Source organism: Flavobacterium sp. HJ-32-4, assembly GCF_022532105.1.
Classification (GTDB): Bacteria; Bacteroidota; Bacteroidia; order Flavobacteriales; family Flavobacteriaceae; genus Flavobacterium.
In genome coordinates, this window is record NZ_CP092832.1 from 692,057 (window position 1) to 806,965 (window position 114,909).

A 114,909-nucleotide genomic window follows, 5' to 3' on the forward strand; every position below is an offset into this window, starting at 1 on the left:
CCCACCAACGCCATGATAATGATGAAAGCAGAGCCCAATATATAGCGCCATATCTCGCTATTGGGGCCGAAGCCGTTTCGTAGGAACATAAGCCGGATTTTACGCCCGAATGTAGTCAAAAAATTCGTGCATTTCGCGAAATTCCCTGTTGTTCAGCGCGATTGATTTAACAAACCTTTGTGAACTGACGGGTAAACCAACCGCTACTTTTGTGGTCCGACGCACCAAATTTTACCTTTTCTCATTTTGACTACATTTTCCAAATCCGCATTTACCCTCCTTGTTTTCTTACTATCCCTTTCCGTTTCGGCCCAGGACCGGGGCGGTGCCCGTGTCAAGGTTTCGGGTAAAGTAGTAGAAGCAGGCAACAACCAACCCCTTGATTATACCACCGTTACACTTCTCAACCCCGAGCGCCCGAACGCGGTGAACGGCGGTATCACAGATGCCAATGGTGCCTTTAGCTTTGACGTGCCGCCGGGTACGTATACCATCCGGATCGAATTCATGTCGTTCAAACGGTTTGAAATTCCTAATAAAAAAATCGATCGCGACACCAACCTGGGTGTCATCGCGCTTGAACCGGATATCGCGCAACTGCAGCAGGTCGAAATCCGTTCAGAGCGCACGACCGTCGAAATCAAACTCGACAAAAAAGTGTATAATGTAGGCAACGACCTCATGGTAAAAGGCGGCACGGTAAGCGATGTGCTCGACAATGTCCCTTCCGTATCCGTAGACTCGGACGGCACCATCAGCCTGCGCGGGAATTCCAATGTCCGCATCCTTATCGACGGACGTCCTTCCAACGCGATCAACATCACGGAAGCGCTACGGCAAATCCCGGCCGATGCCATCGACAAAGTAGAAGTGGTAACGAACCCTTCCGCGCGTTATGATTCGGAAGGCGGTGGCGGACTCCTGAACATCATCCTCAAAAAAGGCAAAAACCTGGGTATCAATGGCACGCTCGTCGCATCGGGCGGCACTCCGGAAACCTATGGCATATCCGGCTCCGTGAATTTCAAGGCCAAAGAATTCAATTTCTTCACCAATAGCGGCTTCTCGCACCGTACGAACCAGGGAAATGGGCTGACCGACACCCGCTACCTCAACGCCGACAATACCACCCGTAACTACGTGAACGAGCGCCGCGACAACGAACAGGTGGGCGAAAACGCGAACGTCAATTTTGGTATGGATTGGCTTATCGACGATGCCACCACCTGGACCAACTCGGTAAATTTCCGGACGAACCAGAGCGACAACCCCGAGCGTGTGACGTACTTCAACTACGACGCCAATTTCGACAACGAATTCCGGACGTTTCGGAACAACTTCCAGCAGAGCGATGACCGCGATATTGAATATACGACCAACTTCATCCACCGGTTCAAGAAAGACGGACACAAACTAAGCGTCGACGGCGCCTTTTCGACCAACAAAGACGACGACACTTCGATCATTGAAAACAACGGCGGCACGGTAACGCGCGAGGCAACCGACAGTAAAGCCCGCCAAAGCCGGAATACCATTCAGGCCGATTATGTGTTGCCCATACGAAAAGACACCCAGTTCGAGGCCGGCTACAAAGGCGACTTCAACACGCTGGTGACCGATTATCAGGTGGGGGCGCTCCAGGCGGACGGCTCGCTTGAACTGTATCCGGAATTCTCGAATGTGCTGGAATACAAAGAGAAAATCAATGCGCTATACACCCAGTTCGGCACCAAGATCCAGAAGTTTTCGTTTTTAGTGGGGATGCGGTGGGAAGATTCGCGTATCGAGATCAACCAACGCACCACGCGCGACTACAACACCAAAGCCTACAACAACTTCTTTCCGAGTGCCTTCCTGACGTATTCGTTCGATGACGAAACGAACATTTCGCTCAGCTACAGCCGTCGGATTTCCCGTCCGCGCGGACGGCAGATCAACCCGTTTTCGAACTACTCGAGTAACATCAACATCTTCCGCGGAAATCCGGATCTCGACCCGGCGTTCACCGATGCGCTTGATCTGGGCTTCCTGAAGCGGTGGAAAAAACTGACGCTGTCGACCTCGGCTTACGTCAATAAAACGACCGACTCGTTCCAGTTCGTACGGCAAGAAAGCGGGGACTTCGTGCCTGTAGTCGTCAACGGGGTCGAATACCTTACACCGGTCATCCTGACAACGCCCATCAACCTTGCCACAGAATACCGCATGGGCTTTGAATTTACGTTGAACTACACGCCTTATAAGTGGTGGAAACTGAATTCAAACTTCAATTTCTTCCGCAATGAAACCGATGGCGATTATACCTACATCGACTTCCAGGGCAACCCTGTCACGCAGGATTTTGACAACACGGCCTACTCCTGGTTCACCCGCCTGACATCAAAAATTACCCTTCCGGGGAAGGTAGACTGGCAAACGAACTTCAACTACAACGGTCCGCAAACCAACGCGCAGGGTCGCCGTTTGGGTAACTTCTCTATGAACCTTGGCTTCAGCAAAGACGTATTGAAAGACAAAGCGACCATCGCCGTGAACGTGCAAGACGTTTTCAACTCACGAAAGATGCTGGCTGAAACCTATATCCCCGGCACCCTTCGCTCGTATAGCGAAATGCAGTGGCGTGTGCGGTCGGTCAACCTTTCGTTCACTTATCGCTTCAACAAGCAGAAAAACGAACGTGACGACAAGCGTCCGCGCAGCGGAGGCGATGAAAACGGGGGCGACTTCCCGGGCTAATAAAATCAGGGCTGTCTCAAACCGGGACAGCCCTTTCCTTTTACCTTTGCAGGATGGAATCTAATCGACGTACTACGGCTGTAAATGCCGCGTGGACGAGTATTCTCGGAAATGCGGGCATGGCCGTCTTGAAAGGAGTTACCGGTATCTTCGGCCATTCCTATGCCCTTATTGCCGACGCCATCGAGTCAACGACTGATGTATTTGCGTCTGTGTTGGTGCTGTTGGGCATCCGATATGCCAGTAAGCCCGCTGACGACAACCACCCCTACGGGCACGGCCGGGCGGAAACCCTTGTCACCTTCATCGTCGTTGGGTTTTTGTTCGTATCCGCGACGATCATCGCCTACGAAAGCATCCAAAACATCCGTACGCCGCATGAAATGCCACGCGTATTTACTTTATATGTGCTGGGCGGCATCGTATTGGTAAAGGAACTATTCTATCAGATCATTGCGCGAAAAAGCGAAGAAACGAAGAGCTCCTCGCTCAAGGCAGATGCCTGGCACCACCGAAGTGACGCCATTACCTCGGCATTGGCGTTTGTGGGGATCTTGATTGCCATCCTGATGGGGCCGGGCTACGAATCAGCTGACGACTGGGCGGCTTTGTGCTCGTCGGGCGTCATCGCCTACAACGCCTACCTCATCTTCCGGCCCGCCTTGGGTGAAATCCTCGACGAGCACTTATATGACGATATGGTAGCGGAAATCCGCCTCGTTTCCGAACGCGTGGAAGGCGTCATCGACACCGAGAAGTGCTTCGTGCGTAAAACCGGTATGAACTTCCTCGTCGACCTGCATCTTACGGTAGACGGCGCGATTTCGGTCAGTCGCGGGCACGATATCGCCCATGCCGTGAAAGACGCCATCATGGATGCTTTACCGGAAGTGGCCGATGTGTTGATACACGTCGAACCGTCCGGACTCTGACCTTACTCTACAACGTTGTTCTCCCTCTTGATATCCGCCATCAACCCGGCCGGGTCAATCGTGATTTTCCGGATGGCTGCCCGTTCTTTCGGGATGGAAAATGTATAGGTAGGATACGCCCACGCCCAGTCGGCCAGAACGGTGCGGTTCACCGCCGGATCGGGATTTTCCTTGATGAAACTCATCATACGCAGCGGGATGTAAAAACTCTCCTTAGTACCATCGGTATATTCGACCAGCAGGTCAATCGGCATGGGCATGCGACCGATTCGTTGCAACGTCACGTCGGTAGAAGCGCCGTTGGGCTTTACCTCCGCAATTCCGTAGTCGATGGTGTTGGTCGTCTCGGTCCAGTCGGTCAGGTACCAGTCGAGGTTCGCGCCTGACACCCGTTCTGCCGTGCGTTTGATATCATTGGGTGTCGGGTGTGTGAACTTAAATTCGGAATAGTACCTCTTGAGGGTTTTGTCAAGGTTTTGCTGCCCGATCAGGTAGATAAGTTGCGCCAGAAAAACCTCGCCTTTGCTGTAGGAAGTAATGCTGTAGACCCGGTTTTCATCGAAACGGTCGGCATGGGTCGATTGCGGCTGTTCCTTTCCGGATGTGGCCATGCTAATGTAGCCCCGATAGGCCGCGGTATACGGATTGACGACCTTCTCCGTGGCGATGTGGTTGATTCCGGTGTCTTCGAGAAACGACGTGAATCCTTCGTCCATCCAGCCGTGTTTGCTTTCGTTTGAAGCCAATATGTGCTGGAACCAGGAGTGCGCCATTTCGTGCGCCGTGACGCCCAATAAGCCGTCGAACTTGCCTTCGCCCCGGATCAGTGTACACATCGCGTATTCCATTCCGCCGTCGCCGCCCTGGATAACCGAGTATTGTTTGTAGGGATACGTACCGACATAGCTATTGTAAAACTGCATCAGTTCGACCGTCTTCGGTTGCAGTTGTTTCCAGTTTTCGATAATCGCGGGATTGTTCTTATAGAGAAAGTGCAACATCGCCCCGCCCGGCACCTGCATCTTGTCGTGCAGGTAGTTCTTGTCGGCCGCCCAGGCAAAGTCGTGCACCATCGGCGCTTTGAAATGCCAGGTATTCGTGGCGCCTTCGTTCGGCTTTACTTTCTTGCCGGCATCCTCATAACCATAGCCGATTTCATTGCCGTTTTGGAGGTAGCCCGTACCGCCCAAAATGTATTTTTTGTCGATGGTGATCTTCACATCGTAATCGCCCCACACGCCGTGGAACTCGCGTGCGATATACGGGTCGGCGTGCCATCCTTCCACATCAAACTCCGCGATCTTGGGGTACCACTGCGTCATCGACAGTTCCACTCCTTCTGCATTGTTTCGTCCCGACCGCCGGATCTGCACGGGCACCTGTCCTTCGAAGTCGAGCGTAAAACGGGTTTTCTTACCCGGAAGCAACGGCTTGGCAAGGGTTACTTCCAGCACTGTTCCGACCATTTTGGCGGTAGCCGCTTTGCCGTCCTGTTGGAAATTCGAAACGGTCAACAAGCCGATTTCATCCGGCTTTAGGTTCTTGATACGACTTTCCTTCCGCGTGGTCTCGCCTTCCTTGATGGTGTTCACCATACGCCCGTCCGGATCCGGAATGGCCTGTAAGCGTGCATCCATCTCACTTCCGGGTTGGAAGGCATTGGGATACAGGTGGTAAAACACCCGCCGTAACGTGTCGGGCGAATGGTTCGTATACGTCAATTGCTGGGTGCCGGTGTAACGATAGGTAGACACGTCCATTCGTACATCCATTCGATAATCGGCGCGTTGCTGCCAGTAGCCCGGTCGTTTTTGGGCGGATACTGCCACCGGAAGGCCGCACAACAAAAGGAAAAGGTATTTTTTCATGTGTTTTAAAAAAGGAAACCTGCCGAAGTTACGCAATCCGGCAGGTTTCGAAAATAGGATTGGGAAGTTTCTCTTATCCCTTGATGGTTTTTACTTTGCCTTTCGACACTTTCTCAGCCAACACGAGGGCATTATAGGCATTGACGATACGGCCCGTGCGCGACAGATCCGACAGTTTCTTTTTCTTTTCCGGGTCGCCACCTACCGCTACATCAAATGTGATCTCCGTGCCGGACGCCATGATGATTTCTTTCACCTGCTTCGCGGTCAGTTTCGGGTAGTACTCGCGAATCAGCGCAGCTACACCCGCCACATTCGGCGACGCCATTGACGTTCCCTGGAGGTATTGATACGTATTGTTCGGCGTGGTCGCATAGATTTTCACACCCGGTGAGAAAATGTCGACGTTGTTCTTGCCGTAGTTCGAGAAGTCGGCCACCATCATCGTGCCATACTCGGGGTTAAGGGCCCCGATGGTCAGTACGTTACTGGCGAACTCGTTTACTTTATCGTCCGAATCATTCGGGAAGTTGTCTTCCACATCGATGTCTTTTGCGTCGTTACCGGCTGCGTGTACGATCAGTACGTCTTTGCTTTCGGCGTATTTGATGGCATCATAGACCCATTGTTTGTGTGGGGAAAACGACTTGCCGAAGCTGCCATTGATGACCTTGGCCCCGTTGTCGACCGCATAGCGGATGGCCAGCGCGATGTCTTTATCGTATTCGTCTCCGTCGGGAACGGCGCGGATCGTCATGATTTTTACGTTGTCAGCGATACCGTCGCCCCCGATATTGTTGCCGCGGGTTTGCGCGATGATACCGGCCACGTGGGTACCATGGAGGATTTCCTCTTTATCCGGACCCATTACGTTGCCATTACCGTAGTTTCGGGCGTTCAGGTTCTCGGGATCGTCGCCCAGTTTTTCGGCGCGGTAATCTTTGAACGCCGTTGGATCAGCCACCAGCGTGGCATTCTTCTCATATTCTTTCAGGATTTCCTTGCGAAGATCGTCCATTGACATACCGTAGTTGAACATCTGGAGCAGGAACGCCTTGCTGCGCTCGATTTCCGGATCGGTCGATTCGATGGCGGCTACTTCTTCCGCTGTATAATCCGTTTTACCTAATTTTTTGGCGATGATGTCCTGCGAACGGTCGAGTTGGTTGAGCATGCCCTCGTAGTGCTTTTTGGCAGGGGCAGCCTCTTTCACTTTCTTATCTTTCTGCTCTTTCGCTTTCGCGTATACCGCAGGCTCCGCGAGTGATGGATTGTGGGCGATGCGATCGAGTTCGTAGTTTTCTTTGGTAATATCACCCAGGAAGTTCCATCCGTTGACATCATCCACATAGCCATTCTTGTCGTCGTCGATGCCATTGCCGGCGATTTCGCGCGGGTTCGTCCATACAACACTTTTCAGGTCTTCGTGCTCAATGTCGACACCCGAATCGATGACACCCACCACCACCGTGGTCGATTTCTTGCCTTTCAGGAGTTCGCGGTAGGCTTTGTCGACGCTCATGCCCGGCACTGTATCGGCTACCAGGTCAAGGTGGCTCCACCTTTTGAGTTGTGCTTCGTCGAGTTCGCCTTTTTTACCTGTGTTTTCGACCTGGGCCGAGGCGGAAAAGGCCAGCGCCAACAGGAACAACCACGACAGGAATTTTAGCTTCTTCATGATATTTAGGAATTTATAGGAAACGATTTGTCAAAAGTAGCGGTAGTTCGTTACACCGCCACCCGTTTAACGATTAATTTAGATTTTTCAGAAAATATCGGCCGCGCGGAAGACCTCCTTCAGGCGCACGCCTTTTTCGGTATGTTCTACCGCGATGATTTCGTTATGGGCATCGTGTTCGAGAAAAAGATAATACCCGTTATCGGCCGCTTCTGTCAGGAATTTGGCCTTCTCCGGTAGCGTCAAAAGCGGTCGCGTATCATAGCCCATCACATACGGAAGCGGCAGGTGGCCCACCGTCGGCAGCAGGTCGGCCATAAAGCAGATGGTTTTGTCGCCGTAGGTGATTTTGGGGATCATCATCTTATCGGTATGCCCATCGGCGAAGAAAATCCCGAATCCGAGTTCTGAAGTGGCCAGTGTATCGCCTTCACCCCGACGGATGAATTCCAATTGCCCGGCTTCCTGCATCGGCAGGATGTTTTCGGGAAGAAAGGACGCTTTTTCCCGGGCGTTCGGTTTCACGGCCCATTCCCAGTGCTCGGCGTTTGTCCAGAAACGGGCGTTGGGAAAGGCGGGCTCGTATCCGGTGCGGTCGTGGTTCCAGCGCACGCTGCCGCCGCAATGGTCAAAATGCAGGTGTGTCATAAACACGTCGGTGATGTCGTTCCGGCTGAAGCCATGGGTTGCAAGGGAACGATCGAGAGAATGGTCGCCCCATAGCGAATAATAGCCGAAGAATTTCTCTGATTGTTTATCGCCCATACCCGTATCAATCAGGATCAGGCGGTTGCCGTCTTCTATCAGCAGACAACGGGCCGCCAGGTCAATGAGGTTGTGGGCGTCGGCCGGGTTGGTCTTGTTCCAGATGGTCTTGGGGACGACGCCGAACATAGCGCCGCCATCCAGTTTGAAGTTGCCGGCTTCGATGGGATACAATTTCATACACGAAACGTTTTTAGGGGAAAATGCGGCGGCAAGTTACGGAATCGGCAGCAGTCCGGCTTTTAGGATAAAGAATTTCTATTTTACCATTCGTGACAAATATGCAAGGCGGTTCCTAAAGCGGGTGAATTGTAGTATCTTTGCGCATAATTTTGACTAAATAAGAATAAGGATGATACGAGTATCGGATGATGCCCGGCGGAAGCTGGTGCAACTGATGGGAGAAGAGGGGTACGACGCATCGAAGGATTACGTTCGGGTCGGCGTGAAAAGCGGCGGTTGTTCGGGTTTGGAATATGTCCTGAAATTCGACCGCGAACTCGGCGAAAGCGATAAAGTATTCGAAGACAATGACGTGCGCGTGGCCGTAGAGAAAAAGTCGTTTTTATACCTCGCCGGGACGGTTCTTGAATTCTCCGGTGGACTGAACGGCAAAGGCTTTGTCTTCAACAATCCAAACGCCTCACGGACGTGTGGGTGTGGGGAGAGTTTCTCGCTTTAGAATTGAAAGATTGAAGGATTAAAAGATTGAAAGATTTGCAACCACTTCTTTTGTGTCCTTTGATGTTACCAAAAGAAGCGGTGTTGATCCAAATGTCTTTTCGAAATTAACCGAAGAGTTTCTAATTCTATTACCTACTAAGCAGCACACAAAAGGAATGATTCCGGGTTTAAGGACCACCTGTCAAATCTTTAAATCATTGAATCTTTAATCCTTTAATTACGATGAGCAAATATACCGAAGACGATCTCAAGGTCGAACTTGAGAACAAAGAATACGAGTACGGCTTCTATACGGATATAGAATCCGATACGCTCCCTATAGGCCTGAATGAAGACATCGTGCGTGCGATCTCCCGAAAAAAGGAGGAGCCCGAATGGATGACCGAATGGCGCTTGGAGGCGTTTCGGGCGTGGTCGGAAATGACCGAGCCGGAATGGGCCAACGTCCATTACGAAAAACCCGATTTCCAGGCTATATCCTACTATTCGGCGCCGATGAAAAAGCCGAAATACGAAAGCCTTGACGAGGTCGATCCGGAATTGCTCGACACCTTCAAAAAGCTCGGCATCTCGATTGACGAACAAAAGAAACTCGCAGGAGTGGCGGTAGATATCGTTATGGACTCCGTTTCTGTAGCAACAACCTTCAAGAAGACACTGGCGGAGAAAGGCATCATTTTCTGTTCCATTTCGGAAGCCATCAAAGAACATCCGGAACTCGTTCAGAAATATATCGGTTCAGTGGTGCCGCAGCGCGATAACTTCTACGCGGCGCTCAATTCAGCCGTCTTTTCCGACGGTTCGTTCTGCTACATCCCGAAAGGGGTTCGCTGCCCGATGGAACTGTCGACCTACTTCCGCATCAACCAGGCGGGCACTGGCCAATTTGAACGCACTTTGGTGATTGCCGACGAGGGGAGCTATGTCTCTTACCTCGAAGGCTGCACCGCCCCGAGCCGCGACGAGAACCAATTGCACGCTGCGGTGGTCGAACTCATCGCACTCGACAATGCCGAAATCAAGTATTCAACGGTGCAGAACTGGTATCCGGGGAACAAAGAAGGCAAAGGCGGTGTCTATAACTTCGTCACCAAACGCGGCTTGTGCGAAACCAATGCCAAGATATCCTGGACACAGGTTGAAACGGGTTCTGCCGTTACCTGGAAATACCCTTCCTGTATCCTGAAAGGCGATAACTCGGTCGGAGAATTCTATTCGATCGCCGTTACCAACAACCACCAACAGGCCGATACGGGCACCAAGATGGTACACCTGGGGCGTAATACCAAGTCGACCATCATCTCGAAAGGGATCTCGGCCGGCAAGTCCCAAAACAGCTATCGTGGACTCGTGCAGATTGGCCCGCGGGCGGAAAATGCCCGGAACTTCTCGCAGTGTGATTCCCTGTTGATGGGCAACAACTGTGGCGCGCATACCTTCCCTTACATTGAAAGCCGCAATACCACGGCGAAGATCGAACACGAAGCGACCACCTCTAAAATCGGTGAAGACCAGATTTTCTATTGCAACCAACGCGGTATCGATACCGAGAAGGCCATCGCGCTCATCGTCAACGGCTTCAGCCGCGAGGTGTTGAACAAACTGCCAATGGAGTTCGCGGTGGAAGCGCAGAAGTTGTTGGAGATCTCGTTGGAGGGGTCGGTTGGGTAATTTGGAGATTTGAAGATTTGGAGATTTGAAAATGGAAAACCGCGAGAACATCATTGTCAAACTATCCTTCGAGTTCGCGCTCGAAATCATCCGCCATTGCGGTGTATTACAGGATAGCCGGCATTTTGTGATTGCAAACCAGCTCCTAAAATCCGGCACGAGCATCGGCGCGAACATCCGCGAGGCACAAAACGCCGAAAGCAAAGCCGACTTCATACACAAATTCAAGATTGCCGCCAAAGAAATTGAAGAGACATTCTACTGGCTGGAACTTTGCGCCCTGTCAGAAGGCTTTCCTCCTTCGGGCATCCTTTCCTCCAACCTGCAAACCATATCGCGAATCGTAAACAAAATCATCATATCATCGAAGGCAGGAGTTTGAAAACGGGAACCGCCATTTTCAAATTTCCAAATCTTCAAATTTTCAAATTGAACGAATGCTTGAAATTAAGAACTTACACGCAAAAGTAGAAGATAAAGACATCCTCAAAGGCATCAACCTAACCGTGAAAGCCGGTGAGGTGCACGCCATCATGGGGCCGAACGGATCGGGTAAATCGACACTTTCCGCGGTGATTGCCGGGAATGAGAAATACGAAGTGACTGAAGGGGAAGTATTCCTCGACGGAGAAGACATCTCGGAAATGGCGCCGGAAGAACGCGCCCATAAAGGTGTTTTCCTTTCGTTCCAATATCCGGTAGAGATACCGGGCGTATCGGTTACAAACTTTATGAAAACGGCCATCAACGAAACCCGTAAAGCCAACGGGAAAGAAGAGATGCCCGCCAACGAAATGCTGAAGCTCATCCGCGAAAAATCGGAATTGCTTGAAATCGACCGGAAATTCCTGTCGCGCTCGCTCAACGAAGGGTTTTCCGGCGGTGAGAAAAAACGGAACGAAATCTTCCAGATGGCGATGCTGGAACCGAAGTTGGCGATCCTTGATGAAACCGATTCCGGACTCGACATCGACGCGCTGCGGATCGTGGCCAACGGCGTCAACAAACTGAAAAGCGACGACAACGCCATCGTGGTCATCACCCACTACCAGCGCCTACTCGACTATATCGTGCCCGATTTCGTGCACGTCCTTTACAACGGAAAAATCGTAAAGTCAGGCGGTAAGGAACTGGCGTATGAACTGGAAGAAAAAGGATACGATTGGATTAAGGCTGAGAATTGATCAGTCGAAAGTCGAAAGTCAAAAGTTGAAAGTCGACTTTGCGTCCAAGGTCCTGTCGGAGACCGAAAACCCGACACCTTCTATACACGCCAAACAGACAATTTATGGGAACCATTCGATCATTCGAAGACATGCTCTCGTGGCAGAAAGCACGAGCGTTCAACAAGAAGATTTATGATGTCTCGTTATCCGAGAATTTTGGAAGAGACTTCGAGTTGGGAAGACAAATACGGAGAGCGTCGCTTTCAATAACGTCGAACATAGCGGAAGGCTTTGAACGACGAACTGATAACGAATTTTTGTTCTTCCTTAATGTTGCGAAAGGATCGATCGGAGAAGTCAGGTCGCAATTGTACCTCGCTTCCGATCTCGGATACATAAACAAGACACAATGTGACAACCTATTGGCGGAAGCCACAGAGATATCAAAAATGCTTGCAGGATTTATGAAATACCTTGAAACGAAGTCCGGAAAACGATAGTCTCTTTTGACTTTCGACTTTCGACTTTCGACTTTCGACTCAACTATGAACTTAAAAGAAAAACTCCTATCCTCTTTCATCGCATTCGAAGAACACGTCGATACCGACGCGTCTTTGCACGAAGTGCGCATGGCGGCACTGAAGAACTTCGAAGAAAAAGGATTTCCCTCCAAAAAAGAGGAAGCCTGGAAATATACGTCGCTCAACAGCGTCCTGAAGACCGATTATTCGATTTTCCCGAAGAACGAAAATGCCGTTGAACTCAACGATGTACGGAAGTACTTCCTGCATGAGATCGACACCTACAAGGCCATCTTTGTAGACGGTGTTTTTGCGTCGTTCCTGTCGTCGACCACGCACGACGGACTCGATGTTTGCCTCATGTCATCCGCGCTGACGAAACCGAAATACAAGCTGGTCATCGACCATTATTTCAATAAAATCGCCAGCCAGGACGAGACCCTTACATCGCTCAATACCGCCTTTTCGATCGAGGGGGCTTACATCAATATTCCAAAGAACACCGTAGTTGAAAAGCCGATTGAAATCATCAATTTCTCGACCGGTAAAGAGCACGCGCTGTTGCTGCAGCCGCGCAACCTGGTGATTGTCGGTGAAAACGCCCAGGTGCAGATCATCGAGCGCCACCAGAGCCTCAACGGCCATCCGGTGCTCACGAACGCCGTGACCGAGATCTTTGCACACAAATACGCCAACGTCGATTACTATAAAATCCAGAACGACCTGCTGAGCGCGAACCTCGTCGACAACACCTATATCTCTCAGCACGACCACAGTGTGGTATCGGTACATACGTTCTCGTTCGGGGGCAACCTCACCCGCAACAACCTCAACTTCTATCATTTCGGCGAACGGATCGATAGCACGCTGAAGGGCATCACCATCATCGGCGAGAAACAACATGTCGACCATTACACCCTCGTGCACCATGGCGCGCCGAACTGCGAAAGCCACCAAAACTACAAGTGTATCGTGTCAGACAGCGCCACCGGTGTCTTCAATGGCAAGATATACGTCGAGAAAGAAGCGCAGAAAACCGACGCCTTCCAGCAGAACAACAACATCCTGCTGAGCGATAAAGCCACCATCAACGCCAAACCGCAGCTCGAAATCTTCGCCGACGACGTCAAATGTTCGCACGGCTGCACCATCGGCCAACTCGACGAAAGCGCGATGTTCTATATGCGCCAGCGCGGTATTCCCGAAAAAGAAGCCAAAGCCTTGCTGTTGTTCGCGTTCTCAAACGAAGCCATCGAAAGCATCCGCATTCCGGCGCTCAAACAGCGTATCACGAAACTGATCGCTACGAAATTGGGGGTAAGTCTGGGATTCGACCTGTAAGGGTGTAGGGCAGCTAATCCGGCTGTCCGCTCTAGCTTTTTCGGTCCGTCCGCCTATTGCAACGGCGCCGTCGAGCTTCCTGCGGTCGCTGCCGTTGCCGGCAACAGCACGGTCGCCCCTTCAAAAGGCTGCCGCTTCCATCCGGGCTGCGATCGTTTCTCGCTTGAAATGTAGGTGTAATTTACGTCCCGTCCACTAGGGTTGGGCATAGGTAGAAACGTATGTTTCCAACGCCTCGCGCTCTTCGGCCGTCATCGCCTTCGTGATCGCGAAATTTGTCTTCATCACCGCGTATTTGTCCGGATCCACAATGGGGTCTGCCTCCTCGTTTAAAAACGCCGCCATAGCGCCTTTTTTGCCCTTATAGGCATTGGCAATGGCTATAATCGAAGGGCCGACTGACGTCTTATCCGGCAAGTGGCAGGCGACACAGTTTCCTTTTCCTTCAAAAATCTCCTTGCCGAGGGCTTCCGGAGTGACTGCCTCGGCCTGAGCGTCACTGCTGCCGGACTTCGGTTCTTTTCCGCACGCGACCAGCGCCAGCGTCAATACGGTTAACAGACACTTTCTCATCGGTTCAGCAATATAGCGGCCTCCTTGGCAAAATAGGTCGAAATCAGGTCGGCACCCGCGCGTTTGATACAATACAACTGCTCGATCATGATTTTGTCGTGGTCGAGCCAGCCCCGTTCGGCGGCGGCTTTGATCATGGCATATTCGCCCGACACATGAAAAACCGATACGGGCACGTTCACCGCGTTCTTCACTTCACGTACAATGTCGAGATAAGCGATTCCGGGCTTCACCATGACGATGTCGGCACCTTCTTCTACGTCCATCAGCGCTTCTTTGATGGCTTCAATGCGGTTGGCGTAATCCATCTGGTAGGTCTTCTTGTCTTTCGGAATGTCCTGTGAGTCGACCGGTGCCGAATCGAGTGCATCACGAAACGGACCGTAGAACGACGAGGCATACTTCGCGCTGTAGCTCATGATGCCCACGTTGTGGTAGCCATTCTCTTCAAGTGCCGTCCGTAGAGCCAACACACGTCCGTCCATCATATCGCTGGGCGCCACGAAATCGGCACCCGCTGCGGCGTGTGAGAGGGCCATGCGCACCAGGGCATCGTTGGTCGCATCATTGGCGATGTCACCGTTGGCGATAATGCCATCATGACCGTAGATGGAATACGGATCGAGCGCCACATCAGGCATGACGATCATCCCCGGTACAGCGTCTTTGATGGCACGAATGGCGCGTTGCATGAGTCCGTCCGGGTTCCAGGCTTCCTTACCGGTGTTGTCTTTTAGGCTGTCGTCCACCTTAACGTAGATATTGACGGCCTTGATCCCAAGGTTCCAGAGTTCTTTGACCTCTTTTACGGTGAGGTCAAGCGACCGCCGGTAAATACCCGGCATGGATGGTATCTCGGATTGGTACCCGTTCCCCTCTGCAATAAACATCGGGAACATAAAATCGTTCGGTGTCAGGTGGGTTTCCCTGACGATGGAACGGATGGCGTCGTTGGTGCGGAGGCGGCGGCCTCTTTGGAGAGGAAACATAGTGTTTTTAGTTTACGGTGGACAGTTTTCAGTTGACGGTTTTCAGTTGGCAGTTCAAGGTGCTGAAGTAGCTACTTCCTTTCGGTTTCATTAATTTTTCGGGTTAGTGCGGCTAGCATTTTCCTGACTTCCATGATGTCTTCCGAATATCCGAAGCCTTCCGCGATGTTGGCAGGTATTGAAACGTCGCACGATTAATTTGAGACGTTAAGTTAAACATTTCAGACTTCGGGAAATTAGCGGTGAGCGCGTACGTTTTGAGTACAAACGCATGAGCTTTTTCCCAAACCTTATATTTCTTATAATCGATCATTACATTGCCATTCTACGTTCCGTATACAGTTAACTGTAAACCGTCAACTGTAAACTATCCACCCTCAACTCCAAGCCAGTCCACCGGCCGCTGCAATACCGCAACTAATCGGGCTTCTTCGGAGCCCGGCTGGGGCTGGTGGTCATACACCCACTGCACATGCGGCGGAAGGCTCATCAGGATACTCTCGATGCGCCCATTGGTACGCAAGCCGAAAAGCGTTCCCTTGTCGTGCACGAGGTTGAACTCGACATAGCGTCCCCGGCGGATTTCCTGCCAGGTGCGTTGCTCGCTTGTATACGGCATGTTTTTCCGCTTCTCTGCGATCGGACCATAGGCAGACAGGAAACTATTACCCACGTCGGTAACGAAGGCATACCAATCATCCATGGTGCGGTTTTGATCTGCCCGGCAATAGTCGAAAAACAGGCCCCCAACGCCGCGCGCTTCGTGTCGATGGGCGTTCCAGAAGTAGGTGTCACACTGTTTTTTGTATTTCGGATAGAACGCCGCGTCATGGCGGTCACAGGCGTCTTTGCAAACGTGGTGAAAATGCGCGGCGTCTTCGTCGAAGAGGTAGTATGGGGTCAGATCCTGCCCGCCCCCAAACCAGCTGTCGACCACGTTTCCGGCTTCGTCATACATCTCAAAATAGCGCCAATTGGCATGCACGGTGGGCACCATCGGATTTTTGGGATGTAGCACGAGTGAGAGTCCACACGCGAAAAAATCAACATCCCCAACACCGAACATTTTCTGCATCGGCTCGGGTAGTTTGCCGTGTACACCGGAAATATTCACCCCGCCTTTCTCAAAGACAGCCCCGTTCTCGATGACACGGGTGCGGCCGCCACCGCCTTCCGGACGGTCCCAAAGGTCTTCGCGGAAACGGGCCTGGCCGTCAATGGCTTCGATGCCGTTGGTGATAGTATCCTGGAGCTGGTGGATATAATCGAAGAAACGTTCTTTCATCTTTATCAGTTGTTAGAAGCGCTGCCGCGTGAGGGATGGAAGCGGCAGCCTTTTTGCTTTCCAAGCCATTTTCGGGGAGCCTGCCACGGCCCGTAACCGGTAGGTTAGCGGTATGCCAGGCAAAAAGCTAGAGCGGACAGCCCGACCCCTTTGCTGGTGTAGGGAGGGCCGAGGGGGGCACGCCCAAAATCCTTTATTTGTATTCCTTTACCGCGTCCACAAAAGCCCTGGCATGGTCCACCGGAATATTCGGCAGGATACCATGCCCGAGGTTGACGATATAGTTGTCTTTGCCGAACTCGTCGATCATCTGGTGCACCATTTTCTTGATGGTGGGGATGGGCGAGAGCAGCCTTGACGGGTCGAAGTTGCCCTGGAGCGTGATGCGCCCTCCGGAAAGGTAGCGCGCGTTCCGCGGTGAGCACGTCCAGTCGACGCCCAATGCCGATGCCTTTGATTTTCCCATCTCGCCCAGGGCGAACCAGCAGCCTTTTCCGAAGACGATGACCTTGGTTTCCGGGGCCAGTGCCTCGACGATCTGGTTGATATACTGCCAAGAGAATTCCTGGTAATCGACCGGTGACAGCATTCCGCCCCACGAGTCAAACACCTGAACGGCATTCACCCCGGCTTTCACCTTCTCTTTCAGGTACGCGATGGTGGTGTCGGTGATTTTCTGCAACAGCGTGTGTGCCGCCTCCGGATGGGTAAAGCAGAAGCCTTTGGCGGTATCGAAACTCTTCGAGCCACGGCCTTCCACGGCATAGCAGAAGATCGTCCAGGGCGAACCGGCAAAGCCGATCAGTGGCACTTCGTCGGCAAGCATTTCTTTGGTGAGCTTGATTGCGTCCATGACGTAGCCAAGCGTTTCATGGATGTCGGGTACGATCACGTTCTCTACGTCCTTCGCCGAGCGGATGGGGTTCGGCAGGAAGGGCCCCACGCTTTCTTTCATCTCGACCTCAATATTCATCGCCTGCGGCACCACGAGGATATCAGAGAACAGGATAGCGGCATCGGGTTGTATGATGCGGATGGGCTGCACGGTGATTTCGGCAGCGAGCTCGGGTGTGCGGCAGCGCGTGAAAAAGTCGTATTTATCGCGAAGTGCGCGGAATTCAGGCAGGTAGCGACCCGCCTGGCGCATCATCCATACGGGTGGACGTTCGACAGTTTCGTTATTGAGGGCTTTGAGGAAGAGGTCGTTTTTTATCATAGTGTTGGGCCGCGATGGCCTATTGTTTTTCGTTGAGAATGATAGGGACACTAAGGCGCTAAGACGCAAGGGTTTTGTAATAGTTGATACACTGCACAATCGTATTTTCGATTGTGGGTTTATGGGCGATGACGGTATTCGTCGGAATGACTGGATTCGAACCAGCAACATATTGGGCGACCGCCGAAGCCGTGGTCGCACCAATGCAGAAGCAGGTTTGCGTTGATAAGGTGTTGGCGCGCACGAAACTTGCTACGGCTGACGGGCTGAAAAACAGGATGCCATCAATGGGCACTTCGACTTTTACAGGCGTCAGGTCGGTTTCGTAAACCTCTATTTCATTGAATCGTACCCCGGCTGATGACAATTGCGTGGGCAGGGTGTCAAGACGCATCGCTCCGGAAAAAAAAGTGAAGGACGCGTCGCGGTATCCGTCAATGATGTGATCCGATAAATGTGCGGCATCGTCTTCCGAGGCCAGTACCGTGAACCCCCTTTGATCGAGCAGGTCGGCCGTTTTGGCACCGACGCAGAAAACGGGCCGGCGGCGAACGTCCTGCACATCGGGATGCGCGTCAACCGCTTTTACCGCATTCGCACTGGTAAAAATCAGGTATTCTCCGACGTTCGAGAGCGTGAAGGAACGCGCTTTTACCGAAATGAAGTCGGCCTCTATCACCGAAAGTCCCGCGTTCAGGAGGAATTGCTTTTGGTTGGGTTGCAGTCTTTTGGTGGAAAGGATGCGCGTCATGACTCCTTTTCTTTGAGTTCACGTCGTATTTGTTCCATCACCGCCTCGCCTCCATTGGCCAGGATAAACTCGGCACATTCGGTTCCGAAGGCCGCGTAATGTGTCGTCGGGGCGGTTCGTTCGATCTCGACTTTCTGCGTGCCATCGAGGGAGAACAACGCCCCGCGAAACCGGATTTCGTTCCCTTCGATAGTGGCCAACGCCCCAATTGGAGCCGTACAGCCGCCTTCCAGTTTGCGAAGGAACTCGCGCTCTACCCGGGTGGCGATCTCTGTGTCGAAATCGTTGAGTTTCCCCACGGCCTCGCGGCAAAAGAGGTCTTCCGCCATGGCAACGACGACCATCGCACCCTGTGCCGGAGCAGGCAGCATCCAGTCGAGCACGATATGTTTCGGTGGTGTTTTGTCAATACGTTCGAGTCCGGCCGCGGCGAAAATCGCCCCGTTCCAGTCGTTATCGGCCAGTTTGGCAAGGCGGGTATTGACGTTTCCCCTCAGGTCTTCCACGCCGTGATTCGGGTAGCGGTGTAACCATTGGGCCCGACGGCGCAGGCTTCCGGTTGCGATGGTTCCCTCTGAGCCAAGGAAATCGAGATTCGTTTTGTAAACCAGGATATCGGATACATCCGCCCGTTCCAGTACCGCCGCCTGCACGATACCGCGCGGAAGGGCTGTAGGTACGTCTTTCATCGAATGCACGGCAATATCGACCTGGCCGTTGATCATCGCTATGTCAAGGGTTTTGGTAAAGATGCCGGTGATACCGAGTTCGTAAAGGGGCTTATCGAGGATGAGATCGCCCGTTGACTTAACGGCGACGATTTCGGTTTCGTATCCGAGAGCGTTCAGGCGGGCTTCCACCGTATGGGCCTGCCACAACGCCAATTCACTGTCGCGCGTTCCGATGCGTATGCATTTGCTCATGCGCGATGGGTTTCGATGCGGAAGACCTTCTCGATCCACTCGATGCTTTCGTCGACCATGGTCGCTTCGTCTTTGAGGTGGTTGGCGAAATGGGTCGTAATCTTATGGATGATGCGATCGCTGATGATCTTGGCCTGTTCTTCGTTGAAGTTCGAGATTTTTTTGCTTTGGAAGTCGAGCTCCGACTCTTTGATTGCGTTGAGTTTCTCTTTCAACGCATGGATGGTCGGTGCAAATTTCCGGGCCTTTGTCCATGCGATAAACTCACTTTTGATTTCCTCGATAATGGCCTCCGCCGCCGGAATGTGCTTCTTGCGGTTCTCAAGCGTCTCGTCGGTGATCTGGGAAAGGTGGTCAAGGTGTACGAGCGTCACGCCTTCGACCGACATCACGTTTTCGTGTACGTTCTTCGGAATCGACAGATCCAGGATCAGGAGTGGCTTCCGCAGGTTGAGGATGGCCTTATCGACCGTCGGATTGGTAGCACCGGTGGCGACGACCAAAACGTCTGCTTTCTGCAATTCGGTCTGTAACTCGGCATAGTCGCGCACCACGAGGTTGAGTTTACCGGCCAGTTTTTCCGCTTTGTCACGGGTGCGGTTGATCAGTGTGATATGCGAATTTTTGGTATGCTTGACAAGATTCTCACAGGTATTCCGCCCGATTTTTCCCGTCCCAAAAAGCAGGATATTCTTCCCTCCTACATCCTCTACGTTTTTCAGTATGTATTGAACGGAAGCGAACGACACGGAGGTGGCGCCACTGCTGATCTGCGTTTCGTTTTTGATTCGTTTGCTGGCCTGTATGACCGACGTCAGCAAGCGGTCAAGAAACGTATTGACAAGTCCCATCGCCTTCGCCTCGTTGAAACCCGCCTTCAATTGGCTGATGATCTCGAAATCGCCCAGTATCTGGCTATCCAGTCCGGTGCCTACACGAAACATGTGGCCGATGGCTTCGTGGTTCTTGAATACGTATCCGACTTGCTGGAAGAGTTCGACCGTTCCGTTTGTGTTGCCGCACAACAGCCCAATCAACTGGAAGGGGTGTTCGGCAAAACCGTAGATTTCGGTGCGGTTGCAGGTAGAGGTCACCAGCAGTGCGCCAATACCCTGTTGCTGCGCCTGTTCGAGCACACGCTGTTTCCCGGCGGCGTCGAGACTAAAGAGACCACGCGTTTCGGCATCTGCTTTTTTAAAACTGAGGCCAACGGCGTAAAACGAAGTGGATTTTGTGGCGCTGAGATGTTCCATATTCGATCGGTACAAATGTATAGGCGTCTATCAGATAAAAATAACGCTGTAGGTTCTATTAATATCGTTTCCGGACTTTTTGATTTGTTTAGCACCTAAAAGGCTAATTATTCGTAGTTTTGCAGTAACGACGCGGCCTTTAGCCGATGTTATATAGAATAAATCTAAATAACATTTTCCTGATGCTTGTCAATACATACGATAAAAATGTCGCTATGGGTTCAGAAGAGACTATAAAAATTGAAAATGATTTTACGCTGTTCCGTTTCCAGAATGACGGAGCCCAGCCTTTTCGCGTCCTGAAGGAAATTGCTACCGGCCTCATACAGTTTCATTTTTGTCTGAAAGGAAAGGCGAAATTGGTGTTCAATGAAGGCTCGTACGCGTTAGATTTACGCGAAGAGAAAGCCTTCCTTCTCTACAATCCGCAGAAAGAATTACCGATGAACCTCGAGTTGGCACCGAATTCATGGGTCATTTCCGTGGTGGTGTCGATCAAGAAATTCCACTCGCTTTTTTCGGCCGAAGCCGACGTGATTCCCTTCCTTTCCGCTGAAAACCGCGACCGGAAGTACTATGACGAAAGTGACATCACCCCGTCGATGTCAATCGTATTGAGCCAGTTGTTCCATTACCATCTGCATCCGTCCATCAAAAACCTGTATTACAAAGGGAAGGGATACGAATTGCTGAGCCTCTATTTCAACCGCACCGAAGATCCGGATGCCGAACAGTGTCCGTTTCTTATCGACGAAGAGAACGTCCTGAAAATCCGAAAAGCCAAAGACATCGTAATTGCCCATATGGCAGAACCACCCGGATTGCAGGAACTCGCCGACCAGGTTGGCCTTACACTGAAAAAACTGAAAATGGGTTTTAAGCAGGTGTATGGCGACAGCGTCTACAGTTTTCTCTTTGATTACAAGATGGAATACGCCCGAAAATTACTCGAAGATGGCACCCATAACGTCAACGAAGCCGGCCTGCGCATCGGCTACAGCACCGCAAGCCACTTTATTTCGGCCTTCAAAAAGAAATTCGGCACAACGCCGAAGAAGTACTTGATGTCGGTGGGGAGTTGAGGGTTGGGGGTTCATGGTTCTTGGTTCATAGTTCTTAGTTCTTAGTTCATGGTTGAGAGTTGAGGGGTGAGAGTGAACTACATGAATCCGGCGGCGCTTATCCTAATCTCGTATCTAGTTTGATTTTTATACTGACCTCTAACCACCGAAAATAGCTCATTTATGAAAGGCGTCTTACTCGTCAACCTCGGTTCTCCCGATTCCCCACATCCGAAAGATGTCAAACCGTATCTCGATGAATTCCTGATGGATAAATACGTCATCGACGTGCCCTATCTGCTGCGCGCCTTCCTCGTCAGGGGCATCATCCTGCGCAAACGTCCGGAGAACTCGGCCGAGGCCTATGAGAAGATCTGGTGGGACGAAGGGTCGCCGCTAATCGTCCTTTCCAATCGCATGCACAAAAAGGTTGCAAAACAGGTATCAGTGCCGGTGGGACTTGCCATGCGCTACGGGAAGCCGTCGTTGTTGACGGGTCTGCAGCAACTGGCGGATCAGGGCGTTGACGACGTGCTGCTGTTTCCGCTCTATCCGCAATATGCCATGGCTTCGACCAAAACGATCGAGGTATTGGCGTCGGAACTGCAACAGAAGCATTTCCCGAACATGAAAATCACCAACTTCCCAGCGTTCTTCAACCGTCCGGATTATATCCAGAACCTGGCCGACTCAATTGCGGAAGGACTTCAGGGCTTTGAACACGACCACTTACTGTTTTCCTACCATGGCATCCCGGAACGCCACATCCGGAAAACCGATATCACCAAATCGCACTGCCGCATCGACGGGAAATGTTGCGTGACGCCTTCTCCGGCGCATCAATTCTGCTACCGCCACCAATGTTATGAAACGACACGTCTGGTAGCGGAGAAACTGGGCCTTCCGGAAGGATCCTACAGCCAGACCTTCCAATCCCGGTTGGCGGGCGATAAGTGGCTGGATCCTTATACCGATGTCGAAATCAACAAAATGCCCGCAAAAGGCATCCGCAAACTGGCGGTCGTAACACCGGCGTTTGTCTCCGACTGTCTGGAAACGCTCGAGGAAATCGCGATGCGCGCCAAAGAGGAATACGAAGAGAACGGCGGGTCGGAATTCAAGGCCATTCCGTGCCTGAACGACCGTGACGACTGGTGTGCGACCGTAGCGAAATGGTGTAACGACTGGGCGGCATCGGGCGTTGCCTGACGTAGCGGATTATTTGGTATTTTTGAACATACGGCCCGGCGCCGCTTCCGATTATGGACTATAATTACATCAAATCCCTCCACCTCATCTTTGTGATCACCTGGTTCGCCGGCCTGTTCTATATCGTGCGCCTTTTCGTCTATCAGGTGGAAGCGGCTGCGATGCCGGAGCCCGAGCGGGAAATCCTTCGGAAGCAATACAAAATCATGGCCTATCGGCTATGGTATATCATCACCTGGCCGTCGGCGGTGCTGGCTACGATTTTTGCCGTGACGCTGCTCTTCATGATGCCGGCCTGGTTGCAACAGGGGTGGATGCACGTAAAACTGGGCTTCGTGCTCTTGCTGTTCCTCTACCATTTCCAATGCCACCGTATTTTCAAGCAATTGCAGCGCGATGACGTGCGGCATACCTCGAATTTTATGAGGCTGTGGAATGAAGGCGCTACCATCATCCTGTTTGCCGTCGTCTTCCTGGCCGTGATGAAAAACGCCCTCGATTGGGTATTCGGCGTGGTCGGAATCATCTTGTTCTCCGTACTCATCATGCTCGGATTCCGTTTTTACAAACGCATCCGCGAACGAAACGCCCGCCCATGAGGAAGGTGAGGATCAGGCGCGTCTCCCTTCGCATCCGGATCTTTCTTTCTATGATCCTGTTGACGCTATTGGCGTCGATCCTGATGGCGTCGATATCCATCATCCAATTCCGGAAAGAAGCCCGGGAATACCACCAGGAACGCCTTGAGCGGAAAGAAAACGCCATCAAGGCCCACATCAATTACATCCTTTCCACTACCACTTATCCGCTGACCGAGGCCAACCTGTCGCTGATTTTCAAAGACCGGGTGCACGAACTGGCCGACATCCACAGCACCCAAATCCGGATTTACAGCCTGAAAGGACGATTGGTGAGCACCTCAAAAGGGTCGTTTTCGATCGACTCGATAGAACCGCCCATTTCCGAAGACGTGCTGCGCGCCATTTCAGCCTCTCCGGATAAACGCTACGCGGCGCCCGATGCCGTTTCGGCCGAAGGCAAAAAATACCGCTCGTCGTATAGCCAGATCAAAGACCTGAAGTTCAAGCCGCTGGGCATTCTCAACCTTCCGTATATCGAAGACGATGGCTATTACGACCAGGAATTGAAAAACTTCTTGGTGACACTGGGCCAAGTGTATAGCGTGATGCTGGTCGTGGCGTTTATCCTCGCGTATATCCTGTCGAGTTTCATTACGAAATCCCTGAAGTCGATTTCGGCGAAAATCATGATCACCGGACTGAACCAGAAGAACGAAAAACTCGATGCCGGCGACAGCACTAGGGAAATCAGCCTGCTGGTGAATGCCTACAACGACATGGTCGACAAGCTAGAGGAAAGTGCGTCGAAACTGGCGCAGGGCGAACGCGAGCAGGCGTGGCGCGAAATGGCGCGACAGGTGGCGCATGAAATCAAGAATCCGTTGACACCGATGCGACTGACCGTGCAGAGTTTCCAGCGGAAATTCGACCCGAACGATCCAGACATCCGCCAGAAGCTCGACGATTATTCCCGAACGCTCATCAACCAGATCGATACGATGAGCGCCGTCGCTTCGGCCTTCTCAAATTTTGCGTCGATGCCGGCCCAACAGAACGAAACGCTGAATGTGGTCGAAAACGTCGACCTGGCGCTTGATATCTTCAACGAAGAATACGTGCATTTCCAGGCCGAAGAAGCCCGTATCATCATCCGGATGGACCGCACGCAACTCATACGCGTCATTACCAACCTGGTGAAAAACGCCATCCAGGCCATTCCGGATGAACAGGAACACAAGTCGGTCGTGGTGACGGTGAAACGCGACGGCGACTACGTCCTCATCTGCGTAGCCGACAACGGAAGAGGCATAGCCGAAGAACACCGCGAGCGCATCTTCGAACCGAAATTTACGACCAAGAGCAGTGGCATGGGCCTCGGACTGGGCATCATCCACAACATCATCGAAAATTATAAAGGAACCATTACTTTTGACACCGAAGTGGGGAAAGGCACCGTTTTCACGGTCTCGCTCCCGCTTGCCAAAACCTTGTAACATGAGCTACCAAAACCTTCTCGTCGCATCCGCCGACGGCATTGCAACCATTACCATCAACCGTCCGGAAAAACTCAACGCGCTGAACAAAGCGACGATTTCCGAACTCCATGACGCCCTCGAAGCGGCCTCAACCGACGCCTCCGTGAAGGTCATCATCCTTACGGGAAGCGGCGAAAAAGCCTTTGTAGCCGGCGCTGATATCTCGGAATTCGCCGATTTCTCCGTCTCACAAGGGGCTGAACTGGCGGCAAAAGGCCAGGAACAGCTGTTTGATTTTGTCGAAAATCTGTCGAAACCGGTCATCGCGGCGGTCAACGGATTTGCGTTAGGCGGTGGACTCGAACTGGCGATGGCCTGCCATTTCCGCGTCGCGTCTGACAATGCCCGCATGGGCCTTCCGGAAGTGTCGCTGGGTGTCATCCCGGGATATGGCGGCACGCAGCGTCTTCCGCAATTGGTCGGGAAAGGCCGTGCGATGGAACTGATTATGACCGCAGGCATGATACAAGCGGCCGAAGCAAAAGAATACGGACTCGTCAATCACGTGGTACCGCAAGCCGAATTGTTGTCGTTTACCGCCTCTATTGCGCAGAAAATACAGAAGAACTCGCCGACAGCCATTACGCAGGCCATACAAGCGGTAAATGCCAATTTCAAAGACGGCGTCAATGGATTCCAAACCGAAATCGAACTGTTCGGAAAATGCTTCGGAACTGGGGATTTCAAGGAAGGTACCACGGCGTTTTTGGAAAAGAGAAAGCCGGAGTTTAAAGGAAACTAAGCCAACTCCAAGAAGGCCCGTGCACGTAAAAAAACCGGAACACAGGTCCCGGTTTTTTTTATTCCATAAACAACGCCTTCAACTCCGTCGCATCCGACGCTTTCATTTTACCGGCCAGCACCAAACTAAGCTGCTTACGACGTAACGCGCCGTCAAAACGCTGTTTTTCGAGGTCGGTTTCCGGGATGATCGGCGGTACTTCAACCGGGCGACCCGTGTCATCGACGGCCACAAAAGTATAGATGGCTTCATTCGCCTTGGTGCGGCTGCCCGACTCGCGGTCTTCGATCCAGACATCGAGGTAGATTTCCATCGAACTGCTGAAACTGCGCGATACTTTCGCTTCAATCGTCACAACACTTCCCAGTGGAATGGTGCGGTTGAAAGCCACGTGGTTGACCGATGCCGTAACGGTAATGCGGCGGGAGTGACGGCGTGCGGCGATACTGGCGGCGCGGTCCATGCGCGACAGCAGTTCCCCGCCAAAAAGGTTGTTTAATGGATTCGTCTCACTCGGCAGCACCAGGTCAGTGATAACGGTAAGGGATTCAGAGGCGTACTTTGGGCTCATGGTATCTTTTTCATTTGGCCTTTCCGCAGAAAGACGCGGCAAAGATACGGCATAAAAAAATCCCGTCAAGCGGGATGTCAGTGTCGTTTCGTGACGAGCAGCCAGGCCTCGCCTCCGTGTTGTTTCCGGATGGTATCGAGTGCCGCCTGTGCTTCCGACAGGGTCGCATAACTGCCGTAACTCACCGGATACAAGCCTTTTCGCGTAGGCTCTAACCGTTCTGCGGCAAACCCCTGGGCTGTCAGTTTTTCGAATACCCGTTGGGCGTTGCCTTCTTCACGGAAAGCACCGGCCACGATGTGATACGGTTTCCATGTTTTTTCAACGGGCAGCACCACATTTTCAAGCGGCGCCTCCAGGAAAAAAGTAGCTTGTTGGATACGGTTGCCGACTTCCTTCTGGACTTCCGCCTGTACGATCTCCGTCTCCTCCGCAATACGTCCTTGGTAGTAGCGGTTCCCGAAGAATCCGGAGGTTCCGAGTCCGATGGCAAAAATAGCCGCGTACTTCAGCCATTGACGGCTTTCCGTGCGCTGTGGCACCAAAACGATTGGCGCTTCTTCCTCAGCATCCTCCCCTACGACCGCAAGAACCTCGCGACGGATGGCAGGTGACACAAAAGAAGACAACCCGAAAGCACCCGTGAAATAATTTACCTGGCCGGCTTCCTCGAATACGAGATTCCCTTCCGCGTTTACAGAAAGTACACCGATATTGGCCAAGGTCAGCCGACGCTCTGCGATCAGGGCATCCCTCCAAACGGCCACATCCTGGGCGATACGATCAAGCGCATCGTCATACGACAGTCGTTCGGCGCGCGCCAAATGACTCGCCAACAATCCATCGTTATTCTTCAATAACGGATTGAACGAGAGTACTTTCGCTGGCGGAAAAAACGTATGGGCCGCTTCATCCAGCCGGGCGGGCTTCGTCTCGGTCAGGAAAGCCCCGAAACCGGGTATTCCGACACATTGGTGACGGTAGAGCAACTGTTCGATGTGGCGTGCGGTATTCATGAAAACAAAGGTAAAGATTCACGCAGGCTATGGAAATTTTATCAACAGATTTTATCAACAACCGGCATTTTTCCCTATTTTTCGACTTCTTAATTTCTATATGCGCCATTCAGAATTACTTGCCCTGCTCGCGTTGCAGAACGTGGAGGGCGTGGGCGATGTCATCGCCAAAAAGCTTATTTCGCATTGTGGAAGCGCCGAAGAGGTGTTCCGTGCCAAATCGTCCACTCTTTCCCGAATTGACGGCGTTGGGCCCTCCCTCGCCGCGAAAATCAGGGCTAAACCCCCACTCAACCAGGCGGAAAGAGAAGCGGCTTTTATCGAAAAAAATGCGATTTCCGTCCTTCCGTACTACTCCGAACGCTATCCCGACCGATTGAAGCACTGTCTCGACGGGCCGCTCCTGCTTTTCGGGTCGGGCGTCACCACCCTTAGGAACCGCCACGTGATCAGTATCGTCGGCACCCGGCAAATTACACCCTATGGCATCGACTGCTGCAAGCGCCTCATTGCCGACCTGGCCCCGTTAGACCCCGTTATCGTGAGTGGTTTCGCGTATGGCGTCGACATAGTGGCCCACCAGGCGGCCCTTGAGCACGGGCTACAAACGATTGGGGTGTTGGCGCACGGCCTCGACCGCATCTATCCCGCCGCACACAGAAAGTACTGGGAGAAAATGAAAGTGACCGGCGGCTTTCTTACCGAGTTCCGCAGCGGCAACGATCCCGAACGGGAGAACTTTGTCAAGCGCAATCGCATTGTAGCGGGTATTTCCGAAGCGACCATCGTCATTGAAAGCGCCGAAAAGGGAGGCTCGCTCATTACGGCCAATCTGGCCAACGATTACAACCGCGACGTATTCGCCGTTCCGGGGCGTATTACCGACAAGTACAGCCAGGGGTGTAACCTCCTGATCAAAACCCAGCGGGCACATGCCCTGACCTCGGCCGCCGACCTCATCTATCTATTGGGATGGGATGTTGCGGCATCCCCAAAACCCGTGCAGAAACAGCTTTTTGTGACGCTGGAAGGCGACGAAAAAACGGTCTATGACTTCCTGGCCGGCAATGGAAAGGAGTTGCTGGATATTATTGCGCTCGAATGCGGATTCCCCATCCACAAAACCTCCTCCCTTTTGTTGGGAATGGAATTGAAAGGCGTGGTGCGTCCGTTGCCTGGGAAGCTCTTCGAAGCGGTTTAGAGGTAGCCTAGTTTATGACGTACGCGGGCCAAAACTCCGTCTGCAATAGCGCCCGCCTTTTGGGCGCCTGCAGCTAAAACGCGGTCGAGCTCGGAGAGATTGTCCATATAGTAACGATAGCGCTCCCGTTCGGCTGAAAACTTGGTCAGGATCAATTCGTATAAGGCCGTCTTCGCGTGTCCCCATCCGAAATCCTGGGTTTCGTTGGCATAGCGTATACGCATGGCAGCCACTTCCGCCTCAGAGGCGAGCAGTGAATAGATCGCAAATACCTTACACGTATCCGGGTTTTTCGGCGCTTCCAGGGGCGTACTGTCGGTTACGATGCCCATTACCTGTTTTTTCAAGGCTTTGTCATCGAGGAAGATGTTGATGATGTTGTTAGCGGACTTACTCATCTTTCCGCCGTCGGTGCCTGGCACATACTGTGTGGCTTCCCGAAGCGAAGGTTCCGGCAACACAAAGGTTTCCCCCATCTGGTGGTTGAAACGCGACGCCACGTCACGGGTGATTTCGATGTGTTGCAACTGGTCTTTCCCTACGGGTACGTATTCGGCATCATACAAAAGGATATCCGCCGCCATAAGCATCGGGTAGGTGAAAAGTCCGGCGTTTACATCACTCAAACGATCCGCTTTGTCTTTGAAGGAATGCGCCAACGTGAGGCGTTGATACGGAAAGAAGCAGCTCAAATACCACGACAATTCTGCCGTCTGTGGCACATCCGACTGGCGGTAAAACGTGACCTTTTCGGGATCGAGTCCGCAGGCCAGCCAAACAGCCGCCGTACTATAGGTATTGGTACGGAGTGTTTCGGCGTCCTTGATCTGCGTCGCAGAGTGGAGGTCGGCGATAAACAGGAAGGATTCGTTCTCCGGATTTTTGGAAAGGTCGATAGCTGGCAGGATGGCGCCGAGCAGGTTGCCGAGATGCGGTGTTCCAGTACTTTGGATACCGGTCAGGATTTTAGACATGGTATTATAATTTTCATCGTCCACACACACGTTTGCGCGGGAGATGCCAAAGTTACCGCTTTCCCCAAACATTTGGAATGATTGCGTACTTTTGGCGGTATGCGTATAGTCAAGGTTATTTTCTGGGTGTTATGGCGCGTCTGGTTTTATATACTGGTATTGCTTCCCATAGTGGCCTTCCTTCCGTTTTTACTGATTTCGATTTCCCGCGAGCGGTGGTATCCCTACTTTTTCGTCATGGCCCGCATCTGGGGGAACTTTATTTTATACGGCTGTGGGTTTTGGTACCGAACGGAGGTTGAACAACCGCTCGTTGACGGCAAAAGCTATATGTTCGTAGCCAATCACACTTCGATGACCGATATTATGCTGATGCTGGCGATTATTCGGCATCCGTTTGTGTTTGTAGGGAAAAAGGAACTGGTGAAAATTCCGCTTTTTGGCTTCTTCTACAAACGCACCTGTATTATGGTCGACCGAAGCAGCACCAAAAGCCGGATGGAAGTATTTGAGCGGGCTCAGAAACGCCTCAGCCAGGGACTCAGTATCTGCATCTTCCCAGAGGGTGGCGTACCGCACGAATCGGTGTTACTTGACGATTTCAAAGACGGAGCCTTTCGCCTGGCCATTGACCATCAAATCCCGATTGTACCCATCGTGTTTCCTGACAACAAACGGCGGTTTCCTTTCTCGTTCTTTGCCGGAAGTCCGGGTGCGATGCGGGCGAAAGTACTCACGCCCATCGAGACGGCGGGGTACACACAGGATGATAAAAAGCCCCTGCGGGAAGCAACCCGCGAACGCATCCTTTCTGAACTCGTACGAATGGGCGCGACCTAGACCGTATTAGCGTCGTATTACTTTTACAACCTTAGTGATTCCTTCTGCGTTCGTGACTTTCGCCACGTAACACCCTGACGGCCACTGTGAGCTATCGATCGTCAACCGTCCTGCCGAAGAGGCCTGCAAAAATTCCTTCCCCACCAGGTCAAATATCCGGACGGATACGCTGGCTGATCCGGGCCAAGAAAACGTAATCTCGCCTGATGTTGGGTTCGGAAACACCTGCGCGGATTCCAAAATTGGGGTATCCGTTGAAAGCAGTTGATAGGATGCCGTAACGTCACAGCCGTTCTGGTCGGTGACCGTCACCGCGTAAGTACCTTCCTGGGTTGCGTCAATCGCAGGTCCGGACACATTCGGAACGGTTCCGCCATCAAACGTCCAAACATAGCTGGCGTAGCCTGGTGTTGCCTGTAATGTCCCATTGGCGTACTCAAATTCCACTACTGGCAGCGCATAAATCGTAATCCCGACCGCACTGCTGCTTACGGGAGCTTGTGTCGTAGAACAGGCGGCGTTGCTTGTCATCGAAACGCTTACCTGGTCTCCGTTGACAAGCGTATTGCTAATAAATACCGAAGAATTTGTGCCTGCTGGCTGACCATTTACGTACCATTGGTATGAGGGGCTTGAGCCGCCGAATTCGGGGTTTGCGGTAAAGGTGAAGGCCGCTCCCGGGCAACCCGAGGCGGTGTCCGACGTAATGGAAACCGAAGGGGTACAGGAATTCTGCACCGCGCCGTAGACGCAGATGGAAAACGTGTCGGTGCTAAGGTTGGCCGCCGCATTGAATACACGTACAAAGTAGGTATTACCGACGATGAGATTGCTAACCTGCGAAAACTCCGTAACTCCACCGCCACTACCGTTAACGCACAGAAGTGAGGTTCCGCCACAGGCATCGAGCACCTGGAAAGCAACGTTCGAGTTGCCGGTCGGGTCCACCGAAATCGCATAGGTTCCAATCGTCGCCGTGAACGAGTACCAAACATCCTGTAAGCTGTTGCCGGTGCAGGTGGCGCCTGATTCCATTTCGGCACCTGCAAAGGTTCCTGTTATACCGTTGCAGGTCGTCCCTGGGTAAAGAGTCCGGGCATTGCTGCAAAAATCATTCGATGGCCTGGGATAGCTCTGTGCGCAAATGGTAAAAGTAGAGGTGGAAAGACCACTGCTGGCGTGAAAAACACGGACATAGTAGGTTTGCCCAACGGTAAAGGTGCTGTTGAGATAGCTCTCGCCAAAACCGCCTGAGTTAGTGTTGACGCACGCGAATGACGTGCCGTCGCAGGAGCCCTCGAATATTTCGAATCCGGGATTGAGTGCGTCGTTTGTTGACACCACAACAAGCATCGTCTCTTGTGGCGCCGTAAACGAAAACCAGGCATCCTGGATGCTGTTTCCGGAACAGGTTGTTGGGTTCTCCATTTCTGACCCACTCAATGTCCCTAATGTCGACGAGCACGTAACTCCCGTTTGTAGGGGCGTAGCATTGACGCAGAAGTCATTGGCGGGACGTGGATACTGTTGGATGCAGATGCTGAATGTTGACATGGAAATGCCTGCGGAAGCGTGGAATACCCGAACGTAATAGGTTTGCCCGATTGTAAAGTTTTGTGAGAAGAACACTTCGCCGAACCCGCCGGAGTTAGTGTTAACACAGGTCATCGGTGTCGCCGCGCAATCCCCCTCAAACACCTCCAGTCCGGGATTCAAGCTATCGTTGGTCGTTACCGTGACGCGCATGGTTTCCTCGGTAGCAACGAACGAAAACCACACGTCCTGGAGGCTATTGCCCGTACAGGTATCGGCTGTTTCCATTTCAGATCCTGACAACGTGCCTATCGTAACGTTACAACTCGCCGCCGGCGTAAGTGCGGTGGCGTTCGCGCAAAAATCGTTGGCAGGTCGCGCGTATTCGCGGACGCAGATGGAAAAGGTCGACGACGACACATTATTGCCGGCGTTGAATACCCGAACGTAATAGGTTTGTCCGGCCGTAAAGTTTTGGGAAGTAATGACTTCTCCGAATCCGCCAGAGTTGGTGTTGACACAACCGAACGAGGTGCCGGCGCAGGATCCTTCAAGGATTTCAATTCCGGGGTTCAGTCCGTCGTTTGTGGAAACGGCGACGCGCATAGTCTCTTGCGTAGCGGTAAAGTAGAACCAGACGTCCTGGCCACTGTTACCACTACACACAGACGCCGACTCAATTCCGGAACCGGAGAAAGTTCCGGTTGTTCCGACACACGACGGCCCGGGTGTAAGTAGCGTAGCGTTGGCGCATAGGTCGTTCTGGCCTGACGCTACAATCGAACAAAATAATGCGAATAACGGGTAAATTTTTTTCACGTTAACAGGTTTGGTTGTGGTTGCAAATTTAAAAACAGAAACGCTTCTATATATAAGGAAAGCCCACCGAAGCGGGCTTTTTCTTCATTCATTACCCCGAAGTAACAAACAAAAAACAACAATATTTAGACTTAAAAACTGAAGCTCAGTCCAGAGTATACGCCGACTACATATGGTCGGAAGTTGCCGTCATTACCAGAAAACGTATTGATCTGGTACTTGAGTGTCGGCTCACAATGCAACTCGAGTGATTTCAGGAAGCGGTAGCGGAGACCGATGCCAAAATTCGAACTATAGTGGACACTGTTCAGGTTGTTGGCCTCGCCAATGCGGGCGGAAAGTCCCGGAGACAATACGGAAAGACGGTTTTGGTCGAGGAACAGGGTGCTTACCCCACCGATGACAGAAATGGAAAAGCGACGGTCGAGGAGTTTATACGACAACTCGAGTGGCACTTCATAATACCCCATCTCCTGTCTGAGCGTTCCCATGTTTTCGTCGCGGATGGACAGTTCGAAATTTTCCATTCCAATGTGTGCTTCATCCGGATTCATCACCTGGATAAACGCCCCAACCGGATTCGGGTTGATGGCCGCAATCGCCGGCGGTGATATCGCGGCGAAGAACATTACATCGTTGGTATTATAGGAAAGGTTCAGTTTGTTGAGCCCCGCGCGAACGGTAAGCCGTTTGTTCACGGCATAATTCACGCCTACGCCATAACTGGTGCTGCTGTTGTAGCTCTTGCCGTTCGAAGCGAATTGCGGATCGATGGCCGAACCCGCCTTGGATGCCGATCCAAGGTAGACAGGCGCAACGTTGGTCGTTACCTGCCAGCGGTCTACCTTGGCTTCAGCAATCGCTTCTTCTTTTTCATTTTTCGGTTGCAGCAATTCTTCCAGCTTCTTAGTGTCTTCAGCAATCTTGGCTGAATCGGTCGGTACGGATGCGATCGCCGCATCTGTTTTAGGTGCTATTCTCTCGGTTGTGGTTCCGTCTTTTACGGTTGAACCCACCGATGTGCGTGGTGTCTCCTTTGAGGCCGCGTTGGCAATCGCATCGGTGGCGTTTCCACCCTTGGTGCGGTCTGTGGTCGTCGCGATTCCTTCCTGCTTGTTCGCCCCGGATGCTCCTTGTTCGGAGGAAACGGTTTTTCCCACAGGCTTGTGCGCGCGGTCGTGTGCCGCTACAGTCTCGTTCCGCTTCTCCTGAAGCCGTTGGTTACGAGACGGAGCCGTGGCCACCGAAGAGCCATTATTCAATAGCGGGGAAGCCGATTTCCGGCCCCGTAGTTTCGGTGTCGTTTTTCCATCTCCGGCTTGTGGTTTCTCTTCGGAAGAAGCTACTTCGGTCGTGTTGCTGTTTCGCCCACGGGACTTGGTGTTGGAACGCCCGTCTTTTGGCGCCGTTCCTTTTACCTCCGAAGGACGCGATCCGTCCTCCGACGCCGCCACCGCATCAGTTGCTGAAGACGATGCGCCAGTAGCCGTTTTTTCCTGATCGGATGGTGTGACTTCGGATGGCGACGCCGTTTGCGCACCTCCTTTGCCCTCGTTATCGGGGGTGTTGACGACGGCCGGACCGGTCGGCACAGGTGCCGAAGGTGGGTTCTGGATGCCAAAATCCGTGTAGCTGTTCCAGGCGAAAAGCCCGATCAGCAGTAATGCGGCGACCCCTGCCACCTGGTACCACCAGATCGGCACGACACGCCGCTTCTTCTTGTGCAGCGCGGCCTCTATGTTTTTCCAGACCTGTTCGTCGGGACTTACTTCGAAGTCCTTGAACTTTTCCTGGAAGAGGCGATCTAAACTCTTTCTCTCCTTCATTGTACAGATGTATGTTGCTTGCCGGAATGCCGGTCAATTTTGTCTTTCAGGATCATCCGGGCGCGGGCCAGGTTCGACTTGGTCGTGCCGGTGGTAATGTCGAGCATGTCGGCGATTTCCTTGTGGGAATAGCCGTCAAGCACATACAGGCTGAATACCAACCGGTAGCGTTCCGGCAGCTCCTGTATGATCGTGGTCAGGAAATCCATTGAGATGTTCTCGTCGTCGATCTCTACGGTTTCCTCTTCCGGGATGTTCTCGCTTACGATTTCAAGAAAACGCATCCCTCGGTATTTCTGTAGGGCATTGTTGATCATGACCCGTTTCCCCCATCCTTCAAACGAACCTTTGAAGTTATATTGCCCTATTTTGTTGAAGATAATGAGGAAGCCGTCCTGGAGGTTATCTTGGGCTTCTTCATAACTTCCGGAATACTTCAGGCAGACACCAAAAAACTTCGCAGAAAACAGCCGATAAAGCTGTTCCTGGGCCTTGGGGTCGTTCTTCTGGCATCCGGCAATGAGTTCTTCTAACGTCAAGGGCAGGCAGGCGGTTAATAGGTTACATGAACTTCCACGTCTTCGAATATAGGCGTCCCGTCTGGGTTATCGCCCTTATAGAAGCGGAAACGATAGGTGTCATTTACCGTGCAGGTAAAGTTAAAAGTCGCTTCGTATACCGTGTCATCGGCAGCACAATCGGCTCGATCGTCCTTTCGGGCCGTCACACCGACAATACGGTCATTTCCGTTTTTCTCATAGTAAAAGCCCTCGAATGCATAGCAGGCAGAAGGCTTCTTGTAGCGAATCGTCACGGGATAGGTATGGCCAAGTCCGAAACTCTCAGGAAGCACGTAGCTTTCTACTGGCAGGACTTCAAGCGTATAGTTAGGACTGTCATCACCAAGCGAACAGGCGCTAATGGCGAACACGGCGATAAAGAGCAGGGCAATCTTTTTCATCGTTAGGGTATTATAAAATCTGCATCATTTGCGATTACAGATGGATTTTCATTGCATGGGTTGCGTATACACGCAAAAAAACCCGAAAAAATCGGGTTTTCTATTTAATTCTGCGATTTGATGAGGTCTTTGATCTTTTCCTCAAGCTCGTCGGCTAATTCCGGATTGTCTTTGATGAGTGCTTTCACTGCATCCCGCCCTTGTCCGAGGCGGGTTTCGCCATACGCGAACCACGACCCCGATTTCTTGACGATTTCAAACTCAGTAGCCAGGTCGAGTATCTCACCCGCTTTCGAAACGCCTTCACCATACATGATGTCGAATTCAGCGGTACGGAACGGAGGTGCCACTTTATTTTTTACCACTTTCACTTTGGTGCGGTTCCCGATGACATTCTCTCCGTCTTTGATCTGCGACGAACGACGGATGTCAAGACGCACCGACGCGTAGAACTTCAACGCGTTACCACCCGTTGTCGTCTCCGGGTTTCCAAACATAACGCCTATCTTCTCGCGCAACTGGTTGATGAAAAACACCGTGCAGTTGGTTTTACTGATAGTGGCGGTGAGTTTCCGCAGTGCCTGTGACATCAAACGGGCATGCAGACCTACTTTAGAATCGCCCATTTCGCCTTCGATCTCGCTTTTCGGTGTCAAGGCCGCAACCGAGTCGATTACGACGATGTCGATAGCGCCGGAACGAATCAGGTTCTCGGCAATTTCGAGCGCCTGTTCGCCGTTATCGGGCTGCGATATGATAAGATTCTCGATGTCTACATTGAGTTTCTGGGCATAATTACGGTCAAAGGCATGTTCTGCATCGATGAAGGCAGCGATGCCCCCGGCTTTTTGGGCCTCGGCAATAGCATGCAGGGTCAGCGTCGTCTTACCCGAAGATTCAGGGCCGAAGATTTCGATGACACGACCTTTAGGGTATCCATTAACGCCCAAAGCCAGGTCGAGGCCGAGCGATCCGGACGATATGGTTTCGACTTCCTCTACGGCCTGGTCGCCCATCTTCATGACGGTGCCTTTTCCGTAGGTCTTATCGAGTTTGTCAAGCGTTAACTGTAAGGCTTTTAGTTTGGCTTCTCTCTCTGAACTCATTGTTTCTTTCCTGATTAATTTTTCGTAAAAGTACGGCATTTTCTCCTGCGTGGATTACGGTTTTTCCGCAGAAATATGAACAATTTCGAATTACGGAAGTTCCCGCCAAAATGCGTATTTTCGCCGCGAAGAATCGTCACATGGAAAGAATCCTATCGTATCCGTTGTCTGCACTTTTCTACCTGTGGTTTGGATTGGTGCTGGTGGTTTTCCATCCCATCCAATGGGTGGCACACAATGTTTTCGGTTACAAGGCACACAAACTCTCGGTCGACGTGCTGAATTTCCTGTCGGAAGCCGGACTGTTGCTGCTGACCGGTAACCGCATGGTGTTTTCGGGCGTTTCAAATATCCCGTCCGACACGCCGCTGATTGTCGTCACCAACCACCAAAGTATGTGGGAAATCATCGCGCTGATTGTCCACCTACGGAAATTCCACCCGAAATTTGTAGCCAAGGTCGAACTCGGAAAAGGCATCCCGAGCGTATCCTACAACCTCCGAGTTGGCGGGTCGGTGCTGATCGACCGCAAGGATCCAAAACAAGCCCTGCCGGAAATCAAAAAGATGGCCGAATACATTGAGAAAAACAACCGTTCGGCGGTCATCTTCCCCGAAGGCACCCGAAGCAAGACCGGACAACCGAAGCCTTTTTCGCAAAACGGGATCAAGATACTATGCAAGTTTGCCCCCTCGGCGGTCATCGTCCCGATTAGCATCAATAACTCCTTTAAATTAGTTAAATACGGCTTTTTTCCGCTTGGTCTGGGAAATCGCGTTACCTTTACAGTTCATAACCCACTGTCCGTCAAGGACTATCCGTTCGACGAGCTTTTTACTTTAACCGAAAAAACGGTTGTCGACGGAATAAAATACTGAATTACATGTCATTACACAACATGCGACTTGAAGTCATGCGCTTTCTTGAAAACAAAGTCGACGGCTTCGTGAACGAATACCTTATCCCTGTTGAAACGCTTTGGCAGCCGTCTGATTTCCTGCCTGACACGAGTAGCGAGCACTTTTTCGACGAAGTCACCGAACTGCGCGAGATCGCGAAAGACCTTCCCTATGATTTCTGGATCGTTTTGATCGGGGATACCGTTACGGAAGAAGCCCTGCCGACCTATGAGTCGTGGCTGATGGACGTGGAAGGCGTTGACAACGTCGAGCGCAACGGTTGGTCAAAGTGGGTGCGCCACTGGACCGGCGAGGAGAACCGCCACGGCGACCTTCTCAATAAGTACCTGTACCTTTCAGGACGGGTCAACATGAAAGAGGTTGAAATCACCACTCATCACCTTATCAACGACGGTTTTGACATCGGAACTGATCGGGATCCTTACAAAAACTTCGTCTACACCAGCTTCCAGGAGTTGGCTACGTATGTATCCCACAACCGTGTTGCCAAGTTGGCCAAGACCTACGGAGACAAGAAATTGTCGCGTATGTGCAACATGATTGCCGGCGACGAAATGCGCCACCACAATGCCTACAGCGAGTTCGTCAAGCAGATTTTTACCGTTGATCCCAACGGGATGATGCTGGCATTCCAGGAGATGATGAAGAAAAAAATCGTTATGCCGGCTGGATTCCTTCGTGAGTCTGGGCAGAAAATCAGCGAGGCATTCGAACATTTTTCAGATTCCGCGCAGCGCATCGGCGTTTACACCGCGAACGACTACGTTGACATCATGCGGAAACTGATCGAGCGCTGGGAAATCGGCAACATGCTGAACCTGTCGGAAGAGGCTGAAAAAGCCCGTGATTTCCTGATGAAACTCCCCGATCGTATGGCCCGCGTATCCGAACGACTGGTCATCCCGGCCGAATCGCACGTATTCAAATGGGTAGAACCGGCACTGGTTCGCACACGATAAACAAAAACAACATCAGGTGGGGGAAAAGAGGAGAGACGGTCCAACCGCATCGCTCACTTCTTTTCCCTCACTTTCTTATGTAGACCTATGACGGATAGAAGTATTGAAAAGACGGTGGCGTTTGTTCAAAAGGAACTTCAGGGCGCAGAAGGCGGCCACGACTGGTTCCATATCGAACGGGTATGGAAAAACGCCCGTCACATTGCCGAAAAAGAAGGAGGAGACCTTTTGGTGGTCGAATTGGCCGCGTTGCTGCACGATATCGCCGACAGCAAGTTCCATGGCGGAGATGAAACGGTAGGGCCTGCGAAGGCGCATGCGTGGATGCAATCGCTTTCCCTTCCGGACGCAACCATTGCGCATGTGGTTTCGATCATCGAGAACATATCGTTTAAAGGCGGCACCACCGCCCGCACCTTCCACTCAAAAGAGCTGGACATCGTGCAGGACGCCGACCGGCTCGACGCATTGGGTGCCATCGGCATCGCCCGTACCTTCAATTATGGCGGGTTCAAAAATCGCTCTTTGTATGACCCATCCGTTCCTCCAAAATTGGGTATGTCGAAAGAGGAATATAAAAACAGCGCGGCACCGACGCTGAATCATTTCTACGAGAAACTTTTCCTGCTAAAGGGCCTCATGAATACAGAAACGGGAAAGGCGTTGGCTGAGGAACGCCACCAGTATATGGAAGCATTCGTTGCGCGGTTTCTTGCGGAGTGGAACGGAAAGTTCTCCTAACCTCATCCCTCTCCACTACCTTCCCAACCGGTGGAACACTGGCATCACGAGAAGCCCGGACAAGGGAATAAGGACAATCACGACTTTCATAGCCGTCTTCAGCCGTCGGTTTATCGCGCCGCGGCGGTAGGCGTTATCCAACACGATTATCGCGCAGAATAGCACCGTCACAATAACGAACGGAGCCAGCAGCCACATCACGTCGGTGCTGTCGAGCAGGTCGATCTGTGTTGTAATGTACGCATCGGTGCCTGATATAATCAAGAAAAACTTACCTAAGATAAGTACCGCGAGGAATACCCGAAGTAGTTTCATGTGTTTTGTAGGACGTTTAACAGACGAATACGCCCCGTAGAAAAAGGCGTTCGCCTGGCGGATTTCCGCTGTTTTCGTGGGCAAAACTATACAAAACAGCTCCCTTGAACGATGCGTTCTGCTACTATGTCCTTATTTGGTAGGAAATGGGGTCCAACTGGTCGTTTATGTGGTATTTTCGGTAAGTCCGAACCTTGATAAAAACAGCAAAAGCGGACCGTTTGGATCCGCTTTATGCTATATTGGAAGCCTCAGGCTTGCCTGTTGCCCTTGTTGGCTATTCAATCTCCGACACCCGCAGGGTATTTACCATTCCCTTATCGGTGACCGGCATAGCCGCCAGGTTGATAAGGAAGTCGCCTTTATCGACGAATCCGCGTTCACGGGCCATATGGTTGATATCGGTAACCGTATCGTCTGTGCTGACGAACTTGTCGTAATAAAAGGATTTCACACCCCAAAGCAGGCTCATCTGTGTCATGATGATTCTATTGGACGTGAACACCAGGATGTGGGCCGAAGGGCGCCAGGCCGAAATCTGGAAGGCCGTGTAGCCGCTGTTGGTGAGCGTGCAGATCGCCTTTGCCTTGATTACATTCGCCATCGTGGCGGCATGGTGGCAAATCGACTTCGTGATGAAGCGCTTCGTACGCACCTGTGGCGTATTCTGTGGTACCTGGATAAGCGGTGAATCTTCCACTGCTTCAATGATCTGGGTCATCTTCTCAATAACCTGCACCGGATAGTTTCCAACGGAGGTTTCGCCGGAAAGCATCACGGCATCGGCACCGTCCATGATCGAGTTGGCCACGTCGTTTACCTCGGCACGGGTCGGTGTCAGCGAGGTAATCATCGTTTCCATCATCTGTGTTGCCACAATCACCGGAATACGGGCCGTTTTGGCGCGGTTGATGAGTTTTTTCTGGATGAGCGGCACTTCATGGGCCGGCATTTCCACACCCAAATCGCCGCGGGCCACCATAAGGCCGTCGCAATAGGCTACGATCTTGTCGATATTTTCAACCGCTTCCGGTTTCTCGATCTTGGCGACAATGGGAATTTTATGCTCCGAGTTCTCTTTGATCAGTTCCTGCAGTTCCTGCAAATCTTTCGGCGTACGGACGAACGAGAGCGCGATCCAATCCACCTTTTCACTGATGGCGAACAACGCGTCACGGATGTCTTTCTTGGTCAGCGCCGGAAGCGATACCTTGGTATTTGGCAGGTTTACACCTTTCTTCGATTTCAGGGGTCCACCCTGTACGACTTTGGCGACTACCTCAGTGGTGCCGTTGGTGGAAACCGCTTCAAAAATCAGTTTGCCGTCGTCAAGGAGGATGCGTTCACCGGGGTTTACGTCCCGCGGGAACTCTTTGTAGTTCATATAGACCTTTTCAGCCGTACCAGGAATGTCCTCGGCGGTCGTGAAAGTAATGTGGTCGCCTGCTTTTACCACTACGTCTTCCTGCATCACGCCGACACGTAGTTTGGGTCCTTGCAAATCGGCGAGGATACCGGTGTGGTAGCCGAACTCCTCGTTAAGGCCACGGATGAGGTCGATCTTCTGTTTTACATCATCATAATCGGCATGCGAAAAGTTGATCCGGAAGACGTTTACGCCTGCATCGATCATGTCTTTGAGCACTTCACGGGTGCTACAGGCAGGTCCGAGCGTAGCGACGATCTTCGACTTTTTGTTCGTTGGCATTTTGTATCAGAAAATTAGATTGTGCTTTGATTTTACGGTGGCGGCGTCTACACTGTAAACGGCCGAGATACGGTCGATGGCATGAATCCGTGCCGCCACCTCTGGAATTGGCATCGGGCCATTTTCGATTTTCAGGAAATAATCGACTTTACGGAACTCCGGCAACAGCCATACTTTCGATGCGACGGGCGCTACCGATCCGAACAAGCCGTCTTGCGGGGCGGCCGAATCGGGAATGACTTCATTTTTGTTGCTCACCAGGTTCCAACTGGTTTCGGCTTCGGCTTCTTCATAGGTAAACCGCGAGAACCACGAATGTCCTTCTTTCGAAGAGATGGTGATTTCGTCTTTGTTCTTGCGGAAAAGTACCGGAAGGTGCTGGTTCAGGAAATACGCCAGACGGTAGTCTTCAAGTGCGGTATGGATAGCGATGAGGTCGTAGTCAACCTCCTCGAAATCGTCAAAATGCAGTTTATGGACGGCCATTCAGTTAGTTCCGGATAAGGCGTAAAGATACTATTTCTAAACGAGAAAAGACAGCCGTTCGCGTTACGAGGTGGTTAATAATCAACGAAATCGATGTAGTTTTGGCGATTCCGTGTTATTTTAAGTTAATTTTATTCTGTAAGGCAAAATAGCCCCGTTGGGAGGCTTTTTCCTCCGCTTTCTTCTTCGAAACGGCCCTCGCTTTGGCCACCACTTTTCCGTCAATCGACAGTTTCACGCCAAAAAGACGCTCACCCGTGCTATTGTTGTCTTCGAAGACATCATAATAGAACGTCTTCTTCTCTTTCTGGCACCACTCGATCAACAGGCTTTTATAGCTGATCACTTTTCCTTCCAGCCGCGCGATGTCGACATACGGGATGATCACCCGTTGGTGGATGAAGGATTCGCAATGGGCATAGTCATGGTCGAGATAAATGGCGCCAATAAGGGCTTCGAACAGGTTGCCATGGATGTTATCGCCGAAATGTTGGGGTGACACCTTGCTTTCCACAAACTGGATGAGGCCCAGGTCGCGCCCCAATTCGTTGAGGTGCTCGCGACTCACGATCTTTGACCGCATTTTCGTCAGGTAGCCTTCATCTCCGGCGGGTACTTCCCGATACAGGTGGGCGGCAATCACCGAGCCGAGCATGGCATCCCCTAAAAATTCCAGCCGTTCATAGCTGATTGCATTCCCCTTGTCGTCGGTCTTATTGGCCGAGCGATGGGTAAATGCCGTGCGATAGTGGTCGAGGTTTTGGGGTGGGAAGCCGAGAATCTCCCGGATTTGGTCAAAAAAAATCCCGCCTTCCTTAGGACGGGATTTGGTTATTATTTTCCTCAGAAAGCGCATGTTTCTCAGTCTTCCAGCTTCTTAAAGAGGACGCAGGCGTTGTGTCCGCCAAAACCGAAGGTGTTGCTCATCGCTACCCGGATGTCGCGTTTCTGCGCTTTATTAAGCGTCAGGTTGAGCGATGGGTCGATGTTTTCATCCACGACTTCATGGTTAATGGTCGGCGGAATGATGCCGTGTTGCAGTGCAAGGATCGACGCGATCGCTTCGATGGCACCGGCCGCACCCAAGAGGTGTCCGGTCATCGATTTGGTCGAGTTGATGTTGATGTTCTTCGCGTGTTCACCGAAAATGGCACTGATCGCCTTTAATTCGGCCACATCGCCCAGTGGTGTCGAAGTACCGTGTGTGTTGATATGGTCTACGTCTTCCGGCTTCATGTGTGCGTCTCGCAGGCAGTTCGTCATAACGGCCATAACCCCGATACCGTCCGGATGCGGAGCAGTAAGGTGGTAGGCGTCCGACGACATCCCTCCGCCACCTACCTCACAGTAGATCTTGGCGCCACGTGCCTTCGCGTGCTCGTATTCTTCCAAAACCAACGCGCCGGCGCCTTCGCCCAGCACGAATCCGTCGCGCGTCGCGTCAAACGGACGCGAAGCGGTTTCCGGACTGTCGTTGCGGGTAGAAAGTGCGTGCATCGAGTTGAAGCCGCCCATACCGGCGATGGTGACAGCCGCTTCGGAGCCTCCTGAAACGATGACGTCACAGATGCCGAGGCGGATGTAGTTGAAAGCGTCGATCAGCGCATTGGCCGACGACGCGCAGGCCGAAACCGTGGTATAGTTGGGGCCCATATAACCGTTCCGCATCGAAATGTGGGCGGGTGCAATATCCGCGATCATTTTCGGGATAAAGAACGGGTTGAATTTCGGCGTTCCGTCGCCTTTGGCGTAATAGATGACTTCTTCCTGGAAGGTCTCGAGTCCACCGATGCCCGCGCCCCAGATGACGCCGATGCGGTATTTGTCTGAATTCTCAAGTGTGATGCCGGCGTCTTTTATCGCTTCATCACTGGCGGCAATGGCGTATTGTGCAAATTTGTCGAGGCGACGCGCCTCTTTGCGGTCCATATACTGGCCTATATCGAACCCTTTCACCTCACAGGCGAACTTGGTTTTGTGCTTCTCTGTGTCGTAATAGGTGATTGGCGCGGCACCGCTTCTGCCGTTCACCAGCCCGTCCCAATATTCCTCGATAGAGTTTCCTATCGGGGTAAGGGCACCAAGGCCCGTGACGACTACCCTTCGTAATGACATACGTCCGTGTTTTTGTTTAGAAAAGAATAATACCTACTGACTTCCATGTAAACATAAAAAAACGGTAGGTATTACGTATAAGGATGATTGAGGATCAATCGGTATGTACAAAAAGTAAGCACCCGTCACGCGGGGTAACGGGTGCTTTGGTATTATTTCTTCGCCTCTTCGATGTAAGAGATTGCCTGTCCTACAGTAGCGATGTTTTCGGCTTGATCGTCAGGGATCTGGATGTCGAATTCTTTTTCGAACTCCATGATAAGCTCTACGGTATCCAGTGAATCAGCCCCCAGATCGTTGGTGAAGCTAGCCTCGTTAACAACTTCGTTTTCGTCAACGCCCAATTTGTCCACGATGATCGCTTTAACTCTTGATGCAATGTCTGACATAATCTTAGTTTTTAAATTTAAATTTGTTGGGCAAAAATAGGAAACTTTCCCTAATTGCCGATTTTTAGTTCCGAAATGTGGATACTAAGGTAGAAAATTAATTTTAGAATAACTTTCGATAAACCCGCGAAAATCAGTTTTTTTGCAGCGTTTTCGCCCCTTCCGATGAAGCATATTGTTCTCTTTGCGTCGGGTTCCGGCTCGAATGCCGCCAACCTCATCCAGCACTTCCACGGCACCAAACTGGCCCGAGTCGCAGCGGTGTTTTGCAACAATCCTGCTGCGGGCGTCATCGCACGTGCCGAGGCGTTGGGTGTTCCGGTGGTACTTTTTACGCGAGAAGAACTGGCGGGTGAGTCGGTTTTGTTGAAATTGCAGGCCTTCCGGCCCGACCTCATCGTGTTAGCGGGCTTCCTGCTGAAGTTTCCCGACCCGCTTATCGAAGCCTTTCCGCGAAGGGTGGTCAACATCCACCCCGCGCTATTACCAAAATACGGCGGTAAGGGGATGTATGGGATGCACGTGCACCGGGCCGTACTCGAAAACAACGAAACCGAAACCGGGATCACCGTCCATTATGTCGACGGGCACTATGACAACGGAGACGTCATCGCGCAACACCGCGTCCGTATAGCCGATTGTGCTTCCGCGGAAGCGATCGCCGAAAAGGTGCAGGCCCTTGAACAGGCGCATTTCCCAGTCATCGTCGAACGACTTTTATCCTGATTCGTTCCATCCAATACCCTTCCCTTCCATGCATACCGTACATCTTTATACCGACGGCGCCGCCAAAGGCAACCCCGGACCCGGAGGCTACGGCGTGGTACTGGAACAGGTAGGTACCGGCTACCGAAAGGAATTCTACGAGGGCTTCCGGCTGACGACCAACAACCGTATGGAGTTGCTGGCGGTGATTGTCGGGCTGGAAAAACTCAAAAATCCGGGGACAGCCGTGCTGGTCGTATCTGACTCGAAATATGTGGTCGATGCCGTCGAAAAGAGGTGGGTGATGGGTTGGGAAAAGAAAGGATTCGCCGGCAAGAAAAACCCTGACCTCTGGCGTCGTTTCCTGAAAGTCTACCGCCAACACAAGGTCGATTTCAAATGGATCAAAGGCCATAACAACCACCCGCAAAACGAGCGCTGCGACCAATTGGCGGTCATGGCGTCGCAGTTGCCGCAGTTGTCGGTTGATTTTTTCTATGAACAGGAGACTGGAGGCGGTTTACTTCCATAAAAAAAGCCGCGTTTCAAACACGGCTTTCTTTCACATAATCGGTTTCTTAGCAAAACTCGTCGAACGCTTCTTTCAGGTTCTCCGCAATCATCTCGGCGGGGCGGCCTTCGATGTGGTGACGCTCGAGCATGTGCACAAGTTCACCGTCTTTGAACAGCGCCATACTGGGCGACGACGGCGGGAACGGGAACATGTGTTGGCGTGCCGCATCAACGGCTTCACGATCGACACCGGCGAAAACCGTCAGCAGGTGATCGGGCTTCTTGCCGTGGTCAAGACTCATACGGGCGCCCGGACGGGCATTGCGGGCCGCGCATCCGCAAACCGAATTTACGACCACCAACGTGGTGCCCGGCTGCGACAGGGCCGCTTCAACGGCGTCGGCGGAATATGCTTCCTGGAAACCCACTGCCACTAACTCGTCGCGCATGGGTTTTACCATTTCTTCTGGGTACATACGATATATATTTAAAGATAAATCACCGCAAAGATACGCATCAAATGGCAAATGCGGTGCAAGTGTGACCGTCGCGTATAGATACAAAAACCCTCCCGCTTACTTTGTCGGGAGGGTGTAGGGCTTGCGCCTGTTTTATTGGGAAAGTTGTCCGCACCAAGCAGTTGTTTCTTCAACCTGCGGACTAGCTGCGAAGGTTGCTTTGGTAAAGGTAGAACACGCGAAAGGCATCGCCCTTATATCTAATAACGAGTAATTTACATGATTTTATCGCCGCCTTCAACGCCTCCACCGGAATTTGTACCTTTGGCGCAAATCCCGTTTATGAACTCGTTTCGCTTTTTTTCGCTCTTCCTATTCGTACTAACGTCCGTGTCGGGCCATGCACAGGTATACCGTTTCAAGGCCAGCAGCTACAGTGTGATCGAGATGCAGCCCAACGGAAAATGGGGCAAATGGTCAGAGGCCGTGCAATCGAATGTTGTGATTACCCTCGACGGCAAAAAAGACCGTATCACCATCGATTCAAACGAAATGCAGCTCTTCCGGATTGAAGCGTATCTTGAAAAGATCTCAAACGAAACAGACGATATCGTGTCATTTGACTGCCGCGACAACGAAGGGTCCCTCTGTACCATCCAGATCGTGACGCGCAAAAACCAAAACAACCGCCGGCAGGTCTACGTCAACTACCACGACGTGAAATTCGTTTACAATATCTACGACTAAAGCGGCACCGTAACGCCGAACGCGATGTTGTAGGTGTTGAACCCGGCGTTCGAACTCTGCAGTCCGGCATTGGAGGTATGGCGGTAATTTGGCCGAAGATCCAATGTAACATCGCCGATCTTATAGGCCACACCCAACGCAAACACATCGCAGAAGGCAAATCCTTTCGACAACCGCTCGGTTTCCGTATCGGTAATCATCGGGCCGACATTCGCCATGAAATAGACGTTGAGTCGCTTTGAAAAGTGCCGCCTGACGAAAAACGAACAGTTCAGGATATACTCGTTGATGTCTTTCAGTTTTGTGTATTCCGCCCGCTTCTCTTCATAATTCGGCTCATCGGGCGTCACGAAGTACATATTGAGCAACTGATGCGTAGCCCGGTTATACTCCGGCTGAAGCGCCACCTGGTATTCCCATCGCGCGCCGGGGTTGAAGCTATAATACACCTGCGCCTGGAAGTAGCGGTTGGTATAACTATAGTCTTTCTGCGGGAACTCATTCCCCACGCCGTAGAGGAGTCCGCCTGACCACCGCCGAACGGGTGCATCCTGCGACCAGGCAGCAAGAGAAAAGGCCAGTAAAAGAAGGAAAAAACGCTGTTTCATGGGTGGGATTATCGGGCTAAAGATACGGGTTTGCGCTGAAATCAAATCGTTACCTTTGCCCCGATGGACGCCCGCTACCCAAAAGAAGCCAAACTCAAAAGCCACGACGCGATCGGCCGCCTGTTTACAGAAGGCAAATCCGTGGCGAAGTACCCGCTGCGCCTCGTGTATGTCCCGCTCAATGGCGCGGACGGACATCAGGTGGGCGTATCGGTTTCGAAAAAGTACTTCCGGAAAGCCGTCGACCGGAACTATTACAAACGAATCCTTCGCGAAACCTACCGCACCCGAAAAGGATTGTTGGCGCCGTTGCACACCTCCTACGCCGTGATGCTGTTTTACCAAACCGCCGATCGTCTTCCGTTTGCGCAGGTCGAGGTGCTTATGGAGGCGCTGCTGCACAAGTTTGTGGCGGCGGCATCCCGTGAAAACCCCGACAGCACACACTAAAAATCCGGAAGGTTCGTTATCTTTTAGCCAACTTTCACCTACTTTTTGGTGGTATTGCGTACATTAGTGCGCTTTGTTTTTTTCCACAACGAAATGACTATGACGCGTTCCCGTTTTTTCAGGCGAAGATATATCCTCCCGTTAGCCGCTGCCGGCATTTTTGTGGTGGGGAGTTCTTTCAAGGATGACTTTTTCGAAATTGCCAAACAGCTTGAGATTTTTACGGAAGTCTATAAAGCCGTCAACATGAATTATGTAGACGAGACCAATCCGGGCGAACTGATGGACAAGGCGGCGAAAAGCATGCTTGAGGACCTGGATCCGTATACGAATTACTACAACGAGCAGGATGTCCTGAAGTATAAAATCAACAATACCGGGGAATATACCGGCATCGGGGCGCTTATGACCCGGAAAGACGGCCACCTCATCGTGCGGGAACCGTATAAAGGAAACGCCGCCGATAAAGCCGGGCTTAAAGCGGGTGATGAGATCGTAAAGGTGAACGACATTGACGTGGTCGATTTCAAAGACGACGGCGCGCAGTTGTTCCGGGGCGGCAAGAACACCAAATTCAACATTACCTATATCCGCCAGGGCAAAACCGCCACGACGCAGTTGGTGTTGGGGGAAGAAAGCACAAAGGCCGTTCCGTATTTCGCCAAAATCGATGACAAAACGGGTTATATCGCGTTATCACAGTTCACCCGCACGGCGTCATCGGAAGTACGGGAAGCCCTCGAAAGCCTCAAAAGCCAGGGAGCCGAACGCATCGTACTCGACCTGCGGGGCAATCCCGGAGGCTTGTTGCAGGAAGCGGTGGCCATCTGCGGCTTGTTCGTCCCGAAAAACGAGGTGATCGTGACCACCAAATCGAAGGTGGAAAAACACAATAATACCTACCGCACCACCAAAGAGCCCATCGATACGGAAATTCCGCTGGCCGTGTTGGTCGACGGAAAAAGCGCCTCGGCTTCTGAAATCGTATCAGGAGCTTTACAAGACCTTGACCGCGCCGTCATCATCGGAACGCGAAGCTTCGGAAAAGGACTCGTGCAACGCCCAATGGACCTGGTGTATGGCGCACAGGTAAAAGTGACGATCTCGCGCTATTACACGCCTTCCGGACGCTGCATCCAGGCGTTGGATTACCGCCACCGCGACGCCGATGGGAAAGCCGTTCGTACGGATGCGACCAAATACAATGCCTTTAAAACACGCAAAGGACGCACGGTCTACGACGGCGGAGGTATCCAGCCGGATGTTGAAGTGGCAAACGGCCAACAAAGCGCTGTTGTGGAAGCCCTCCAGAAAAACGACGGCATCTTTGATTACGCCACAAAATACTACTACGCCAAACCGAACCCGGGAGAAGCGATTCCGGTTTTGTCGGATGCCGATTATGCCGATTTCCGCCAGTTCGTAAAAGCGAAGAAACTGCAATACCAAACGCAGACGGAAGTGCAGTTGCGCCAGGCCCTGGAAACGGCTAAGAAAGAAAAACTCGACGATGCCATTTCGGCTTCCTACAACCAACTGATTGCGGCGCTTGAAAAAGGGCAGGACGACCAGTTGAGCAAGTTCCAGAAGGAAATCCGCGGCCTGATCCTCGACGAGTTGATCAAACGCTACCAATACAAGGAAGGGTTGTATAAGTACTACACAACCGCCAATCCGGAAATCAAAAAGGCTACGGAATTGCTTGCCAATTCGGCCGAGTACAACAAAATCCTGAAAAACTAATGCGTCTATTCACCTGGTTGGCCTTGCTCACCGCCGGATTTCTTCACGCACAGGAAGAGATCGTCCATTCTGTTTATTTCGAAACCAACAAATATGCCCTTCGGGAGGAGCAGGCGAAGCAGGTGGTGGCGTTTATCGCGCAAACCGACAGCACGCGCATCGAATCCATCCAGATTTTTGGGTATACCGATGATGTTGGGAAAGACGACTATAACAAGAAGCTCTCCAATAACCGCGCGAACGCCATCCGTGACAAACTCATCGAAAGCGGCGTCAAAAACAAGATCATCGTAACGATTGAAGGTAAAGGAAAGGTACTCATCGACGACGATATCGTGGACAACCTGCCGGAAGTCCGCTCCAAAAACCGCCGGGTTGACGTGGTGCTCAACATGAAACCGCTGCCGCCCATCGAATTGCCGGGCTTCTACACCGAGTTACAGAAAAAACACATTGTCGGCGACCATATTTACCTCGAGAACCTGTTGTTTGAGCGCGGCAGCAGTAAACTTACCGCGAAGTCAAAGGCGGCGCTTGACAAAATCGCCTTGTTCCTGCATCGGCATAAGAATATCGAATTCGAGATACAGGGCCACGTGTGTTGTGTTCCTCCCTACCAACGGGAAGCGATTGATCGCGACACCAAGAAGCGACAGCTTTCCAATAACCGCGCGCAAAGCGTCTACAAATACCTGATTTTCCGTAAAATCGACAAAAAACGGATGACCTTTAAGGGGTACGGCAACACCGTCCCTTTGGGCAAAGGACAGGAGTATGACCGACGCGTCGAATTTGTCATCACCAAAGCCTAACGCCGCACCATCCGGATGTGGGGGATGTCATCTTCCGGATACACCTCACCTACAGCCGTAAAGCCGGTATTTTCATAGAACCGCTTGAGATACAATTGGGCAGAAATTGTGACATGCGTCTCTCCAAACCGATCTGCTATCGCCTGCAACGACGCTTCCATCAACGGATAGCCCCATTTCCGGCTGCGAAACCTGGGGTCGATGACCACCCGTCCGATTGATGCCTCGTCGAAGTAATCACCAGGGCGGAAAAGTCGTGTATACGCTACGATTTCGCCTTCATATTCTCCCAAGACATGCAGCGCCTTCGGGTCTTTCCCGTCGATATCCTGGTAGGCGCAGGTCTGTTCAACGACGAACACTTCCGAGCGTAATTGCAGCACCCGGTACAATTCCAAAAGCCCTAATTCCTCAAAGGTGGAAACCCGTATTGTCATTCTTTTTCGATGATGCGAAGCGACCGTATGCTCGCTTCCAGTTCGTGAACCATATCGCGTTTTTGGGCCGAGGGCGCATAGCAGAAGCCTTCTACTATAAGGCAACGGCGGCGCTTGCGATCGATAATCGCGTAGTTGATGAAAGGCCCGTTCATGAAGTCGTTCCGCAGCTCCCATGTGCCTTTTGTTTCGTAAGCGCGACGGCCGCAAAGGGTGGTCGAAAGGAAATACGGTGCATACGATTCTTCGGTGATCATACGCGAATGGCGGGCCCGACCGTGTATGTACAAACGACCCACCGAGTCGCGGGCGCGGATGATGTTGCGGGCAATATCCGATCCTTTCTGGATGCTGCGTAGCGGCACTTTGTAGATGAGTAAACTCGAACTGCCGCTCATCACATCGCGTTTCAGCCACACGAAATTGCGCCGTTTCATGGCATATTTATAGTCGCCCGGAACAGCCAGGGTCACCCCGAATTTCTTCCGGATATGGGTGTCATCGAGCCGATGGGGCTCCATGTTGCGGATACTGGCGTTGATCTCGCCCGCTTTGAACACACGGATGATGCTGTCGGCATTCAGTTCCAGCGTGCCGATGATGTCTTCCGGCGTACCCGAAAGATGTACGGTGATCTGGGGCGAGGCATACTCGTCGTGTTCGATCCGGAAATCGGCTTCTTTCTGTTCTTTTACGATGACCAGGTTGCGGGGCGCGTTCCGGAAATCATCCAGGAAACGGGGGGCGTATTGGTTGATATTGAAAAGCGGTTCTTCCTGGGGCAGTCCGTCAACCGGCGCCGCCAGCTTCTTTCGCAGGCTGTCGCCTACTTCGCCATTCCAGAGCGGATCGCTCATGACGACAACGAGTGAATTGATATTCCCGGAGGTGTGTCCGTCGTCCTGCGTCTCTTTCGTGCTACAGGCCGTCAAAAAAGCCGCCAGAAGCGCGAATAGGAACCAGAAAGGGTGTTGGCGTGTATCCATAAAAAAAGCGGTTGTTAACCGCTGATTTTAAGTTTCATTCCGGGTTGAAGTTCGTCGCCCTTGATGCCGTTCCAGCGTTTGATATCCGATACCGTCACGCCCGACTTTTTGGCGATGGTGAAAAGCGAGTCGCCTTTCTTCACCAGGTAATGTTTCTGACGTGCCGCATCCTTCTGTGCAGCGGCCACATCGTGTTTCGGGTTTTCCTTCAGGATGAGCAATTTCGATCCGACGGTGATGCTGTTACCTTCAATCGCATTCCATTCCTGGATCTCAGCAACCGTTACCCCATACTTACGGGCAATTAGGCTCAGGTTATCGCCTTTTTGCACGATGTAGGAAGTCGACGGGACCGCAGGCTCTTGCTTGGTGTTATCGGCCACAATGGCCTCGCCTTTCACTTTCAGGCGGGCATCGAGCATCACGTTGTTATCTTCGATGTTGTTCCACGCTTTCAGTTCGGCGACGGTAATGCCGAACTTACGCGCAATCGAAGAGAGATTGTCACCTTTCTGCACGACATACACATCTGGTTTGGTTGTGTCTGTCGTTTTAGGTTCGGATGTGGCAACTGTTTTATCGGTTTTCTCCGGTTGTGGCGTCGTCGTCGCTACCGCCGTGTTATCCTCTTTCGCCTCGGTATAAATCCGGAGTGTCCGGCCCAGTGGCGCTGAGTTGCTTCGCAGGCGATTCCATTTTTTCAGTTGGGCAATCGACACACCATAGCGCTGTGATATCTTGCCGAGCGTTTCGCCGCGCCGCACCTTATGGTACTGCAGATCGGCTACTTCCGTCTTCACAGAGGCGGTGTCGCGGGACGCCAGACGGGCGCTGTCACGCTGTTGTGTGTATTGGTAGAAAGGTCGCTCCCGACGCGCTGCTTCGTGCTCTACGTAAGCATAAATCTTGTCTTCGTTGGAGGTGAAGACGCCGATTTTGTCGACCGGCAAACGCAGGTAGTGCATTTGGTCGGTATACGCCGGAATGGTGTTGAGTTTGTAAGACGGGTTCAGCAACTGCAACTGCGAAACGGGCACATCGAGCAAATCCGACAACTGCTTGAAGGTAATCTGGCGGCGTACCGCGACCGTATCGGTTGCAAAGTGCTTGATGATCGCGCGGTTCGGCACGATCCCATGTTCTTTGTGGTAGGTGTAGATATACATCGTCGCCAGGAATGCCGGAACATACCCCTGTGTCTCCTTCGGAAGGTTGCGACGGATATTCCAGAAATTCTCCTGGCCACCGGAGCGACGGATGGCCTTGGCCACATTCCCCGGACCTGAATTATACGAGGCCAATACGAGATCCCAATCGCCGAAGATTTTATACATATTGCTCATGTAGCGGGCGGCGGCATCACTGGCTTTCAGCGGGTCACTGCGCTCGTCTACATAACTGTCGATATCGAGGTTGTATTCTTTGCCGGTCTGGTACATGAACTGCCAGAGTCCGGTGGCACCCACGCGCGACACGGCCTTCGGGTTGAGGGCCGACTCGACGATCGCGAGGTATTTGATTTCGAGCGGCACGTTGTATTTCGCAAGCGATTCCTCAAACACCGGGAAATAGTACTCCGACAGCGCCATCAGGCGTTCGTAGGCTTTTTTGCGGTTTTTCAGGAAGGATTTGATCAGGTTTTCGAGCGCCGGGTTGTATTCGATGTTGAAAGGCGACTTCGCGTCCATTTCCTTCAGGCGCTTCTTCAGCAATTCGGTCGAGAGTTCGTAATCGACTTTCTCGTCGAGGTTGATGTTGCGGATATCGTTTGACAGCTCGGTATAAAGATCACTGTTCGCCAACTCGTTCATCCAGAGGCTGTCGACACAGGTAGCAATCTTATGCTCGACAAAGGTGGCTTTAATCGAATCGAGATAGGAAATCTTAGGCTGTTGGGGTTGTACTTCAGGGGTTGACTCGCCTCCCTGGGCAAAGGCCCCGAGGGAAAGGGAGAACAGCGCTAAGAAAGAACTTTTTATTCTACTCATAACTAAATGTTACATGTTATTGTGAAGCAAAGAGTTACGTCTTTTGCAAACATAACAGTAAATAACTGCAAAACCTGACGTTTATTGTTAAATATGCAATCTTTACTCCTGGATGGCCGCGATTCCCGGAAGGGTTCTTCCTTCCAGCATCTCCAACATCGCACCGCCTCCGGTAGAGACATAGCTCATTTTGGGCTCGAGTCCGAACTGCTTCACCGCCGAAACCGAGTCGCCTCCTCCTACCAGGGAGAAAGCACCGGAACGGGTTGCTTCGGCAATATCATTCCCTAGCGAAATGGTGCCATGTGAGAAGTTTTCCATTTCGAAAACCCCCAACGGGCCGTTCCATAGAATGGTTTTCGAGGCAAGAATTACCTCGCGGAAACGCTTCAGTGATTCCGGACCTGCGTCGAGCCCCTGCCAACCGTCTGGAATGGCATTTACAGCTACGACCTGCGTTTGGGCGTTGTTGTCGAAGGCATCTGCCGCCACGACATCGACCGGCAAGTGCACCTGCACCCCGCGTTCCTTCGCTTTCGCGAGAATCTCAAGGGCCAGTTCCTGCTTGTCGTCTTCACAGATCGAATCGCCGATACGGCCACCCTGCGCCTTGATGAAGGTGTAGGTCATACCGCCGCCGATGATCATGTGGTCGATTTTATCCAGTATGTTCTCAATGACCGTGATCTTGGAAGACACTTTGGATCCGCCCAACACGGCTGTAACCGGTTTTTCGGAATTCTTCAGCACTTTTTCCAAGGCCTCGATCTCTTTCGCAAGAAGCGTGCCGAACATTTTCGCATCCGGAAAAAACTTCGCGATGATGGTAGTCGAAGCATGGGCGCGGTGGGCCGTTCCGAAGGCATCATTCACATACACATCCCCGTAAGAGGCCAACTCCTTCGCAAATCCTTCGTCTCCTGCTTCTTCCTCTTTATAAAAACGGAGGTTCTCCAGCAACAGCACTTCGCCCGGCTGAAGCGCCGCCGCAGCCGATTGGGCCACCGGTCCACGGGAATCGTCTACAAAACGTACCTCGCGACCCAGCACTTCCTCTGTTTTTTTCACGATGTGACGAAGCGAATACTTGTCTTCTTTCCCTTTCGGACGACCGAGGTGTGACATCAGGATTACGCTTCCGCCGTCGGCCAGTATCTTGTCGATGGTGGGTTTCGCGGCCTCGATCCGGGTGGCATCGGTGACGTTGAACTGCTCATCGAGTGGTACATTAAAATCGACGCGGATCAGCGCCTTCTTTCCCTTGAAATCAAAATCCTGGATCGTCTTCATGTCGCGTTTTTGCTGGTTTTTTTTTAGAATTCACAAATATAGGCTTTTTTGCGGAAGGGAAAACCGGCCCTACACCAACAGAAAAAGGCCGCAATGGTGGTCGCGGCCTTCTCCGAAAAATAATCTAAATCAATCTACTACTATCGTTAGTGGCGTTACGCCGATCTGTTGTGTAGGGGCTGGACGCTCCGGCATACCGCAACTCACTCCGGCATGCCTGAACCGCCCGACGGAGCCTGAGTGCCACAGGACATCCATCCGATGCTACAAAGAAACAGCGGTTTGCGGACGTGTGGAATTTTTTGAGGTAAACGGGAAAAAACGCGCGGTAAACGGAGGCTTTTGCTATTCGAGTGCCCGTATCGCCGCCAGGAAGTCTTTTTCATAGCTGGCGCTGATCGGGATTTCCGCTTCCCCTATGAATACGGTTTTGTTCCGGATACGGGCGATTTTGGCCAGCGGTATAATGAACGACCGGTGTACGCGGAAGAAGCCGGTCGCCGGCAGTTTTTCCAAAATCGCCTTCATGGTCATCCGTGCGACAACCGTCCGTTGTCCGGCGATGTGAATTTTCAGGTAATCGTCGAGTCCTTCCACAAACAAAATATCCGCAATTGGGATTTTTTGCAGGCTGTAATCCGCCCGGATAAACAGGTAATTCGCCGCGGCATTCTGGTTTTCAAGTTCGTGCTGTTCGCGCACGCGCTCCATCGAGGCCGAGAAACGATCGAAGGAAAAGGGTTTCAACAGGTAGTCGGTCGCCCGCAGGTTAAAGCCTTCCACAGCATATTCCGAATAGGCCGTCGTGAACACCACCATGATCTTGTGGGGAAGCTTCTTGTGGAAGTCGATGCCGGTAATGGACGGCATGTTGATGTCGAGGAACAATAGGTCAACCGGATATTTGCGCAGGTATTTCAGCGCTTCATCCGATTTGGTAAACGTCTTCTGCAGGTCGATGAAGGGCGTTTTCCCGCAGAAGTTCTCGAGCACTGCCAGCGCAGGCGGTTCGTCGTCAAGGGCTATGGCTTTGATCATCATATCTGCAAGGTCAACTGGATGGTGTAACTTTCGTCGTCTTCTGTCACCGTCACCTGATGCCGCTCGGCATAGAGCAATTTCAGCCGTTCGAGTGTGTTTTGCATGCCGATGCCGCTGTCAGATTGCACCGAATGTACTTTCTTGTTGAAACAGCGAAGGGTAAGATCGGTATCGGTGAGCGTGATAGTAATGTCAATTTCGGAATTTTCCTCGGGATTGACACCATGCTTGAACGCATTTTCGATGAACGAGATCAGGATGAGCGGCGCAATGGTCTTGCCGATGCTGCTTCCCTCGACCTCATAGCGTATTGCCACGGTATTGCCCAGCCGCGACCGCTGTAGTGCGATGTAGTTGTTGATGTAATTGATTTCCTTCTCTAACCGGATTTCATCCTGGTTGGCGTTGTGCATGATGTAGCGCATGAGCTCCGACAATTGAATGATGGAATCGGCTGTTTTCTCGTCTTTTGCCAGCGCCAGCGAGTAAATACTGTTGAGGGTGTTGAAAAGGAAATGGGGGTTGATCTGCGCTTTCAGCCAGGAGAGCTCGGCCTGCATCTTCTCGTCGCGGGTTTTAAGGAAACGTGCGTTGACGGCGATACACAGACAGCCGATCAATCCGACGATAAACACTAGTAGGGTATGCTCATTTTGCGTGGGCTTACCGCGGAATCCCGTCGAATGGTGCCCGTGATGCGGAGCCAAAGAGCCCCATTTTTCATCTGGAAACGGTATTGGGTGCTGCGGTCGTACATGAGTGCCAATGATATCCTCAAACGGACGGTCAAGAAAATGGGAGAGCCATAGGATAAAGAACATGACCAATACGACGATTGCAAAATACGCGACGTACCTGCCCTTAAAATAGAGTCGGGGCAACAGATAAAAGTAGTTCCCGTAAAAAAAGGCCAGCAGCATGGCATAGATCACGAAATAGGTGCGGTCGTGGCCGCTGTGAAGTAAGTTAGGCCAATGCAGCAGGCCGCCATCCGAACTGAATACATACGGCAGGCACATGAATGCCAGACAGATGCAAACATGCAACAGGATGGTGGTGGGCGACAGACTTTTTTGAGACATTGCCACAAAAATAGTTGGATTGTTACGGGTTTCGAAAAAATAGCGGTGAACGGGCCGTTTTTGGGGGCGTTGCCGTTCGGATGCTTCCTATGGCGTCGGAAACTTTGGCTATATTTGCTCATGCACTTTCGGGATGTCCTTGGCCAGGACCACATAAAAAGCCATCTGACCACCAGCGCCGATGCGGGTCGTATCGCGCATGCGCAACTTTTTTGCGGCCCGGAAGGGAGTGGTACGCTTCCCATGGCGATCGCGTATGCACAATATGTGCTGTGCCGTAATGTGGGGGGCGAAAACGAAGGTGGAAATGCGGCCTGCAACTTAAAATTTGACGGGCTTTCGCACCCGGACCTGCACTTTGTGTATCCGACTGTAACGACAGAAGATGTGAAGTCGAAACCGAAAAGTGTCGATTTCCTTTCCGACTGGCGTCAGTTCCTTTCGGATACCCCTTACGGTGGCTTACTCGATTGGTACCGCCTCCTGGGTTCGGGCAACAAACAAGGCGAAATTCGGGTAGACGATGCCCAGGAAATCATGCGCATACTGTCGCTGAAATCGTATGAAGGCGGTTACAAAGCCATGATTATCTGGATGGCCGACAAAATGAACATCGCGACGGCCAATAAACTCCTGAAATTGCTCGAAGAACCCCAGGATCGCACCCTGCTGATTCTGATTGCCGAAAACGAAGAAGATGTGATGCAGACCATCCGTTCGCGCTGTCAGGTACTCACCTTCGGCGCGCTTCCGGAAGCGGTAATCGCATCGGCCCTGCAGGCCAGAGGTATCGAGGCATCGAAAGCGCGTACGGTCGCCCACCGGGCACAGGGAAATTTCAACAAGGCCCTGGAACTGTGTGGGGAAGACGGCGAAGAGGCGCGGTTTGAAAAATGGTTTGTCGACTGGGTCCGATCGGCTTTTCGGGCCAAGGGAAATGCCGCCGCCATACAGGACCTGATCCGGTGGAGCGAGGAAATTGCGGGACTAGGACGGGAAACGCAGAAGAAGTTCCTCTTGTTCTGCACCGATATGTTCCGTCAGGCTTTATTGCTCAATTATCGGGCAGAGCCGTTGGTATTCATGGAGCCGCAAGTCGATTCCTTCAAGTTTGAGAAATTTGCGCCGTTCGTGCACGGCAATAACATACAGGACATTTTCAATGAATTGTCGGATGCGCTCTACCACATCGAACGCAACGGAAACGCTAAAATCATCCTCACTGATCTATCGATCAAACTCACACGTCTTATCCATAAAAAATAAACGATATGCTTGAAAATCCCGCCTCGAAACTGGTATTACTGCTATTGGCCGCGGTGTTCATCCAATCGGCCTATGACAAAATCATGTATTGGAAAGGCAATCTGGAATGGCTGAAAGGGCATTTCGCGCAGACGCCCATCAAGAATATGGTTCCTTTCTCACTGGGGCTCATTCTCGTGTTGGAACTGGTGTCGGGTATATTCTCCATCGCCGGCTTCCTGGAGTTGATGATCAACAAAAGCCGTACGTTTGGGCAATATGGAGCGATCCTGTCATGCCTCACGTTTCTAGTCCTCCTGATCGGGCAGCGAATGGCAAAAGACTACGACGGTGCGCGCACCATTGTGATTTATTTCGTTCCGGCGGTGTTGTGCGTATTTTTTCTAGGTAGCTAATCGACAACCTGCGAGGCTGCTATGAGGCCGGCTTTATAGAGTTTTAGTTCGTCCCACGTGAAACGTTCGCCGTGACGTTCCTTTAACGGCCCGAGTGACGGATCTTCGTACCCTTCGAATATCTGTGCCAATTCCGCTATCCGCTCTTCTGGCAACACCTCGTGCAGGGCGATGGCACGCGCCTCTACCAGTTTCGCGATGTGTCCGTTGATGGTTTGCGTAGTGAGGCTTCGCAGCTCAGCTATTTCGCGAACCGACCGTTTCTCGCACCACAATTCGTAGGTCTGTATTACCGTTGATTTTTTCTTTTCCGCAGGCTCTTTCTTGCCTTTCCGTGCAGATGGACGGTCGTCTGATCCGTTTCCTCCGTTTGCTTCGCGATAGGCGTCCCGCACGCGCTTTCGAATGGCGTCGCGGTAACCGGAATGATTTTCGGTAAGCGTGGTTTTCTCCAACGGTCGACGATCGCGTATGACCGCTACCATGTCACGTGCCCGGAACAGGCGTAGTATCCGGATGGTAAGTTCGTTTTCCAACTCCTCGAGTTCCTGGTAGAATTGCCGGCCTTTCTTCCATCGGGCCACTTCCTCCATTTTCCATATGACCGCTTCCAACACCTGTTCTAACATCGGTTGGAAGTACGCGATGGCCGCGTCAAGTCGTTGGGAAACAAAGTCTATATCAGGCTCTGCGACACTGAAAAGATGGGCAAGTTGCGACTGGAATTTACGGGAAGGTTCACCGCATCCGGCTAGGGTGTTTAGCTGTTGCTGTGCCCAGGAAGCCTGTTTCGCCTTCTCCCCTTTCCCTTCATGCCGGTAGGATTCGACATGTTCCCGCCAGGCGGCAATCAGTGCATCCCACTGGAAGGTATCGAGAAGGAAATCCCTGATAAACAGCCGACTTTCCACTTCAAAGGTCGCTTCAAGGGTGGCCTGGTCGGCCCGCTGCGACGCGAAATCGACCACATCGTCATCGGTTCGCATGCCGTTCATTCGCATGGGAGAAAGCAAAACGAGTCCGTCAAGCGATCGCAACCGTGACAGTGCCACGTAGGCCTGTCCGGGCATAAATACATCCGAAACATCCAGCGCGGCACGGTCAAAGGTGAGTCCCTGGCTCTTGTGTACGGTAATCGCCCACGCCAGTTTGAGCGGATATTGGACGAAGGTTCCGATGACGTCCTCCACAATCTCCTTGGTGTTTTCGTCTACCGAATAGCGAATGTTCTGCCACTCGTACCGCTCGACCTGGATGGTGGTGTTTTCATCTGCGAAATACACAAATATCTCGGCCTCTGAAAGCGAGCGGACAACGCCCATTTTGCCATTGAAATACAGACGTTCCGGCGACGTATCGTTCTTCACGAACATCACCTGGGCGCCCGGCTTGAGCACCAGTGTTTCGTCAAGGGGGTAGATTTTATCCGGAAAGTCGCCCGTGACCTCTGCCCGATAGGTTTGAGTTGGTTCTGGAATGGCTTCCAATGTCTTGGCATTCAGCGTGTCGGCTTTTGCATTATGCGTCGTCAGCACGATGTAACCGGGGTTTTGGGCCACTTCGAAGCCCGGCCGTACGTGGCTGTTGAGCCGTTGCATGCCCGAAGCGGTTACTTTATTGTGGCGCAGGTCATTGAGGATATCGATAAAAACGGCATCGGACTGGCGGTAAATTTCGGTGAGTTCGATGTAGACCGGTGGTTGGCGTTCAATGACCTTGGCGTGGAAAAAATACCGGCCTTTGTAATAGCGACCCAGGAGTGCCCATTCCTCTTCTTTTACAACGGGTGGAAGCTGTTGTAAATCACCGATATACAGCACCTGCACCCCTCCGAACGGGCGGTTGTTCTTTCGGGTGTATTGCAGCGCGAAATCGACCGCATCGAGCAGGTCGGCACGCAACATACTTACCTCATCGATTACCAACAGTTCAAGCGCCGACAGCACCGCCCGTTTAGGGGCGCTCATTCTCAGGTGTCGTTTGAGCGATTGTCGGGTTTCGGCGCGAAAGCGATCGGAGACGTGTGGCGCACTATGATCGGGAATGAAGGCCGAAATCGGGAGGCCAAACATTGAATGGATGGTTACGCCGCCCGCGTTGAGCGCTGCAATGCCGGTGGGTGCGACGACCACCGTGTTCTTGTGCGTCGTGCGGATGATTTCGCGAAGAAGTGTCGTCTTGCCGGTGCCTGCCTTACCCGTCAGGAAAAGCGAGCGGTGCGTTTGATTGACAAAACGAAGCACGTGCCGGGCGGCGTCTGAAAACTGCTGCATGGCACAAAAGTAGGGATTGACAGGCGATTGATTTTACGGTTTTCCCGTAAAAAAAGCCCCCTTTTCAGGAGGCTTCGTATTAGTTCTTTTTCTCTTCTTTCTTGGCTTCCGGCTTTTCCTCCTTCTTGCCTTTGTATTTCTCGTTTACCAGTTCGGTAACCTCTTTGGTGATATCGTAGCTGTCTTTTGCGTACAGCACAGAAGGCGAATCACCGGTTCCGAAGATATAGTCATAGCCTTTTTCCTTGCCATACGTTTTGATGACCTCACGGATCGATTTCTTTACGCTGTCCATCTCTGACGCATGCTGCATTTGGAGTTGCTGCGACACTTGTTGGGCGGTGTACTCGAGGTACTGTTGTTTCTTTGACAACTCAGCCCCTTTCTGCTGGGCCCACGCCTGTCCGTTTGCACGGGCGTTCTGCTCGAAACTGGCGGCTTCGGCCTTAAAGTTGGCTTCCTCGACTTCAAACTTTTTGCCAATTTCTTCGCCTTTCGCTTTGTATTTTTCAGTAATGTCTTTGCATTCGATGCAGTCTTCCATCATCTTTTCCGTATCGATGTAGGCGGTTTTGACGCCGGCGGATGCACTAGTCGTTTCTTTTGTCTCGCATGAAACTGCCGCAGTGGCGATGGCGAGCATAACAAGGATTTTTTTCATGTGTCGGTTTCTAAATTTAAGCCCTCAAAAATAGGAAAATTATCGGGGGTTGTTTGTGGTTAAGGAAGCCCTATTTTATGAAATAAGCAATCGTTATGCTATTTTTCTTCCGTATTGGTTCTCTCTATAAAAAACAACGCGTTTTCAAGGCTTTTGAGCCGCTTTCGCCGCGCAGCGATGTCTGTGTGTGGGTGGGTCGTTTTTGGTTAAAGAGCGTTCTTTATTTGTCGTTTATGGCTTTTTCAAGCACGTAAATCAGCGAAGAGTATTGCCCCGTGCGCTTTGCCTTGCGGTTGGAGCGCCATCCTACCCGAAAGGCAGGTAAAAACCGCATACGCCCATTCTGGTATTTCTCTGAAAGCAGACTGACATAAAACGCGTCGAATTTCATTGGCAACACATCAACCAATTCGAAAGATGATTCAGTGGCCAACGCGCGGATAGCGGTTTGGGAAAAGTGCCAGAGGTGACGGGGTACGTCATACGCGGCCCAAAACGTTCCGTAGTACGACGCATCGTAGGATTTAAAGTTTGGAACGGCCACAAATGCAAAGCCGCCTGGCTGCAACAACCGATACAACTCGTCGAGCTGGGCCTTGGGATCCGGCACGTGTTCGAGTACGTGCCACATGGTGATGGCGGAAAATGTCCCGTCGGGAAGTGCTGATGTAGTGTTCGTCAGGGATACACCCTTCGCCTGTGCGATAGCCGCCGCCTTGGCGTTGGGTTCGAAGCCGGTTACGTCCCATCCCTGCGCAAGGGCGGTAGCGAGAAAGTCGCCCGTTCCGGCACCGATGTCAAGCAGTTTTCCTTTGGCAGCGAAACGACTGATCAAACGGCATTTTTGTTGGAGGGCATACGATTTAACCAGATGGTAAACGCGTTCGAAAAGACTTCTTTTCCCATCGGTATGGGAGATATAATCGTCACTCTCGTAATACCGCCCGAGCGCCTCAGCAGCTGGCTGCGGGTGTGTGGCCAACAGGTCAAGACGTTCACTCCGGAAAACCGTAAACAATTCATGGGATACCGAATGGTCGGGAATTTCGAGATGAGGCGTAAGATCAGGAACGTGCATTAGAAAGATAGTCGTCTTTAAGTTTCTTAAGGTATTGGGTGGCGGTGGCCAGCCAAAGGGAGTTTTCGCTGAGGCAGTCTTGGTTGGACGCGTCGACCATGGAAAGCGCTACGAACCGCGACTTTCCCGCATTCAGTTCGCCTGCCGTTACGGTTACCGTCGGGATGTAGTCGGAGGTACGGAAGTATTTTTCGAATTCGGCCGCATCATACAATAAGATGCGGAAACGCGAACCGGAGATGTCGACCTCAAAGACTTTCTCCGCCATGTTGTTTTTTTGGAAACGGTAGGTGAGAAAATCCTGGAAGTACACATCCTGCCGCGTGTCTTCAAAAATGAACGCGTTCAGGGGTGCGGAACCGATGACGTTCTTCCCGCCTTCGCGAATGACATAGTCAGGAATCGTATCACGATCGCGCATCGTGGCACACGAGGTGGTCAGCAATAGTACAATTGTCGCCAGGCCAGTAAGCATGCGCCTTACCGACATCGGTTCCACGTGAAACATCTTCATCGTCCCATGTGGATTAGCAACACAGAAATATCACTTGGCGAAACGCCGCTGATGCGCGACGCCTGTGAAATGGTCACCGGGCGGATGTGTTTGAGCTTCTGCCGTGCCTCTATCGACATCGAGCGTACTTTATCGTAGTCAAAACTATCGGGAATCTTCACATCTTCCAGTCGCGTTAACTTGTCGGCGTTGTTGCGTTCGCGTTCGATATAGCCGGCGTACTTGACCTGTACTTCGGCCTGTTCGAGGATTTCGCGGTCCGGCTGGTGCTCATTGATGTAGGTGGCCACGCTTTCCACCGTCATCAAATCGTCGAGATCCACCTGCGGACGCGAAAGCAGTTTGAATAATTTATCGGATTGTATGATTGGGGCGGAATCCTTCGATTCGAGAATCGGGTTCATTTCCGCGACACTGACGCTGGTCGTACGGAAAAACTGTACCATCTTCTCGGCTTCGGCGAACTTGTGTTCCATACGGCGCATCCGCGATTCCGATGCTAATCCAATTTCAAACGATTTGGGCGTAAGACGGAAATCGGCGTTATCCTGTCGTAGCAACGTTCTGTATTCAGCACGGGACGTAAACATCCGGTAGGGCTCTTCTGTTCCTTTTGTAATTAAGTCGTCGATCAATACCCCGATGTAAGCTTCATCACGCCGTAACACAAGTGGATCCTTTTCGTGAATCTTCAGGTGCGCGTTGATGCCGGCCATGAGTCCTTGTGACGCCGCTTCCTCATATCCTGTCGTGCCGTTGATTTGCCCGGCGAAGTACAGGTTCTCCACCAATTTGGTTTCGAGTGTATGTTTCAATTGCGTTGGTGGGAAGTAATCGTATTCGATCGCGTAACCCGGACGGAAGAACTTGACGTTCTCAAAACCGGCTACCGACTTCAGTGCTTTGTATTGCACATCTTCTGGCAGCGACGTGGAAAAGCCGTTCACGTATACTTCCACCGTGTCCCAGCCTTCCGGCTCTATAAAGAGTTGGTGCCGTTCTTTATCGGCAAAGCGATTGATTTTATCTTCTATGGAAGGACAGTAACGTGGTCCGAGACTTTTGATGCGGCCGTTGAACATGGGCGAACGATCAAACCCTTCCCGTAGGATGTCGTGTACGTCGTTCGAGGTGTACGTCATCCAGCAGGATTTTTGCCGCTCCAACGGGCGTGTTTCGTCAGAATACGAAAACTTATCCGGACGCGCATCGCCTTTCTCCTCATTCATTTTGGAATAATCCAACGAGCGACCGTCGACGCGGGGAGGTGTACCTGTCTTCATGCGGCCGGACTCAAAACCCGCGCGCACCAGGTCTTCCGTAATGCCGAACGATGCACTCTCTCCTGCCCTTCCGCCGCCAAACTGTTTCTCACCAATATGAATAAGTCCGTTCAGAAAGGTGCCATTTGTCAACACTACGGCGCGGCCTCGTATTTCGATTCCGAGCGAAGTCCGAACGCCACGCACTTTCCCGTTCTCAATCAATAACCCTGAAACCATCTCTTGATAGAAGTCGAGGTTGGGTGTGCGCTCTAACATCAATCGCCACTCTTCCGCAAACCGCATCCGGTCACTTTGCACGCGCGGCGACCACATGGCAGGTCCTTTCGACTTGTTTAGCATTTTGAATTGTATGCCCGTCTTATCCGACACAATACCCGAGTAGCCTCCGAGGGCGTCAATCTCGCGAACGATCTGTCCCTTTGCAATGCCGCCCATGGCAGGGTTGCACGACATTTGTGCGATGTTCTGCAAACTCATCGTTACCAATAGAGTCTTTGAACCCAGATTAGCAGCGGCGGCAGCAGCCTCGGAACCGGCATGCCCAGCCCCTACTACAATCACATCATATACATCTTGAAACATATCGAAAGTGTTCCACGTGGAACATCTATTGGTTGATTTATGAATTGTGTTCCACGTGGAACATCGCAATCTTCTCTTCTTCTTTTGTTCGCATCAGCGTCTCATCCTCCGGTGACTTGTCTTTGTAACCACAGTAATGTAGGACGCCGTGGGCCATTACCCGTAATAATTCTTCTTCAAAGGCCACGTTGAAATCGACCGCATTGTCTTGTACGCGCTCCACCGAAATGAAGATATCGCCGCTAATCTCGTTGCCTAAAGAGTAATCGAAGCTGATGATATCCGTTAAGGTGTCGTGCTGCAAATACTGAACATTTATCTCGTGTAAGTATGCGTCGTCACAGAACACATAACTAATCTCCCCTTCCTTTTTGCCTTCTGATTGTACCACACGAGAAATCCAATCGCCATAGCGCGACTCATTCGTGAGCTCAAAATCTGATTCGTAGTTAAAGGTTATCATTGCCTTTGAAATATTCCTGCACCTTTCGGTTGTAATTCGCGCGCAAAGGTAAGGTTTGCCGGTTTAATATTTCAATACTGTTCAGGTACTGTTGCAAAGCAGGGTCGATTGGTGTGGCCGTATTGGTAAACTCCTTTCGGTTCGTCTGCGACTGGCGTTTCTTTTCTTCGCCCTGTTGCTGCATGGCTCTCTCCAACTTCAGCAACTCCTGCTTAGCGTTGAACATGCGTTGCAAGGTCTCATTACGAAAACCTTTATTGAGCAATTGCTTCTCCAGTTCCTTCATCTGGTTCACGGCGTTCTGTCCGGTGCCGCCCATTCCCTTCTTCTCCAACTCGCGTTCGAGCGCTTCCCGCAATTGTCGCTGCTCCTTATATATACGCATGATCTCACCGGCCTGCCCTTCTCCATCTTCGCCATTCTCGCCTTCTCCCTGGCCCGACTGTCCTTTTCCGCCGGGCTCTTTGCCCGACTTGCCATCTTTGCCCTGTTTGCCGTCGCCGGGCTTCTGGCCTTGTCCTTCACCTGGTTTCTCTCCGGGCTTTTCACCGGGTTTCTCGCCCGGCTTTTGCCCCTGCATGCTCTGCTGCATCTGCTGGCCCAATTGTCCTTGCTTCTGTATGATATCCGGCAACTGCATACCTTCGCCTTGTCCGGGTTTCGGTTTTCCTTGTCCCATCATACCCGACATCGACATCTGCATGCCATTCATCACATCGCTCAACATATCTGCCAAACGATTGGCCGCCGCGGTGGCATACTGCTGATTCGTGACGCCTTTCGGCACATTCCCCTCCACCAGGTTATCCAGCGATTTGTCAACGTTGTAATGCACGTTACCCACTTCTTCGGTAATCGTTTCACCAATTTTCGGATTGCGGAGCGACATTGCAAACAGACTGTCGTCTACGTGCACGAACTGCTGCTTGAGGTCTTGCTGGCGTTTGAGATTCTTATTGTAGGACGGTGAGCTCCGTTTCAGTTCGCGGAAATCCTTCATCAAATCCTCTTGTGAAAACGAATACGCCACCAGGTTGTCGAGTATCTGGCGCAGCGTTTTGATGTCTTCATCCATCTGTTCCATCTCACCTGATTGCATCGACTGCATCATGTTCGCACTCATTTGTTGCATCTTCCGGGCGGCGCTTTTCTGCTTTGGCTTGGCGCCTGCCTTATTGTCTTTTTGCAACTGATCCGACGCGTTCTTCATGTCTTCATCGACGGCCTTTTGCATCTCTTCCGACTTCGGGATATCCATAGGCGACTTCAGCTCCTGGTTCTCCTGTTGCAACTCCTTTAGGTCTTCCTGTATCTTGTCGAACTCCTTCTGGATCTCGTTCTGCTTCTCCGCTGTATTCTCTTTGTCGTTGTTGGCGAGTTTCTCCTGCTTCTCCGACAAATCCTTCAATTTGTTCGCCAGTTGCTCTGCCTTCTTCTGCACATAATACCGCTTCGTCAACTCCACCAACTGCTGCAGGTTCTTCACCTGGTTCTTCGAGCTTTGTTTGAGTTGGTCCATCTTTTCCATCAACTCTTCCTGCCGGATTTTGTCGTTGAGTTCCTTCAGTTGGTCCAGTAATTTCTGGGTCTCCTCTGAGAGCTTTTCGTTCTTTTCGATACGGTCTTTTAGCTCTTCTTTGAATTCGTCTTTCTTATCTGTCTTAAACTCGTCGAGGTTTTTCTTGAGTTTCTCTGAGAACTCCTTCATCATCTTATCCTGCTGCTCCTGCCGCTTGATGAACTCGTCGACTTTCTTCTGGTCTTTGAAATCAAGGTTGTCCTTCTGCTTGGTCAGGTTCTGCAATTTGTCAAGCTCGTTGAGCTGCTTGTTCTGTTCTTTGACCGACTTCTCCAGTCCGTTCATAGTGTTGTTCTGTTGTTGGAACAACTGGTCCTCCTTCTCTTCGTCGGTCGCGATACGGTCTGAGAATACAGTTGAGCGCGACTTCTTATAGCCGTGCGGTGCATCGTTATCCGACACTTCAAAATAGTACTCATACGACACGCCCTGCTCTACCGGGAGGTTTGCCGGGAAAGTAAAGATGAACTGGTCAAACAGTTCTTTCTTTACGGGAAGCGCCGCCTTCTTTGCGAGGTTTTCCTTTCCTTGTGGATAATACACGATATGAAGCGCGGCCAATCCATAATCATCGGCCACCCGTCCAACCAAAACGTCTTTCGCTACTTTCAGGCTATCGGGTGCATTGCCCACGTTGATCGACGGAAACTGGTCTTTCACCACCGACAATTGATACGTCAGCCGCTCGTGATGACGGACCTTATCGTTTGACGTCAGCACCTGATAATCGATCGGCTGTTGGATGGTGCGTGTGAAGCGGAAACGATTGCCGTCTTTAGCAAACGGAAACGTCGCCTCACCTGTGGCCCATTCTACTGCCGCTGTCGCGACCGTGCCTACATCCCAGGTAACGCGCGCACCTTCCGGCACGACCGCATTACCGGTTCCTTTGATGGTTTGGGACGGACGGCGGAGATAGGATGGGAAATCCACCCGCATCACAAAGTTGGAGATCGCCGGCACTGCCACCACTTGCAATTCGTAATCCCGCGACGGGATGTTATTGGCCTCCACGTGGAACAATTCCGTACCGGATGGTTTTTGAAACCGGTACTCAAACAGGCCCGGCTCAACCGATTCCATCGAATAATTTTCATCGCCGATGAAGATCGTGGCATCTTCCGGCACGATGCGACCCACTGTGCGAACCTGGAACACGAAATCACTTCCCTGTTCGGTGGCCAGGCTTTCGTTCACCACTACAAAACGGAACGGTGCCGGCGGCGTATACGAGGTGCGGAAATGCACTACGCGATCCAGACTTTGGTTCAGTACACTGCCGTTTCCGGAGATATAAAACACCAGGAAAAATAACACCGGCAACAACGCCAACGGAAGGTATTTCCGGTTCTTGCGATAGTTTACGGCGTTGGTGAACGGAATGGGCTGCAAGGCATCCGCTTTTTGTGCGATCGAGGCCAGTAATAACTCCGACTTGTTGTTATCGCGCGACAATTGAAGAAAGTTCGTGAGCTTGTCAGACACTTCGGAAAAATGCCGTCCAATGATAGCCGATGCTTCATCGTATCCAATCCCCTTCTGCAATTTGAACAGGCGGGACAACGGAAACAGGATGTAGCGCCCAAGCAGGAACACTTCCACCAAAACAAACGCCCAGAACAACACCGTGCGCCCCGACGGACGCAGCCAGAGGAAATACTCCAGGCATAACGTAAAAAGAAAATACAGCAACCCGAGCCCTGTAAATAACAGGATTCCCCTCAATAGCTCATTGGTATAGTACTTCCGGATGAAGCCTTCGAGTTTGTCGTAAATGATCGTTGAATTATCCACCGTGCGGTTCACATTGTTAATAACCGATAAAAGTAACAATTGCGACGGAAAGTAAGTGTTAAACTTCTCCCTATCGCCTGCGTTGTCCATGCCCACGGCTTTGTTGTATCTTTGCCGAAATTTTCGAGTCATGAACCGACCGGTACGCGTTCGCTTTGCGCCAAGTCCCACCGGCCCGCTCCACATCGGAGGGGTCCGCACCGCCCTTTTCAACTACCTTTTCGCCCGGAAACACGGGGGTGTTTTCTACCTTCGGATTGAAGATACCGACCAAAGCCGGTTCGTTCCGGGTGCGGAATCGTATATCTTCGAAGCGCTTGAATGGCTCGGTATCGCGCCAAGTGAAACCGTCGGGAAGAATGAGAAATTCGGTCCGTACCGCCAAAGCGAGCGGAAGGAACTCTATCGTGGCTACGTGCAACAATTGCTTGATTCCGGATGGGCGTATTACGCATTCGACACCGCCGAGGCGCTCGATGCGCACCGGAAACAGCACGAGGCGAACGGAAAAACCTTCATCTATAACTGGCACAACCGCGAAAAACTTGATACGTCACTGCGACTTACCCCGGACGAGACGGCAAAACGCATCGCATCCGAAGAGTACGTCGTACGCTTTAAAACACCCGTAAACGAAGTGCTCGAGCTACACGACCTCATCCGTGGGGAGGTAAAATTCGACACCAATCTTCTCGACGATAAAGTACTGTTCAAATCCGATGGGATGCCGACTTACCACCTTGCGAACGTGGTAGACGACCACTTGATGGAAACCTCGCACGTCATCCGCGGTGAAGAATGGCTTCCTTCCCTCCCACTCCATCACCTGTTGTATAAAGCATTTGGTTGGGAGGCACCGGAATTCGCCCACTTACCGCTCATCCTGAAACCCATCGGCAACGGCAAGCTGTCAAAACGCGATGGGGATAAAATGGGATTCCCGGTATTTCCGTTGGAATGGACGAGTGCCGAAGGCGTCTCGTCAGGCTATCGCGAAGCGGGTTATTTCCCGGAGGCGGTTGTTAACTTCCTCGCTTTATTGGGATGGAACGATGGTACAGACAAGGAACTCTTTTCGCTTGACGAACTAGCGGACGTCTTTGACCTGGCGCGCGTGCACAAAGCCGGCGCGAAGTTCGATCCGGAGAAAAATAAATGGTTCAACCACCAATACCTCATCCGCCAGGACGACGACACATTGGCGAAGGCATTTGCGCCGTTGTTGTATGCTAAAGGAATCCCGGCCGACTTCGGTACGGTGACCCGCATCGTGTCGCTGGTAAAAGAGCGTGCGGATTTCGTATCGGATCTGTGGGAACTCTCCTCCTACTTCTTTGAGGCACCGAATTCGTATGATGAAAAGGCGGCGAAGAACTGGAAAGACGACACGTCCCCATTGATGGAACGTCTGGCGGCGGTAATCGAGTCGGTAACTGAGTTCACCTCCTCTAACCTGGAAGCTACGATCAAAGACTGGATGGCGCAAAACGAAATCGGCATGGGGAAAATCATGCAGCCCTTCCGTTTGAGCCTGGTGGGCGCGTTGAAAGGTCCACACCTGTTCGACATAGCCGAAGTTATTGGAAAAGAGGAAACCCTGCGCCGAATACGGGCTGCCGTGACATACTTCAGGTCGGAATCGTAACCGCGAAACGTCATTTTGTAACTTTTGTCTGAAGGGCGCGTATAAACACCGTTAACCTTAAATCAGACAAAATGGATTTTCCTATTCCGCTTATCGTGGCCTTAATCGTAGGCCTCGTCATTTTCTTTTCGTGTTTCTTTACCGTAAAGCAACAGTCATCTGTGATTATTGAACGCTTTGGGAAGTTCCAGAGTGTGCGGAATTCAGGATTGCAACTCAAGATACCGATCATCGACCGTCTCGCCGGACGGGTGAACCTCCGGATCCAACAATTAGATGTCGTGATCGAAACCAAGACGCGCGACAACGTCTTTGTGAAAATGAAAGTGTCGGTGCAGTTCAAGGTCATCCAGGAGAAGGTATACGACGCGTTTTACAAGCTCGAATACCCGCATGACCAGATCACAGCGTACGTTTTCGACGTGGTGCGCGCCGAGGTCCCGAAATTGAAACTGGATGATGTGTTCGAGCGTAAAGACGATATCGCCATCGCGGTCAAACGCGAATTGAACGAAGCAATGACGACCTATGGCTACGACATCATCAACACGCTGGTAACGGATATCGATCCGGACATACAGGTGAAAAACGCGATGAACCGTATCAACGCGGCCGATCGTGAGAAAACGGCGACTGAGTTTGAAGCCGAATCGGCCCGTATCCGTATCGTAGCCAAAGCAAAGGCAGAAGCCGAAAGCAAGCGCCTTCAGGGACAAGGTATTGCAGACCAGCGTCGGGAAATTGCACGCGGACTCGTAGAAAGTGTGGAAATACTCAACAATGTGGGAATCAATTCGCAGGAAGCCTCTTCCCTCATCGTCGTGACGCAACACTACGACACCTTGCAGCAAATTGGCTCGGATACGAACTCGAACCTGATCCTGTTGCCGAACTCACCACAGGCCGCCACCGACATGCTGAACAACATGGTCGCCTCGTTTGCGGCCTCCAACCAGGTGGGCGAAATGATGAAGGCCACCAAAGCAAGAAAGCCAAAATCATCGGAGTCCGGCGAACGACCGCACGAAGATGAGCAACCCGCTTAACTAAAAAAAGAGGTCCGATGGGCCTCTTTTCTTTTTTAGTTTTTCGACGCGGTGACGCTCTGTTTCAACTGCTTCAGTTTTTGCTCGAGTGCCTCGATGACTTCTTCCGCCTTCATATCGGCTTTTGTTACGAGATCGTCAAACGATTGGGTGAAGTCTTTCGGATCGCCTTTGAACTGATCCTTCAACTTTTCGTAAAGGTCATCGTATGTATCGCCGAGCGCTTTCTTTCCGTCTTTGATACCGTCGCGAATTTTTCCACGGGTTTTTGATCCTTTGTCAGGAGCAAACAAAATACCGGCGGCAGCACCGAGTGCGACACCTGTCAAAAGTGCGATAAGGAGGTTCGAACTGTTCTTTGACATGGCTTTGTATTTAAAGTTGAACCTAAAGTTACGTTTTTTACGTCAACCGTGCCGTTAAGGCGTCGTTAAACCTCAAAAATGAAAATAAAGCGTTCTAAGAAACGATTGTCGCCCCCAAAAGGAATTCACCTTACCTTATTTTTTAAATGGCTCTCCGTTTATTTAAAAAAGTCACTTTTAGTAGGTAATATCTATTATTAATAAAGTTTTAATAGTTTATAAAAATAATAAAGGAAGGATGTAGCACCCTTCCTTTATAATAATTTCTATCTATACTATTAAATGGTCGCCAACAGCGCGAGCACCTCTTCGTTTTTTTCCTGTTGCTTCAACTCGTCGAAACGCGGTTGGAAGGCTTCGAAGTAAAGCGCATCCCCTTTTAGGTTTTGGATGGCTTCCATCCGAACGAACGGCGATTCGCTTTTCAGGGAAAAACCATATAGCTTCTCCATCACTTCCGTATCGACGTCTTTCGGTTTCAAAACCGTGCTATATTTCAACAGCCAGTTCGCAAACAGCAGAGAAGCCTTGTTGTTGTTTACGTTCTTCCGAAGCGAGTTCTGCAAGAGGCTGAAGTTCGATACGGAGGCAATATAGTCGCCCACCGCACGCTCTACCACCATCCGCTCGTCGGCCGTAGTGGCCTTGAAATAACGGTTGATTTCCTTGAGCGAGTTGTTGATGGCATTCTCTTCTTTCTTGCCTTTTTCTTCCCAGGTATCCTTCAAACCAACGGTCTTGTTGAACACCAAAGCGCCGGATTGACTGTCTTTATCGACTACGAAATACCCAATTCGCTGGAACTGGAAACGGGCTTCCGGCTGGGCATTGGCCAGGCTCGGCTCTACAAATCCGGTGCTGATTTTCAACGATTCCGGGTTTACGAAGTCGAGGAAATTGCGCTCTTTATGCGAATCAGGCGCTTCGTCTACAAACAGACGGTCGTACAACCGTATCTCCGCCGGAAGCGCATGCGCCACCGACACCCAATGCAACGTGCCGGATACCTTGCGCTCGCTGGCTTCGGTGCCGCTTCCCGAAAGACTATCGGGGTCGTAGGAGGCGTGAATTTCCGTGATTTTTCCTTCCGAATCCTTCACAACTGATTCACCTTTAATGATATAGGCGTTCTTCAAACGTACTTCCCTTCCGATACTCAGACGGAAATACTTAGGTGGTGCTTCTTCGAGGAAGTCCTCCCGTTCAATATACATTTCCCGTGAAAACGGCACTTTCCGGAAACCGGCTGCGGCATCTTCCGGGTTGTTTTCCGCTTCCAGCCACTCCTCTTTTCCTTCCGGATAATTGACGATCACGAGCTTCACCGGATCCACTACCGCCATGACGCGGGGCGCGGTTTTATTCAGGTCTTCGCGTATACAAAATTCCAATGTCGACACATCGATCAGGTTATCGCGCTTGGCGATGCCGATCATCTGGGTAAAGTTGCGCAGGGAAGCCGGCGTGTACCCGCGACGGCGCAGCCCGGATATGGTCGACATCCGCGGATCGTCCCATCCTTTCACATGTCCTTCATTCACCAATTGCAGCAACTTCCGTTTGCTGACTACGGTATGGCTCAGGTTACGACGCGCGAATTCCCTTTGTTTCGGACGTACTTTAGTGTCGTCATATATCTGGTCAAGGAACCAGTCGTAGAGTTCACGGTGCGGCAGGAATTCAAGCGTACAGAACGAATGCGACACCTGTTCGAGGTAATCGCTCTCGCCGTGTGCCCAGTCATACATCGGATAGATACACCAGTCGTTTCCGGTGCGGTGATGGTGTTTGTGCAGGATGCGGTACATGATCGGATCGCGCATCAGCATATTCGGTGAAGCCATATCGATTTTGGCCCGCAGGATGTGCGTTCCTTCCTCAAACTCGCCCTTCTTCATACGCTCAAAGAGGTCGAGGTTTTCTTCTACCGACCGATCGCGAAACGGACTGTTGACCCCTGGTGTGGTAGGCGTTCCCTTCTGTTCGGCCATCGCCTCAGACGACTGGCTGTCGACGTAGGCCTTTCCTTTTTTGATGAACACCACTGCCCAATCGTATAATTGTTGGAAGTAGTCGGAGGCATAGCACTCCTCAGCCCACTGGTAGCCGAGCCACTGCACGTCGCGCTTGATGGCGTCTACATATTCCTGTTCTTCCTTCGCTGGATTGGTGTCGTCAAAACGAAGGTTCACCGGCGCTTTATAATGCATACCCAAACCGAAATTCAACGCAATCGCGCTGGCGTGCCCGATGTGCAGGTAGCCGTTGGGCTCAGGCGGAAAACGAAACCGCAGCTTGTTTTGCGGCATGCCGTTTCGCAAGTCTTCCTCTATGATTTGTTCGATGAAATTCAGGGAACGTTCTTCAGTGGCCATACTAAAATATTGAAGCGCAAAGGTAGTAAAGAAGTCGTTAGTTCAAGATGTATCCTTCATCAGGAAGAAGCACGGATCGGGCAGATTTGATACCTTTGCACCTATGGGAATTATACGACTCACCAATGTCCGCACGTTCAGCTTCCACGGCTGCCTCGAAGAAGAAAGCCGCATCGGATCGGATTACCGCGTTGACCTGGAAGTAAAAGCCGATTTACGCAAGGCGAAAGTCACGGATGAACTGGCCGACACCGTCGATTATGTCTATCTCAATCGCGTCATCATCGAGGAAATGGCTATTCGTGCCAAGCTACTCGAACATGTAGCCCACCGCATTGTGAGCCGGATTTTTGCCGATAAACCAGAAATTTCCACCATACGCCTTTCCGTTGCAAAACTCAATCCACCGATAGGTGGTGACGTAGCATCGGTGGCCGTTGAATTAGAAGAATTTAGGTCGTAAACCGCGCGTTTCCGCCAACAGAATGGCTATTTTTTTGCGGTTTCTTTCCCTTTTCCGATAAAATTGGTTAGATTTGCCGTCCATTCAAATCATGGCGTCGTGGCCGAGTGGCTAGGCTGGGCTCTGCAAAAGCTCCTACAGCGGTTCGAATCCGCTCGATGCCTCCAAAACCTCCTGTAACGGGAGGTTTTTTTATGGTTTTCGGTTAAGGGAATCGGCGCGTTGTTCGATTTTATTGACGACTTCATCCACAATGCGTGTTTGTTTCGGGAAGAGTCCTTTTGCCAATAATACCGCACCGGAAATAGCCAGGATCAGGCTGATAATGTTCTTGATCAATAAGATGTTCTTCGGATTGAGTTTGTTCCGAAGTTGTTTGGCGAGTAGGATCTTACCGATATCAACCACGAAATACGTGCAGATCAGCGTGGTAAAAAATACCAGCATGCGCGACGGCTTGAGTTCGAGTTCAGGCCCGATGCTTAAGAGCACCATCAGCCAGAAACCCAACACGCCGACGTTGATGAAATTCAGGAAAAATCCCTTCGCAAACAAGCCAAAATAGTTCGCGCGTGCCAACTCTACCGGATTCTCCGGATCGAGGTTTTTAGAGCCTTTTTTGTGTTTCAGGAAGGTAATAATACCATACGAAAGCAAGACGAGCCCACCGAAGATGAACAGCGCCGGATCGTCTTTTATCGTCTCAATCAGGCGGTAACTTCCGAGATAAGCGATCAGGATGAACACGATATCCGCCAGGATCACACCCAGATCAAAGATAATAGCGGCCTTGATTCCCTTCACGACACTGGTTTCCAACAAAACGAAGAAAACGGGTCCGATCATGAAACTCAACACGATACCGGGAAGGATGGCCGAAAGTATGTCCTGCATCATAGTAACACCTGGTCGAAACACAAATGTAACAATCAATGGCACATATCCGCAATAAAAAAGACCCCGTTGGGGGCCTTCCTTGTATTTCGATTCCGGTGATCAGTCCATTCGAACAATCGTACCACCGATGACCGTCTTCTCTTCCACCCGGCGCGGATGACCGAAAATACGGATATTGCCACCGGCCCGTACTTTTGCTTCCACCAGTTCCGATGCGTTTACATCAGCATTACCGCCGGCATTCGCCGTCACGACCGTTTGTCCGGTAACGAGCTTTGAGGCGTTGTATTCCGCACCTGAATTGACGATGACTTCCTGGTTGGTAGCCGTGCCATCAAGCGAAACACGGGCACCACCAGACGCTTTCACGTTCAGTTTCCCTACGTTGAGCACCATTCGCACTTCACCTCCTTCTTTGGCTTCGACCTCGAAAAGTGTTGTCTCAACCGCTTTCTCACATGCAATCCGGGAACCTTCATTGGCTTCCACTGCTTCGAGTTTGGTGTAAAAGACGGTAGCGGAAATAGCATCACCGGCTAATAAACGTCCAAGCGGCATCCGGATTTTGAGTTCGCCGTTCTTGTTGACGATCTCTACCTTTTCAGCCTCTTTTCCGTTCAGTATGACTTTGTTTTCATCCGACGGAATCAACAATACATCAATCTGGTCAAAGGCGCTTACTTTGTCAAAAGCACCTACCTCACGGCTGATCTCTTGCGAAAAGGCGGGGAGCGACAGCAACGCAAACAATAAATGGATTCGTTTCATATGTTCTTTTGGCTAAAGACGTCGTTTTGATACAAAACGTTGCACCTGCACCAAAAATTATAATGATTTAACGTCTACGGCGTGATGGTTTCGATTTCTCGGGTTCTGCCTCCGGCTCGTCTTTACGACGCAGGAAGGTGAAATCAAGTTGTTTCTTGACCAAATCAGCATGCTTCACCTTGATGTAAACCTCATCGCCCAACTGCAGTATCTTTCCGGAAACGGCGCCCACCAATGCATACTGGCGTTCGTCAAAGGTGTAGTAATCATCCTTGATTTCCCGGATGCGGCACATACCCTCACATTTGTTTTCCATCACTTCCACATAAATACCCCATTCGGTAACCCCTGAAATGACACCCAGGAACTCCTGGTCCTGATGGTCGAGCATATACTTGACCTGCATATACTTCACACTGTCGCGCTCGGCATTCGTCGCCAGCACTTCCATGCTCGACGCGTGCTCACAACGATCTTCGTATAGATCGGCATCGGCTGACTTACCACCGTCGAGGTAGTGTTGCAACAGGCGGTGTACCATCACGTCGGGATACCGTCGAATAGGGGAGGTGAAGTGGCTGTAATAATCGAATGCGAGTCCGTAATGCCCGATATTCTCCGTCGAATACTTCGCCTTGCTCATACTGCGGATCGCCAGCGTATCGATCAGGTTCTGTTCTTTACGTCCATTGGCTTCGGTCAGTATTTCATTAAGCGACGTCGAAATGTGTTTCTTCGAACGGAAGTCGATCTTGTAGCCAAACTTCGCAATCACGGTTTGGAAATTGAGGAGTTTGGTTTCATCCGGCTCGTCGTGGATCCGGTAGACGAATGTTTTCTTTTGCTTTCCTATGAACTCAGCTACCTTTCGGTTGGCCAATAGCATGAATTCTTCGATAAGGTGGTTCGAATCTTTGGCGACTTTGAAGTACACACCCGTCGGCTCATCGTTTTCATTCAACTGGAATTTCACTTCCACTTTATCGAACGAAATCGCACCGTTCTTCATCCTCACACGTCGTAGGATTTTGGCAAGTTCGTCGAGTTTGAGGACGGCTTCCTGCAGTTCGGCAGGCACTTCATAGGCGGATCCGGTAAGGGATACCTCTGCCGGGATGGTCGCACCCTTCGTTTCGATGATGTGCTGCGCTTCCTCATAGGAAAAACGCTGGTCGGAATAAATCACCGTACGGCCAAACCATTGGTTGATGACCTGCGCGGCCGGACTGATCTCGAACACGGCGGAAAAGGTATACTTCTCTTCGTGCGGTCGGAGGGAACAGGCAAAATTACTCAGTACTTCCGGCAGCATCGGAACCACGCGGTCGACCAGGTAGACGGAGGTGGCCCGTTGGTAGGCCTCATCGTCGAGGACGGTTCCTTCTTCGAGGTAATACGATACGTCGGCGATGTGGATCCCGATTTCAAAATTGCCATTGGGTAATTTTTCAAACGACAGGGCATCGTCAAAATCCTTCGCATCTTTCGGGTCGATCGTAAACGTCAGCGTTTGCCGCATGTCGCGTCGGTTGGCGATTTCACTTGCGTGGATGGAGGTATCGAGCTTCTGCGCGAAGGCTTCTACTTCGATCGGAAAGTCGGAGGGTAGTCCGTATTCCGCCAGGATCGCATGCATTTCCGTATTGTGTTCGCCCGGCTTACCGAGTACTTTCAGCACCTCGCCAAACGGACTGTCGGCCTTTTGCGGCCAATCGTCAATGCGCACCAATACGACGTCACCTTGTTGGGCAGCGCCGATTTTGTCTTTCGGGATGAAGATATCAGTATACATCTTCGCGTTGGCCGTGCTGACGAACGCAAAGTTCTTCTGGATATCGATCACACCTACGAACTCAGTCTTGGCGCGTTCGATGATCTCCACGACTTCCCCTTCCGCACGACGGCCGGTTCGTTTGTTGTAGACGTATACTTTTACGCGGTCTTTGTCGAGTGCCTTGTTGAGGTTGTTGGTTGGGATGAATACATCGTCATCGAAATCCGGGCAGACGAAATAGGCCGTACGCCGGCTGGTCATATCGATGATACCTTCGTGATAGTGCTTACCGTCTGACTTCATGACGAATTTACCAGGTTCGGTTTCGTCGATTTTCTTTTTGGAAGCCAGTAGTTTTAAATCTTTGATGATCTGGTTGCGGCTCTGTGTGTCATCTACTTCCAGGCGTGCCGCAATCTGTTTGTAATTGAATTCCTTGTTGGCGTGCTTTGACAGGATCTTCAGTATTTTCTCAGTGAAATCCTTCTGCTTGACGCCAAGCTTTTTACTCTTTTTTCGCATTATTTCTATTTAACCCAGTGAAAGTACGAAATAACCCCGACAGCGGCTTCACGGTCACCGGTTTAATTGAAAAGCAGTACCCAAACCAACGAAAGGTTTTCAACACATTTAAAAAACAACAAAAGAAAAAGGGAAATTTAAAATTTGAATTTTGATGATGATAATAGGGTGTGAATAGCTGCAATAAATTTTTTTCGGACGGCTTGTAACTCTCGATTTACCTTTTTATAACAATTTGCTAACACAGCTATGCAGGGGTAATTTCCTAAAAACGAAGGAAAATTGAAAGTTTATCGACAGTTGTTGATAGTTATAAACAAGACGAATTTGTCGAAAAAACACCCTTTCAAAAGCTGTTGATAAGCCGTGAAAAAACACTCATAACTAACCCATAAATACCGACAAAAACATTTGCTTTTCCCGATGCCGTTTGGGTATGCGAAAAAAGAAAACACCACCAAGGAAAAGTTACCTTTTTTCATTGATAAGTTATCCACCGATCGTGTTGATGAACGCATCACTGGTTTTCAGTGTTTTAGGTTTTTCTATTAACAAACGTAAGATTTTAACAAAGACCCTGCATTTCTGCTATCGTCCCAGAGATTTCCTTGCATTTTCGGAAGTGGTTAAATTACACCGTTTTACGCCATTGAATGCGGCAATATCCGTACTTTTGTACGCACACAACACTCCTGAAAATGATCCTTTCCATTGGCAATGACCACGCCGGTCCTGACTACAAAAAAGCCCTCGTCGCCGCTCTTGAAAAAGCAGGCCACACACTCCTGAATCACGGTACCGATACCTCTGACAGCGTCGACTATCCCGACTTTGGTCATCCGGTTGCCCTTGACGTAGAAAGTGGGCGGGCGCAGTTTGGTATCGTCATCTGCGGAAGCGGAAACGGCATCGCCATGACGGCCAACAAACACCAGGGCGTGCGGGCCGCTTTGTGCTGGATGAAAGAGATCGCCGTTTTGGCACGGCAACACAACGACGCGAACATCATCGCCCTTCCGGCACGCTTCACGTCGGTCACGCAATGCGTAGAGATGGTGGAAGCGTTCCTCAGCACCGAGTTCGAAGGCGGGCGCCATGCCGGCCGTGTCGCCAAGATCGCCTGTTCCTGATTAGAACATGGGCCACGGACACCATCATCCTGCCCCTGTAACCGGACGAAACCTCGTCATTTCCATCCTGCTTAACAGCGTGATTACCCTGGCACAGGTCATAGGTGGCCTGCTGTCGGGAAGTCTTTCGCTGTTGTCAGACGCCCTTCACAACTTCAGCGATGTGCTATCGCTCGTATTCAGTTTGGTCGCACACCGGCTGTCCCATCGCCCGGCATGCGAACGCCGTACGTTTGGGTATAAGCGGGCCGAAATCATCAGCGCGTTCCTCAATGCCGCTGCCCTGATCGTGGTGGCACTGCTGTTGGGATACGAAGCCATTTCCCGTTTTATCACACCGGTTTCGATCGCGCCCGACGCTGTCATCTGGCTGTCGTTGGCAGGAATCGTCTTCAACGGAGTGTCAACACTTCTCCTCCATAAAGACGCGTCCCAAAGCCTCAATATGAAGTCGGCCTACCTCCACTTGTTTTCCGATACGTTGGCGTCGGTGGCGGTACTCGTGGGCGGACTCCTCATGCGCTATTTCCATTGGTTTTGGATCGACGGCGCCATCACGCTTGCGATCAGCATCTACCTGGTCTATCTGGCGTATGACGTGCTGCGGGCCTCCGTCGGCATCCTGATGCAGTTTACACCCGATGAAATCGTCTTGTCGGAGGTTACCAAACGCCTGCAGCCCACTATCGCTCCGCATCGGCTTTACCACGTCCATATCTGGCGGCTCACCGACCACGCACTCCATTTCGAGGCCCGGCTTGATTGTCAGCACGATATGACGGTGGCCGAGTTCAAGGCACTGGCATCGGCAATAGAAACGCGTTTGCACGACGATTTTCACATTACACATTGTACCTTGCAGCCCGATTTCGGAGTATACGGACCCAAAGAGATCGTCTGCCAGGAATAGGAAGACGCGGCCTGATCCGAGATCGCTATATCGCTGAATACGTTGCCCATGACGCTTGTTGAGTACATCGCCCGATCGGTTTCGGTTCCGAGAAAAGGAATCGAGAACACCCTTTCCTTATTGTCTGAAGACTGTACTGTTCCCTTCATCGCGCGGTACCGAAAAGACCAGACCGGCAACCTCGATGAGGTCGCCATCGAACGGATCGCCAAAGAGGCCGCTGCTTTTGAAGCGCTCGAAAAGCGACGGGAAGCCATCCTGGCCGCCATCACCGAACAGGGAGCCCTTACGCCGGAGCTTGGTGAAAAGATTAAGGGTACATATGACCTGACCGAACTGGAGGATCTCTACCTTCCCTATAAAAAAAGAAAGAAAACCCGCGCGGATGTCGCCCGTGAAAACGGACTCGAACCATTGGCGCGCATCCTGATGGCGCAGCGAAACGACGATGTCGACTTCCTCGCCTCGCGCTACCTCAATGATAACGTCCGCAATGAAGACGAAGCGTTGCAGGGTGCGCGCGACATCGTGGCCGAATGGGTAAACGAAAACACCCACGTCCGCCGCCAGTTGCGACGCCTGTTCCAACGCACGGCCACCCTTTCAGCCAAGGTTGTGAAGGGAAAGGCAGACGATGAAGCCGCCCAGAAATTCACCCAATATTTTGATTGGTCGGAGCCGTTGTCAAAAGCGCCGGCCCACCGCTTACTGGCGATGCTACGGGCCGAGAAGGAAGGATTTGTGCGGACGAAGGTCGACGTCGATGCCGATGAAGCCTTCGAACTGGTAGCGCGTATCGTCATCCGAAGTGAGAACGACACCACGCCCCATCTCGAGCAGGCCATCGCCGACAGTTACAAACGACTGCTGGCGCCGGCTATCTCCAACGAAGCCCTGCAGGAGGCAAAGGCGAGGGCAGATGTACACTCCATCCAGGTGTTTGCCAACAACCTGTCGCAATTGTTGCTGGCGCCGCCGTTGGGAGAGAAACGCATCATGGGCATCGACCCGGGCTTCCGCAGCGGCTGCAAGGTCGTGTGCCTCGATGAGAAAGGTGATTTGTTGTATAACGAAACGATTTTCCCGCATCCTCCCCAATCCGATTTGCAATTGGCGATGAAGAAAGTGCGTTCGATGGCCAATGCCTATAAAATCGACGCGATCGCAATTGGCAACGGCACCGCCTCGCGCGAGACCGAGCAGTTCATCAAGAAGATTGCCTTTGACAAGTCGCTGCAGGTATTTGTGGTAAGCGAAGCCGGCGCGTCGGTCTATTCCGCATCGAAAGTGGCCAGGGACGAATTTCCGCAATACGACGTGACGGTGCGGGGAGCAGTGTCCATCGGGCGACGCCTGTCGGACCCCTTGGCGGAATTGGTGAAAATCGACCCCAAGGCGATAGGCGTGGGGCAGTACCAGCACGATGTCGACCAGTCCAAACTCAAGGAAGAACTCGATGCTGTGGTGATGCGTTGCGTGAACGCGGTCGGGGTGAACGTGAACACGGCCAGTAAACACTTACTGAGTTATGTAAGCGGAATAGGGGAGAAGCTGGCCGAGAATATAGTGAACTACCGCGCCGAGAACGGCCCATTTGAAAGCCGGGCGCAGTTGAAGAAAGTGCCGCGATTGGGCGACAAAGCCTTCCAGCAGGGGGCGGCCTTTATGCGGATACGCGGAGCCCGCAACCCACTTGATAATTCGGCCGTGCATCCGGAAGCCTATGCGGTAGTGGAAAAGATGGCGAAAGACCACGGTTTGTCCGTGGCTGACCTGGTCGGAAAGAAAGACCGTATTTCGCAGATACAGCCGGAAAAGTACACAACCGAAACGGTGGGTGTCCTGGCGTTGAAGGATATTGTAAAGGAATTGGAGAAACCGGGCCTTGATCCGCGTCAGGCGGCAGCCGTTTTCTCTTTTGATGATACCATTCGCTCAATAAACGACCTGCGTCCGGGGATGGTGTTGCCCGGCATCGTCAACAACATCACCGCCTTTGGCTGTTTTGTGGATATCGGCATCAAGGAAAGCGGCCTGGTGCACATCTCCCAACTCAAAGCCGGATTCGTATCAGACGTCAATGAAGTGGTGAAACTCCACCAACACGTGCAGGTCAAAGTGCTCGACGTAGATGAGGCACGGAAGCGGATTGGGTTGACGATGGTTGTTTAGCAAAAAAAAAACCGGACAGTCGTCCGGTTTGCATATTTTCGAAAGTAGTTATTTCGCTTCTTCCTGTTTGGCTGTGCTGTCGTCTTTCGCGGCGTTTTTGAATTCCTTGACGCCGGATCCGAGGCCTTTCATCAGTTCCGGAATTTTCTTTCCGCCGAAAAGCAACAGGATGACCACGACGATCAACAGGATTTCCTTGACCCCGAATTCGCCCAACAATAGGTGCATTGCAATCATGATTTCACAATTAAAAGTGCGCAAAGATAGGGACGAAATCCGAAAACGGCAGGGTTTTCGCTAAAATTACGCCGAAGGGTTGTCTTTTTCAGGCAATTCAGATGTAGGGGATGGCGGCGGCGTGAGCGGCGAAGTGGGCGCAATCGGGTCGGTTGACACCGGTTTGGCTTCGTCTTTCGCGGCGTTTTTGAATTCCTTCACGCCGGAGCCGAGTCCGCGCATCAATTCCGGAATTTTCTTTCCACCGAAAAGCAACAGGATCACCACGACGATCAGCAGGATTTCCTTGACTCCGAATTCGCCTAACAAAACGGTAAGTGCAGACATGTTCTTGGCTTTAAGCTGTCAACAAATATAACGAAAACAACAAGGACGGAACGCCGAATTGTGATAAATTTACGGTCGTGCGCCGTGCTTGCCTATCTTTGCGCATCCCGATTCGCCATGGCCGAGAAACGACACAAACGACAGCAACTCAAGAAACGGCTTTTTACGAAGAACCGTCTGGTGATCCTGAATGAAGACACCTTTGCGGAGATTTTCTCGTTGCGCCTCACCCTCATGAACGTCTTCGTCGTTGCCACCATCGGAGCGGTGCTGATCATCTTCTTCACGACCCTCATCATTGCCTTTACGCCGTTGCGGGAGTACATTCCGGGTTATGCCACACCCGGCCTTCGTGAGGCGGCCACCGACCTGGCCCTGAAATCGGATTCGCTTGATCAGGCCGTCCGCAAGAATGAGGCGTACCTGGCATCGATCCGGAAAGTGCTGACCAACGATATCGACTACCCCCGCCTGAGCAAGGATTCGATTACCGCCACACCCACGGCCGACCAGGACGTACCCGCCGCGTCCGAAGCCGAACAATCGCTGCGCCGTGCCGTCGAGCAGGAAGACAAATACAACCTTTTTGAACAGGCCAAACCTATGGGCGGCCTCGTGCTTTTTGCCCCCGTCAAAGGCCATATCACTCAGGGCTATCAGGCCGCGCGCCGTCACTATGCCGTTGACGTCTCGGTCACCAAAGACACGCCTGTGAAGTCGGTAGCCAACGGCACTGTCGTCTTTGCCGAATGGACACCCGCTTCCGGCTACGTGGCCATCATCCGCCACCGCGATGGTGTGATCAGTGTGTATAAGAACTGCGCCTCGTTGTCGCAATCGGAAGGGGATATCGTCCGTACCGCGGAAGTAATCGGCGCGGCCGGAAACAATACGCACGGACAAGGTGGTACGCAGCTGCATTTCGAACTCTGGAAAGACGGCTATCCCATCGACCCCACCCAATTCATCGAATTTGAATAAGTCCTATGTCGTTTAAATCAACCGCCGCCAAATGGTTCGCCGCGATGGTCGACCGGCAAACCCGCCGATGGGCCTCCGCACCGGTAGCCAGCCAGCAAAAGGTGTTTCGTGAATTGATCGAAAAGGCCCGTCAGACCGCATTTGGCCGCGATCATGATTTCGGGTCGATTCGCGACCACGCCGACTTCGTACGTCGGGTGCCTGTTCGTGATTATGAGGCCTTGCGCCCGTATGTCGATCGCGTGGTGGCCGGAGACGAAGACATCCTATGGCCCGGAAAGCCACTGTATTTCGCAAAGACATCCGGCACGACGTCGGGTGCCAAATACATCCCGCTTACCAAAGAGTCGATGCCGTATCACATCAAGGCGGCGCGCAATGCCATCCTATCCTACATCCACGAAACCGGAAAGGCCGATTTCGTAGATGGCAAGATGATTTTCCTGCAGGGAAGTCCGGAACTGGAAACGAAAAACGGTATCCAATTGGGACGTTTGTCGGGCATCGTGGCGCATTACGTGCCGGGCTATTTGCAGCGCAACCGGATGCCCTCGTGGGAAACCAACTGCATTGACGACTGGGAGACCAAGGTGGATGCGATTGTTACCGAAACTCTGCCCGAGCGTATGGCGGTCATTTCCGGCATACCGTCATGGGTGCAGATGTATTTCGAAAAACTGGTGGAGCGCACCGGAAAACCCGTGGGTGACATCTTCCCCGATTTCTCCTTGTTTATTTACGGTGGTGTGAACTTCGAGCCCTATCGCCGTCGGTTCCGTGAGCTGATTGGACGGGAGGTCGACAGCATCGAACTGTTTCCGGCTTCGGAAGGGTTCTTCGCCTACCAGGATACCCAGGCTGAAAAAGGCATGCTGCTGTTGCTGGACGCCGGCATCTTTTACGAATTCATCAAAGCCGATACCTTCTTTGACGAGAACCCGCGCCGCTATACCATCGGTGAGGTCGAAATGGGTGTGAACTATGCGATGATCCTGTCGACCAACGCCGGATTGTGGGCCTACGACATCGGCGACACCATTGCGTTTACCAGCCTGGCGCCGTATCGGGTGGTGGTGACCGGACGTTTGAAACACTATATCTCAGCCTTTGGCGAACACGTCATCGGCAAGGAGGTGGAAGAGGCGATGCGGGAAGCCGTGGCGGGTTCTGATGCCGTCATACAGGAGTTTACGGTAGCGCCACAGGTCAACCCGGAAACCGGACTTCCGTATCATGAATGGCTGGTCGAATTCGGTAAGGAACCCAGCGACCCCGATGCCTTTGCACGGGCGATCGACACCTCGTTGCGGAAGCAGAACAAGTATTACGACGACCTCATTTCGGGCAAAGTGCTTCGGACGGCCGTGGTAACGTCGGTGGCCCCCGGAGGCTTTACCGCGTATATGAAATCCATCGGCAAACTCGGCGGTCAGAACAAGCTGCCACGACTCGGGAACGACCGTCGTATTGCGGATGCATTACCCCGAAAAACCCGATAAAAATAAAAATCCTACATTTGCAGGTTAGGAAAACGCCGTATGACCACGAAAAAAGAAATAAAACCGGCTTTTTCCAGAGAATACTACCCCATATGAAGCAAAGCAAAACCATTTCACGTTCGAGGGCCCAGGAATCATCCGCGGCCATTGAGCGTCTTTATATTACCATCCGTCATCTGTTCAACCGCGGCTTTTATAAGCCGATGGGCGTTTCGGGTGAAACCCTTCGGGAGGCACTATTGTCGCTGCGTCCGGAGATATACGGATCGATTGCGGAAGAGAAAGTCGAATTGCGCGGTCTTTTATATGTCATCGAGCGTTTGCCGGTGGGTATCGAGGAGTGCCGTTTCATCAACCTTACCTCCGACGAAGGCTATTCGCAATCGCATTTCAAGCCCATCATCCCGCCCAAGCGCCGCCGGAACTGCTACCGCATCGACGATGAGCAGATGAATGTCGAAATCACCCGCGGGCGTTCCGACATCTATGACATCCTCACGCACCTGACCTTCATCTTCATCGAATCGCATAAAATCAAAGACCGTGTGTTGATCGATGAAAGCGGTGAGGTATCGCGCGACTGGCAGAAACTCGAACAGGCGGTGATGCAAGGCAAACCCCTGCCATTGGAAGAGCGGGAGAAAGCCATCTCGCACGCGGCGAACATCCTCGGGCGCACGTTTGCTGAGGTACAGGAAATTTACGACGAGTTTGCCTTTGCCGACCGTCCGGATCGTTTCCTGCACGTCATTTACTGGCTCGGGAAACTGGCCATCGAAGAACTCCTGGAAAACAACAAACGCACCATTTCCTTCAGTCCGATCCTTCGCGAACGGCTGGGGCACCACATCTATGGTGAGATTTGGGCGACCAATATCAAACAGACGCTGAACGAGCAGCAGTTGCTCGATCGTCCGATCCACATCATCAGTGCGAACATGCACAGTGTGATGAATTCGATTTTCGCGCCCCACGTGCTGAAAGCGAAGATGAAGGACAAACCAGAGTATTTCATTTATGAGGAATTAAGCCGCTCGGGTGCGCACGACGTTCGGAAGAAGGTTGAGGAATTCGCGTTGCAGCATGGCATGATTTCCATTCCGGACGCCTCGGGCACGAACATCGACGTACAGATTTTCGACACCGCAAAAATCGACTGGAAAAAATCGGCCTTTCCGACGGCGGAGGTGGGCGATAAAGCCCCGGTACTCATCGTAATGGACTATGCCTTCGGCGAGCAGGCCTATGAAACCATCGACGAATTGTTGAAACCTTATGTGGAGGCGAAAAATAAAAAGCACTTCCTGAACGTTGTGTCGGTGTCGATTATGGGAAAAGCCGGTATTTTGGAAGGCGGGAAAGGCGACATCATGATTCCGTCGGCCCATATCAACGAAGGAACGGGTGATAACTATCCGTTTGACAATGAATTGACGCCCGATTTGTTCGAAGGCGATGGCATTCCGGTGTATGCCGGGCCGATGGTGACCGTATTGGGCACCTCGTTGCAGAACCGTGATTTGCTAAAGTTCTTCCACGAATCGACCTGGGGGGTCATCGGACTCGAGATGGAAGGGGCCTACTACCAAAAGGCCATCCAGTCGGCTTCGAAAATCCGCAAGAGCATCAACCCCGACGTGAAAGTGCGGTATGCCTATTACGCATCGGACAACCCACTTGAGACGGGTAGTACGCTCGCATCAGGCGGATTGGGTACCACCGGCGTGAAACCGACATATTTGATTACGATCAAGATATTGGAGCAGATTTTTAATGTAAAAAAGTAAGATGGAACAACACGCGACACCCGATAATGAACAGGAACTCAGCTTTTCTGAGATAGGGAATAAATTCTCCTCTCTTTTAGATCGGATGGGAGCATTTGTTTACAGACGTTTCCTTTTTCTGAGGCGCAACGCGGTGGTGTTGTGCGCTTTGCTGGTTTTAGGACTCGGACTGGGGGTCTATTTAGACAAAACGGGGAAAGCCTATGAGAACCGTCTGGTTGTGATGCCGAATTTCGGGTCGGTTGACTACCTGTATTCCAAGATCGATCTTCTGGAAGCCAAAATTAAAGAAGGGGATACCCTTTTTCTAAAAAAGGTAGTCGGCTTTTCCAATCCCAAAAAAGTAAGAGCGATTGAAATCGAGCCCATCAATGATGTGTACCGGTTTATCGATGGAAACGACAAGAACTTCGAGCTTATCAAACTGATGGCCGAGGATGGCGATATCGACCAAATCATTAAGGATGAGACGACAAGTAAGAATTATCTCTTCCACGAGATACTCATAACCACTGCCGGACGGACGGACGAAGCGGGTACAATCGAGCCCTTGTTGCGTTATTTGAATACCTCGGACTATTACACCAAAATAAAGGAGGCTACGCTTTTGAACACGCGGACCAAAATGGAGCGGAACGACTCGCTTATTGCGCAGGTAGATGATCTTTTGAAAAACCTCGCCAATGGGAATCCTGCAAAGAGCGGTAATCTCATTTATTATAATCAGGAAAATAGCCAGATGAATGACATCCTGGGCACCAAAGACCGCCTGGTGGGCGAGCAGGGGTTGCACCGTCTGTCACTGATCAATAACGACGCTATCATTAAGGAGGCGAGCAGAACAACCAACATCTTATCTAAGCAGGCTATCTATACGAAAATGAAGTTCATTTTGCCGCTTCTGTTCGTGTTCCTTTTTGTGGTCATAACCGGAGTGCGAGGCTTCTTAAAGCGTCAAGCCCAGAAAACCGCCTCGTCATGAAGGGAATAATATTGGCAGGAGGATCGGGTACCCGCCTGCACCCATTGACATTGGCGGTGAGCAAGCAATTGATGCCGGTTTATGACAAGCCGATGATCTATTACCCGCTATCTACCCTGATGTGGGCCGGCATTCGGGATATTCTGATTATCTCGACACCGTACGATCTCCCGTTGTTTCAAAAATTACTAGGCGACGGCTCCGCTTTGGGATGCCGTTTTGAATATGCGGTTCAGGAGCACCCGAACGGGCTGGCAGAAGCGTTTATTATCGGCAGGGATTTCATCGGGAACGATAAGGTCGCCCTCATTTTAGGCGACAACATCTTTTATGGAACAGGCCTGGCCGAACTCTTGCAATCCAACAACGACCCAGAGGGTGGTATCATCTACGCCTACCACGTGCACGATCCAGAGCGCTATGGTGTGGTGGAGTTTGACCCCAACGGGAATGTATTGTCTATTGAGGAAAAGCCACCACATCCGAAATCAAATTTCGCCGTTCCGGGCATCTACTTTTATGACAATGAAGTGGTTGATATCGCAGCGTCTATTGCCCCCAGTCCAAGGGGTGAACTTGAAATCACCGATGTCAATAAAGAGTATTTACGAAGGGGTCGCCTGAAAGTCAGTATTCTCGACAGGGGAACAGCCTGGTTGGATACCGGTACGTTCAATTCCCTGATGCAGGCCGCACAGTTTGTTCAGGTAATAGAAGAACGACAAGGGCTTAAGATCGGCGCGATCGAAGAAGCGGCATTTAAAATGGGCTATATTTCGAAACAACAGTTCGAGTCATTGGCGCAACCCCTTCTCAAAAGCGGATACGGTAAGCATCTAATGGATCTCGCGTAACAGATGAAGTTCACAGAAACAAAACTTAAGGGTTGTTACATCCTGGAACCTACCGTTTTTGATGACGGCCGCGGGTGGTTTATGGAAAGTTACAACCAACGACGCTTCAATGAAGGCGTGGGCCAGGACGTAACTTTTGTGCAGGATAACCAGTCTTTTTCTACAAAGGCAGTTATACGCGGACTCCATTTTCAAACAGGTGCCCACGCGCAAGCCAAATTGGTTCAGGTTTTACGAGGCGAGGTACTGGACGTAGCCGTTGACCTCCGACCAGACTCGAGCACCTTCGGGCACTATGAATCGGTCGTGCTTTCAGGTGAGAACCGGCGACAGTTTTTTGTACCACGGGGTTTTGCCCACGGGTTTCAGGTGCTGAGCGAAACGGCTGTTTTTTTCTACAAGTGCGATAATTTCTACAATAAAGAATCGGAAGGGGGCGTTCGCTTTGATGATCCTACCATCGCCATAAAATGGCACGACCTGGGTGTGGCGCCTTTGATATCTGACAAAGATGAGGTCTTGCCGGTTCTTGAGAAGGCGCGTGCAGTATGGTAAAGGTACTTATAACCGGAGGCAACGGACAGTTGGGACAGGCGCTTAGAGGTATATCGGCGCAATATCCCGACTTTGAATGTTTCTTTTTCGCCTCTGATGAACTTGACATCACCCGCCCTGATGCAATAGAAAAGACGTTTACCACCGTAAAACCGGATTTTTGTATCAACACTGCCGCGTACACTGCCGTGGATAAGGCAGAGAGTGACGCCGCCCGCGCCTATCAGGTGAACGCAGAGGGCCCCTCTTATCTTGCGGAAGCCTGTAAGAGACATGAAACAGTCTTACTTCACGTTTCGACCGATTTCGTATTCGACGGAAGGCAGCGAAGTCCCTACACAGAAGATGAATCGCCGAATCCAAAAAGTGTATACGGGCACTCAAAATGGGAAGGTGAAAAACGACTGGCGGAAACTTGGGAGAGGCATTTTATCGTACGGACGTCTTGGGTCTTCTCAGAGTTCGGACACAATTTTCTCAAGACCATGCTGCGGCTATCGGAAGACCGGGATCGAGTAGGAGTGGTGAATGATCAGACGGGCACCCCCACCTATGCTGGCGATTTAGCCCGGGCCCTTTTTATCATCATCGAACGTACCCGGGAAAAAGAACGGCCATACGGTATCTATCATTACAGCAATGAAGGTTCTTGCACCTGGTATGAGTTTGCCAGGGCCCTATTTGAAGCTTTTGAAAAGAAGACAGAGGTAACCCCCATTACGACCCACGATTATCCGACCCCGGCTATGCGCCCTCCTTACAGCGTTCTGTCGAAAGAGAAGTTTAGGGCAATCTTTAACGCTGATATACCTTCCTGGCAAGAGGGTCTTATGCATTGTAAGCACTCTTTTTCTAAAAACAAGCCCGCTTAGCAGCCGGGCACCCGCGTTTTTGTGGTAATCGCGGCCGTTACCACCCCATAGACGAATACGCATCTGTTTTCAGGTTGCTATCTGACAAAGATTCGAAGATTAAGGCCGGTAAGTTATACGGAACTGCTATTTTTGCCACATACCCAAAAACGAAATGTCGGTAAACCGATCCCATGTGTATTGTGTGATACCCGTCTTTAACGACTGGGACAGCCTGTTAATCCTCCTTACGCAGATAGCGGAGGTGCAGGCGCAGCACGATGCTTACACCTTTTCAGCGGTCGTTGTGGATGACGGATCATTTGAAGAACGGCCTGATCGTGTGTTGTCAATCCTTCCCCTGACACTGCTGACCTTAAAACGGAATGTAGGCCACCAGCGGGCTATTGCAGTCGGACTGCAGTTCGTCAACCAAAAAGTGGCCCAATCAGACTATGTGATCGTGATGGATGGCGACGGTGAAGATCCACCCGCACATCTGACCGCCTTATTGGAAAAGGCGAGGCTGTCAGGTGACCGAAAAATCATCTTTGCAGCGCGAAACAAACGCCAGGAGTCACGCTTTTTCAAACTCGGCTATATCGTTTACAAGTACTTGTTTTATAGTCTGACCGGACAGAAAATCAGCTTCGGCAATTTCAGTGTCATACCGGCTCCCATTCTAAAACGGGTCGTCTATCTTGACGCAATTTGGAACCACTACTCCGGAGGCATCCTTCAATCGAAAATACCCCACGATAAAGTGGTGCTTGACAGAGGTAAGCGCTATAAGGGTCAGTCGAAAATGAACGTCTCTGCCTTGGTGCTTCACGGGCTTAGTTCCATTGCTGTTTACTTTGACCAGTTGTCGCTTCGGATTCTCCGCTTTTGTACTGCAGGCTTCCTTTTGTGTGCCACCGGGATTGCCTACATCCTCTACCAGAAACTATTTACGGACAACGCGATTCCGGGCTGGGCTTCAAGCCTGATCCTGATTATCGGCGTCATCATGGTACAGCTGTTTTCCGTGACGTTGGTGACCATGTTGCTGCAACTGAGTTCACGAAAGAAAGTGCAACCCCCTAACGATCTTTTATATCAGCAATTTATACTGTCGGAAACAGCGAATGAAGAAACTATTTTTCCGTAGGGAATCCGCTCTTTACATAGCCATTACGGTGGCGGCCTGCATTGTCTATGGAATCGGTTACGGATTCAAAACACTGGATCCGACCAATATCAACTGGCTGATGTCGGCCTATCATGATTGGGGGCAGCACTATCTTGGTTGGGCATATTATCGAAACGAACCCTGGCATTGGCCCTTGGGCAGGATGGATAATTTCTATGCGCCTGTCGGCACCAATGTAGGATTTACCGACTCCATTCCGCTTCTTGCGCTGCTATTTAAGCCTTTCTCGGCCGTCCTGCCGGATGACTTCCAGTATTTCGGTATCTGGCTTTTGTTCTGCCACATTGCCGTGGCATGGTATACCGTGCGTATTCTGAAACTGTACAAGACGGAGGACTGGATCTGCTTCCTGGCAGCCGTCTTTATCACCGCCAACCCGGTTCTGATTTTTCGCGGCCTGCATCCGGCGTTGTGCGGACACTGGCTAGTGATGGCCTCGATTTACTATTGTTTGAAAGAGGCATCCGATCCGGTAGTGGCGAAGCGACTGGAATGGAAACAGGCGATCATCTTCTTCCTGAGTGCCGGTGTTTCGGCGTATCTCGCCTTGATGGTGGCCGGCTTCACGATAGTGCTTCCGCTCCGTCATTATCTGGTGGATAAGTCGATTCGGTGGTGGTCGGCCGTGCTGTTTCCAGCAGGCGCCGCAGCGTCAGTGCTCGGCTTTTGGTTGGCTTTCGGAATGATAGAAACAGGTCCTTCAACCAATCTTGATGCCGGTTACGCTAATGGAGAATACGGATTCAATCTCCTTTCTTTTTTTGATTCCTATGGGTACTATTCCCGGTTTTTGCCTAAGATCGGCACCATTTCTGACCGGCAATATGAGGGTTTTGCGTATCTCGGACTTGGCTTTATGCTGGTATTGGCCGTTGCTGCCTTTGTGGGCATCGTCATGATTTTTCGGGGGAAAAGAAAAGTCTCGAAAGGAATGCTGTTGGTCGTCGGGCTCTGTTCGGCATATACAGTATTCGCCATTACCAATTATGTTAGTTTTGGTACGCACGTACTATTCCATTTCCCAGTGCCCACTTTTTACGAGAAGTTACTCGGGACCTTCCGTGCCTCAGGCCGTTTTGTGTGGCCTCTTTACTATCTCATCATGCTCGGTGGTATTTTGGTCTTTTCCAGGATGAGGTTGAACAAACTGGTGGTGCGCGGACTTCTTATGCTGTTGTTAGCTCTTCAGGTCTACGATACATGGGGATTGCTCACGGCGCGTCAGCTGCCATCCGGAGAGTATTACACCAAATTGAAAGACACGCGATGGATCAACCTGATGTCACAGTTCGACATGATCGTAACGTATCCGGTTTATACCAATAATTTGGTGTACCCAATGGACTACCAGGATCTGATGTTCCTCGCATTAAAAGCCGGAAAGCCCATTACGAACGGTTATGTGGCCCGTGAAAACCGGGACGCGGCCACTGCATACGCTGATAAGCTGTCGGGTCAGATCACCATGGGCACCATAGCACCGGGGCAGCTTTTCATAACCAACGAAACCTATTTGGCTGATTTCAGCTCGTTGCTTTATCGAAACAAAGTTGCGGTCAAGCGAATGGGAGGGTTTGTTATTTTGTACGCCAAACGATCGGGAATGGAGCCCTACTTCGACAAACGCCCGGAGAACGTCCGTTTTGCCGATTCGGTTGCCAAATCATACGCAGGCCAAAGGAACCTGTTTCGGGAATTACCCGAGGCAAACGCGATAAAGAAAGACATACTTCTCGGGGTCGAGCGACTGAAATTTGCCAATAACGTTTTGTCGGTCAATGGATGGGCGATGGTTAAAGGAAGTCATGACAATACACGCGATTCGCTTTTTGTCGCGATAATTGGAAAAAAGACCTTTCTTGCTCCGGTCGCTCCGGTTACCAGAGCCGATATATCGGCCACGTACGGAGGTAAGTTGGATAATGCCGGTTTTCGGTCAACCGTTATCCTGGATAAGCTGCCCCGCGACACCTATGACTTCGGGATTGCAATACGCGACTCGAACGGCGCCTACCATTTAGCCGTTGCACAACCGATTAAACAGGCCGGCTACACCAAAAAGCCAGAACGCATTTACCAACTGTCAGACACACCCCTGCTCTACAATATGGAAGAGATGAAGCAAACCGGACGGACATTATCCATGAGCGGGTGGGCCGTCGTCAAAGGGCAATCCTCAGACGCAAACACCATTTCGCTGGTACTCCTGGGGGAACACAACTACCGGATCGCGACCGACTTCGTGGCGCGACCCGACGTCACAGCGGGTAATCCAGGATACAACTATGACCGCAGCGGTTTTAGGGCCACCGTAAATACGACTGACATCGAACAGGGCCGTTACCAAATTGCTATAATGATTGTAGACGGAGATACGAAAAAAGAACATTACGCGTTGTTAGGAAGGACTGTCCAAATCACCAAATAAATTTGGATATACCGCTATAATTATCAATATTTGCAAAAATTTTTTAACATATGAAATCTGCCGTACTTAGTGCCTTTGCGTTGAGTTTGTTTTTTGTGTCGTGTAAAGACGACAAAAAGACTGAAACGCCTGCTGCCGAAGCGAAAAAAGAAACCTTGTTCAGCGTGACGGTCAACGCCGTAGTAACGAAAGACGACACATTCCAGGTTTTTTATAACGAAGACGGAACGGAAACATGGCCAGCTGACCAAGCCGTTACAGTTGACGTGAAAGGTAGCCCGGATGCCCAGGACATCGTATTTGAGGTTCCGGATGACTATACGCCAATGGCGCTCCGACTGGATATCGGTGCAAATAAAGACCAGAAAGAAGTAACGTTCAAAAACTTCAAGGTCAAGTATAAAGGGAAAGAAATGAATGCCAAGGGAGCTGAAATCTTCAAGTATTTCTATCCAGCGGTACAGGTTGAATTTGATACAGTGGCGGGCGTGGCGAAGATCAAGCCATCGAAGGACAGGCATACGATCCGATTATGGCGTGCACACAGCCTCTGAAAGACGAGCTGAACAAGTTGTACGGGAACAAATAAACCGTACACCAACAGAATATCTCTTAAAAGTTACTTGTATAGGTAACTTTTTTTTTCGTTTTCCCTTATCCCCTTTCCATGCGCCGACTCCGTATCTTATTTTACTGGTTTTTTTACGCAAAAAACAACGTATCCTTCGTTGAGTTACTTCGCTTTCTCGTCAAACCCGTGGTAAGTCGAATAGGCGGCAGATACATAGAAAACGTGCAAAAAGGAGCGGATTTCCACCAAATCCGATTCACGTCGGTGTCGCGCCCTATGTTTTGGCCGGCGTCGTTCCCAATGGCTGGGTTAAGCCAGGTTTCAGCGGAAACGTTCGACGAAGCCGATTGGCATTACTATCGAAAGCCGCAGACGCCTATCGAGAAGGGAGACATCCTTCTTGACGTCGGTACGGCAGAGGGGTTATTTCCCCTGGTAGTGCTTGACCAATGCAAAAAGTTGTTTCTGGTAGAGCCAAGCGCCGCGTTCGGGGAAGCACTGGCAAAGACGTTTCAGGGAGCAGAAGACAAAGTGACCCTCTTCCGCTCAGCGGTCGGCAATACAGACGGAGAGGTCTACTTCGACGAAAATTCACTAGAGGGCCATGTGAGCACAACGGGATCACGGATTCCCATACATAAGATCGACACCCTGATTCCGGCCGAACAGAAGATTACCTTCCTGAAGGCGGATATCGAAGGTTTTGAACTGGATATGCTAAAGGGTGCCGGCGCTACCATTCGCCGGAACAAGCCAAAGATTGCCATTACCAGCTATCATCCACAGAATGATGCGGCTGAAATGATTGCATTGGTGAAGTCGTATGTGCCCGAATACAACACCTTTGTCAAAGGCATTCACGGAGAAGAGCCGAAACCGGTCATGATCCATTTCTGGATCTAGCCGTTAGGCCCGAATTCCGACAAGTTTTCGAAGCGCCATCTTCACATAACATTTCGTCAGCGACAGGTAGAAATGAAAGTAGGCATCCAGCGGATGTGTCGCGCGGGTGTCAAGTTTTACCCGAAGCCCTTCCCGAAGTGCCGGATACGGTTGGTTGCTGACGCCGCCGTCGAGCATCCGGGCTGTAATCTCAGGGAAGAACGAAGGGCGGATGACGTCGCGGCAACGGATATAGAATTGCAAATCTCCCGCAATCAGGTATGCCTCACTAAAAGGCCCTACCTCCTCAAAAAGTGTTTTCTTATGGAAGGAACCGACTTGCGCCACATCGTAGTCGGCCACCACACGCCGCCAGTCATATTTTGATCCGAATACACGAAGGGTCTTTTTTTGGTGGTCAATAACCTCGACGCGCGACGAAATATAATTGACCGCAGCGTCGCTTTCGTCTATTATCTGTTTATAACGGTGCAACGCACCCGCCACGTAGGTGTCATCCGACCCGATAAAACTGATCCAGCGGCCTTCTGCAAGGCGAACGCCTTTGTTCCAGGCATCGTATATACCCCGGTCGGGTTCGCTTATCCATCGAAGCCGTATGCCCTTTGACTCAAATAAAGGCACATACTTCTTTACAATATCGACAGTAGTATCTTTTGAAGACCCGTCAACGATAATGTATTCAAAATCGGTGAAATCCTGAGAGAGCAATGACGCAAGCGTATCGCTGATTGTGGCGGAACTGTTGTAAGCAGCCGTGATAACAGAAAAAAAAGGACCGTGGTTCATGAGGATTTTTTTAGTCGGTTCAACCCCGGTATTTTTTCAATGACCGCACGTAACGCGGCATTTCGGAAGAGCAACCCCGCAAAAAGGGTGAGTTCGACGGCAAGAACCAGCAGGTATTTCCAATTGTATGAGTTATAAGTTACATACATACGCATTGTGGTCATACCAATCATAGTAGCCATAAGCAATATGTAAACATCCTGTCGGGAAACCAGTTCATGCCAACGAAGCATCTTCACCCGATGGTATTGCAGCATTACAAGCAGCGAACCCGCAACAAAGGCAAGGTTCCAGGCGATGATGACGCCATAACCACCCAGCCAGGTTCCGAGCAACCAACCTCCGAAGACGTTGACAAGTCCCATGGTAAATGCGGAAATCAAGAGCGGATTCAACTTTCCTTCTCCCATGAAACCAAAATACGCGGGATTGGTACAAATGTTTAGAAACATGCCGATTCCATTAGCCGTCATCGCGAAAACGAAGATCATTTCGGCATGGCCGAGCCACAAAACCGATACCAAAGGAGACGTACATATAAGCGCCAGGGTTAATACGGTATCGAGGGGAAGAATGGTGCGAAACGATCTTATATACAGATCGCGCACACGATCACTATCCCGCTCCGAGGCCTCCGCAATAATCGGAATGACCACCTGGTTGGCGTTTACAATCACCGCCCGTACCTGCGACACCAGACGGCTTGCCATTTCGTAATAGCCTGCGGCGGCCAGTCCGCCCCATCGGCTGAGTATAAGCTTCGTAACCGGCTCGTAGGAAAGTTGTAATAACGCGAGGACCTGAATTTTTGAGCCGTAGGAGAGGATTTCCCGGAAGATGCTTCGACTCCAGTGCCATCCCGGAGAAAACGAACCGGGCCGAAACCGGTTGAAGGCGATGACACATATAGCGAGCACCATCAGGGCCTGCAAAATTTGAGAGTAAATGAGTCCCTTTAACCCATATAGAGGCGTCATGATAAACGACAGCACCACCAGCACCACGGAAGACCCCGATAGTACGGCACTGCGAATGTAATTTTTCTGGATACCGTCGAGTGCGCTTCCCACGACACCGCCAATTGCATTGATACACAGGCATAGTAAAGAGAAAGGCAGCACGCCCTTCGCCACTTCCAGGAATTGGAGCGGAATGAACATCGGTAACAGCCATCCGGCTACAAGCAATATAATTCCAGATAACACCAGATAAAGTCCTCCTATAAAAATGAAAGAGGTGAAAAGCAATTGCTTGATTTTGGATTCGTCCCCCCGCGCGGCATATGACGCCACAAATTTGACAATGCTGGTATTGAGGCCAAGATTCGCGACGGACGCTAACGAGGTGGTGGCCACGATAACCGACCATACGCCCAAAAGCTCGGCGCCTAGACGGTCAAGCAGGTAGCGGTAAAGGATGACATAACACAGACCCACCACGACCACCTGGACCATGGCTGCGAACGAGTTGTATAGAAGCCTTGAGGTACGCAAAGACTACGAAAGGACCTCTCGAAGATACGTGATTTCCTCTTTGAGGTCGATTTGATGGTTACCTACAAAAAACCCATGCTTATCCAGATAGGAGGCATTTTTCATCTCGCCGAACAATTCATAGTCGAAGAAACGTAACACTTCATTTTTGGTAAAGTCACCGGTGACGATGGGACGACAGTCGATTTGATGTGCCGTAAGGCGTTCTACAATCTCTTTTCGGGTTTTGTCAGAGCCTGGTTTGATGATGAAACTAAATCCGAACCAACTGCTGTTATCGATGTTTTTTTGGATGATGAAGTCGGGGTGATCGGCAAAAAGCGAGCAGAAATAGGCTGCATTTTCGCGACGTTTTTCCAGAAAACCCGGAAGCTTCCTAAGTTGTTCGACACCAATGGCGCCACTCATTTCAACGGGCCGTAGGTTATAGCCCGGCAACACAAACCGAAACGACTCTTCGAACCAATCATCACTTTTATTTGAAACCCGGTTTTCTTTCGGAAGGTGACGTGTCCATCCATGGGCCCTTAGCGAGAGCATGACATGATAGAGTTCTTCGTCATCGGTTGAAACCAAACCGCCTTCCATCGTTGCGATATGGTGGGAATAAAAAGAAGAATAGGTGCCCATGATCCCAAACGTACCCGCCTGTTTTCCTTTGTATTCTGCGCCCATTGACTCACAGTTGTCTTCAAGTAACAGGATGTCCCTGCCCGCAATGATGGCGTTGATGGCATCGAAGTCATTCGGATTGCCTAACAGGTTGACGGCCATGATCATTTTCGTTTTGTCGGTGACCGCCTGACGCAATTGGTCGAGATCGAAGTTCAGGGTATGCAGGTCGACATCCACAAATTTGAGTTTCAGGCCATACTGGTGAAGTGGGTAATACGTCGTTGACCAGGATACGGCCGGAACAATCACCTCGTCGCCCCGCTGCAGTTTCGGGACCTTCGTGTAAAACAAGGCCGCCACCGCCAACAGGTTGGCCGACGATCCGGAGTTGACCATAACGCAGTATTTTGAACCCAGAAACTGCGCGAAATCGAGTTCAAACTGCTTTACGGCGTCGCCCATGGTATACATGTCTTTGTCGATGACCGACTGAATTGCCTGCAATTCTTTTTCGTCCCAGGTAGAGGACGCCAGCGAGTACTTAATCATGTAAGATGCGGTTTTTGAAATAATCGTATGTTTTTCGAATGCCTTCCGGTAAGGAAGTTTCTGGCTGCCACCCCAATTGTTTCAATAGGGTGGTGTCGACCAGTTTTTGCCGCATTCCGGTTGGTTTTGAAAGGTCATGTATGAAACGGCCACGGTACCCTATTTCGTGTGCAATGGCCTCATAATACTGGTTGATTGTGAAGTCGTGCCCAAGTCCCACGTTGAGGTTCTGAGGCAACTTTTCGAAACGGTCAAGCGCAAAGAAGACAAAATCAGCCAAATCGCCGGCATACATAAACTCCCGGCGTGACATACCGTCTCCCCAGATATCGATTTCCGATTGTCCGTTGGCCGCAGCAAAGTGGATTTTACGGATTACCGCCGGAACCATATGGGAGTGCTCTGGCGCGAACTTATCGTATCGGCCATAGAGATTACATGGAATAACTGTTTTGTAGAGAAGGGAGGGATGCTCCCGTGAGATGTATTCACACAAGCGCGTCGCCACGATTTTCGCGATAGCATATCCTTCATTGGTAGGCTCCAGTTCGCCTTTCAGCACGAGGTCTTCCCCTAACGGATTTATGGCTTCCCGCGGATACATACACGAACTTGCCAGATTCAGCAAACGCGGCACGCCTGCGTTCTTGGCCGCCATGATGACATTTCGTCCCATGTCGAGGTTTTGCACCAGGAAATCGACGGGATGCGCCATGTTCGCCTGGATACCACCCACACGTCCGGCCGCATGGATAACAAGGTCCGGCTTTTGTTCGCGGATAAAGGTATACACGGCATCATAGTCTTCCAAATTGACTTCCGTGCGCGAAGGCGTCAGAAAAGTAACACCAGCGGCTGACGGATGCTCCAGGATGTTGCGCCCGACCATCCCGCCCGCGCCGGTAAGAAAGATTTTCATTATTCGAAAAGCTTTAATGATTCGCGGTCGGCGAAACGCTTGACATAGGTCAAATCATGTTTCATCATGATGGCGACCAGTTGCTCAAGTGAGGTACGGCCAGGGTCCCAGCCGAGTTGCGTACGCGCCTTTGTGGGGTCGCCCAGTAGGCTCTCGACCTCTGCCGGCCGGTAATAGTTAGGGTCTACTTCAATCAAAACCCGTCCGGTTTTGCGGCATACGCCTTTTTCCGACTCGCCCGCACCCGTCCACTCAAGTTCGATACCGGCGTGGCGAAATGCCAGCTCGCAGAAGGCACGCACCGAATGCTGAACGCCCGTCGCAATGACATAATCTTCCGGCGTTTCCTGCTGCAGCATCAGCCACATACACTCTACATAATCCTTTGCATACCCCCAGTCGCGTTTTGCGTCGAGGTTTCCGAGATATAATTTCTCTTGTATGCCGTGTGCGATACGCGATGCCGACAACGTAATTTTACGCGTGACGAACGTTTCACCCCGACGTTCGGATTCGTGGTTGAAAAGAATGCCGTTTACCGCAAACATGCCGTACGATTCACGGTAGTTTTTGGTAATCCAGTAGGCATATATCTTTGCTACGCCATAGGGAGACCGCGGGTAAAAAGGAGTGGTTTCTTTTTGCGGGACCTCCTGCACTTTTCCGTATAATTCGGATGTGGAAGCCTGGTAAATACGCGTGGTTTCCGTAAGTCCGCAAATCCGGACGGCCTCCAGCAAACGGAGCGTACCGATGCCGTCCGTCTCGGCGGTATATTCCGGAAGTTCAAAGGAAACCTTTACGTGCGACTGCGCCGCCAGGTTATAGATTTCGTCGGGTTTTAGCTGTTGGACAAGCCGGATCAGGTTCGTTGAATCCGTCATGTCCCCATAATGAAGCGAAATCCGTTTCTTTTGATGTAAATCTTTTAGAAGGGAGTCTATATACAGGTGCTCGATCCGCTCGGTATTAAAAGTGGAACTCCGCCGAATGATCCCGTGCACCTCATAGCCTTTCTCCAACAGGAGCTCGGCCAGGTAAGAACCATCCTGCCCGTTAATGCCTGTGATAAGCGCTTTTTTCATGTAAATAAAGTAAGGAGCAAATATACTAAACACACACCAACGAACGTCTTTTTTTACAGCGCGCCCTTTGGCGCAGCGTATTTCCGTTATTTTTGTTCAATCAACCCTTTGCATGGAGCGTACCAACCGTTTTTTTCCGGTCCTTTTTTCGCTGGTCTTACTGAGTGAGATGTATTTTTCCTTCCACTTCAACGTGTTGTTGCAATTGGGAGTGTTGACCCTGATCGTGTTTTCTTTGAAGCGGATTAAGATGCCGCCCTCCGTCCTATCGCAAGCTACGCCTTTGGTGGTGCTGTTTTTGCTGGGTTTTATAGGGTTATTGTTCCAGGGGTACCCACTAAAAGAGATCGTAAAAGACGTGCTGCACTTTGGTAAGCCCCTACTGGCCCTGTCTATCGGATACTTTGTCGCCCGAAGTCTGTCCGATTACAGAACGTTTTTCAAAATTATCGTCACGGTAGCGCTGCTGGCCGCAGCCATTCACATTTTTAACGTGTTCTTTCTGGTCGGGATCCATTCGTCTATCGAGGATGTACGGGAGGGGTTTCTCGATAATTTCATCGAGTTATTCGCCATGGTGATACTGTGGTTCGGCCGTAAAGAATTCCCGCTGTTCGGACCCCGTAAGCGCTTCCTGTTTCTCGCCTTATTGGGCCTTTCTTCCGCACTATATTTTTCAAGGGCGACGTTCGTCGTTGCCATTCTGCTCACCGTGTCGGCACTTGGCTATTCCCGCCTTAATAAAACGGCATTAAAGGCCCTAGTGCTTGTCGGAATTGTGGTAGGAGGGTTGTTTGTATACCTGAGTTTCAGCAAGCCTGCCCGTAATTCAAAAGGCATCGAAGCGTTTCTTTATAAAATCAAGAACGCACCCAGCGAAGTCTTCAATGCAAAAGTAGACCGCGACAATCACCGCGAGTTATGGGACCATTGGCGGGCCTATGAAGCCAAGCGCGCATTTGACCTTATGCGAGACCAACCCCAAAGCTGGGTAGTAGGCACAGGTCACGGCTCGCTGATCAACCTCAAATTCCGTGCTCCGTTGGATGGTCCTGACGGCCATGGAATGCGTTATATATCCATTATGCACAACGGATATGTATTCGTATTCTACAAAACCGGACTGATCGGATTGTGTGTGTTGCTTTTCTTCCTGGTAAGGCTGTATCGCTATCTCTATCGCCCACCTTTTGACGAACGGCATGCATTCGTGCTGAAGTTACTTTCCTCCGTAGGACTGTTTTACTTTTTTACGACGCTGATTATTACAGGCATCTATATTCCGAAAGACTGCATCATGCTTTTCCTCGGAGGTCTTCTTGCTGTGGAGTGGAAATTGCGCGTATCGCCGGTTCAGTCTTCGGTTAGCGCGTCATAGACGTGTCCGATGGACGACGCGTATCGCTCTGCCGAGAAAACGGCCTCTGCGCGACGTTTACCCGCTTGTCCAAATGACACCATTTTCGACGCATCTGCGAGCAGGATGGATAATTTCGAAGCGAGGTCGTCTTTATCATTCGGCGTGAAGAGAAAGCCCGTAACACCCTCTTCTACGATTTCGGTCAACCCGCCATGATTGGCCGCAATAACCGGTTTTGACGACAACATCGCTTCTGTTGCCACCAGGCCAAAAGGCTCGGGTTCAGTAGACGGAACCACGCAAATATCGACCGCATCGTAAACAGGCCAGATATCTTCCTGGAAGTCGACAATGGAAATCATATGGGAAAGGCCCGAAGCGCTGATGGCATTTTCCAATGTCTCCAGAAAATGCGGTTGACCCGGAGGAGTGGAACCCACATACACGAGACGGCTTGTGGGAAACGCGGCATGAACCTTTAGGAAACTCTCCAGCAAAAGCAACTGTCCCTTCCAGCGACTAATACGGCCAATCAAGGCAATAACAGGGCTTTCGTCGGATACCCCAAACAGGCGGCTTCGAATTTCTGTTCGGCCGGCCTCCGATAAAACCGGGACCGTCCTGCGCTGGCCATTTGGCACCACAATCGACTTCTTTTCCACTTTTGGATACCGCACCCGGAAATTCTCGTAAGAGGCGTTCGAATTGTAAATGATCCTATCGGAAAAAAAGTAAACCAGACGTGGATACAACGCTGCCAGAAACCGGGGATGCTCGATTATCTCATGGACATGCCAAACATGTTTGCGGCGAAAGAAAAAGCAATGGAAAGCGCCCGCAAAGACCGAAATAGCGTTTGAATGAACAAGCGAAATAGGTAGTGCGCGCGTGGCCCTCCACAATATATACTGCGAACGGATGAATTCTACCGGGATTTTCAAGAGTCCGCGGAACGAAAAGAGCGCCCGCGATATTTTGATCACCGGGCTCTTGATCACGGTGATGCCCCGCTGTTCGAGTATGTCCTTGAGAGGCCCCTCGTGCTCAAGTACGACGACAGGCACATATCCTGTTGGGAAATGATCCAATAACTCAAGCAGGGCCTTGTCGGCGCCGTAGAGTTCTGAGGATTGGTTGATGACCAAAACGCGTTTCATAGGCGCTATTGGTTCTTGGCCGTACCGCTTCCGAAAAGTTTGTTTTTGGCCTGCACCAGCGTATTATAATTCTTGGCCAGCTGTTTCTTCATAAAAGACGCATCTTCCGCAGGAAACCAGTCCGTAGTTCGTGGTTTTTCGATGAGGCGCTGGTGCACCTGGTAGGCATACGTAGCAATTGAGGTACGATAACGGCCCTCCGGGAAACGTGTCATATCGTAGCCGTGAAGTGTATACGGCGCACATTGCTGGATAATCAGGCGGTTGAAGGGAACATCTAGTTCTGCTTCATCGTCCGTACGAAGGTCCCGGATCTTAAGTTCGCCACCATATTCTTTTTTCCAGTCTTTATTGAGATACAACAGCAAATTCAACTCCCGATACCAGTTTTTATTGATGGGGTGGTAGTTGAAATCAAGGTGCATATCAAGGAAACTGTTCTTTTTCCCCTGATGTAGACCGCCACCGTGGTTCTTCGGGTCGACGAAAACCGTTTTGGCCGTGATGAACGAGAGGATGGTATTGAAACGTTCTGAGAGAAGGTCGGCATGCAATTCCGCCAACTCAGGCCCTAATTCCTTATAATTCGATTTCTCAAACTTGTTGTTGGCAAAAGCATAATCCCGGCTTTTGTTGCTGAGTTCCGGAATGCTTGCATAGGCGCGCTCCAACTTATCCGTCTCACAGAAATCATCGATGATCAAATGCGGGAAGGGCTTGGCCGCCAGGTATTGTATACGTAGTGATTCAATATTTTGCTCAAGGAAGTCGAAACGAATCATAGGAAGGTAATATGAATTGCAATATTAGCAATTTCGCGACGAAAAAAGGCTGACAAAAATCATGTTAACACAGGATAGGCAGGTAGGGCTCGTCCGGTTGGAATTGCCTATTTTTGTCGACCCTGAGAGTTTTTCCATGAAAATAGCGATACTTGGCACGCGCGGAATTCCAAACCACTACGGCGGTTTTGAGCAGTTCGCGGAGTTTTTCTCGGTATTCCTCGCGTCCCGCGGACATGAAGTGTACACCTATTGTTCGGCGAACCATCCGTATAAAGAAAGCCACTTTCGCGGCGTCCATCTGATTCATTGCAAAGATCCGGAAGACCGGATCGGCACGGCGGGGCAGTTTTTATATGACCTGAATTGTATACTCGATTCCCGCAAACGGAATTTCGACATCATCCTGCAATTGGGCTATACCAGCAGTTCCGTGTGGTACCGGCTTTTACCCAAGAAACCGGTCATCATTACGAATATGGATGGTCTCGAATGGAAACGGACGAAATTCTCACGACCGGTGCAACGAATGCTCAAATGGGCCGAAAAACTTGCCGTGAAAAGCAGTGACGCACTGGTGGCCGATTCCCTCGGCATACAACGCCACCTTCAGGATGTATACGGCGCTACCTCCACCTACATTGCCTATGGCGCCGACCTTTTCACCACCCCCGACGAAGGTATATTGGCCGAATACGACGTGGTAAAAGAAGCATACAACATGCTGATTGCGCGACTGGAACCCGAAAATAACATCGAGATGATCCTCGACGGTGTCGTAGAGGCCCAAGACCCAACGCCGTTTCTCGTGATCGGAAAACACGAAACCAAATTCGGCGCGTATTTAAAGAGCAAATTCGGCGGTTATCCCCAAATTCGCTTTATAGGAGGCGTCTACAATCTCAACCACCTGAACAATCTGCGGTTTTTCTCGAAGCTCTACTTTCACGGGCACAGTGTCGGGGGCACAAACCCTTCGCTACTTGAGGCCATGGCTTCGGGCGCGCTCATCGCGGCACACCAAAATGAATTCAACGCTTCTATTTTGAGGGCCAATGGGTTGTATTTCTCACAGAAGGCAGATGTGGCGGCCCTTCTCACCAACACAAAAAAAAGTGATAACTTGCAGCGGATTCAGCGAAATTCGGAAGCCATCGTGCAAGAATTCAACTGGAACAGCATAAATGAAGCCTACGAACAGCTTTTTTTCCAACTTTACCACGACCGCGCGTAACATCGTTACGTCAAACGAGATTTTCGTTTACCTGCTGGCCGCCTATCTCATAGCAATCCCATTAGGATATGCGATCGGCAGCATTATCAGCGGGATTTTTATTTTTAGCGCGTTGGTATCGGCAAAACGAAACGGAATACGGTTTCGGATGGCACTACTATGGCCCATGTTACTCTATGTTTTGATGGCCGCATCTGTTTTGTGGACCCGCGATCTCGAACTTACACTTTCCGGACTCCGGAAAGAAGCATTATTCCTGCTTCTACCGTTTGCTTTCCTTTTCGTTCCTGATTTCACCGTATCACAGCAAAAACGCACCCTGGAAATTTACGCATGGGGGATGGTAGTTCTGGGCGTCATGTATGTAGCGAAAGCCGCCCTTCGTTTTTTCGAAACGGGTAATCCTGAGGTATTCTTTTACCACGAGCTCGTAACACTGGATGTCAATGCCATCTATGTGGCCGTGCTGATGTCGTTGGCCTTTTTTCACTTTTTTGCCATCCCGAACCGCACCAGCCTCCAGAATACCGCAATGGGGTTTCTGGCCGTGGTAATTGTACTGCTGTCGTCGAAAAGCGTGATTTTCATCGATTTTATCCTGGTATGCTGTTACTATCTGTATTTCGCCTCGATACGAAATAGCGTAAAGTGGTTGACCGCTGCCTCAGCCCTGGTATTTGTGGCCGGATCCATTATGTTCATTCCGAACGTCAGGAAACGGTTTCTGGTGGAGTACGAAACGGCGTTTGTCGATAATACGATCAACCGTGACGACAAGAGCATCCTGAATATCAGCCTAAGCCAGGCCTGGAACGAAGAACGGTTTGAAGATTACCATTATTTTCCCGGAGGTGCGCTGCGCGTATACCAAACCCGCACGTTCGTAGAAATGATGGAAGAGGAACCGTCTCGCATTGCGACTGGTTTCGGACTTGAAGCTACCCAGGCAAAAATCAAGGAGAAAGAGGTTGAACACAACTTACACGCGGGCTACGGCGATTACAACTTCCACAACCAATACATACAAACCTTCGCCGAGTTAGGCATCCTCGGATTCCTCATCGTAATCGCGATGGTGATCGGGAACCTCAGAAAGGCATTTTCTACTAAAAATTTCCCCCATATTGTTTTCGCCATAACGATGTTAGTCCTATTTTTGACCGAATCGTTTTTCTGCCGGCAAAGAGGGATCATCTTCTTCGTGGCGCTCTACTGCTTTTTTAACGCCGTAAAGCCCACGGCGCCGGAAGAGGCAAAGTAAAAAAGCATGAAAAGAGTCCTGATCACGGGCGCAGCGGGCTTCCTTGGCTCGCATCTCTGCGACCGTTTCCTGGCGGAAGGATACCATGTCATCGGAATGGACAACCTCATTACCGGCGACCTCCGCAATATCGAACACCTTTTTAAGGAAGAACACTTCGAATTCTACCATCACGATATCACGAAGTTCGTCCACATACCCGGCGATCTCGACTATATCCTGCATTTCGCCTCACCGGCCAGTCCAATCGATTACCTCCGAATCCCGATCCAGACATTAAAAGTGGGCTCGCTCGGCACGCACAACCTGCTCGGGCTGGCGCGGGTCAAGAAAGCACGCATCCTTATTGCCTCTACTTCCGAAGTCTACGGCGATCCGCTGGTGCATCCGCAAACCGAAGATTACTACGGCAATGTCAACACCATCGGCCCTCGCGGCGTCTACGATGAAGCCAAGCGCTTCCAGGAATCGATTACCATGGCATATCACACATTCCATGGAGTGGAAACGCGTATTGTGAGGATATTCAATACCTACGGACCCCGGATGCGTCTCAACGACGGACGCGTAATTCCCGCTTTTATCGGACAGGCGCTGCGCGGTGAAGACCTCACCGTTTTCGGCGACGGCAGCCAGACACGCTCGTTTTGTTATGTAGACGATCAGGTGGAAGGGATTTTCCGCCTGCTGCATTCCGACTATGTGTTGCCGGTCAACATCGGAAATCCGGATGAAATCACTATCAGTGACTTTGCAGAAGAGATTATCAAACTAACGGGGACCACCCAAAAAGTCATTTACAAGCCATTGCCCGTCAACGATCCGATGCAACGGCAACCCGACATCACCAAGGCCCGCGAACTACTCGGATGGGAGGCGAAGGTCGGCCGCGCCGAAGGCATGCGGAAAACCTATGAGTATTTCAAGGCACTGCCCAAAGAGGAACTCCTCAAGGAAGAACATAAAGACTTCTCCCGCTACATGGTGAACTGATGAAGGCGAAATCGGGAAGATATTCGGTTTACATCCGCCCGTTTACGTATGCGGCCGACCTGTTCGTCATCAACTTCCTGACGTACGCGTTGCTGCCACACGCTTTTTTTTCGTTGTATTTCCTGTCGTTCATTTCCCTTTCGTGGGTTATCATCGCCCTCAATACCGGATTTTACGAGGTCTATCGGTATACAAAAGTATCGGCCATCTTTGGGAAGATTCTACGGCAATTCTTCATTTTTACCGTCCTCTGTTATGCCTTTTCAGGCTTCCTGATCGGAAATGCCGACGAACACGGAACGCTCCGATACACCGGAACGGCCCTCGTGTTGATTGCCAGTCTCAAGCTGTTTATCTTCTACTTCCTTCGAAAATACCGCTCGATCTGGGGCGGCAACTTCCGGCGGGTAGTCATTGCCGGTAATGGAAAATCGGTACCTCAATTAACCGAGTTCTTCAACGAAAACCCGGATTACGGCTATAAACTGATCTCCGTTTTTGACCTTCAGGGCGCCGGCGACAAGAAAAGTAAAATCGACGCCTGTTTCCAGTTTGTAAAGGAAAACAAGATTGACGAAATCTATTGCTCGCTGCACGAATTGACCGAGCACCAGATCAATATGTTTGTCGACTTTACCGACAATAACCTCAAGATACTCAAGTTCCTGCCCGATAACCGAGAGCTGCTCTCCCGTAATTTCAAAGTCGATTACTACGATTATATTCCGGTCATTTCGCCGCGTACGATTCCGCTTGACGACCCCATCAACAAAGCCATCAAGCGCGTTTTTGATATTGGTTTTTCAGCCGGTGTCATCATTTTGTTCCTCTCCTGGCTGACACCGCTGTTGGCATTGCTCATCAAACTTGAGTCGAAAGGGCCGGTGTTCTTCAAACAACGCCGAAACGGACTCAACTACCACGAATTCAATTGCTTTAAATTTCGCTCGATGCGACCCAATGCCATCGCGGATTTGGAACAGGTGTCGAAAAACGACCCGCGCATCACCCGTATCGGGAAGTTCATGCGGAAGACAAGTATCGACGAACTGCCCCAGTTTTACAACGTATTAATCGGTGATATGTCGGTCGTAGGACCGCGCCCGCACATGGTGAGCCATACCGAGATGTATGCCCGTCGGGTCGATAAGTTCATGGTGCGCCACTTTGTAAAACCCGGCATCACCGGACTCGCGCAAACGAACGGATTCCGTGGCGAGGTCGAAAATGACAAAGACATCATCTACCGCGTCAAATACGACATTTTCTATATGGAGAACTGGTCGCTGCTGCTCGACATCCGGATCATCTTCATGACCTTCATCAACGCGGTGCGCGGAGAAGAAAAAGCCTACTGATGCCCCTCGTGTCGGTCATAACGCCCGCTTACAATTCAGAACGGTTCCTTGCCGATGCCATCCGCTCAGTGCTTGCACAAACGCATCGCGACTGGGAAATGGTGATAGTCGACGACGCTTCTTCCGACAACACCCCCAACATAGCCAGGGCCTTCGTCGAACAGGATAGGCGCATCCGCTTCATCCGACTCGAAAATAACCAGGGGGCGGGAGCCGCACGCCAGACAGCCCTTGACGCGGCGAAGGGTCGGTATATCGCCTTTCTCGATGCCGACGATGTGTGGAAGCCACAGAAACTCGAACGACAACTGGCTTTCATGGACAAGCACCGCCAACCCTTTACCTTTTCATTTTATGAGTGGATGACGGAAGACGGACGGCCCGCCGGAAAAACCATCACGGCACCAGCGCCGCTTTCGTACCGGCAGTTGTTTTTCTGCAACTTCGTTGGAAACCTGACGGGGATATACGACACCCACTACTTCGGAAAAATTCCGTTTTCCACCATCCGGAAGCGACAAGACTGGATGATTTGGCTGACCGTCCTGAAACGAATCCGATTGGCCTCGCCCGTGCCCGAATCACTGGCTTTTTACCGGCTGCGGAACGACTCTATTTCGTCTTCAAAAGTGGGGATGCTGGGCTACAATTTCACCGTCTACCGACAGTTCCATCGGTTGAACCTTGTAACGGCCGTGGGTTGCATGGCGCTGTTCCTGTTTACCCAATTGCTGATTAAACCCCGGTTCGTCAAACGGTCAGACTAACGACCGGAACTGCTTCAGCTTACCGCGATGGCTGCGGTCAAGCACCTCTTTCCGGATGAATTCAAACGAAAGCCCCGGCTCGAGATACAGCGCAATGGCTTTTTCGATGTCGGCAATCTGGTTGGGCGTAAGGACGTCCCGGCTCACATATTCGATCCGGAAGCGGTCGATGGCCGTTTGGATGATGATGAACTCCTGCACATTTCCGTCGTCAGAAATGATGCTCTTCGTGACATAGTAGAAGGTAAGGCCTGGCGACGTCTTTCCGCTCGGCAGGATTGCGATATCGTTCGTGCGGCCCACGAGCTTTTCCAAAATGGGCTTGCCCGACGTAGTATCGTTCGATAACACGCCCACATCCCCAATGTCATAGCGCAGGAACGGATGCGCCCGGTTGTCAAGCGAGGTGATCACCACACGTCCTTCTGAACCGTTGGGAACCGCGCGACCGTTCTCATCTACAATCTCAACGAACAAGGTTTCGGCATTCACCTGCCACGCGCCCTGTGGGTTTTCAAACGCGATGAGGTCGAGTTCGGAAGCGCCGTATTCGTTCACTACGGGCACACCGAATTGACGCTCCATCAACGCCTTGTCATCCGGAAACAGCATTTCAGACGTGACGATGCAAACCCGTAAGGTAGGGCAGAGGTCTTTGAGCACGAGGCCCCGACGTTCGAGAAATTTCGCCAACAACACAATCGACGAGGTGTAGCCGTTGAGGTAATCGAATTTTTTGGTGCGGAAATGGTGCAGGTAGCGCTCCAATACGGCATCCGACAAATCAAAGACGGGGAAGCGGTAGCGGTGCAGGAAGAAGTCTTTGGTGCGTTCCTTCCAATATCCTTTAAAATCAAGTGGAATGCCATAGAACCTCGCTTGTAACGACGAGTTGAAATCCACCCCATACCACCCAAACCGCCGAATGTTGGAAGCCCAGGTCAGCGCATGGGCATACTTGTCTTTCCCAAAAACAAACGGATCGCCACTCGACCCCGAGGTTTTGTTGACATACACATTTTGTTCGGTGTACCCCTCCGACAACCGCTCAGCCAACGGGCGTTGCAGGTCTTTTTTGGTTAGGATGGGCAAGGACTGCCAGTCGCTGGGGTCAGCCTCTTGTGCCAATGCCCGGTAAAAGCCGTTGTGGGAAAGGTGGAAAGAAACGATTTCTTGTTTTTTCGCCTCCAGAAATGCCGCATGCGCCGTGCCCTCCAACGCCATGCGCCGGTCAAATTCCGGCAACGCTTCGGAAAGCGGAAAACCGTTGAGGCGGAGGGAGAGGTTGAAGAGGCGCAGCATGCAAATTAATGCGTAGCGGGCTTCAGGAATCCCATCACAAGTCCAATCAAGACAACTGCAAAAGTCAGCAATACAAAAACAAGAATGGCGGAAAGGGCAAAAATCAGTAGGCGGCCCGCGACAGCCCAACCGGAGCGCCCGTTATAGAACTGCTTAAAGAAGACAAACAATAACAGGGGCGACCAAATCATTTGGATCAGCATCAGGGTGTTAAGTGAGATATAGCCTATGGTAGACAGATAGCTCAAAGGCAGGGCGGCAATCGAAACCAGCGTGAGGGTGGCAGTGAAAAACGCATTGACGACGATATGTTCGAAATAATTGTAGCCCCATTTCCGGAAGACCAGCCACGTTAATAACGAGAAAAGGGGTATCAACGAAACCAGGATGAAAGAATAATACTTCATCATGCCTTCCGCCACTTTTGCGGCCTGCTCGGCCTGCTTGGCTTCCATTGTTCCCGCATAAACTGTGTGGAAATCAATCACCCAATGCGACAGGAACGCACTGATACCCGCCAATAAAAACACCAGCGCCAACGGCTTGTAATGGTTCACCCGGTTGCCTTCCACAAACTCCCGCGTGGCATGGCCCGGGCGGATAAGCAGTTGTTTACAGGTGTAGAAAAACCCTTTGTTCGTATGCAGGACGGTGTACTGTATCTCATCCTTCACATACTTCCCGTCGATGCGTTTCGCTTTCTTCTGTCCGCAACTCGGGCAGAAGTTCAGCGTAATTTCATAGGCGCAGTTCTTACAGTTTTCAGCCATGGTCAGGTGTTTGGACAAATATATCCTTTTTCCGAAAAACGGCGTACTTTTGCGCCACAACACACACCCATATGACCATCCTGCTGTTAGGTTCCGGGGGCCGCGAACACGCGCTTGCCTGGAAATTGCTCCAAAGTCCGAAATGCCAGAAATTATACGTCGCGCCCGGTAACGCCGGCACCGCCGCTATTGCTGAAAACGTGCCGTTGGCCGCAACTGATTTTGCCGCGATCCGACAGTTCGTGCTCGACCATCGGGTAGAAATGGTGGTCGTGGGGCCGGAAGACCCGTTGGTGGAAGGTATCGTCGACTTCTTCCTCGCCGATGCATCGCTGCGCAACATTCCTGTAATCGGTCCTTCCGAAGAAGGTGCCCAACTCGAAGGAAGTAAGGAGTACGCCAAGAAATTCCTCGTCCGTCACGGTATTCCCACCGCCGCCTACGAAAGTTTTACCGCCGAAACGGTGGAAGACGGCTGCCGTTTCCTTGAGACCCTAACACCACCGTATGTGTTGAAAGCAGATGGACTCGCAGCAGGCAAAGGCGTATTGATTCTGCAAGACCTTGCCGAAGCCCAGAACGAACTCCGCGAGATGCTCGTGGGTGCCAAATTCGGGGCGGCCAGCTCGAAAGTCGTGATCGAAGAATTCCTCGACGGCATCGAACTCAGTTGCTTCGTGCTCACCGACGGGCGTCATTACCAAATCCTGCCGACCGCTAAAGATTATAAGCGGATAGGCGAAGGCGACACCGGACTGAACACCGGCGGAATGGGTGCCGTTTCACCTGTGCCGTTCGCCACACCGGAATTCCTGGAGAAAATCGAGACGCGTATCGTGAAACCGACGGTCGACGGACTCGCGAAGGACGGGATTCCCTACAAAGGATTTATTTTCATCGGACTCATCAATGTGAAGGGCGATCCGAAAGTCATTGAATACAACGTCCGGATGGGCGATCCCGAAACGGAAGTCGTGATGCCGCGTTTGAAAACGGATTTGGTGACCATATTCGAAGCCATCGCAGCCGACCGCCTTGATACAGTTTCCCTCGATATCGATACGCGCAGCGCCACCACGGTTATGGTCGTGTCGGGCGGTTACCCGGAAGCGTATGAAAAAGGAAAAGTGATTTCCGGCCTCGATGCCGTAGAAGGGTCGATCGTCTTCCACGCCGGAACGACGCTGTCGGAAGGGAAGGCTGTGACCAGCGGTGGCCGTGTGTTGGCAGTAACGTCGTATGGCGAGAACTACCAGGAGGCCATAAAAAAATCGTACCAAAACATAGCGAAGCTACATTTTGATACGATGTATTATAGAAAAGATATCGGCTTCGACCTCTGAATTACTTCAGGAACGAGTGCGCTGTCGTATCTTGTTTCTCTCCCGGATTCTGGTTGAAGATATTGAGTTGTTTTACCCAATACACGATGTAGTACGCGCAGATGATCATGAAGGTCCAGTTCACGAGGTTGGCAAACCACCAGTTCGACAGCTCGAGATGACGAAGGTAGTCAAGAGGGGCGAACAACACATCCACGAATAACCACTGGATCGCTTCGAAAAATGCTTTCATCTTGTACAAGTATTATATTTACGATGCAAAAGTATAAAATCTGCCGATGATTACAAGTATTTTCAGCAAATCAAGGCCGTTTAACTACATCCTGGTCACCGTCTTGATGGTGTGCTTCTTCTTTGTAAGCGAGACGCACGACACAGCCTGGACGAATTCGTCCGGCGGTATCATCATCAAAACCGGCTGTCTCTTGCTATTGCTTTTCGCGCTTTTCCTCACCAATTTCGTCACGAAACGAAACGGGATGAGCAAAGACAGCACCTATCCGTTCCTGTTTTACTTCGTATTCCTGGTGTTTTTTCCGGGGCTTTTTTCCGATCCTTCGCTCATCGCTGCCAACTTTTTTGTGCTGTTGGCCCTGCGGCGACTCATCTCGCTGCAGTCACTGATCACCCCAAAAGAAAAGATTTTCGACGCCTCTCTCTGGATTTTCGCCGCTGCACTCTTCAAGTTCTGGTGCATCCTGTACCTGTTGATAGTCTTTATCTCGATTATTTTCCACGTGTCGCGCGATTACCGCAACTGGGTCATCCCGTTCATCGCCCTGTTGTCGGCCGGCACCATCTTCGTATTATGTTCCCTGCTGTTCGAACCGCTCTGGATCGAACGCCTCTGGGACGGGGCCTACGTCGATACCTCCTTTGAATACTTCCGCGACAACCGCGAGAACCTGGCGCTGTCGCTCTACGCCGCGGTATCTGTGTTGTTTTTCTTCGCCATGCTGTTCTCGCTGGGCAGTAAGCCATTGATCCTGCATTCGTCCTACAAGAAAATCCTCTTTTCGTTTGTGGTGGGCGTGGCGGTGTTCGTCTTGTCACCGGCCAAAGGGAATGCGTTGCTGTCGTTCACCTATATGCCGCTGGCGATTATGGCTACCAGCTATATAGAAGGACTGAGCAGCCAGTGGGCGAAGGAAGGTTTTTCACTTGGCGTGTGCCTGGTGGCAATCGCG

Annotated in this window: 109 protein-coding genes, 1 tRNA gene and 1 pseudogene (2 of these 111 only partly in view); 52 read left to right on the forward strand and 59 right to left on the reverse strand. The window is 51.3% G+C overall.

The window, feature by feature from the left end; translation table 11 throughout:
* Window positions 1-89, reverse strand: partial view of a CPBP family intramembrane glutamic endopeptidase gene (locus MKO97_RS02660; protein WP_241104525.1) — the beginning only. Its footprint begins 820 nt before the window's first position; only the first 89 of its 909 coding nucleotides appear in the window; its start codon is at window positions 87-89; the stop codon falls past the left edge of the window.
* Window positions 90-246: 157 nt separating this feature from the next.
* Between MKO97_RS02660 and MKO97_RS02665 the strand changes: the two genes are divergently transcribed.
* Window positions 247-2,736, forward strand: coding sequence for an outer membrane beta-barrel family protein (locus MKO97_RS02665; protein WP_241104526.1), 2,490 nt, complete (start codon window positions 247-249; stop codon window positions 2,734-2,736).
* A 53-nt stretch (window positions 2,737-2,789) separates the two neighbouring features.
* Window positions 2,790-3,668: a cation diffusion facilitator family transporter gene (locus tag MKO97_RS02670; RefSeq protein ID WP_241104527.1), complete on the forward strand. Its 879-nt coding sequence runs from the start codon at window positions 2,790-2,792 to the stop codon at window positions 3,666-3,668.
* A gap of 2 nt (window positions 3,669-3,670) precedes the next feature.
* Here the strand turns inward: MKO97_RS02670 and MKO97_RS02675 are convergent, their stop codons facing one another.
* The 3 genes from MKO97_RS02675 to MKO97_RS02685 form a co-directional block, all read right to left on the reverse strand.
* A complete protein-coding gene (locus tag MKO97_RS02675) occupies window positions 3,671-5,536 on the reverse strand; it encodes a M1 family metallopeptidase (protein WP_241104528.1) in 1,866 nt (621 codons plus the stop codon).
* Between the two features lie 73 nt (window positions 5,537-5,609).
* Entirely contained in the window at window positions 5,610-7,214 is a 1,605-nt protein-coding gene (locus MKO97_RS02680; protein WP_241104529.1) for a S8 family peptidase, read from the reverse strand.
* Window positions 7,215-7,301: 87 nt separating this feature from the next.
* On the reverse strand, window positions 7,302-8,159 hold the full coding sequence (locus MKO97_RS02685) for an MBL fold metallo-hydrolase (RefSeq protein WP_241104530.1): 858 nt from the start codon (window positions 8,157-8,159) through the stop codon (window positions 7,302-7,304).
* 172 nt (window positions 8,160-8,331) lie between these two features.
* Between MKO97_RS02685 and MKO97_RS02690 the strand changes: the two genes are divergently transcribed.
* The 6 genes from MKO97_RS02690 (at window position 8,332) to sufD (ending at window position 13,362) form a co-directional block, all read left to right on the forward strand.
* Entirely contained in the window at window positions 8,332-8,661 is a 330-nt protein-coding gene (locus tag MKO97_RS02690; protein ID WP_241104531.1) for an iron-sulfur cluster assembly accessory protein, read from the forward strand.
* 224 nt (window positions 8,662-8,885) lie between these two features.
* Window positions 8,886-10,334 (forward strand): Fe-S cluster assembly protein SufB, encoded by a 1,449-nt coding sequence (gene sufB, locus MKO97_RS02695; RefSeq protein WP_241104532.1) that lies wholly within the window; start codon window positions 8,886-8,888, stop codon window positions 10,332-10,334.
* A 31-nt stretch (window positions 10,335-10,365) separates the two neighbouring features.
* Window positions 10,366-10,716, forward strand: a complete 351-nt coding sequence (locus MKO97_RS02700; RefSeq protein ID WP_241104533.1) for a four helix bundle protein — start codon at window positions 10,366-10,368, stop codon at window positions 10,714-10,716.
* A 55-nt stretch (window positions 10,717-10,771) separates the two neighbouring features.
* Window positions 10,772-11,518 (forward strand): Fe-S cluster assembly ATPase SufC, encoded by a 747-nt coding sequence (gene sufC / locus MKO97_RS02705; RefSeq protein WP_241104534.1) that lies wholly within the window; start codon window positions 10,772-10,774, stop codon window positions 11,516-11,518.
* A gap of 104 nt (window positions 11,519-11,622) precedes the next feature.
* Window positions 11,623-12,000: a four helix bundle protein gene (locus tag MKO97_RS02710; RefSeq protein WP_241104535.1), complete on the forward strand. Its 378-nt coding sequence runs from the start codon at window positions 11,623-11,625 to the stop codon at window positions 11,998-12,000.
* Window positions 12,001-12,045: 45 nt separating this feature from the next.
* Window positions 12,046-13,362 carry a Fe-S cluster assembly protein SufD gene (sufD, locus tag MKO97_RS02715; RefSeq protein ID WP_241104536.1) on the forward strand — a complete coding sequence of 439 codons (1,317 nt, stop codon included), beginning with the start codon at window positions 12,046-12,048 and terminating at the stop codon, window positions 13,360-13,362.
* Window positions 13,363-13,415: 53 nt separating this feature from the next.
* Here the strand turns inward: sufD and MKO97_RS02720 are convergent, their stop codons facing one another.
* The 9 genes from MKO97_RS02720 to hemA form a co-directional block, all read right to left on the reverse strand.
* Window positions 13,416-13,571, reverse strand: coding sequence for a hypothetical protein (locus MKO97_RS02720; protein WP_241104537.1), 156 nt, complete (start codon window positions 13,569-13,571; stop codon window positions 13,416-13,418).
* Window positions 13,558-13,935 carry a c-type cytochrome gene (locus tag MKO97_RS02725; RefSeq protein WP_241104538.1) on the reverse strand — a complete coding sequence of 126 codons (378 nt, stop codon included), beginning with the start codon at window positions 13,933-13,935 and terminating at the stop codon, window positions 13,558-13,560. The genes MKO97_RS02720 and MKO97_RS02725 overlap by 14 nt, the downstream gene beginning before the upstream one ends.
* The gene (gene hemB / locus MKO97_RS02730) at window positions 13,932-14,924 is read right to left on the reverse strand and encodes a porphobilinogen synthase (protein ID WP_241104539.1); all 993 of its coding nucleotides are present in this window, start codon (window positions 14,922-14,924) and stop codon (window positions 13,932-13,934) included. Before hemB ends, MKO97_RS02725 begins: the two co-directional genes overlap by 4 nt.
* 112 nt (window positions 14,925-15,036) lie before the next feature.
* Window positions 15,037-15,237, reverse strand: coding sequence for a four helix bundle protein (locus tag MKO97_RS15110; RefSeq protein ID WP_371820422.1), 201 nt, complete (start codon window positions 15,235-15,237; stop codon window positions 15,037-15,039).
* A 54-nt stretch (window positions 15,238-15,291) separates the two neighbouring features.
* Window positions 15,292-16,209: an oxygen-dependent coproporphyrinogen oxidase gene (gene hemF / locus MKO97_RS02735; protein ID WP_241104540.1), complete on the reverse strand. Its 918-nt coding sequence runs from the start codon at window positions 16,207-16,209 to the stop codon at window positions 15,292-15,294.
* A gap of 193 nt (window positions 16,210-16,402) precedes the next feature.
* On the reverse strand, window positions 16,403-17,425 hold the full coding sequence (gene hemE / locus MKO97_RS02740; RefSeq protein WP_241104541.1) for a uroporphyrinogen decarboxylase: 1,023 nt from the start codon (window positions 17,423-17,425) through the stop codon (window positions 16,403-16,405).
* A gap of 58 nt (window positions 17,426-17,483) precedes the next feature.
* Window positions 17,484-18,176 (reverse strand): uroporphyrinogen-III synthase, encoded by a 693-nt coding sequence (locus MKO97_RS02745; RefSeq protein WP_241104542.1) that lies wholly within the window; start codon window positions 18,174-18,176, stop codon window positions 17,484-17,486.
* Complete coding sequence (hemC, locus tag MKO97_RS02750) at window positions 18,173-19,099, reverse strand: hydroxymethylbilane synthase (protein WP_241104543.1); 927 nt, start codon at window positions 19,097-19,099, stop codon at window positions 18,173-18,175. Before hemC ends, MKO97_RS02745 begins: the two co-directional genes overlap by 4 nt.
* The gene (gene hemA, locus MKO97_RS02755) at window positions 19,096-20,352 is read right to left on the reverse strand and encodes a glutamyl-tRNA reductase (RefSeq protein ID WP_241104544.1); all 1,257 of its coding nucleotides are present in this window, start codon (window positions 20,350-20,352) and stop codon (window positions 19,096-19,098) included. Before hemA ends, hemC begins: the two co-directional genes overlap by 4 nt.
* Before the next feature lie 215 nt (window positions 20,353-20,567).
* On the opposite strand from hemA, the gene MKO97_RS02760 reads away from it, so the two are divergent.
* From MKO97_RS02760 to MKO97_RS02780, 5 genes are all read left to right on the forward strand, one after another.
* Window positions 20,568-21,434 carry a helix-turn-helix transcriptional regulator gene (locus tag MKO97_RS02760; protein ID WP_241105491.1) on the forward strand — a complete coding sequence of 289 codons (867 nt, stop codon included), beginning with the start codon at window positions 20,568-20,570 and terminating at the stop codon, window positions 21,432-21,434.
* A gap of 162 nt (window positions 21,435-21,596) precedes the next feature.
* The gene (gene hemH / locus MKO97_RS02765; protein WP_241104545.1) at window positions 21,597-22,622 is read left to right on the forward strand and encodes a ferrochelatase; all 1,026 of its coding nucleotides are present in this window, start codon (window positions 21,597-21,599) and stop codon (window positions 22,620-22,622) included.
* Between the two features lie 53 nt (window positions 22,623-22,675).
* Window positions 22,676-23,221: a CopD family protein gene (locus MKO97_RS02770; protein WP_241104546.1), complete on the forward strand. Its 546-nt coding sequence runs from the start codon at window positions 22,676-22,678 to the stop codon at window positions 23,219-23,221.
* Window positions 23,222-23,271: 50 nt separating this feature from the next.
* A complete protein-coding gene (locus MKO97_RS02775; RefSeq protein ID WP_241105492.1) occupies window positions 23,272-24,696 on the forward strand; it encodes an ATP-binding protein in 1,425 nt (474 codons plus the stop codon).
* A 1-nt stretch (window position 24,697) separates the two neighbouring features.
* Window positions 24,698-25,480, forward strand: coding sequence for an enoyl-CoA hydratase/isomerase family protein (locus MKO97_RS02780; protein ID WP_241104547.1), 783 nt, complete (start codon window positions 24,698-24,700; stop codon window positions 25,478-25,480).
* Window positions 25,481-25,538: 58 nt separating this feature from the next.
* Here MKO97_RS02780 and MKO97_RS02785 read toward each other — a convergent pair whose 3' ends face one another.
* Together MKO97_RS02785 and MKO97_RS02790 are read right to left on the reverse strand one after the other, a co-directional pair.
* Window positions 25,539-26,051 (reverse strand): acyl-CoA thioesterase, encoded by a 513-nt coding sequence (locus MKO97_RS02785; RefSeq protein ID WP_241104548.1) that lies wholly within the window; start codon window positions 26,049-26,051, stop codon window positions 25,539-25,541.
* 77 nt (window positions 26,052-26,128) lie between these two features.
* Window positions 26,129-27,067 carry an SPOR domain-containing protein gene (locus tag MKO97_RS02790; protein WP_241104549.1) on the reverse strand — a complete coding sequence of 313 codons (939 nt, stop codon included), beginning with the start codon at window positions 27,065-27,067 and terminating at the stop codon, window positions 26,129-26,131.
* A gap of 100 nt (window positions 27,068-27,167) precedes the next feature.
* Here MKO97_RS02790 and dprA point away from each other — a divergent pair, with 100 nt between their 5' ends.
* Complete coding sequence (dprA, locus tag MKO97_RS02795) at window positions 27,168-28,268, forward strand: DNA-processing protein DprA (RefSeq protein ID WP_241104550.1); 1,101 nt, start codon at window positions 27,168-27,170, stop codon at window positions 28,266-28,268.
* Here dprA and trpS read toward each other — a convergent pair.
* A complete protein-coding gene (trpS, locus tag MKO97_RS02800; RefSeq protein WP_241104551.1) occupies window positions 28,265-29,242 on the reverse strand; it encodes a tryptophan--tRNA ligase in 978 nt (325 codons plus the stop codon). The genes dprA and trpS overlap by 4 nt on opposite strands.
* Window positions 29,243-29,341: 99 nt before the next feature.
* Here trpS and MKO97_RS02805 point away from each other — a divergent pair, with 99 nt between their 5' ends.
* Window positions 29,342-30,082 carry a 1-acyl-sn-glycerol-3-phosphate acyltransferase gene (locus MKO97_RS02805; protein ID WP_241104552.1) on the forward strand — a complete coding sequence of 247 codons (741 nt, stop codon included), beginning with the start codon at window positions 29,342-29,344 and terminating at the stop codon, window positions 30,080-30,082.
* A gap of 6 nt (window positions 30,083-30,088) precedes the next feature.
* Here the strand turns inward: MKO97_RS02805 and MKO97_RS02810 are convergent, their stop codons facing one another.
* From MKO97_RS02810 to recA, 5 genes are all read right to left on the reverse strand, one after another.
* Window positions 30,089-32,434, reverse strand: a complete 2,346-nt coding sequence (locus MKO97_RS02810; RefSeq protein ID WP_241104553.1) for a T9SS type A sorting domain-containing protein — start codon at window positions 32,432-32,434, stop codon at window positions 30,089-30,091.
* A 131-nt stretch (window positions 32,435-32,565) separates the two neighbouring features.
* The gene (locus MKO97_RS02815; protein WP_241104554.1) at window positions 32,566-34,260 is read right to left on the reverse strand and encodes a hypothetical protein; all 1,695 of its coding nucleotides are present in this window, start codon (window positions 34,258-34,260) and stop codon (window positions 32,566-32,568) included.
* Window positions 34,257-34,799: an RNA polymerase sigma factor gene (locus MKO97_RS02820; protein WP_241104555.1), complete on the reverse strand. Its 543-nt coding sequence runs from the start codon at window positions 34,797-34,799 to the stop codon at window positions 34,257-34,259. Before MKO97_RS02820 ends, MKO97_RS02815 begins: the two co-directional genes overlap by 4 nt.
* A gap of 14 nt (window positions 34,800-34,813) precedes the next feature.
* Window positions 34,814-35,221 (reverse strand): hypothetical protein, encoded by a 408-nt coding sequence (locus tag MKO97_RS02825; protein ID WP_241104556.1) that lies wholly within the window; start codon window positions 35,219-35,221, stop codon window positions 34,814-34,816.
* Between the two features lie 104 nt (window positions 35,222-35,325).
* Entirely contained in the window at window positions 35,326-36,327 is a 1,002-nt protein-coding gene (recA, locus tag MKO97_RS02830) for a recombinase RecA (RefSeq protein WP_241104557.1), read from the reverse strand.
* A 140-nt stretch (window positions 36,328-36,467) separates the two neighbouring features.
* On the opposite strand from recA, the gene MKO97_RS02835 reads away from it, so the two are divergent.
* The 3 genes from MKO97_RS02835 to MKO97_RS02845 all read left to right on the forward strand — a co-directional run bounded on the left by MKO97_RS02835 (window position 36,468) and on the right by MKO97_RS02845 (window position 38,947).
* A complete protein-coding gene (locus tag MKO97_RS02835) occupies window positions 36,468-37,205 on the forward strand; it encodes a 1-acyl-sn-glycerol-3-phosphate acyltransferase (RefSeq protein ID WP_241104558.1) in 738 nt (245 codons plus the stop codon).
* Window positions 37,206-37,210: 5 nt separating this feature from the next.
* Window positions 37,211-38,206: an acyl-ACP desaturase gene (locus MKO97_RS02840; protein WP_241104559.1), complete on the forward strand. Its 996-nt coding sequence runs from the start codon at window positions 37,211-37,213 to the stop codon at window positions 38,204-38,206.
* 87 nt (window positions 38,207-38,293) lie between these two features.
* Window positions 38,294-38,947 (forward strand): HD domain-containing protein, encoded by a 654-nt coding sequence (locus MKO97_RS02845; RefSeq protein WP_241104560.1) that lies wholly within the window; start codon window positions 38,294-38,296, stop codon window positions 38,945-38,947.
* 15 nt (window positions 38,948-38,962) lie between these two features.
* On the opposite strand, the gene MKO97_RS02850 is transcribed toward MKO97_RS02845, so the two are convergent.
* From MKO97_RS02850 to MKO97_RS02875, 6 genes are all read right to left on the reverse strand, one after another.
* Complete coding sequence (locus MKO97_RS02850; protein WP_241104561.1) at window positions 38,963-39,262, reverse strand: hypothetical protein; 300 nt, start codon at window positions 39,260-39,262, stop codon at window positions 38,963-38,965.
* Between the two features lie 277 nt (window positions 39,263-39,539).
* Window positions 39,540-40,970 carry a pyruvate kinase gene (gene pyk / locus MKO97_RS02855; RefSeq protein ID WP_241104562.1) on the reverse strand — a complete coding sequence of 477 codons (1,431 nt, stop codon included), beginning with the start codon at window positions 40,968-40,970 and terminating at the stop codon, window positions 39,540-39,542.
* A 6-nt stretch (window positions 40,971-40,976) separates the two neighbouring features.
* Complete coding sequence (locus tag MKO97_RS02860; RefSeq protein WP_241104563.1) at window positions 40,977-41,456, reverse strand: IPExxxVDY family protein; 480 nt, start codon at window positions 41,454-41,456, stop codon at window positions 40,977-40,979.
* A 115-nt stretch (window positions 41,457-41,571) separates the two neighbouring features.
* Window positions 41,572-42,312 (reverse strand): ribonuclease III, encoded by a 741-nt coding sequence (gene rnc, locus MKO97_RS02865; protein WP_241104564.1) that lies wholly within the window; start codon window positions 42,310-42,312, stop codon window positions 41,572-41,574.
* Between the two features lie 5 nt (window positions 42,313-42,317).
* Complete coding sequence (fabF, locus tag MKO97_RS02870; RefSeq protein WP_241104565.1) at window positions 42,318-43,571, reverse strand: beta-ketoacyl-ACP synthase II; 1,254 nt, start codon at window positions 43,569-43,571, stop codon at window positions 42,318-42,320.
* A gap of 152 nt (window positions 43,572-43,723) precedes the next feature.
* The gene (locus MKO97_RS02875) at window positions 43,724-43,960 is read right to left on the reverse strand and encodes an acyl carrier protein (protein ID WP_093141106.1); all 237 of its coding nucleotides are present in this window, start codon (window positions 43,958-43,960) and stop codon (window positions 43,724-43,726) included.
* Between the two features lie 165 nt (window positions 43,961-44,125).
* Here MKO97_RS02875 and MKO97_RS02880 point away from each other — a divergent pair, with 165 nt between their 5' ends.
* Together MKO97_RS02880 and rnhA are read left to right on the forward strand one after the other, a co-directional pair.
* On the forward strand, window positions 44,126-44,686 hold the full coding sequence (locus MKO97_RS02880; protein WP_241104566.1) for a phosphoribosylglycinamide formyltransferase: 561 nt from the start codon (window positions 44,126-44,128) through the stop codon (window positions 44,684-44,686).
* Between the two features lie 28 nt (window positions 44,687-44,714).
* A complete protein-coding gene (rnhA, locus tag MKO97_RS02885; protein ID WP_241104567.1) occupies window positions 44,715-45,197 on the forward strand; it encodes a ribonuclease HI in 483 nt (160 codons plus the stop codon).
* A gap of 46 nt (window positions 45,198-45,243) precedes the next feature.
* On the opposite strand, the gene MKO97_RS02890 is transcribed toward rnhA, so the two are convergent.
* Window positions 45,244-45,654 (reverse strand): BrxA/BrxB family bacilliredoxin, encoded by a 411-nt coding sequence (locus MKO97_RS02890; RefSeq protein ID WP_241104568.1) that lies wholly within the window; start codon window positions 45,652-45,654, stop codon window positions 45,244-45,246.
* Window positions 45,655-45,978: 324 nt separating this feature from the next.
* On the opposite strand from MKO97_RS02890, the gene MKO97_RS02895 reads away from it, so the two are divergent.
* Entirely contained in the window at window positions 45,979-46,383 is a 405-nt protein-coding gene (locus MKO97_RS02895; protein ID WP_241104569.1) for a hypothetical protein, read from the forward strand.
* Here MKO97_RS02895 and MKO97_RS02900 read toward each other — a convergent pair.
* Window positions 46,380-46,991 (reverse strand): acyloxyacyl hydrolase, encoded by a 612-nt coding sequence (locus MKO97_RS02900; protein ID WP_241104570.1) that lies wholly within the window; start codon window positions 46,989-46,991, stop codon window positions 46,380-46,382. The two genes, MKO97_RS02895 and MKO97_RS02900, sit on opposite strands and share 4 nt — an antisense overlap.
* A 63-nt stretch (window positions 46,992-47,054) precedes the next feature.
* Between MKO97_RS02900 and rnpA the strand changes: the two genes are divergently transcribed.
* From rnpA to MKO97_RS02915, 3 genes are all read left to right on the forward strand, one after another.
* A complete protein-coding gene (rnpA, locus tag MKO97_RS02905) occupies window positions 47,055-47,441 on the forward strand; it encodes a ribonuclease P protein component (RefSeq protein ID WP_241104571.1) in 387 nt (128 codons plus the stop codon).
* A 99-nt stretch (window positions 47,442-47,540) separates the two neighbouring features.
* A complete protein-coding gene (locus tag MKO97_RS02910; protein ID WP_241104572.1) occupies window positions 47,541-49,184 on the forward strand; it encodes a S41 family peptidase in 1,644 nt (547 codons plus the stop codon).
* Window positions 49,184-49,996 (forward strand): OmpA family protein, encoded by an 813-nt coding sequence (locus MKO97_RS02915; protein WP_241104573.1) that lies wholly within the window; start codon window positions 49,184-49,186, stop codon window positions 49,994-49,996. Before MKO97_RS02910 ends, MKO97_RS02915 begins: the two co-directional genes overlap by 1 nt.
* Here MKO97_RS02915 and MKO97_RS02920 read toward each other — a convergent pair.
* The 6 genes from MKO97_RS02920 to MKO97_RS02945 all read right to left on the reverse strand — a co-directional run bounded on the left by MKO97_RS02920 (window position 49,993) and on the right by MKO97_RS02945 (window position 56,820).
* Window positions 49,993-50,433 carry a GNAT family N-acetyltransferase gene (locus MKO97_RS02920; RefSeq protein WP_241104574.1) on the reverse strand — a complete coding sequence of 147 codons (441 nt, stop codon included), beginning with the start codon at window positions 50,431-50,433 and terminating at the stop codon, window positions 49,993-49,995. The two genes, MKO97_RS02915 and MKO97_RS02920, sit on opposite strands and share 4 nt — an antisense overlap.
* Entirely contained in the window at window positions 50,430-51,419 is a 990-nt protein-coding gene (locus MKO97_RS02925) for a DUF4837 family protein (RefSeq protein WP_241104575.1), read from the reverse strand. Before MKO97_RS02925 ends, MKO97_RS02920 begins: the two co-directional genes overlap by 4 nt.
* A gap of 14 nt (window positions 51,420-51,433) precedes the next feature.
* Window positions 51,434-53,407 (reverse strand): LysM peptidoglycan-binding domain-containing protein, encoded by a 1,974-nt coding sequence (locus tag MKO97_RS02930; protein ID WP_241104576.1) that lies wholly within the window; start codon window positions 53,405-53,407, stop codon window positions 51,434-51,436.
* 102 nt (window positions 53,408-53,509) lie between these two features.
* Window positions 53,510-54,697 (reverse strand): phosphoglycerate kinase, encoded by a 1,188-nt coding sequence (gene pgk, locus MKO97_RS02935; protein ID WP_241104577.1) that lies wholly within the window; start codon window positions 54,695-54,697, stop codon window positions 53,510-53,512.
* Between the two features lie 345 nt (window positions 54,698-55,042).
* Window positions 55,043-55,738, reverse strand: a complete 696-nt coding sequence (locus MKO97_RS02940; protein WP_241104578.1) for a LytTR family DNA-binding domain-containing protein — start codon at window positions 55,736-55,738, stop codon at window positions 55,043-55,045.
* Window positions 55,735-56,820, reverse strand: a complete 1,086-nt coding sequence (locus MKO97_RS02945; protein WP_241104579.1) for a sensor histidine kinase — start codon at window positions 56,818-56,820, stop codon at window positions 55,735-55,737. Before MKO97_RS02945 ends, MKO97_RS02940 begins: the two co-directional genes overlap by 4 nt.
* 120 nt (window positions 56,821-56,940) lie before the next feature.
* Here MKO97_RS02945 and MKO97_RS02950 point away from each other — a divergent pair, with 120 nt between their 5' ends.
* Together MKO97_RS02950 and MKO97_RS02955 are read left to right on the forward strand one after the other, a co-directional pair.
* On the forward strand, window positions 56,941-58,086 hold the full coding sequence (locus MKO97_RS02950; protein ID WP_241104580.1) for an ATP-binding protein: 1,146 nt from the start codon (window positions 56,941-56,943) through the stop codon (window positions 58,084-58,086).
* 5 nt (window positions 58,087-58,091) lie between these two features.
* A complete protein-coding gene (locus MKO97_RS02955; RefSeq protein WP_241104581.1) occupies window positions 58,092-58,481 on the forward strand; it encodes a DoxX family protein in 390 nt (129 codons plus the stop codon).
* On the opposite strand, the gene MKO97_RS02960 is transcribed toward MKO97_RS02955, so the two are convergent.
* The 7 genes from MKO97_RS02960 to MKO97_RS02990 all read right to left on the reverse strand — a co-directional run bounded on the left by MKO97_RS02960 (window position 58,478) and on the right by MKO97_RS02990 (window position 68,801).
* Window positions 58,478-60,754 carry a helix-turn-helix domain-containing protein gene (locus MKO97_RS02960; protein WP_241104582.1) on the reverse strand — a complete coding sequence of 759 codons (2,277 nt, stop codon included), beginning with the start codon at window positions 60,752-60,754 and terminating at the stop codon, window positions 58,478-58,480. The two genes, MKO97_RS02955 and MKO97_RS02960, sit on opposite strands and share 4 nt — an antisense overlap.
* 79 nt (window positions 60,755-60,833) lie before the next feature.
* Window positions 60,834-61,415, reverse strand: coding sequence for an OmpH family outer membrane protein (locus MKO97_RS02965; RefSeq protein ID WP_241104583.1), 582 nt, complete (start codon window positions 61,413-61,415; stop codon window positions 60,834-60,836).
* Window positions 61,416-61,635: 220 nt separating this feature from the next.
* On the reverse strand, window positions 61,636-62,493 hold the full coding sequence (locus MKO97_RS02970; protein ID WP_241104584.1) for a class I SAM-dependent methyltransferase: 858 nt from the start codon (window positions 62,491-62,493) through the stop codon (window positions 61,636-61,638).
* A complete protein-coding gene (locus tag MKO97_RS02975; RefSeq protein ID WP_241104585.1) occupies window positions 62,480-63,007 on the reverse strand; it encodes a hypothetical protein in 528 nt (175 codons plus the stop codon). The genes MKO97_RS02970 and MKO97_RS02975 overlap by 14 nt, the downstream gene beginning before the upstream one ends.
* Complete coding sequence (gene mnmG / locus MKO97_RS02980; RefSeq protein ID WP_241104586.1) at window positions 63,004-64,875, reverse strand: tRNA uridine-5-carboxymethylaminomethyl(34) synthesis enzyme MnmG; 1,872 nt, start codon at window positions 64,873-64,875, stop codon at window positions 63,004-63,006. The genes MKO97_RS02975 and mnmG overlap by 4 nt, the downstream gene beginning before the upstream one ends.
* A 37-nt stretch (window positions 64,876-64,912) precedes the next feature.
* The gene (gene ybeY, locus MKO97_RS02985; RefSeq protein WP_241104587.1) at window positions 64,913-65,338 is read right to left on the reverse strand and encodes an rRNA maturation RNase YbeY; all 426 of its coding nucleotides are present in this window, start codon (window positions 65,336-65,338) and stop codon (window positions 64,913-64,915) included.
* Entirely contained in the window at window positions 65,325-68,801 is a 3,477-nt protein-coding gene (locus MKO97_RS02990; protein ID WP_241104588.1) for a DUF4175 family protein, read from the reverse strand. The genes ybeY and MKO97_RS02990 overlap by 14 nt, the downstream gene beginning before the upstream one ends.
* Before the next feature lie 40 nt (window positions 68,802-68,841).
* Between MKO97_RS02990 and gltX the strand changes: the two genes are divergently transcribed.
* On the forward strand, window positions 68,842-70,356 hold the full coding sequence (gltX, locus tag MKO97_RS02995; protein WP_241104589.1) for a glutamate--tRNA ligase: 1,515 nt from the start codon (window positions 68,842-68,844) through the stop codon (window positions 70,354-70,356).
* Window positions 70,357-70,427: 71 nt separating this feature from the next.
* Complete coding sequence (locus MKO97_RS03000) at window positions 70,428-71,402, forward strand: SPFH domain-containing protein (RefSeq protein ID WP_241104590.1); 975 nt, start codon at window positions 70,428-70,430, stop codon at window positions 71,400-71,402.
* 35 nt (window positions 71,403-71,437) lie between these two features.
* Here MKO97_RS03000 and MKO97_RS03005 read toward each other — a convergent pair whose 3' ends face one another.
* Window positions 71,438-71,767, reverse strand: a complete 330-nt coding sequence (locus MKO97_RS03005; protein ID WP_241104591.1) for a YtxH domain-containing protein — start codon at window positions 71,765-71,767, stop codon at window positions 71,438-71,440.
* 278 nt (window positions 71,768-72,045) lie between these two features.
* Window positions 72,046-74,142, reverse strand: a complete 2,097-nt coding sequence (locus tag MKO97_RS03010) for a glutamine--tRNA ligase/YqeY domain fusion protein (RefSeq protein ID WP_241104592.1) — start codon at window positions 74,140-74,142, stop codon at window positions 72,046-72,048.
* 103 nt (window positions 74,143-74,245) lie between these two features.
* Between MKO97_RS03010 and folB the strand changes: the two genes are divergently transcribed.
* The gene (gene folB / locus MKO97_RS03015; RefSeq protein ID WP_241104593.1) at window positions 74,246-74,605 is read left to right on the forward strand and encodes a dihydroneopterin aldolase; all 360 of its coding nucleotides are present in this window, start codon (window positions 74,246-74,248) and stop codon (window positions 74,603-74,605) included.
* Window positions 74,606-74,698: 93 nt separating this feature from the next.
* Window positions 74,699-74,772, forward strand: a tRNA-Cys gene (locus MKO97_RS03020).
* 25 nt (window positions 74,773-74,797) lie between these two features.
* Here the strand turns inward: MKO97_RS03020 and MKO97_RS03025 are convergent.
* The 3 genes from MKO97_RS03025 to rnr all read right to left on the reverse strand — a co-directional run bounded on the left by MKO97_RS03025 (window position 74,798) and on the right by rnr (window position 78,566).
* On the reverse strand, window positions 74,798-75,502 hold the full coding sequence (locus MKO97_RS03025; protein ID WP_241104594.1) for a LysE family translocator: 705 nt from the start codon (window positions 75,500-75,502) through the stop codon (window positions 74,798-74,800).
* A 99-nt stretch (window positions 75,503-75,601) separates the two neighbouring features.
* The gene (locus MKO97_RS03030; protein ID WP_241104595.1) at window positions 75,602-76,270 is read right to left on the reverse strand and encodes a head GIN domain-containing protein; all 669 of its coding nucleotides are present in this window, start codon (window positions 76,268-76,270) and stop codon (window positions 75,602-75,604) included.
* A gap of 67 nt (window positions 76,271-76,337) precedes the next feature.
* Entirely contained in the window at window positions 76,338-78,566 is a 2,229-nt protein-coding gene (gene rnr, locus MKO97_RS03035; RefSeq protein ID WP_241104596.1) for a ribonuclease R, read from the reverse strand.
* Window positions 78,567-79,264: 698 nt separating this feature from the next.
* Between rnr and MKO97_RS03040 the strand changes: the two genes are divergently transcribed.
* The 3 genes from MKO97_RS03040 to MKO97_RS03050 are packed head-to-tail and all read left to right on the forward strand — an operon-like array spanning window position 79,265 to window position 82,778.
* Window positions 79,265-79,696, forward strand: coding sequence for an RpiB/LacA/LacB family sugar-phosphate isomerase (locus tag MKO97_RS03040; protein ID WP_241104597.1), 432 nt, complete (start codon window positions 79,265-79,267; stop codon window positions 79,694-79,696).
* Between the two features lie 7 nt (window positions 79,697-79,703).
* Window positions 79,704-80,606, forward strand: coding sequence for a cation diffusion facilitator family transporter (locus MKO97_RS03045; RefSeq protein ID WP_241104598.1), 903 nt, complete (start codon window positions 79,704-79,706; stop codon window positions 80,604-80,606).
* A gap of 48 nt (window positions 80,607-80,654) precedes the next feature.
* Window positions 80,655-82,778 (forward strand): Tex family protein, encoded by a 2,124-nt coding sequence (locus MKO97_RS03050; RefSeq protein WP_241104599.1) that lies wholly within the window; start codon window positions 80,655-80,657, stop codon window positions 82,776-82,778.
* 48 nt (window positions 82,779-82,826) lie between these two features.
* Here MKO97_RS03050 and tatA (MKO97_RS03055) read toward each other — a convergent pair whose 3' ends face one another.
* Entirely contained in the window at window positions 82,827-83,015 is a 189-nt protein-coding gene (tatA, locus tag MKO97_RS03055) for a twin-arginine translocase TatA/TatE family subunit (protein WP_241104600.1), read from the reverse strand.
* Window positions 83,016-83,183: 168 nt separating this feature from the next.
* Window positions 83,184-83,342 (reverse strand): annotated as a pseudogene (gene tatA / locus MKO97_RS03060) (twin-arginine translocase TatA/TatE family subunit); the annotation flags it as partial.
* Between the two features lie 117 nt (window positions 83,343-83,459).
* Between tatA (MKO97_RS03060) and MKO97_RS03065 the strand changes: the two are divergent.
* The 11 genes from MKO97_RS03065 to MKO97_RS03115 all read left to right on the forward strand — a co-directional run bounded on the left by MKO97_RS03065 (window position 83,460) and on the right by MKO97_RS03115 (window position 95,945).
* Window positions 83,460-84,323 (forward strand): M23 family metallopeptidase, encoded by an 864-nt coding sequence (locus MKO97_RS03065; RefSeq protein ID WP_241104601.1) that lies wholly within the window; start codon window positions 83,460-83,462, stop codon window positions 84,321-84,323.
* 5 nt (window positions 84,324-84,328) lie between these two features.
* Complete coding sequence (locus MKO97_RS03070; RefSeq protein WP_241104602.1) at window positions 84,329-85,822, forward strand: GH3 auxin-responsive promoter family protein; 1,494 nt, start codon at window positions 84,329-84,331, stop codon at window positions 85,820-85,822.
* A gap of 92 nt (window positions 85,823-85,914) precedes the next feature.
* Entirely contained in the window at window positions 85,915-87,609 is a 1,695-nt protein-coding gene (locus tag MKO97_RS03075) for a hypothetical protein (RefSeq protein ID WP_241104603.1), read from the forward strand.
* A 1-nt stretch (window position 87,610) separates the two neighbouring features.
* Window positions 87,611-88,591 carry a hypothetical protein gene (locus MKO97_RS03080; protein WP_241104604.1) on the forward strand — a complete coding sequence of 327 codons (981 nt, stop codon included), beginning with the start codon at window positions 87,611-87,613 and terminating at the stop codon, window positions 88,589-88,591.
* Window positions 88,588-89,445, forward strand: coding sequence for a glucose-1-phosphate thymidylyltransferase RfbA (gene rfbA / locus MKO97_RS03085; protein WP_241104605.1), 858 nt, complete (start codon window positions 88,588-88,590; stop codon window positions 89,443-89,445). The genes MKO97_RS03080 and rfbA overlap by 4 nt, the downstream gene beginning before the upstream one ends.
* A gap of 3 nt (window positions 89,446-89,448) precedes the next feature.
* Complete coding sequence (rfbC, locus tag MKO97_RS03090) at window positions 89,449-90,000, forward strand: dTDP-4-dehydrorhamnose 3,5-epimerase (protein WP_241104606.1); 552 nt, start codon at window positions 89,449-89,451, stop codon at window positions 89,998-90,000.
* Window positions 89,994-90,872 carry a dTDP-4-dehydrorhamnose reductase gene (gene rfbD, locus MKO97_RS03095; protein WP_241104607.1) on the forward strand — a complete coding sequence of 293 codons (879 nt, stop codon included), beginning with the start codon at window positions 89,994-89,996 and terminating at the stop codon, window positions 90,870-90,872. The genes rfbC and rfbD overlap by 7 nt, the downstream gene beginning before the upstream one ends.
* A gap of 154 nt (window positions 90,873-91,026) precedes the next feature.
* Window positions 91,027-92,001, forward strand: a complete 975-nt coding sequence (locus MKO97_RS03100) for a glycosyltransferase (RefSeq protein WP_241104608.1) — start codon at window positions 91,027-91,029, stop codon at window positions 91,999-92,001.
* On the forward strand, window positions 91,979-94,471 hold the full coding sequence (locus MKO97_RS03105) for a DUF6311 domain-containing protein (protein ID WP_241104609.1): 2,493 nt from the start codon (window positions 91,979-91,981) through the stop codon (window positions 94,469-94,471). The genes MKO97_RS03100 and MKO97_RS03105 overlap by 23 nt, the downstream gene beginning before the upstream one ends.
* 50 nt (window positions 94,472-94,521) lie before the next feature.
* A complete protein-coding gene (locus MKO97_RS03110; RefSeq protein WP_241104610.1) occupies window positions 94,522-95,025 on the forward strand; it encodes a hypothetical protein in 504 nt (167 codons plus the stop codon).
* Window positions 95,026-95,342: 317 nt separating this feature from the next.
* Entirely contained in the window at window positions 95,343-95,945 is a 603-nt protein-coding gene (locus tag MKO97_RS03115) for an FkbM family methyltransferase (protein WP_241104611.1), read from the forward strand.
* Between the two features lie 3 nt (window positions 95,946-95,948).
* Here the strand turns inward: MKO97_RS03115 and MKO97_RS03120 are convergent, their stop codons facing one another.
* Genes MKO97_RS03120 through gmd form a run of 5 tightly spaced genes read right to left on the reverse strand, consistent with a single transcriptional unit; the run spans window position 95,949 to window position 101,395 of the window.
* A complete protein-coding gene (locus MKO97_RS03120) occupies window positions 95,949-96,734 on the reverse strand; it encodes a glycosyltransferase family 2 protein (protein WP_241104612.1) in 786 nt (261 codons plus the stop codon).
* Entirely contained in the window at window positions 96,731-98,188 is a 1,458-nt protein-coding gene (locus MKO97_RS03125) for a lipopolysaccharide biosynthesis protein (protein ID WP_241104613.1), read from the reverse strand. The genes MKO97_RS03120 and MKO97_RS03125 overlap by 4 nt, the downstream gene beginning before the upstream one ends.
* A gap of 42 nt (window positions 98,189-98,230) precedes the next feature.
* Window positions 98,231-99,391, reverse strand: a complete 1,161-nt coding sequence (locus tag MKO97_RS03130; protein WP_241104614.1) for a DegT/DnrJ/EryC1/StrS aminotransferase family protein — start codon at window positions 99,389-99,391, stop codon at window positions 98,231-98,233.
* Window positions 99,384-100,310, reverse strand: coding sequence for a GDP-L-fucose synthase (locus MKO97_RS03135; protein ID WP_241104615.1), 927 nt, complete (start codon window positions 100,308-100,310; stop codon window positions 99,384-99,386). Before MKO97_RS03135 ends, MKO97_RS03130 begins: the two co-directional genes overlap by 8 nt.
* Window positions 100,310-101,395 (reverse strand): GDP-mannose 4,6-dehydratase, encoded by a 1,086-nt coding sequence (gmd, locus tag MKO97_RS03140; protein ID WP_241104616.1) that lies wholly within the window; start codon window positions 101,393-101,395, stop codon window positions 100,310-100,312. The genes MKO97_RS03135 and gmd overlap by 1 nt, the downstream gene beginning before the upstream one ends.
* 112 nt (window positions 101,396-101,507) lie before the next feature.
* Between gmd and MKO97_RS03145 the strand changes: the two genes are divergently transcribed.
* Window positions 101,508-102,773 carry an O-antigen ligase family protein gene (locus MKO97_RS03145; RefSeq protein WP_241104617.1) on the forward strand — a complete coding sequence of 422 codons (1,266 nt, stop codon included), beginning with the start codon at window positions 101,508-101,510 and terminating at the stop codon, window positions 102,771-102,773.
* Here MKO97_RS03145 and MKO97_RS03150 read toward each other — a convergent pair.
* The gene (locus MKO97_RS03150) at window positions 102,749-103,912 is read right to left on the reverse strand and encodes a glycosyltransferase family 4 protein (protein WP_241104618.1); all 1,164 of its coding nucleotides are present in this window, start codon (window positions 103,910-103,912) and stop codon (window positions 102,749-102,751) included. The genes MKO97_RS03145 and MKO97_RS03150 overlap by 25 nt on opposite strands.
* Window positions 103,913-103,917: 5 nt before the next feature.
* Window positions 103,918-104,694, reverse strand: coding sequence for a 2OG-Fe(II) oxygenase (locus MKO97_RS03155; protein ID WP_241104619.1), 777 nt, complete (start codon window positions 104,692-104,694; stop codon window positions 103,918-103,920).
* A gap of 61 nt (window positions 104,695-104,755) precedes the next feature.
* Here MKO97_RS03155 and MKO97_RS03160 point away from each other — a divergent pair, with 61 nt between their 5' ends.
* The 5 genes from MKO97_RS03160 to MKO97_RS03180 are packed head-to-tail and all read left to right on the forward strand — an operon-like array spanning window position 104,756 to window position 110,307.
* Entirely contained in the window at window positions 104,756-105,928 is a 1,173-nt protein-coding gene (locus MKO97_RS03160) for a DUF1972 domain-containing protein (protein ID WP_319800019.1), read from the forward strand.
* Complete coding sequence (locus MKO97_RS03165; RefSeq protein ID WP_241104620.1) at window positions 105,879-107,189, forward strand: O-antigen ligase; 1,311 nt, start codon at window positions 105,879-105,881, stop codon at window positions 107,187-107,189. The genes MKO97_RS03160 and MKO97_RS03165 overlap by 50 nt, the downstream gene beginning before the upstream one ends.
* A gap of 6 nt (window positions 107,190-107,195) precedes the next feature.
* Window positions 107,196-108,182, forward strand: a complete 987-nt coding sequence (locus tag MKO97_RS03170) for a UDP-glucuronic acid decarboxylase family protein (protein ID WP_241104621.1) — start codon at window positions 107,196-107,198, stop codon at window positions 108,180-108,182.
* Window positions 108,182-109,540: an exopolysaccharide biosynthesis polyprenyl glycosylphosphotransferase gene (locus MKO97_RS03175; RefSeq protein WP_241104622.1), complete on the forward strand. Its 1,359-nt coding sequence runs from the start codon at window positions 108,182-108,184 to the stop codon at window positions 109,538-109,540. Before MKO97_RS03170 ends, MKO97_RS03175 begins: the two co-directional genes overlap by 1 nt.
* Window positions 109,540-110,307 carry a glycosyltransferase family 2 protein gene (locus tag MKO97_RS03180; RefSeq protein ID WP_319800018.1) on the forward strand — a complete coding sequence of 256 codons (768 nt, stop codon included), beginning with the start codon at window positions 109,540-109,542 and terminating at the stop codon, window positions 110,305-110,307. Before MKO97_RS03175 ends, MKO97_RS03180 begins: the two co-directional genes overlap by 1 nt.
* Here the strand turns inward: MKO97_RS03180 and MKO97_RS03185 are convergent.
* Together MKO97_RS03185 and MKO97_RS03190 are read right to left on the reverse strand one after the other, a co-directional pair.
* Window positions 110,299-111,609: a phenylacetate--CoA ligase family protein gene (locus MKO97_RS03185; protein ID WP_241104623.1), complete on the reverse strand. Its 1,311-nt coding sequence runs from the start codon at window positions 111,607-111,609 to the stop codon at window positions 110,299-110,301. The genes MKO97_RS03180 and MKO97_RS03185 overlap by 9 nt on opposite strands.
* A 5-nt stretch (window positions 111,610-111,614) precedes the next feature.
* Window positions 111,615-112,379 (reverse strand): DUF3667 domain-containing protein, encoded by a 765-nt coding sequence (locus MKO97_RS03190; RefSeq protein WP_241104624.1) that lies wholly within the window; start codon window positions 112,377-112,379, stop codon window positions 111,615-111,617.
* 71 nt (window positions 112,380-112,450) lie between these two features.
* Between MKO97_RS03190 and purD the strand changes: the two genes are divergently transcribed.
* Window positions 112,451-113,722 (forward strand): phosphoribosylamine--glycine ligase, encoded by a 1,272-nt coding sequence (gene purD / locus MKO97_RS03195; RefSeq protein WP_241104625.1) that lies wholly within the window; start codon window positions 112,451-112,453, stop codon window positions 113,720-113,722.
* 1 nt (window position 113,723) lies between these two features.
* Here purD and MKO97_RS03200 read toward each other — a convergent pair whose 3' ends face one another.
* Window positions 113,724-113,954 carry a uracil phosphoribosyltransferase gene (locus MKO97_RS03200; protein ID WP_241104626.1) on the reverse strand — a complete coding sequence of 77 codons (231 nt, stop codon included), beginning with the start codon at window positions 113,952-113,954 and terminating at the stop codon, window positions 113,724-113,726.
* A gap of 46 nt (window positions 113,955-114,000) precedes the next feature.
* On the opposite strand from MKO97_RS03200, the gene MKO97_RS03205 reads away from it, so the two are divergent.
* A protein-coding gene (locus MKO97_RS03205; protein WP_241104627.1) for a DUF6427 family protein crosses the window boundary here: on the forward strand, window positions 114,001-114,909 show its 5' portion. 27 nt of this gene lie beyond the right edge of the window; the window shows 909 of its 936 coding nt (coding positions 1-909); the start codon lies at window positions 114,001-114,003; its stop codon lies off the right edge, out of view.

Excerpts from the sequence above, each read along its gene's own strand:
- MKO97_RS02670 (WP_241104527.1), top strand. The coding sequence starts at position 2,790 with ATGGAATCTAATCGACGTACTACGGCTGTAAATGCCGCGTGGACGAGT.
- MKO97_RS02675 (WP_241104528.1), bottom strand. The coding sequence starts at position 5,536 with ATGAAAAAATACCTTTTCCTTTTGTTGTGCGGCCTTCCGGTGGCAGTA.
- MKO97_RS02680 (WP_241104529.1), bottom strand. The coding sequence starts at position 7,214 with ATGAAGAAGCTAAAATTCCTGTCGTGGTTGTTCCTGTTGGCGCTGGCC.
- MKO97_RS02685 (WP_241104530.1), bottom strand. The coding sequence starts at position 8,159 with ATGAAATTGTATCCCATCGAAGCCGGCAACTTCAAACTGGATGGCGGC.
- MKO97_RS02690 (WP_241104531.1), top strand. The coding sequence starts at position 8,332 with ATGATACGAGTATCGGATGATGCCCGGCGGAAGCTGGTGCAACTGATG.
- sufB (WP_241104532.1), top strand. The coding sequence starts at position 8,886 with ATGAGCAAATATACCGAAGACGATCTCAAGGTCGAACTTGAGAACAAA.
- MKO97_RS02700 (WP_241104533.1), top strand. The coding sequence starts at position 10,366 with ATGGAAAACCGCGAGAACATCATTGTCAAACTATCCTTCGAGTTCGCG.
- sufC (WP_241104534.1), top strand. The coding sequence starts at position 10,772 with ATGCTTGAAATTAAGAACTTACACGCAAAAGTAGAAGATAAAGACATC.
- MKO97_RS02710 (WP_241104535.1), top strand. The coding sequence starts at position 11,623 with ATGGGAACCATTCGATCATTCGAAGACATGCTCTCGTGGCAGAAAGCA.
- sufD (WP_241104536.1), top strand. The coding sequence starts at position 12,046 with ATGAACTTAAAAGAAAAACTCCTATCCTCTTTCATCGCATTCGAAGAA.
- MKO97_RS02720 (WP_241104537.1), bottom strand. The coding sequence starts at position 13,571 with ATGCCCAACCCTAGTGGACGGGACGTAAATTACACCTACATTTCAAGC.
- MKO97_RS02725 (WP_241104538.1), bottom strand. The coding sequence starts at position 13,935 with ATGAGAAAGTGTCTGTTAACCGTATTGACGCTGGCGCTGGTCGCGTGC.
- hemB (WP_241104539.1), bottom strand. The coding sequence starts at position 14,924 with ATGTTTCCTCTCCAAAGAGGCCGCCGCCTCCGCACCAACGACGCCATC.
- MKO97_RS15110 (WP_371820422.1), bottom strand. The coding sequence starts at position 15,237 with ATGATCGATTATAAGAAATATAAGGTTTGGGAAAAAGCTCATGCGTTT.
- hemF (WP_241104540.1), bottom strand. The coding sequence starts at position 16,209 with ATGAAAGAACGTTTCTTCGATTATATCCACCAGCTCCAGGATACTATC.
- hemE (WP_241104541.1), bottom strand. The coding sequence starts at position 17,425 with ATGATAAAAAACGACCTCTTCCTCAAAGCCCTCAATAACGAAACTGTC.
- MKO97_RS02745 (WP_241104542.1), bottom strand. The coding sequence starts at position 18,176 with ATGACGCGCATCCTTTCCACCAAAAGACTGCAACCCAACCAAAAGCAA.
- hemC (WP_241104543.1), bottom strand. The coding sequence starts at position 19,099 with ATGAGCAAATGCATACGCATCGGAACGCGCGACAGTGAATTGGCGTTG.
- hemA (WP_241104544.1), bottom strand. The coding sequence starts at position 20,352 with ATGGAACATCTCAGCGCCACAAAATCCACTTCGTTTTACGCCGTTGGC.
- MKO97_RS02760 (WP_241105491.1), top strand. The coding sequence starts at position 20,568 with ATGGGTTCAGAAGAGACTATAAAAATTGAAAATGATTTTACGCTGTTC.
- hemH (WP_241104545.1), top strand. The coding sequence starts at position 21,597 with ATGAAAGGCGTCTTACTCGTCAACCTCGGTTCTCCCGATTCCCCACAT.
- MKO97_RS02770 (WP_241104546.1), top strand. The coding sequence starts at position 22,676 with ATGGACTATAATTACATCAAATCCCTCCACCTCATCTTTGTGATCACC.
- MKO97_RS02775 (WP_241105492.1), top strand. The coding sequence starts at position 23,272 with ATGATCCTGTTGACGCTATTGGCGTCGATCCTGATGGCGTCGATATCC.
- MKO97_RS02780 (WP_241104547.1), top strand. The coding sequence starts at position 24,698 with ATGAGCTACCAAAACCTTCTCGTCGCATCCGCCGACGGCATTGCAACC.
- MKO97_RS02785 (WP_241104548.1), bottom strand. The coding sequence starts at position 26,051 with ATGAGCCCAAAGTACGCCTCTGAATCCCTTACCGTTATCACTGACCTG.
- MKO97_RS02790 (WP_241104549.1), bottom strand. The coding sequence starts at position 27,067 with ATGAATACCGCACGCCACATCGAACAGTTGCTCTACCGTCACCAATGT.
- dprA (WP_241104550.1), top strand. The coding sequence starts at position 27,168 with ATGCGCCATTCAGAATTACTTGCCCTGCTCGCGTTGCAGAACGTGGAG.
- trpS (WP_241104551.1), bottom strand. The coding sequence starts at position 29,242 with ATGTCTAAAATCCTGACCGGTATCCAAAGTACTGGAACACCGCATCTC.
- MKO97_RS02805 (WP_241104552.1), top strand. The coding sequence starts at position 29,342 with ATGCGTATAGTCAAGGTTATTTTCTGGGTGTTATGGCGCGTCTGGTTT.
- MKO97_RS02815 (WP_241104554.1), bottom strand. The coding sequence starts at position 34,260 with ATGAAGGAGAGAAAGAGTTTAGATCGCCTCTTCCAGGAAAAGTTCAAG.
- MKO97_RS02825 (WP_241104556.1), bottom strand. The coding sequence starts at position 35,221 with ATGAAAAAGATTGCCCTGCTCTTTATCGCCGTGTTCGCCATTAGCGCC.
- recA (WP_241104557.1), bottom strand. The coding sequence starts at position 36,327 with ATGAGTTCAGAGAGAGAAGCCAAACTAAAAGCCTTACAGTTAACGCTT.
- MKO97_RS02835 (WP_241104558.1), top strand. The coding sequence starts at position 36,468 with ATGGAAAGAATCCTATCGTATCCGTTGTCTGCACTTTTCTACCTGTGG.
- MKO97_RS02840 (WP_241104559.1), top strand. The coding sequence starts at position 37,211 with ATGTCATTACACAACATGCGACTTGAAGTCATGCGCTTTCTTGAAAAC.
- MKO97_RS02845 (WP_241104560.1), top strand. The coding sequence starts at position 38,294 with ATGACGGATAGAAGTATTGAAAAGACGGTGGCGTTTGTTCAAAAGGAA.
- MKO97_RS02850 (WP_241104561.1), bottom strand. The coding sequence starts at position 39,262 with ATGAAACTACTTCGGGTATTCCTCGCGGTACTTATCTTAGGTAAGTTT.
- pyk (WP_241104562.1), bottom strand. The coding sequence starts at position 40,970 with ATGCCAACGAACAAAAAGTCGAAGATCGTCGCTACGCTCGGACCTGCC.
- MKO97_RS02860 (WP_241104563.1), bottom strand. The coding sequence starts at position 41,456 with ATGGCCGTCCATAAACTGCATTTTGACGATTTCGAGGAGGTTGACTAC.
- rnc (WP_241104564.1), bottom strand. The coding sequence starts at position 42,312 with ATGCGCTTTCTGAGGAAAATAATAACCAAATCCCGTCCTAAGGAAGGC.
- fabF (WP_241104565.1), bottom strand. The coding sequence starts at position 43,571 with ATGTCATTACGAAGGGTAGTCGTCACGGGCCTTGGTGCCCTTACCCCG.
- MKO97_RS02875 (WP_093141106.1), bottom strand. The coding sequence starts at position 43,960 with ATGTCAGACATTGCATCAAGAGTTAAAGCGATCATCGTGGACAAATTG.
- MKO97_RS02880 (WP_241104566.1), top strand. The coding sequence starts at position 44,126 with ATGAAGCATATTGTTCTCTTTGCGTCGGGTTCCGGCTCGAATGCCGCC.
- rnhA (WP_241104567.1), top strand. The coding sequence starts at position 44,715 with ATGCATACCGTACATCTTTATACCGACGGCGCCGCCAAAGGCAACCCC.
- MKO97_RS02890 (WP_241104568.1), bottom strand. The coding sequence starts at position 45,654 with ATGTACCCAGAAGAAATGGTAAAACCCATGCGCGACGAGTTAGTGGCA.
- MKO97_RS02895 (WP_241104569.1), top strand. The coding sequence starts at position 45,979 with ATGAACTCGTTTCGCTTTTTTTCGCTCTTCCTATTCGTACTAACGTCC.
- MKO97_RS02900 (WP_241104570.1), bottom strand. The coding sequence starts at position 46,991 with ATGAAACAGCGTTTTTTCCTTCTTTTACTGGCCTTTTCTCTTGCTGCC.
- rnpA (WP_241104571.1), top strand. The coding sequence starts at position 47,055 with ATGGACGCCCGCTACCCAAAAGAAGCCAAACTCAAAAGCCACGACGCG.
- MKO97_RS02910 (WP_241104572.1), top strand. The coding sequence starts at position 47,541 with ATGACGCGTTCCCGTTTTTTCAGGCGAAGATATATCCTCCCGTTAGCC.
- MKO97_RS02915 (WP_241104573.1), top strand. The coding sequence starts at position 49,184 with ATGCGTCTATTCACCTGGTTGGCCTTGCTCACCGCCGGATTTCTTCAC.
- MKO97_RS02920 (WP_241104574.1), bottom strand. The coding sequence starts at position 50,433 with ATGACAATACGGGTTTCCACCTTTGAGGAATTAGGGCTTTTGGAATTG.
- MKO97_RS02925 (WP_241104575.1), bottom strand. The coding sequence starts at position 51,419 with ATGGATACACGCCAACACCCTTTCTGGTTCCTATTCGCGCTTCTGGCG.
- MKO97_RS02930 (WP_241104576.1), bottom strand. The coding sequence starts at position 53,407 with ATGAGTAGAATAAAAAGTTCTTTCTTAGCGCTGTTCTCCCTTTCCCTC.
- pgk (WP_241104577.1), bottom strand. The coding sequence starts at position 54,697 with ATGAAGACGATCCAGGATTTTGATTTCAAGGGAAAGAAGGCGCTGATC.
- MKO97_RS02940 (WP_241104578.1), bottom strand. The coding sequence starts at position 55,738 with ATGATGATCAAAGCCATAGCCCTTGACGACGAACCGCCTGCGCTGGCA.
- MKO97_RS02945 (WP_241104579.1), bottom strand. The coding sequence starts at position 56,820 with ATGTCTCAAAAAAGTCTGTCGCCCACCACCATCCTGTTGCATGTTTGC.
- MKO97_RS02950 (WP_241104580.1), top strand. The coding sequence starts at position 56,941 with ATGCACTTTCGGGATGTCCTTGGCCAGGACCACATAAAAAGCCATCTG.
- MKO97_RS02955 (WP_241104581.1), top strand. The coding sequence starts at position 58,092 with ATGCTTGAAAATCCCGCCTCGAAACTGGTATTACTGCTATTGGCCGCG.
- MKO97_RS02960 (WP_241104582.1), bottom strand. The coding sequence starts at position 60,754 with ATGCAGCAGTTTTCAGACGCCGCCCGGCACGTGCTTCGTTTTGTCAAT.
- MKO97_RS02965 (WP_241104583.1), bottom strand. The coding sequence starts at position 61,415 with ATGAAAAAAATCCTTGTTATGCTCGCCATCGCCACTGCGGCAGTTTCA.
- MKO97_RS02970 (WP_241104584.1), bottom strand. The coding sequence starts at position 62,493 with ATGCACGTTCCTGATCTTACGCCTCATCTCGAAATTCCCGACCATTCG.
- MKO97_RS02975 (WP_241104585.1), bottom strand. The coding sequence starts at position 63,007 with ATGAAGATGTTTCACGTGGAACCGATGTCGGTAAGGCGCATGCTTACT.
- mnmG (WP_241104586.1), bottom strand. The coding sequence starts at position 64,875 with ATGTTTCAAGATGTATATGATGTGATTGTAGTAGGGGCTGGGCATGCC.
- ybeY (WP_241104587.1), bottom strand. The coding sequence starts at position 65,338 with ATGATAACCTTTAACTACGAATCAGATTTTGAGCTCACGAATGAGTCG.
- MKO97_RS02990 (WP_241104588.1), bottom strand. The coding sequence starts at position 68,801 with ATGGACAACGCAGGCGATAGGGAGAAGTTTAACACTTACTTTCCGTCG.
- gltX (WP_241104589.1), top strand. The coding sequence starts at position 68,842 with ATGAACCGACCGGTACGCGTTCGCTTTGCGCCAAGTCCCACCGGCCCG.
- MKO97_RS03000 (WP_241104590.1), top strand. The coding sequence starts at position 70,428 with ATGGATTTTCCTATTCCGCTTATCGTGGCCTTAATCGTAGGCCTCGTC.
- MKO97_RS03005 (WP_241104591.1), bottom strand. The coding sequence starts at position 71,767 with ATGTCAAAGAACAGTTCGAACCTCCTTATCGCACTTTTGACAGGTGTC.
- MKO97_RS03010 (WP_241104592.1), bottom strand. The coding sequence starts at position 74,142 with ATGGCCACTGAAGAACGTTCCCTGAATTTCATCGAACAAATCATAGAG.
- folB (WP_241104593.1), top strand. The coding sequence starts at position 74,246 with ATGGGAATTATACGACTCACCAATGTCCGCACGTTCAGCTTCCACGGC.
- MKO97_RS03025 (WP_241104594.1), bottom strand. The coding sequence starts at position 75,502 with ATGATGCAGGACATACTTTCGGCCATCCTTCCCGGTATCGTGTTGAGT.
- MKO97_RS03030 (WP_241104595.1), bottom strand. The coding sequence starts at position 76,270 with ATGAAACGAATCCATTTATTGTTTGCGTTGCTGTCGCTCCCCGCCTTT.
- rnr (WP_241104596.1), bottom strand. The coding sequence starts at position 78,566 with ATGCGAAAAAAGAGTAAAAAGCTTGGCGTCAAGCAGAAGGATTTCACT.
- MKO97_RS03040 (WP_241104597.1), top strand. The coding sequence starts at position 79,265 with ATGATCCTTTCCATTGGCAATGACCACGCCGGTCCTGACTACAAAAAA.
- MKO97_RS03045 (WP_241104598.1), top strand. The coding sequence starts at position 79,704 with ATGGGCCACGGACACCATCATCCTGCCCCTGTAACCGGACGAAACCTC.
- MKO97_RS03050 (WP_241104599.1), top strand. The coding sequence starts at position 80,655 with ATGACGCTTGTTGAGTACATCGCCCGATCGGTTTCGGTTCCGAGAAAA.
- tatA (WP_241104600.1), bottom strand. The coding sequence starts at position 83,015 with ATGATTGCAATGCACCTATTGTTGGGCGAATTCGGGGTCAAGGAAATC.
- MKO97_RS03065 (WP_241104601.1), top strand. The coding sequence starts at position 83,460 with ATGGCCGAGAAACGACACAAACGACAGCAACTCAAGAAACGGCTTTTT.
- MKO97_RS03070 (WP_241104602.1), top strand. The coding sequence starts at position 84,329 with ATGTCGTTTAAATCAACCGCCGCCAAATGGTTCGCCGCGATGGTCGAC.
- MKO97_RS03075 (WP_241104603.1), top strand. The coding sequence starts at position 85,915 with ATGAAGCAAAGCAAAACCATTTCACGTTCGAGGGCCCAGGAATCATCC.
- MKO97_RS03080 (WP_241104604.1), top strand. The coding sequence starts at position 87,611 with ATGGAACAACACGCGACACCCGATAATGAACAGGAACTCAGCTTTTCT.
- rfbA (WP_241104605.1), top strand. The coding sequence starts at position 88,588 with ATGAAGGGAATAATATTGGCAGGAGGATCGGGTACCCGCCTGCACCCA.
- rfbC (WP_241104606.1), top strand. The coding sequence starts at position 89,449 with ATGAAGTTCACAGAAACAAAACTTAAGGGTTGTTACATCCTGGAACCT.
- rfbD (WP_241104607.1), top strand. The coding sequence starts at position 89,994 with ATGGTAAAGGTACTTATAACCGGAGGCAACGGACAGTTGGGACAGGCG.
- MKO97_RS03100 (WP_241104608.1), top strand. The coding sequence starts at position 91,027 with ATGTCGGTAAACCGATCCCATGTGTATTGTGTGATACCCGTCTTTAAC.
- MKO97_RS03105 (WP_241104609.1), top strand. The coding sequence starts at position 91,979 with ATGAAGAAACTATTTTTCCGTAGGGAATCCGCTCTTTACATAGCCATT.
- MKO97_RS03110 (WP_241104610.1), top strand. The coding sequence starts at position 94,522 with ATGAAATCTGCCGTACTTAGTGCCTTTGCGTTGAGTTTGTTTTTTGTG.
- MKO97_RS03115 (WP_241104611.1), top strand. The coding sequence starts at position 95,343 with ATGGCTGGGTTAAGCCAGGTTTCAGCGGAAACGTTCGACGAAGCCGAT.
- MKO97_RS03120 (WP_241104612.1), bottom strand. The coding sequence starts at position 96,734 with ATGAACCACGGTCCTTTTTTTTCTGTTATCACGGCTGCTTACAACAGT.
- MKO97_RS03125 (WP_241104613.1), bottom strand. The coding sequence starts at position 98,188 with ATGGTCCAGGTGGTCGTGGTGGGTCTGTGTTATGTCATCCTTTACCGC.
- MKO97_RS03130 (WP_241104614.1), bottom strand. The coding sequence starts at position 99,391 with ATGATTAAGTACTCGCTGGCGTCCTCTACCTGGGACGAAAAAGAATTG.
- MKO97_RS03135 (WP_241104615.1), bottom strand. The coding sequence starts at position 100,310 with ATGAAAATCTTTCTTACCGGCGCGGGCGGGATGGTCGGGCGCAACATC.
- gmd (WP_241104616.1), bottom strand. The coding sequence starts at position 101,395 with ATGAAAAAAGCGCTTATCACAGGCATTAACGGGCAGGATGGTTCTTAC.
- MKO97_RS03145 (WP_241104617.1), top strand. The coding sequence starts at position 101,508 with ATGGAGCGTACCAACCGTTTTTTTCCGGTCCTTTTTTCGCTGGTCTTA.
- MKO97_RS03150 (WP_241104618.1), bottom strand. The coding sequence starts at position 103,912 with ATGAAACGCGTTTTGGTCATCAACCAATCCTCAGAACTCTACGGCGCC.
- MKO97_RS03155 (WP_241104619.1), bottom strand. The coding sequence starts at position 104,694 with ATGATTCGTTTCGACTTCCTTGAGCAAAATATTGAATCACTACGTATA.
- MKO97_RS03160 (WP_319800019.1), top strand. The coding sequence starts at position 104,756 with ATGTTAACACAGGATAGGCAGGTAGGGCTCGTCCGGTTGGAATTGCCT.
- MKO97_RS03165 (WP_241104620.1), top strand. The coding sequence starts at position 105,879 with ATGAAGCCTACGAACAGCTTTTTTTCCAACTTTACCACGACCGCGCGT.
- MKO97_RS03170 (WP_241104621.1), top strand. The coding sequence starts at position 107,196 with ATGAAAAGAGTCCTGATCACGGGCGCAGCGGGCTTCCTTGGCTCGCAT.
- MKO97_RS03175 (WP_241104622.1), top strand. The coding sequence starts at position 108,182 with ATGAAGGCGAAATCGGGAAGATATTCGGTTTACATCCGCCCGTTTACG.
- MKO97_RS03180 (WP_319800018.1), top strand. The coding sequence starts at position 109,540 with ATGCCCCTCGTGTCGGTCATAACGCCCGCTTACAATTCAGAACGGTTC.
- MKO97_RS03185 (WP_241104623.1), bottom strand. The coding sequence starts at position 111,609 with ATGCTGCGCCTCTTCAACCTCTCCCTCCGCCTCAACGGTTTTCCGCTT.
- MKO97_RS03190 (WP_241104624.1), bottom strand. The coding sequence starts at position 112,379 with ATGGCTGAAAACTGTAAGAACTGCGCCTATGAAATTACGCTGAACTTC.
- purD (WP_241104625.1), top strand. The coding sequence starts at position 112,451 with ATGACCATCCTGCTGTTAGGTTCCGGGGGCCGCGAACACGCGCTTGCC.
- MKO97_RS03200 (WP_241104626.1), bottom strand. The coding sequence starts at position 113,954 with ATGAAAGCATTTTTCGAAGCGATCCAGTGGTTATTCGTGGATGTGTTG.